Annotated in this window: 62 protein-coding genes and 3 pseudogenes; 30 read left to right on the plus strand and 35 right to left on the minus strand. The window is 72.0% G+C overall.

What is annotated here, in order from left to right; translation table 11 throughout:
- Positions 1 to 35 precede the first annotated feature (35 nt).
- The 3 genes from ABD932_RS29050 to ABD932_RS29060 all read left to right on the plus strand — a co-directional run bounded on the left by ABD932_RS29050 (position 36) and on the right by ABD932_RS29060 (position 3,638).
- Positions 36 to 917: an MHYT domain-containing protein gene (locus tag ABD932_RS29050; protein WP_345016953.1), complete on the plus strand. Its 882-nt coding sequence runs from the start codon at positions 36 to 38 to the stop codon at positions 915 to 917.
- Between the two features lie 86 nt (positions 918 to 1,003).
- Positions 1,004 to 2,506 carry a metallophosphoesterase family protein gene (locus tag ABD932_RS29055; RefSeq protein ID WP_345016955.1) on the plus strand — a complete coding sequence of 501 codons (1,503 nt, stop codon included), beginning with the start codon at positions 1,004 to 1,006 and terminating at the stop codon, positions 2,504 to 2,506.
- A gap of 94 nt (positions 2,507 to 2,600) precedes the next feature.
- Positions 2,601 to 3,638, plus strand: a complete 1,038-nt coding sequence (locus tag ABD932_RS29060; RefSeq protein WP_345017094.1) for an LLM class flavin-dependent oxidoreductase — start codon at positions 2,601 to 2,603, stop codon at positions 3,636 to 3,638.
- On the opposite strand, the gene ABD932_RS29065 is transcribed toward ABD932_RS29060, so the two are convergent.
- On the minus strand, positions 3,583 to 15,972 hold the full coding sequence (locus ABD932_RS29065; RefSeq protein WP_345016957.1) for a non-ribosomal peptide synthetase/type I polyketide synthase: 12,390 nt from the start codon (positions 15,970 to 15,972) through the stop codon (positions 3,583 to 3,585). The two genes, ABD932_RS29060 and ABD932_RS29065, sit on opposite strands and share 56 nt — an antisense overlap.
- 217 nt (positions 15,973 to 16,189) lie before the next feature.
- Positions 16,190 to 18,208 (minus strand): AfsR/SARP family transcriptional regulator, encoded by a 2,019-nt coding sequence (locus ABD932_RS29070; RefSeq protein ID WP_345016959.1) that lies wholly within the window; start codon positions 18,206 to 18,208, stop codon positions 16,190 to 16,192.
- Between the two features lie 155 nt (positions 18,209 to 18,363).
- Between ABD932_RS29070 and ABD932_RS29075 the strand changes: the two genes are divergently transcribed.
- On the plus strand, positions 18,364 to 19,242 hold the full coding sequence (locus ABD932_RS29075; RefSeq protein ID WP_345016961.1) for an alpha/beta fold hydrolase: 879 nt from the start codon (positions 18,364 to 18,366) through the stop codon (positions 19,240 to 19,242).
- Positions 19,243 to 19,293: 51 nt separating this feature from the next.
- Here ABD932_RS29075 and ABD932_RS29080 read toward each other — a convergent pair whose 3' ends face one another.
- The 3 genes from ABD932_RS29080 to ABD932_RS29090 form a co-directional block, all read right to left on the minus strand.
- On the minus strand, positions 19,294 to 20,268 hold the full coding sequence (locus ABD932_RS29080; RefSeq protein WP_345016963.1) for a TauD/TfdA dioxygenase family protein: 975 nt from the start codon (positions 20,266 to 20,268) through the stop codon (positions 19,294 to 19,296).
- Positions 20,269 to 20,357: 89 nt separating this feature from the next.
- Positions 20,358 to 20,966: an AAA family ATPase gene (locus ABD932_RS29085; protein WP_345016965.1), complete on the minus strand. Its 609-nt coding sequence runs from the start codon at positions 20,964 to 20,966 to the stop codon at positions 20,358 to 20,360.
- Between the two features lie 14 nt (positions 20,967 to 20,980).
- Positions 20,981 to 22,525 (minus strand): glycoside hydrolase family 32 protein, encoded by a 1,545-nt coding sequence (locus ABD932_RS29090; RefSeq protein ID WP_345016967.1) that lies wholly within the window; start codon positions 22,523 to 22,525, stop codon positions 20,981 to 20,983.
- Between the two features lie 162 nt (positions 22,526 to 22,687).
- Between ABD932_RS29090 and ABD932_RS29095 the strand changes: the two genes are divergently transcribed.
- The 4 genes from ABD932_RS29095 to ABD932_RS29110 are packed head-to-tail and all read left to right on the plus strand — an operon-like array spanning position 22,688 to position 27,316.
- Entirely contained in the window at positions 22,688 to 24,097 is a 1,410-nt protein-coding gene (locus tag ABD932_RS29095) for an extracellular solute-binding protein (protein WP_345016969.1), read from the plus strand.
- The gene (locus ABD932_RS29100; RefSeq protein WP_345016971.1) at positions 24,094 to 25,050 is read left to right on the plus strand and encodes a carbohydrate ABC transporter permease; all 957 of its coding nucleotides are present in this window, start codon (positions 24,094 to 24,096) and stop codon (positions 25,048 to 25,050) included. The genes ABD932_RS29095 and ABD932_RS29100 overlap by 4 nt, the downstream gene beginning before the upstream one ends.
- Positions 25,051 to 25,064: 14 nt before the next feature.
- On the plus strand, positions 25,065 to 25,919 hold the full coding sequence (locus ABD932_RS29105) for a carbohydrate ABC transporter permease (RefSeq protein WP_345016973.1): 855 nt from the start codon (positions 25,065 to 25,067) through the stop codon (positions 25,917 to 25,919).
- On the plus strand, positions 25,916 to 27,316 hold the full coding sequence (locus ABD932_RS29110) for a glycoside hydrolase family 32 protein (RefSeq protein WP_345016975.1): 1,401 nt from the start codon (positions 25,916 to 25,918) through the stop codon (positions 27,314 to 27,316). The genes ABD932_RS29105 and ABD932_RS29110 overlap by 4 nt, the downstream gene beginning before the upstream one ends.
- Here the strand turns inward: ABD932_RS29110 and ABD932_RS29115 are convergent.
- Complete coding sequence (locus ABD932_RS29115; RefSeq protein WP_345016977.1) at positions 27,279 to 28,343, minus strand: LacI family DNA-binding transcriptional regulator; 1,065 nt, start codon at positions 28,341 to 28,343, stop codon at positions 27,279 to 27,281. The two genes, ABD932_RS29110 and ABD932_RS29115, sit on opposite strands and share 38 nt — an antisense overlap.
- Before the next feature lie 95 nt (positions 28,344 to 28,438).
- Between ABD932_RS29115 and ABD932_RS29120 the strand changes: the two genes are divergently transcribed.
- The 3 genes from ABD932_RS29120 (at position 28,439) to ABD932_RS29130 (ending at position 30,530) form a co-directional block, all read left to right on the plus strand.
- Complete coding sequence (locus tag ABD932_RS29120) at positions 28,439 to 29,269, plus strand: aldo/keto reductase (protein ID WP_345016979.1); 831 nt, start codon at positions 28,439 to 28,441, stop codon at positions 29,267 to 29,269.
- A gap of 76 nt (positions 29,270 to 29,345) precedes the next feature.
- Entirely contained in the window at positions 29,346 to 29,954 is a 609-nt protein-coding gene (locus ABD932_RS29125; RefSeq protein ID WP_345016981.1) for a DNA polymerase ligase N-terminal domain-containing protein, read from the plus strand.
- Between the two features lie 141 nt (positions 29,955 to 30,095).
- Positions 30,096 to 30,530 carry a cupin domain-containing protein gene (locus ABD932_RS29130; protein WP_345016983.1) on the plus strand — a complete coding sequence of 145 codons (435 nt, stop codon included), beginning with the start codon at positions 30,096 to 30,098 and terminating at the stop codon, positions 30,528 to 30,530.
- A gap of 6 nt (positions 30,531 to 30,536) precedes the next feature.
- Here ABD932_RS29130 and ABD932_RS29135 read toward each other — a convergent pair whose 3' ends face one another.
- From ABD932_RS29135 to ABD932_RS29150, 4 genes are all read right to left on the minus strand, one after another.
- Positions 30,537 to 32,867 (minus strand): SpoIIE family protein phosphatase, encoded by a 2,331-nt coding sequence (locus ABD932_RS29135; RefSeq protein WP_345017096.1) that lies wholly within the window; start codon positions 32,865 to 32,867, stop codon positions 30,537 to 30,539.
- A 106-nt stretch (positions 32,868 to 32,973) separates the two neighbouring features.
- Positions 32,974 to 33,432, minus strand: a complete 459-nt coding sequence (locus tag ABD932_RS29140; protein ID WP_345016985.1) for a peroxiredoxin — start codon at positions 33,430 to 33,432, stop codon at positions 32,974 to 32,976.
- Complete coding sequence (locus ABD932_RS29145; protein ID WP_345016987.1) at positions 33,429 to 33,809, minus strand: DoxX family protein; 381 nt, start codon at positions 33,807 to 33,809, stop codon at positions 33,429 to 33,431. The genes ABD932_RS29140 and ABD932_RS29145 overlap by 4 nt, the downstream gene beginning before the upstream one ends.
- A 73-nt stretch (positions 33,810 to 33,882) precedes the next feature.
- On the minus strand, positions 33,883 to 34,725 hold the full coding sequence (locus ABD932_RS29150; protein ID WP_345016989.1) for an AraC family transcriptional regulator: 843 nt from the start codon (positions 34,723 to 34,725) through the stop codon (positions 33,883 to 33,885).
- A gap of 53 nt (positions 34,726 to 34,778) precedes the next feature.
- On the opposite strand from ABD932_RS29150, the gene ABD932_RS29155 reads away from it, so the two are divergent.
- On the plus strand, positions 34,779 to 35,978 hold the full coding sequence (locus ABD932_RS29155) for an MFS transporter (protein ID WP_345016991.1): 1,200 nt from the start codon (positions 34,779 to 34,781) through the stop codon (positions 35,976 to 35,978).
- Positions 35,979 to 35,996: 18 nt separating this feature from the next.
- On the opposite strand, the gene ABD932_RS29160 is transcribed toward ABD932_RS29155, so the two are convergent.
- The 6 genes from ABD932_RS29160 to ABD932_RS29185 form a co-directional block, all read right to left on the minus strand.
- The gene (locus ABD932_RS29160) at positions 35,997 to 36,527 is read right to left on the minus strand and encodes a MarR family winged helix-turn-helix transcriptional regulator (protein WP_345016993.1); all 531 of its coding nucleotides are present in this window, start codon (positions 36,525 to 36,527) and stop codon (positions 35,997 to 35,999) included.
- A 34-nt stretch (positions 36,528 to 36,561) separates the two neighbouring features.
- Complete coding sequence (locus tag ABD932_RS29165) at positions 36,562 to 37,740, minus strand: NAD(P)/FAD-dependent oxidoreductase (protein ID WP_345016995.1); 1,179 nt, start codon at positions 37,738 to 37,740, stop codon at positions 36,562 to 36,564.
- Positions 37,737 to 37,931, minus strand: a complete 195-nt coding sequence (locus ABD932_RS29170) for a ferredoxin (protein WP_345016997.1) — start codon at positions 37,929 to 37,931, stop codon at positions 37,737 to 37,739. Before ABD932_RS29170 ends, ABD932_RS29165 begins: the two co-directional genes overlap by 4 nt.
- A 59-nt stretch (positions 37,932 to 37,990) precedes the next feature.
- The gene (locus ABD932_RS29175) at positions 37,991 to 39,223 is read right to left on the minus strand and encodes a cytochrome P450 (RefSeq protein ID WP_345016999.1); all 1,233 of its coding nucleotides are present in this window, start codon (positions 39,221 to 39,223) and stop codon (positions 37,991 to 37,993) included.
- A gap of 248 nt (positions 39,224 to 39,471) precedes the next feature.
- On the minus strand, positions 39,472 to 40,278 hold the full coding sequence (locus ABD932_RS29180; RefSeq protein WP_345017001.1) for a response regulator transcription factor: 807 nt from the start codon (positions 40,276 to 40,278) through the stop codon (positions 39,472 to 39,474).
- An 87-nt stretch (positions 40,279 to 40,365) separates the two neighbouring features.
- Positions 40,366 to 41,016 (minus strand): TetR/AcrR family transcriptional regulator, encoded by a 651-nt coding sequence (locus ABD932_RS29185; protein ID WP_345017003.1) that lies wholly within the window; start codon positions 41,014 to 41,016, stop codon positions 40,366 to 40,368.
- 187 nt (positions 41,017 to 41,203) lie between these two features.
- On the opposite strand from ABD932_RS29185, the gene ABD932_RS29190 reads away from it, so the two are divergent.
- The 5 genes from ABD932_RS29190 to ABD932_RS29210 all read left to right on the plus strand — a co-directional run bounded on the left by ABD932_RS29190 (position 41,204) and on the right by ABD932_RS29210 (position 46,307).
- Positions 41,204 to 42,358 (plus strand): sensor histidine kinase, encoded by a 1,155-nt coding sequence (locus tag ABD932_RS29190; protein WP_345017005.1) that lies wholly within the window; start codon positions 41,204 to 41,206, stop codon positions 42,356 to 42,358.
- A 150-nt stretch (positions 42,359 to 42,508) separates the two neighbouring features.
- Positions 42,509 to 43,195, plus strand: coding sequence for a response regulator (locus ABD932_RS29195; RefSeq protein WP_345017007.1), 687 nt, complete (start codon positions 42,509 to 42,511; stop codon positions 43,193 to 43,195).
- Between the two features lie 101 nt (positions 43,196 to 43,296).
- Positions 43,297 to 44,277 carry a non-homologous end-joining DNA ligase gene (ligD, locus tag ABD932_RS29200; RefSeq protein ID WP_345017009.1) on the plus strand — a complete coding sequence of 327 codons (981 nt, stop codon included), beginning with the start codon at positions 43,297 to 43,299 and terminating at the stop codon, positions 44,275 to 44,277.
- Between the two features lie 162 nt (positions 44,278 to 44,439).
- Complete coding sequence (locus ABD932_RS29205) at positions 44,440 to 45,195, plus strand: NPP1 family protein (RefSeq protein WP_425587530.1); 756 nt, start codon at positions 44,440 to 44,442, stop codon at positions 45,193 to 45,195.
- Between the two features lie 95 nt (positions 45,196 to 45,290).
- A complete protein-coding gene (locus ABD932_RS29210) occupies positions 45,291 to 46,307 on the plus strand; it encodes a questin oxidase family protein (RefSeq protein ID WP_345017014.1) in 1,017 nt (338 codons plus the stop codon).
- Here the strand turns inward: ABD932_RS29210 and ABD932_RS29215 are convergent.
- Positions 46,288 to 47,295, minus strand: a complete 1,008-nt coding sequence (locus ABD932_RS29215) for a DUF5937 family protein (protein WP_345017016.1) — start codon at positions 47,293 to 47,295, stop codon at positions 46,288 to 46,290. The two genes, ABD932_RS29210 and ABD932_RS29215, sit on opposite strands and share 20 nt — an antisense overlap.
- Positions 47,296 to 47,426: 131 nt before the next feature.
- On the opposite strand from ABD932_RS29215, the gene ABD932_RS29220 reads away from it, so the two are divergent.
- A complete protein-coding gene (locus tag ABD932_RS29220; protein WP_345017018.1) occupies positions 47,427 to 48,653 on the plus strand; it encodes an MFS transporter in 1,227 nt (408 codons plus the stop codon).
- A gap of 17 nt (positions 48,654 to 48,670) precedes the next feature.
- Positions 48,671 to 49,606, plus strand: a complete 936-nt coding sequence (hemC, locus tag ABD932_RS29225; RefSeq protein WP_126398264.1) for a hydroxymethylbilane synthase — start codon at positions 48,671 to 48,673, stop codon at positions 49,604 to 49,606.
- Between the two features lie 61 nt (positions 49,607 to 49,667).
- Here the strand turns inward: hemC and ABD932_RS29230 are convergent, their stop codons facing one another.
- The 4 genes from ABD932_RS29230 to ABD932_RS29245 form a co-directional block, all read right to left on the minus strand.
- Complete coding sequence (locus tag ABD932_RS29230) at positions 49,668 to 50,189, minus strand: hypothetical protein (protein ID WP_345017022.1); 522 nt, start codon at positions 50,187 to 50,189, stop codon at positions 49,668 to 49,670.
- A 202-nt stretch (positions 50,190 to 50,391) separates the two neighbouring features.
- Positions 50,392 to 51,252 carry an ABC transporter permease gene (locus ABD932_RS29235; RefSeq protein ID WP_345017024.1) on the minus strand — a complete coding sequence of 287 codons (861 nt, stop codon included), beginning with the start codon at positions 51,250 to 51,252 and terminating at the stop codon, positions 50,392 to 50,394.
- Entirely contained in the window at positions 51,212 to 52,060 is an 849-nt protein-coding gene (locus ABD932_RS29240) for an ABC transporter ATP-binding protein (RefSeq protein WP_345017026.1), read from the minus strand. The genes ABD932_RS29235 and ABD932_RS29240 overlap by 41 nt, the downstream gene beginning before the upstream one ends.
- Positions 52,057 to 52,512, minus strand: a complete 456-nt coding sequence (locus tag ABD932_RS29245; RefSeq protein WP_345017028.1) for a MarR family winged helix-turn-helix transcriptional regulator — start codon at positions 52,510 to 52,512, stop codon at positions 52,057 to 52,059. Before ABD932_RS29245 ends, ABD932_RS29240 begins: the two co-directional genes overlap by 4 nt.
- Positions 52,513 to 52,792: 280 nt before the next feature.
- Between ABD932_RS29245 and ABD932_RS29250 the strand changes: the two genes are divergently transcribed.
- Entirely contained in the window at positions 52,793 to 53,584 is a 792-nt protein-coding gene (locus ABD932_RS29250) for a SigB/SigF/SigG family RNA polymerase sigma factor (protein WP_345017030.1), read from the plus strand.
- A gap of 45 nt (positions 53,585 to 53,629) precedes the next feature.
- On the opposite strand, the gene ABD932_RS29255 is transcribed toward ABD932_RS29250, so the two are convergent.
- Positions 53,630 to 53,968: an ANTAR domain-containing protein gene (locus tag ABD932_RS29255; RefSeq protein ID WP_345017033.1), complete on the minus strand. Its 339-nt coding sequence runs from the start codon at positions 53,966 to 53,968 to the stop codon at positions 53,630 to 53,632.
- Positions 53,969 to 54,136: 168 nt separating this feature from the next.
- On the opposite strand from ABD932_RS29255, the gene ABD932_RS29260 reads away from it, so the two are divergent.
- Entirely contained in the window at positions 54,137 to 54,937 is an 801-nt protein-coding gene (locus ABD932_RS29260; protein WP_345017036.1) for a VOC family protein, read from the plus strand.
- A gap of 199 nt (positions 54,938 to 55,136) precedes the next feature.
- Positions 55,137 to 55,319: pseudogene (locus tag ABD932_RS29265) on the plus strand (aquaporin family protein); the annotation flags it as partial.
- On the opposite strand, the gene ABD932_RS44050 reads toward ABD932_RS29265, so the two are convergent.
- The 3 genes from ABD932_RS44050 to ABD932_RS29280 all read right to left on the minus strand — a co-directional run bounded on the left by ABD932_RS44050 (position 55,300) and on the right by ABD932_RS29280 (position 58,795).
- Positions 55,300 to 55,632: a universal stress protein gene (locus tag ABD932_RS44050; RefSeq protein WP_425587531.1), complete on the minus strand. Its 333-nt coding sequence runs from the start codon at positions 55,630 to 55,632 to the stop codon at positions 55,300 to 55,302. The pseudogene ABD932_RS29265 and the gene ABD932_RS44050 sit on opposite strands and share 20 nt — an antisense overlap.
- A 159-nt stretch (positions 55,633 to 55,791) precedes the next feature.
- Positions 55,792 to 56,667: a universal stress protein gene (locus ABD932_RS29275; RefSeq protein WP_345017038.1), complete on the minus strand. Its 876-nt coding sequence runs from the start codon at positions 56,665 to 56,667 to the stop codon at positions 55,792 to 55,794.
- A 400-nt stretch (positions 56,668 to 57,067) separates the two neighbouring features.
- Entirely contained in the window at positions 57,068 to 58,795 is a 1,728-nt protein-coding gene (locus tag ABD932_RS29280; RefSeq protein ID WP_345017041.1) for a sensor histidine kinase, read from the minus strand.
- A 262-nt stretch (positions 58,796 to 59,057) separates the two neighbouring features.
- Between ABD932_RS29280 and ppdK the strand changes: the two genes are divergently transcribed.
- Both ppdK and ABD932_RS29290 read left to right on the plus strand, forming a co-directional pair.
- Positions 59,058 to 61,733: a pyruvate, phosphate dikinase gene (ppdK, locus tag ABD932_RS29285; protein WP_345017043.1), complete on the plus strand. Its 2,676-nt coding sequence runs from the start codon at positions 59,058 to 59,060 to the stop codon at positions 61,731 to 61,733.
- A 182-nt stretch (positions 61,734 to 61,915) separates the two neighbouring features.
- Positions 61,916 to 62,410, plus strand: coding sequence for a pyridoxamine 5'-phosphate oxidase family protein (locus ABD932_RS29290; RefSeq protein WP_425587532.1), 495 nt, complete (start codon positions 61,916 to 61,918; stop codon positions 62,408 to 62,410).
- A gap of 638 nt (positions 62,411 to 63,048) precedes the next feature.
- On the opposite strand, the gene ABD932_RS29295 is transcribed toward ABD932_RS29290, so the two are convergent.
- The 8 genes from ABD932_RS29295 to ABD932_RS29330 form a co-directional block, all read right to left on the minus strand.
- Positions 63,049 to 63,549 carry a flavodoxin domain-containing protein gene (locus tag ABD932_RS29295; protein ID WP_345017045.1) on the minus strand — a complete coding sequence of 167 codons (501 nt, stop codon included), beginning with the start codon at positions 63,547 to 63,549 and terminating at the stop codon, positions 63,049 to 63,051.
- A 16-nt stretch (positions 63,550 to 63,565) separates the two neighbouring features.
- The gene (locus tag ABD932_RS29300) at positions 63,566 to 64,297 is read right to left on the minus strand and encodes a CBS domain-containing protein (RefSeq protein WP_345017047.1); all 732 of its coding nucleotides are present in this window, start codon (positions 64,295 to 64,297) and stop codon (positions 63,566 to 63,568) included.
- A gap of 12 nt (positions 64,298 to 64,309) precedes the next feature.
- Positions 64,310 to 67,012: a bifunctional acetate--CoA ligase family protein/GNAT family N-acetyltransferase gene (locus tag ABD932_RS29305; RefSeq protein ID WP_345017049.1), complete on the minus strand. Its 2,703-nt coding sequence runs from the start codon at positions 67,010 to 67,012 to the stop codon at positions 64,310 to 64,312.
- A 170-nt stretch (positions 67,013 to 67,182) separates the two neighbouring features.
- On the minus strand, positions 67,183 to 68,196 hold the full coding sequence (gene gap / locus ABD932_RS29310) for a type I glyceraldehyde-3-phosphate dehydrogenase (protein WP_345017051.1): 1,014 nt from the start codon (positions 68,194 to 68,196) through the stop codon (positions 67,183 to 67,185).
- Between the two features lie 31 nt (positions 68,197 to 68,227).
- Positions 68,228 to 70,618, minus strand: a complete 2,391-nt coding sequence (locus tag ABD932_RS29315) for a phosphoketolase family protein (protein WP_345017053.1) — start codon at positions 70,616 to 70,618, stop codon at positions 68,228 to 68,230.
- A gap of 112 nt (positions 70,619 to 70,730) precedes the next feature.
- Complete coding sequence (locus tag ABD932_RS29320; protein ID WP_345017055.1) at positions 70,731 to 71,609, minus strand: universal stress protein; 879 nt, start codon at positions 71,607 to 71,609, stop codon at positions 70,731 to 70,733.
- A gap of 5 nt (positions 71,610 to 71,614) precedes the next feature.
- Positions 71,615 to 72,634 (minus strand): zinc-dependent alcohol dehydrogenase, encoded by a 1,020-nt coding sequence (locus ABD932_RS29325; RefSeq protein WP_345017057.1) that lies wholly within the window; start codon positions 72,632 to 72,634, stop codon positions 71,615 to 71,617.
- Between the two features lie 26 nt (positions 72,635 to 72,660).
- On the minus strand, positions 72,661 to 73,578 hold the full coding sequence (locus tag ABD932_RS29330; RefSeq protein ID WP_345017059.1) for a universal stress protein: 918 nt from the start codon (positions 73,576 to 73,578) through the stop codon (positions 72,661 to 72,663).
- Between the two features lie 632 nt (positions 73,579 to 74,210).
- On the opposite strand from ABD932_RS29330, the pseudogene ABD932_RS29335 reads away from it, so the two are divergent.
- The 4 genes and pseudogenes from ABD932_RS29335 to ABD932_RS29350 all read left to right on the plus strand — a co-directional run.
- A pseudogene (locus tag ABD932_RS29335) lies at positions 74,211 to 74,489 on the plus strand (hypothetical protein); the annotation flags it as partial.
- Between the two features lie 314 nt (positions 74,490 to 74,803).
- Complete coding sequence (locus ABD932_RS29340) at positions 74,804 to 75,268, plus strand: Crp/Fnr family transcriptional regulator (RefSeq protein WP_345017061.1); 465 nt, start codon at positions 74,804 to 74,806, stop codon at positions 75,266 to 75,268.
- Between the two features lie 35 nt (positions 75,269 to 75,303).
- Positions 75,304 to 75,969, plus strand: a pseudogene (locus tag ABD932_RS29345) (CBS domain-containing protein); the annotation flags it as partial.
- Positions 75,970 to 76,223: 254 nt separating this feature from the next.
- On the plus strand, positions 76,224 to 76,928 hold the full coding sequence (locus tag ABD932_RS29350; RefSeq protein WP_345017063.1) for a response regulator: 705 nt from the start codon (positions 76,224 to 76,226) through the stop codon (positions 76,926 to 76,928).
- Positions 76,929 to 77,009: 81 nt separating this feature from the next.
- Here ABD932_RS29350 and glgX read toward each other — a convergent pair whose 3' ends face one another.
- Together glgX and ABD932_RS29360 are read right to left on the minus strand one after the other, a co-directional pair.
- The gene (glgX, locus tag ABD932_RS29355; protein WP_345017065.1) at positions 77,010 to 79,166 is read right to left on the minus strand and encodes a glycogen debranching protein GlgX; all 2,157 of its coding nucleotides are present in this window, start codon (positions 79,164 to 79,166) and stop codon (positions 77,010 to 77,012) included.
- Entirely contained in the window at positions 79,163 to 79,675 is a 513-nt protein-coding gene (locus tag ABD932_RS29360) for a pep a2 (RefSeq protein WP_345017067.1), read from the minus strand. The genes glgX and ABD932_RS29360 overlap by 4 nt, the downstream gene beginning before the upstream one ends.
- 298 nt (positions 79,676 to 79,973) lie before the next feature.
- Between ABD932_RS29360 and ABD932_RS29365 the strand changes: the two genes are divergently transcribed.
- Together ABD932_RS29365 and ABD932_RS29370 are read left to right on the plus strand one after the other, a co-directional pair.
- Positions 79,974 to 80,276 (plus strand): DUF5133 domain-containing protein, encoded by a 303-nt coding sequence (locus ABD932_RS29365; RefSeq protein WP_250092691.1) that lies wholly within the window; start codon positions 79,974 to 79,976, stop codon positions 80,274 to 80,276.
- Between the two features lie 71 nt (positions 80,277 to 80,347).
- Positions 80,348 to 80,938 (plus strand): maltotransferase domain-containing protein (locus tag ABD932_RS29370; RefSeq protein WP_345017070.1); only part of this gene is annotated, 591 nt, incomplete at its 3' end.

Genomic DNA, 80,938 nt, shown 5'->3' on the forward strand with positions numbered 1-80,938 from the left:
CCACAACTAGCCAAGACTCTGGGGGGAGTTGGCTTATGGAAGGCACGGTTGACGGGTTCCGCTATGGTGCGGTGACCCCGGTGGCGGCCTATCTGATGGCCTGCCTGGGAGGGGCGCTGGGACTGCGGTGCATCGTCCGGTCCCTGCTCAACGAGCATTCATGGAAGGCGGGTTGGCTGGCGCTGGGCGCCGCCTCGATCGGCTGTGGCATCTGGACGATGCACTTCATCGCGATGATCGGCTTCCAGGTCGAGGAGACCCGGATCGGATACGACTGGGGACTCACCGTCCTCAGCCTCGCCGTGGCCGTCATCGTGGTCGGCGTCGGCGTGTTCATCGTCGGCTATCGGGGCGCGGGCAAGGGCGCGCTGACCGGTGCGGGCGTCATCACCGGACTCGGCGTGGCCGCCATGCACTACCTGGGCATGGCGGCGATGCACCTCGACGGCAGCATCCAGTACGACGTGTTCACCGTCGGGCTCTCGATCCTGATCGCGATCATCGCCGCGACCGCCGCGCTCTGGGCGGCCGTCACCGTCCGCGGCTTCCTGACCAGCCTCGGCGCCAGCCTGGTCATGGGCGTGGCGGTCTCCGGGATGCACTACACGGGCATGGCCGCCGTCAGCGTGCATCTGCACGGTGCGACCGGCGCGTCGTGGGCCGGTGACTCGCCCACCTCGCTGCTGCTGCCCATGCTCCTGGGGCCGGCCATCTTCCTCCTGCTGGCCGGAGTGGTCGTGATGTTCGACCCGCTCCTGGTCCTCGGCGAGGGCCAGAGGGACCGCTCCGGCACATCCCCGCGTACCGCGGGACCGGGCAGTTCCTCAGGGCAACAGCCGGGCGACAACCGAGAGTTCAAGGCACCGACGGCCGGCGGCCGGCCGCCCCACCGGGAACCGTACGCCCACAAGTGGTGACGCGACGGGAGGACGGGGCACGGCGACACGCCGGAGCCCCGCCCTCCCCTTCTCGACCGTCTCTAGATCATTGTTACGGTGCACAGGTGTCTGACTCCTCACGCGATACCGCCGAAGGCGCCGGTTGGGGCGCCACCGAACTCGGCGAGTACAAGCGGCTGATGCCGCCCAAGGTCGAGAAGATCTCCTGGCTCAGCCCGAAGATGCTCTGGGCCGCCCGCAACGGCGTGCTCGCGTCCTGGTTCGGGGACCCCACGGCCCGTACGCGCAGCCGCTGGGTTGCTCAGCGGGCGGCCGCCGGGGCGCCTGCCGACAAGGTGATCCGGCGCGACGACCCGGACAGCTTCTCCTTCCTCGTCATCGGTGACACCGGCGAGGGCGACGAGCCCCAGTACGCGGTCGTGCCTGGCTTCTCGAAGGTGGGTGAGGACACCAGGTTCGCGGTCCTCGCAAGTGACGTGATCTATCCGGTGGGCAGCGCCGACGACTACGACACCAAGTTCTTCCGGCCGTACCAGGACTACCAGGCACCGATCTACGCGATACCGGGCAACCACGACTGGTACGAGGACCTCGGCCCGTTCATGCGCGTCTTCTGCGACGACGCCCCGGCCCTCCAACCCGAGGCCGCGCCGCGCCCGCTCAGCAAGGCATGGCTGCGGTCGCTGCTCTGGCACAGGCCGCGCAAGGGGGACGGTCAACGCCTTGCGCAGGCACGGGAGTTGAGGTCGGCTCCGGCTCAACAGGCCGTCCAGCCGGGGCCGTACTGGGCGATCGACGCCGGGCCGGTGCGAATCATCGGCATCGACACGGGACTGCTCGGGACCATCGACGCCGAACAGGGCGCCTGGCTGCGCGAGGTGTCCAAGGATCCCCGGCCGAAGATCCTCATCACGGGCCAGCCCCTGTACGTGGACGGTGAGTACCACCCCTGCGCGATCGACGGGGGCGGCACGGTCGACGAGATCGTCCGCGACCCGGCCCACCGCTATGTCGCGGCGATAGGCGGCGACATCCACAACTACCAGCGCTATCCGGTGCAGGTGGACGGCCGCACCATCCAGTACGTCGTCTCGGGCGGCGGCGGTGCGTTCATGCACGCCACGCACACGATTCCGCGGGTCGACATCGCGAACGTCACCGAGAAGGAGTTCCGCTGCTATCCCCTGCGCGGCGACTCCCTGGCCTTCTACAGCGGGCTCTACGGGCGCCGGCTGCGGATGCGCCGCTTCTTCGCTCTCACCGAGGCAGAGGCCACGGCCGTCGTCGCCGAGCGGCTGGACATCCGGCCGGGTCGCGCACCGGCCGCCGACGCCCGGATCACCCGGCGCACGCGCCTGGTCGCGGGCCTGCTGGGCACCGGACGCCGACCCGACCGCGCCAAGCGGTTCCGCCTGCCCGTACGCAAGATCTACACCCAGTTGTTCTCACCGAGCTCGGCGACCTACAGCCCGCCGTTCTTCAAATGCTTCCTGCGTCTGGACGTCACCCCGGAGACCGTCCGTCTGCGCTGCTACGCCGCGACCGGCAACCGCGCCCAGGAGGTCGCCCCGCCGGTCGAGGACGAGGTCACCATTCCCCTGTCCTGACCTGGAGCGGCGGGCCGGGGCGGGGCGGGAACATCGTCGGGCGCGAGGCGGTTGGCACTTCCGTACTCCTTGATCCATGAACGATGGAGGGCCCGTGCCGCCGACCTCACGACCGTTGCGCAAACTCGGTTTCCTCACGATCGGGCTGTTCGACGAGGCGGATCCACGGCGGGGCCACGAGTCCACACTGGAGATCATCGAGCTGGGCGAGCGGCTCGGCTTCGACAGCGCGTGGCTCCGCCACCGTCATCTCCAGTACGGCATCTCCTCCCCCGTCGCCGTCCTCGCGGCGGCCTCTCAACGCACCAGCCGCATCGAGCTCGGCACCGCGGTCATCCCGCTCGGCTGGGAGAACCCGCTGCGGCTGGCCGAGGACCTGGCGACGGTCGACATCCTGTCGGGCGGCCGTATCAACCCGGGCGTCAGCGTGGGCCCGCCGATGCACTACGACCGGGTCAAGGAGGCCCTGTACCCCGACACGGCGGACGTCGAGGACTTCGGCTACGAGCGGGTGCGGCGGCTGCTGGACTTCGTGCGGGGCAAGCCGGTCACGGACTTCAGCGGGGTCGAGGGATTCGAGGTGTTCTCGGACCGGGTCCAGCCTCAGTCGCCCGGGCTGGGCAACCGTCTGTGGTACGGCGGCGGCAGCCTGCGTTCCGCGCAGTGGGCCGGCGAGCACGGGATGAACTTCCTGACCAGCAGCGTCGTCAAGGCGGAAGGTCCCGAAGACGCGGTGCAGTCACCGGACTTCGCTCAGATCCAGCTCTCCCACATCCGCGCCTTCCGCGCCCACCACCCCGACGGCGAGAACGCCCGCGTCTCCCAGGGTCTCGTCGTCATCCCCACCGACTCCGCCACGCCCGAGCAGCGCGCGAAGTACGAGGATTACGTCGCCAAGCGCACCCCGCGCACCACGTCACCGCAGGGTCCGGCCCGGCTGCTGTTCGCGCCGGACCTCGTCGGCAGCTCGGCGGAGATCGCCGAACGCCTCCACGCCCACGCCGCGTTCCGCGAGGTCGACGAGGTGGCGTTCGCGCTGCCGTTCACTTTCGAGCACGAGGACTATGTGCAGATCCTCACGGACATCGCGACCCGGCTGGGTCCTGCGCTGGGTTGGCGTTCGGGGACCTGAGAGGCAGCCCCTCGCCTTCTGCGAGGACGCGGTCGAGCAGGTGCAGCGGGGCGGGCCGGACCCCGGCGGCCTCGGCCGCGTCCCAGTGGGCGAGGGCACGGGGCAGGTCGACCAGGCCGTGGATGAGGGGGAGATCGCTCGGCGAGCGGCCGGAGTCCGTGAGATGGGCGTGGAGCAGCGACTCCAGTCGGCACGACGCCAAGGTGCCCGCGATCCCGGGCCGCATGGCGAAGCCCGCGCTCGCCACGCCCGGCAGATCGTCACTCAGCCGCGTCTCCGTGGAGTCCAGGGCCAGCAGACCGCCTCCGACGACCAGGACGTCCTGGTCGCGGCTCATGCGGTCCAGCGCCCTCGCGGTGTCGAAGCAGTGCGGGAAGGAGTCGTCCACGACGGTCGTGCCGGGGCGGAGCCGGTCGATGTCCAGGAGGTTCGTCGCGCCGCTCACGGCGGTGACGATCACGTCGGCCTCGTAGACCGACGCGGGCAGGGTCCGCCCGGACTCGGCGACCTGCACCGTCATCGCGGGGTGCCCGGACCTCAGGTCGGCCGCCAGCCGCTTCAGTCGCGCGGTGCTGCCGGGCAGGTCGCACAGCAGCAGCCGGGCCGGCGGGCGGGGTGCCGTGGCCAGCAGCAGGCGTAGGGACGAGGTGCCGATCGAGCCGCATCCGACGACGGCGAGGGAGAGATCGTCGAGGCGGCGGCCGGTCGCCGCGAGCGTGGCCTGGACGGTCTTGACCACGGCCACGGTCGTCGACGCGTGACCGGTGGTGAGGGCGGAGCCGGCCGTGGTCTCCCGCAGGACGTCGTAGCCGTAGCCGGTGAGGGACGGGATCATGCCCGCGAGCGAGACGCACCGCGCACCGAGTGAGGCGGCATGCTCCACGGCGCGGGCGGTGCGGGCCGCGAGGCCGCCGCCCGCGGCCAGTTCGTCGGCGAACAGTGGCAGGGCCACGAAGCCGGAGTTCCCGAGCGGGGTCCCGGTCTCCTCCAGCAGCCGGGCACGCCCCTCGGGGAAGAGGAGCGCCCGGATCTCCTCACGGCCGAGGCCGGGGCTCTCGGGCGGCAGTCCGGCGAGGGCGGCGAGGTGGTGCGGGGCAGGCAGGTATCCGACGAGCGCGGCGTCGAGGTGCGGACTCCCTCGGCGCCCACCGCTGCGGGCCGGCGCGGCTTCGGGGGCCCTCACCTCGCTCAGCGCGTCCCGCAGCTGTCTCCGTATCTCCTCGGCGAACCCGGCGACTTCACGGGACGTGAGGGCCCCCGCCGAGGCCCGCACGGTGACGCGCAGTCCCTCACCGTCCGCCACCGGCCGCACGGCCAGGAACACGTCGGTGCCCACCGGCGGCGGGGCGAGGGCGGTGTCGGACTCGTCCGCGTGCAGCGTCAGACGGCCCACGGCCTCCGAGCCGAGGGACGTGAAGTCGAGGAAGGTGAAGAAGAACTGGGCGTGGTGCGGCAGTCCTGCCGCCGTGCGGAGTTCGCCGCCTGGGCCCTCGGCCCGGGCCAGGTCGGTCTCGGCGGCAAGGCGCCGCACGTCGTCCTCGAACGAGGGCAGTTGGCCATCGTCCCCCAAGCCCGGGGTGCCTCCGCCGGGCCCAGCGGGGCGCAGTGCCACCGCCTCCGCGAACGGGCCGAACAGCCGGTGAGCGTCCACCGTGGACTCCTCGCGCCCGGTGACAGCGAGCCCGAGCACGAGATCGCGCTGTCCGGTGAGCGCCGCGAGGGCGCGGTAGTACGCGGTGAGCAGCGGGGCGTACGGGGTGCGGTGCACTGCCCGGGCGAGCCTCCGCAGCGCCCCGGTCGTGACGGGGTCCAGGGTGAACCCCGTGGTGTGGAACGCCGGTTGTGCGTCGGCGTCCTCGGGGGTCGGGCGGCGCAGGACTGGGGGCGTGTAGGGCGCCCGGAGTCGTGCGCGGTAGTCCTCGGCCTCGGGCCCGTGGGGGTGTGGGCGTCCGGCGGACAGGGCGACGTGGTCTCGGAAGGAGCTGTCGAGCGGCGGCAGGCCGTGTGGGAGGCCGCGGTCGAGGCGGTCGTACACGGTGAGCAGTTCCCTGGTGAGCAGGGCGGCGCTGTAGCCGTCGCCGATGAGGTGGTGCGCGTGGACGACGAGCACGTGCTCGTCGGGGGCCACACCGAACAGCCGCAGCCGCAGCAACGGCCAGGCCCAGGGCTCCAGTCGGCGTCGTGCCTCCTCGGCGATCCGCTCTTCCAGCAGGTCGGGGTGTGCGAGGCTCTCCGCCTCCACGGGCAGACGCAGCGAGTCCGGCAGTTCCTGCTGCACGGGCGGACGGGCGCCCGCGGGGAAGACGGTGCGCAGCATGGGATGCCGGGCCACCAGCACGTCGACGGCGCGCTGGAGGACGTCCTGGCGCAGCGGCCCGCTCAGCCGGAACCGGGCGAGCCAGCCGGAGCCCGCACCGGGGTCGATGGTCTCGGCGAGCAGGAAGCCTCGCTGGGAGGGCGTGAGCGGGTAGGGGCTCGCGAACTGCGCGGAGCCGGAGTCCGGGGTCGGAGCGGCCGAGGGGCCGGTGGCGGCGGTGTCGAGGGCTGCCGCGAGTGCGCTAAGTGTGCGGTGGGTGTAGACGGTGGTGGGTCGGGGGACGGACGGCAGTTCCTTGCGCAGACGGGCGAAGAGCTCCAGGACCATGATGGAGTCGCCGCCGAGGGCGAAGAAGTCGTCCTCGCGGGTGACGTTCGGGACGTCCAGCAGGGCCGACCAGATGCGTGCCACGGTGTGCTCGGTCGGGGTGACGGGAGGGGTTCCGGGCCCGGACGGCGCGGACTTGTGAGCAGGGTCGTCCCCATCGCGGTCGACGCCGCCGTCGGTGGTGTCCGCAGCGCTCGTTCCCTCGAATTCGCGCGCCAGCAGGTTGCGGTCGATCTTGCCGGTGCCGGTCAGGGGCATCGCCGGGATCGAGCGGATGCGTCCGGGCAGCATGTACGACGGCAGTACGCGGGCCAGGAAGGCGCGCAGCTCGCGTGCGTCGGGCTCCCCGGAACCGGGCCTGGGCTCGACGTACGCCACCAGACGTCCGTCGGCGAGCAGCACGGCGGCCCGGGAGACGTCCGGGTGGGTGAGCAGCGCGGCCTCGACCTCGCCGAGTTCGACGCGGTGGCCGCGGACCTTGACCTGGTCGTCGAGCCGGCCGAGGAACTCCAGTGCACCGTCCGCGGTTCGGCGGACCCGGTCACCGCTGCGGTACCAGCGCTGACCGTCACGTTCGACGAAGGCCTGCGCGGTGAGGTGCGGTTCGCCGAGGTAACCGGATGTCAGCCCGGTTCCGGCGATGAGCAGTTCACCGGCCTCGCCGGGCGGGCAGGGACGGCCCTCCTCGGTGACGACGGCCAGTTCGGTCCCGGCCACCGGCCGGCCGATGGGCAGTTGCCGTACGTCGTCGGCGGGCCGGGTGTCGATGATGTGGCAGGTGGCGTTGATGGTGGCCTCGGTGGGCCCGTAGAGGTTGGCGACCCGGTGCTCCGGTCCCCCACAGGTGTCGAGCAGGTCGAACCAGCGCCGTACGTGGGCGGCGGGGAGTGCCTCGCCGCCCACGTGGACCCAGCGCAGCGCCGACAGGTCCGGGGGTGTGCCGTCCTGTCCTGCCCGGGTCTCGGCGGCGGTCAGCAGTCGCTCCCACAGCGTCGGCACCGAACTCCACACCGTGATGCGGTCGTTGACGATCCGGTCCAGCAGGGCTTCGGGATCGCGGACGAGATCCCGGGTGAGGGTGTGGATCGTGGCGCCGACCAGCAGCGGTGCCAGCAACTGGCGTACCGAGGCGTCGAAACAGACATTCGCCGTCTGCGCGAGACGGTCCCCGGGGCCGTAGCCGAAGGTGGCCAACGACCAGTCGAGGTAGTTGAGCATGGAGCGGTGGGTGATCGGGACGCCCTTGGGGCGGCCGGTGGAGCCCGAGGTGAAGATGACGTAGGCGACGGCTTCCGGGTCGGCGGGCGGCAGCGGCAGCGCGGGGGCCGAGGCCGGTGCCGGGCCGTCGGCGGTGACCGGGGTGATGTCGGCCAGCGCGGCAGCGGCCGCTCCTGTCGCCGTGTGGCACACCACCACGCTCACCCCGGTGCGCTGGACCTGGTCCCGCAGCCGGGCAACGGGGTGACCGGCGTCCAGGGGCACCCAACCGGCGCCCGAGCGGAGGATGCCGACCACACCGACGACGGTGTCCACGCCCGGTTCGGTGAGCAGGCCGACCAGGTCGCCGGGGCGTACGCCGTTCGCTCTCAGCCGGGTGGCGAGCGCGGCGGAGGCGCTGTCGAGTTCGGCGTAAGTGAGCGTCGCGCTGCCGGTGTTGACGGCCACTGCCGTCGGCGTCGCGTGGAACTGGGCGCTCAGGCGGTCCGCGATACCGTCGTCGCCGCGAGGACGGGAACCGGCAGGCGCGACGGGGTGTGTGGCGGTGTCGCCGGGGTGTGTGGCGGTGTCGCCAGGGGGAACCGACGCCGTAGACGACTGTCCGGTCACGGCGCGCAGTTCGCCCAGGTAGTCCGCGTCGAGACGCTCCACGGTCGCGCGCCGGAAAAGGTGGGCGGGGTGGTTCCAGGACAGGCGCAGGGCTGTGTCGGACTCCCAGCACAGCAGGCCGAGCCGGGTCGCGGCGGAGGCGGTGGCCGCCGCGGTCGGGGTCACGGTGACCGGCCAGTCGCGGCCGGGGCTCACCGGGAAGCGGGCGAAGCTGAACCCGGCCGGGGCGACCGTGCGCGGAGCGGGGCCGGTGGCGGGCAGCAGCGCGGCGATGTCGGGGCTGCCGAGCGTGGCGTGGGACTCCGCCGCACGCCAGATCCGCTGCAGCCGGCGCGCCAGCGCGGTCACGGGCTCGTCGGGGTCGACGTCGGCGAAGACCGGCAGGGTGTCGGCGAGCGGGCCCACGAGGCGGTCGATCCCGGGCAAGGGCGCCTCCCGGCGGGCGCGCGCCACGTTCACGGCGACGGCCCGCTGCCCGCTCCACCGCGCCAGGCAGCGGCCGTACACCGCGAGGAGGAGATGGAAGAGGGAGACTTCGTGGCGGGCGGCCAGCTCCCGCAGCGCCGCCGTGAGTGGGGCGTCGACGGTCGTCTGGTGGTGGGTGAGCGGCGGCTCCGGGAGTGCTTCCGGGTCGCCGTCGTACGGCAGTACCGGTGCCGTGGCCGACGCCGCGTGCTCGGCGATACGGGCACGCCAGTACCGCTGGTCCCGGGTGAAGTCGGGCGACCGGCGCTCCGCGGTGACGAGGTCCGCGTAGTCGGCGAACTCGGCGCGTGGGGTGGGGAGTTCAGGGAGGCGACCGTGAGCGAGGGTGGTGTAGAGCGACCAGAGCTCCTCGCACAGGACCTTGAGGCTGTAGCCGTCCGCGGCGCTGTGATGGACGACCAGCAGCAGGTGGGCGAGGTGCACGTCACTGCGGTCACGGACCAGCACGGCACGCACCGGGGCCTCGGCGGTCAGGTCGAACGGGCGGTTGTACAGCCGCTGTTCGAGGTCGGGCAGGGGCGGCGTGGTGTCGTCCGGCTCGTGCACCACGTACCAGCGCGGGGAGCGGTCGGTGCGGTCGGCCGGGGCGGTGTACTGGCGCGGCGGTGTGCCGTTCGTGGCGTGCGTGGCGTCCGTGGTGATGCGCAGGCGCAGCATCGGGTGGCGTGCCGCGAGGTGGGCCAGGGCGCGGCCGAGGAGGTCGGGGTCGAGGGGGCCTCGGACGGTCTGGCGTATGTAGCCGTAAGCGGTGACGCCTTCGTACAGGGCCTCGGTGGTGAGGAAGGCGCGTTGGAGCGGGGTGAGGGGGCGGGGGGTGGTCTCAGCCGCGCGGCGGGCGGCGGTGGGGGCGGGGACGGGGGCGGCCGTTGGTGTCTGTCCGCCGAGGTGGGTGGCCAGTTCGCCGATCGTCCGGTACTCGAAGAGCAGCGTGGCGGGCAGCGCCATCCCGAGTTCCGTCTCCAGGCGGCGTGCGAGGTCCACAGCGGTCAGGGAGTCGAGCCCCAGGCCGAGGAACTGCTCGTCGTCGCCGATGTCCTCGGGGGCGCGGTGCAGAGCCTCGGCCAGTAGGCGGCGTACCAGATCGGCGACGCGGACCGGGTCGACCTCGGCGCCGTCCGGTGAGGTGTGGGGCGCGGGAGGTGCGCTGTGGTGCGTGCCGTTCGGGCGGTCCACGACGACGACCGGTGGCTCGCTGTCGTACGTGCCGTTCCGGCGGTCCACGGTGACGGCCGGCGCGGGCGGCTCCGAGGGTGTCACCAGCAGGTGCGCGGCATCGGTGGCGACGGCCGTGCGCAGCGCGGCGATCGCTGCCCGGGTGGTCATGGGGGTCAATCCGCGGGCGCGCAGCCGCTGTCGGACCGGTGATCCGGCGGCCAGTCCCGCGTCGGCGACGGGCCCGAACCCGATCGCCTGCCAGGGCCGGCCCGCGGCGCGTTCGGCGGCGGCGAAGGCGTCCAGGAAGGCGTTGGCCGCCGCGTAGTCACCGAGCGCGCCCGCCAGGCCGGGCAGTACCGAGGAGAGGGAGGAGAAAGCGACGCACACCGCCGGTGCCTGGCCGTACCGCTGCAGCGCCTCGGCGAGCAGTACGGTGCCCCGCACCTTCGCGGCGAGTACCTGCTCGATCTCGCCGTCGGTCTTGGCGCGGAGAGTGCCGGGCCGGACCGTACCGGCGGCGTGGAACACCCCGTCCAGTGGGGGCAGGGCGGCGAACAGGGCGTCGACGGCTGCCGCGTCGGACACGTCGGCCGCCTGGTACCGGGCCCGGGCGCCCCGGGCGCGGAGTTCACTGAGCAGCTCGTCGGGAGCGGTCGCGGCGCGGCCGGTCAGGATCAGGACGCAGGCGCCGCGACCCGCCAGATCACGTGCGAGCGCGGAGCCGAGCCCGCCGGCTCCCCCGGTGATCAGGTACGTGCCGTCCGCCGGCAGGGCATCGAGCGCCGCCGGAGCGTCCGGCACGCCGGACGGCATACGGCTGAGCCTGCGGTCGGAGCGCCACGCGAACGCGCCCTCCGCGCCCGGCTCGTGGGCCGACCACAACTCCCGTTCCAAAGCGTCGACCCGGGCGTCGAGGGGGTCGCGGGCGGACAGGTCGATGCCGGCTGCGGCGAGCCCCGGGTACTCCTCCGGGAGCGCCAGCGCGAAGCCGTGCAGGAGCGCCTGCGCCGGGCGCGCCCGTTCCGCCGAGTCTCCGATGACGTACGCGTCCTCGGTGACCACCAGCAGGCGGGCGCAGCCGGCGGTGAGCAGGTCGAGTACGGGGCGCAGTGCGGGAACGGCGGCGCTCAGGCCGGTGTCCGTGGCCGGGAGGCTTCCGCCCGCGTCGCCCACCGCGCTCGCAAGCCACACCACGGTGTCCGCCGACGCGGAGACCGACTCGTCAGAGGTGCTGCCCTCCCACAGCACGGTCACCCCACGGCCGGTGAGCCGCTCGGCGAGGGCCCGGCCGAGCGCCTGGACCGCGCCCAACTCCTCGTCCGTGCTCAGCACTTGGTCCGAGCCCATCTCCTGGCCCGTGCCGATCAGCCGTACCACGCGAGGCCCCGCCGCCGACGTCAGCGGCGCGTCCCTCCAGTCGAGGCGCCGCACCACGGTTTCCGCGCCGGACTTGCGCGGCCAGTGGCGGGTGCGCTGGAACGGATACGTCGGCACCGGGACCCGCGGCCTTCCGACGGCCCGGCCCGTCCGGTCCGAGGGTGCCGGAACCGTCCCCTCCAGAACCGCCCGATCCAGTTCCGCACCGCGTGCCCACAGTCGGCCCGCCGTCTCCAACAGCGCCCGTGCCCCGGAGGAATCGGCATCACGGCCCGAGTCCCCGGCAAGTCCGGTCGTCAGCACCGCCACGTCCGGGACGCCATGCGCTCCGGCGACCGCACGGACCGCTCCGCCCAGGGTGTTCCCCGGGCCCAGTTCGACGAAGTGGTCGTAGCCCTCGTCCAGGAGCCGCGCCACAGCCGCGCCGAACCGTACCGGCTGGACGGCGTGCTCCTGCCAGTAGGCGGGCGTGAGGCCGGGACGCCATTCGCCGGTGACCGTGCTCAGCATCGGTACGGCCGCCGGTTTGACCGTGAGCGCCTTCGAGGCGTCCCGCAGCGGGTCGAGGACCGGCTCCAGCAGCGGCGAGTGGAAGGCGTGGGAGACGCGGAGCCTGCGCGTGGCCACGCCGCGTCCCGTCAGCTCCGCGACGGCACGGTCGACGGCCTCCTCGGACCCCGAAATCACCACCTGCTCGGGGCCGTTGACGGCGGCCACACTCAGCAAGCCGCCGGATGCGGCGACGAGCTCGGCGACGCTGCCCTCGTCACCCCTGACCGCGGCCATCGCTCCGGGCAGGGCCAGTTCACCCACCAGGCGCCCACGCTCCGCGGCGAACCCCACCGCTTCGGCGAGGCTGAGCGCCCCGGCGACGCACGCGGCCGCGATCTCGCCCACGCTGTGTCCGGCGACCGCGTCCGCGCCCAGGCCCCACTCCCCCAACTGCCGGGCCAGTCCCACCCCGAACGCGACGAGCAGCGGCTGGGCCACCTCGGTCCTGGCCAGCTCCTCGGGATCCATACGGGGATCGAGGCACCACTCGGCGAGCGAGCGCCCGAGCACGGGGCCGGTCAGCGAGGAGGCCTCGTCGATGACCTCCCGGAACACCGGAGCCGACCGGTACAGGGCGCGGCCCTGGCCGGGCCGCTGTGCTCCCTGGCCGGGCATCAGGAACACCGTGCGTGGGCGGGACCGGGCGAGCGTTAAGTCCGCCGTGCGGGCGGCATGGAGACGGTCTGCGAGGTCGCCTTCCACGACCACGGCCAGGCGGTGAGGACGGTCGTCGCGGGCGGTGTTGACGGTGGCGCAGAGGTCCGCTTCCCGCAGGTCCGAGCGGGTACGTGCGTACGCGGCCAGGTCGGCGGCGGCCGTTCGGAGGGCGTCGGGGCTGTGGGCCGACAGCGTGAGCAGGTGGGGGCCGTCGGCGGCGGACGTCGGGGCGGTTGTCCGTCCGGGCGCCTCCTCCAGTACGGCATGCGCGTTGGTCCCGCCGAAGCCGAAGGCGTTGACGCCCGCGACCAGGGGCCCGGGGGTCCGCCATTCCCGCTGCTCGGTGACGAGTTCGAAGCCGGGGGCGACACGCTCCAGGTAGGGCGCGGGCGTGGTCGTGTTCGGGGCGGGCGGGACACGGCGGTGCTGGAGTGCCAGGACCGTCTTGACCAGGCCGGGCATGCCGGCGGCGTTCAGCAGGTGCCCGATGTTCGCCTTGACCGAGCCGAGCAGGCGCGGAAGCCCGTCGCTGCGGGGCGGGAAGGCGTGCCCGAGCGACTGCGCCTCGATCGGGTCGCCCACCGGAGTGCCGGTGCCGTGTGCCTCGACGTACGACACCGCGTCGGGGTCGATGCCGCACTCGCCGTACGCCCGGGTGATGACCTCGCGCTGGGTACGCGGGTTGGGGGCGAGCAGGCTGAGCGATCGCCCGTCGTTGTTGACGGCCGTGCCACGGACCAGGGCGAGTACCGGGTCGCCGTCCCGCCGTGCGTCGTCCAGGCGCGAGAGGACCAGCGCCGCTCCGCCTTCTCCGGGCACGATGCCGTCGGCGGCGGCGCCGAAGGGGCGGCGTCTGCCCGTCGGGGAGAGGGCGCCCGCACGCGCGAGCAGCCGGTGGCCGGTCGGGGTGAGGGCGAGCTGGACGCCACCGACCACGGCGACGTCGCATTCGCCGCTCTGGAGGCTGCGCCGCGCCAGGTGGAGCGCGACGAGCGCGGAGGAGCAGGCGGTGTCGACCGCGAGGGCGGGGCCGTCGAGGTCGAGGGCCTGGGAGAGGCGGGCGGCGATCAGGTTGGGCAGGTTGCCGGTGAGCGCGCCGGGCTGGGCGGCGAGGTCGCCGTCCGTGGCGGCGGCCAGGATCTCCCGGTAGCCGCTGTCGCTCACGGCGGCGAACACACCGATACGGCGACCGGTCCGCCGCGGCCCCGCGTACCCGGCGCGCTCCAGGGCTTCGTGGGCCAGCTCCAGGAAGATCCGCGCCTGTGGGTCGGTCGCGCGGGCCTCCTCGTCGTCCAGGCCGAAGAAGGCGGCGTCGAAGTCCGCCGGGTCCGGGAGGAAGGACCCGAAGAGGCCGCGGGCGCCCGGCGCACTCTCCCAGCGGTCGTCGGGTACCGCGCTCACCGTGTCACGCCCGGCGAGGAGCAGCTCCCAGAACGCCTCGGGCGTCGAGGCTCCGGGGAACCGGCAGGCCATGCCGAGCACCGCCACCGGCTGGTTCCCTGCGTTCGCACCGGACGGCACCGAAGCGCTCTCGGCGGCGGTCGTGTCCGTCACTGCGCCGTCATCGGAGTTTGACTCCTTTGACGTCTCATCAAATCCCCTACCAGAGCTGACCAGTTGAGCCATCACATGTCCGGCCAGCGCGGCCACCGTGTCGTGGTCGCGCAGCACACGCGGCTCCACCGTCACAGCGAAGGCGTCCTCGATCCCGGCGAGCACCGCCATCGCCTTCAGCGAGGATCCCCCGAGCGCGAAGAACCGGTCGTCGCGGTCGATGTCCGCCGGCCCGAGGTCCAGGATCCGTGCCCAGATTCCCCGGAGCACGTCCTCGACATCGCGCCGTGAGCGTGGCGCGGGCCCCTGCGGACGGAGCCCTTCCGCACGGGTCGACTCGACCTTGGACCGGACGGGCTCAGCTCCGACCCGGGCAGGCGCACCCTCAAGCCGGTCAGGCGCACCCTCGACCCGCGCCGCAGACAGCCGCTCCTTGACCGCCGCGTACGCGCCCGCCTCGAACCGCACCCGCATCACAGCGCGCCGCAGCTTGCCGCTCGTCGTGCGGGGAAACGCCCCGGGCGGCAGGGGCAACACCCGTACGTCGTCGTGGCCCAGCGCCTCGCGGACCCGGGCCGCCGCCGCGTCGAGCACCGGAAGAGCCGTGGCCGGGACGGGCCGCGCCCACTGCACGAACACCACGACGCGGTCGCCCCCGGTGTCCGGGTCGGTGGACCCGATGGCCGCCACCGTCCCCCCGGGCAGTCCCGGAGTGGCGGCGGCGGTCTCCTCGATGTCGGGTGCGTGGAAGGTGCGGCCGCCGACGAAGACGACGTCCTTGTGCCGGCCGGTGACGCACAGCCGACCCTCGTCCAGGAAGCCGAGGTCGCCGGTGCGCAGCCAGCCACCGGCGAACGCGGCGGCGCTCGCCTCAGGGCTGCGGTGGTAGCCGCGGGCCACCTGAGGGCCGCGTACCTCGATGTGACCGACCCGCCGGGCACCGAGAGGCCTGCCGGAGTCGTCGGCGACGCGGATCTCGCAGTCCGGCACGGGGCAGCCGACATCCATCAATTCGACGGCGTCCGGTCCGGGTTCGGCGGGAACGGCCCGGCCACGGCTGAGCGCCGTCCGGTCCAGTGCCAGCGGTTCGGCGATCTCCCCGAGCGGGGGCACGGTCACCGCGAGGGTGGCCTCGGCCAGTCCGTACACCGGCAGCATGGCCGCGGCGTCCAGTCCCGCCGGGCCGGCCTTGGCGGTGAACTCCCGCCACACGCGCGGCGCGATGGGCTCGGCGCCCACGAGCATCAGCCGTACGCAGCTCAGGTCCGAGCCGGCCCAAGTGCTGTCCGGCACCCGCCGCACCGCCAGTGCCAGCGCGAAGTTCGCCGCCGACAGCAGGGTCGCCTTGTGCCGTGTCACCGCTTCGAGCCAGCGGGCCGGACGCTTGGCGAACGTCAGCGGTTCGAGGCGTACCTGCTTCAGGCGCGCGGCCATGGGGACGAGGTGGGTGCCTATCAGGCCCATGTCGTGGAAGTACGGCATCCAGGTCGCCACCACGTCGTCCGAGGTGATCGCCATGGCGGCGCGGATCTGCCGGAGGTTCGCGAGCACGGCCTCGTGGGTGAGTTCCACGCCCTTCGGGGCGCCGGTGCTGCCGGAGGAGAACTGCAGGAAGGCGAGGTCCTGTGGATCCCTGCGGGGCAGGGTGCGCAGCGGGTCGCCCTCGCGCAACGCGCTCAGGCGCAGGGCGCGCACGGGGCCCGGGATCTCGGCGAGCAGGGCGTCGGTGGTGTCGTCGACCACCACGGCGGGTCTGCCCAGGAACTCCCAGACCGGTCCGACCCGGCGCGGCTCAGGGGCGAGCGGAACGGGCACGAGTCCCGCCGCCAGCGCGCCCCAGAACATCGGTTGGAAGTCCTCGCCGAGCTCCGCGAGCAGCGGAACGGGCGTGCCGGGCTCGAGTCCCGCCGCGCGCAGACCCCCGGCCACGCGCAGGGCGTCGTCGTGGAGTTCGGCGAAGGTGACGGCGTGTTCGCTGCCGTCTCCGCGGACATGGACGACGACCTGACCGGGTGCCTCCTCGGCGGCCCGCAGCAGGATGTCGAGGAGCGTGACGGCGGTACGGCGCCCGGCAGTCGGCATGCGCTTCCTTCCTCGTCGCACGGGGCCAGCGCACCCGCCAGGAGCGTTTTCGATCATTCACCAGTATGACGAGGAGAATGTTCGACCGGTTCACCGGCGAATTGCCCTGGCCCGGAGTACGTACCGGACGATCAGCGGACTGCTTCGGCAGTGGTTGTCTCAGCTCTCCGGCTCCCCGCCGGGCTGCTTCGGCGTCCAATCCGGCCGGGTCCGCCTCTTACGCCGTGCCCGCGAGGGCGGTTGCCAGATCGGTCAGGTGGGCCGAGACCGGGCCCAGGGTCAGTAGACCGCTGCCCGCACCGGCCAGTTCGCCGGCCGCCGGGGTGAGGGCGGCATGGGCGCGTGCCATGACCTGCCGGTCGCCCAGCGCCAGTGCCGCTCGGGCGGTGAGGCACCACAGGGCCTCCTGGAGGAGGCCGCGGGGTGGCTCGGGCGTGGCGTGGAGTGCCTCGGCGGCCTCCGGGAGGTGGCCCCCGTCCAGGAGGAGAAGGGGGTGCGCCCAGGGGTCGTACGGGCCCCAGTTCGTGTCCTGGTCGAAGCGCAGCGGCAGCGCGTGCCGCAGGCGCAGGCAGAGGAGCGCGAGCGGCAGCAGGCCTTCGGCGAGGCCCGGCATGCCCGCGTCGTGGAGCAGGCCGGCCGCGTCCCGGTAGGCCGCTTCCGCTTCCGTCGCCGCTGCCTGGCCGGTGGCGTCCAGTCGCAGTGCGGCGTACCAGCCGGTGAACACGCCCACCAGCGGCCGCTCGTGCCGTACGGCCAGTGCGTCCGCGGCGGCCGCGTGCCGGTCGGCCGCGGTGAAGTCGCCGAGGGCGCAGCGGGCTTGGAGCCGGACGAGGTGGCCGAGGATCTCGAAGTCGGCCAGGGCGTGCCGGGCGGAGAGCGCGATCAGTTCGGCGCCGATCTCGTCACGCCGCGGCGCCAGTCCGGTGCGGTCGAAGCACTGCATGAAAGCCCCGTTGAGGGCGAATGCCAGCAGCACCGGATCGTCCAGCCGACGGGCGATCTCCTCTGCCTGGCGGGCGGCCTGAGGGCCACGGGCGAGTGGAGTGCCGCGCGACTCCAGGGCGATGGTGGCCAGCAACCGGGCTCTGGCCGCCTCCTGGCCGATGGGGGTACCGCCCGGTTCGAGCTCGGCCGGGAACTCGGGGGTGGGCAGGGCGGCGAGGGTGCGCTCGGCGGCCGCGACCACGTGGGCGGCCTGTTCCGGGTCGTCCAGTGTGGTCCAGATCGCTGGGACGTCGTAGGCGCCGATCACCCGGGCCGTCAGTTCGGCGTCGCCCAGTTCCTCGGCGGCCGCGATCGCCGCTACCCGGTGCTCGCGGGCGGCCGGCAGTCCGCTGCCGCCGGTCACGGCGAGGTTGCGCAGCAGGCCGGCCGTCGACTCCAGGCGTGCCCGGGCATCGGGGGCGACGGCGCGGTCGTAGGCGGCGGCGACCTGCTCCCAGACCCGGCCGGTGGGGTTTTCCGGCGGCCGGTCGAGGTGGTCGGCCTGGTGAAGGATGTCCGCCTCCAGGGAGCGCAGTCCCGGGCCCGGATCGACGCCCAGGTGCTCGGCCAGGAGCGCACGGGCCCGGCGGAGCACGTCCAGCGCGTCGGCCTGCCGGCCGGTTCGGTACAGCGCCAGGGCCAGCAGGCGCCAGGCGTTCTCACGCCAGGGATGCTCGGCCGCGTGCGCACGAAGGTCCGCCGCCGCGCGGTCGGCCAGGCCGACCGACAGCAGCGCCTCGGCACGCAGCTCCACGGCGTGCAGGCGCAGCTCGGTCAGACGGCGGCCGTCGGCCCGCGCCCACGGCTGGTCGGCGAACTCCGCATAGGCGGGTCCGCGCCACCAGCCGAGCGCCTCCTCCAGCCGTACGGCCGCCTCCTTGGGCGGCAGCGTCCCGGCGGCGGCGACCGCCCCCTCGAAGCGCCAGGCGTCGACCGCGTCCGTCGAGGTGCGCAGGGCGTATCCCGGGCCGTCGGTGACGAGCAGACGGGCCGGGCTGCGGGGCGGGCGGCCCGGTTCGAGGGCGCGGCGCAACGCGGCGACGAACGTGCGTACGGCACCCACCGCGTCGCCGGGCGGGTCCGTCCAGAGGTCGTCCACCAGGCGGGATACGGGCACGACACGTCCCCGGGCGACGATGAGCCGGGCCAGCACCGAGCGGTGTCTCGGCCCCTTCAGGGCGATCGTGTTCCCACCGGCGTCCCAGGCCGTGACCGGTCCGAGTACGCCGAAGCCGGGGAGCGCGTCGTCCACCGTCCGACGCTGTCGCGGGCCATCCAGGCGCTGCTCATCCACTGCTCATCCGCTCCCAGGAGGATCGAGGAACAAGATCCTCGAAGAGGCATCCTCCACCCATCCATCGTTTCGCACCGGTACGTGTTGCGGCCATGACCGTAAGGAGCGCAGCCATGCCCCCTGTCATCACCGGCTTCGATCATCACCGCGTCCCCGTCGCCGACGGAGTCCGGCTGCACACGGCCGTCGGCGGCTCCGGCACCCCCGTCGTGCTGCTGCACGGCTTCCCGCAGACCCACCTGATGTGGCGCCACGTGGCGGCCGATCTCGCGGCCGACCACACGGTGATCTGCCCGGACCTGCGCGGCTACGGCGCGAGCGACAAGCCGGCGGAGACCGACGGCACCGTCTACGCCAAGCGCACCATGGCCGCGGACATCGTGGCCCTCGCCCGCGAACTCGGCCATGAGCGCTTCGCGTTGGCCGGGCACGACCGTGGCGCCCTGGTCGCCTTCCGCGCCGCGCTCGACCATCCCGGCACGGTCACCCATCTGGCGTGCCTCGACGTCCTGCCGACCCTCGACATGTGGGAGGTGATGCACGGCGTCACCGCCGCCGTGGGCTTCCACCTCTATCTGATGGCCCAGCCGCCGGGTCTGCCGGAGCGCATGATCAGTGCCGCCCCGGACGCCTTCTTCGGCCATTTCCTCGACATCTGGACGAGCGACCGGGAGGCCGTTCCGCCGGAGGTCCGTGCCGCCTACCTGGCGGCCTGCCGTGCGGCGGTGCCCTCGATCGTCGCCGACTACCGGGCCTCCGCCGGCGTCGACATCGAGCACGACCGGGCCGACCGGGCGGCAGGCAGCACGCTCCGGATGCCGGTCAGTGTGCTCCAGCAGGACTGGGGCTCGGCCCTCGGCTTCGACGCCGCCGAGCTGTGGGGCGCCTGGGCGCCGGACCTGCGGCACACCACGGCCACCTGCGGCCACTTCATGGCCGAGGAAGCGCCGGACGACATCGCGAAGGCGTTGCGGGCCCTGCTCGCCCGCTGACCAGCCACGAGGCGTCCGGGCGCCCGCCGTATGGCCGTCACCGGGTGTCGGCTACCAACGCCCCGGTTCGGTCCCGATGATCGGCTCCGATTGTTTGCCGTCCACCCCGACCGGCACGTCCCCGACGAGCATCACGCGGTGCATGGTCCGGGGGAAGTCGAGGTGGGCGTTGTCGCTGGGCGCGAGGTGGATGGTGGCCCGGTTGTCCCAGAAGGCCACGCTGCCGGGCTCCCAGCGGAATCGGACCGTGTACTCCGGGCGGACCGCCTGCTCCAGCAGCATGTCGAGGATCGCCCGGCTCTCCGCCCGCGAGAGGTCGGCGATCTGCTCGACGTAGTACCCGTTGACGTAGAGCACCCGCTCCCCCGTCTCCGGATGGACGCGCACCAGGGGATGCAGCGAGGCGACCTGACGCTCCAGCAGATGACGGACGTACGCGTCGTCGCCGGGGCGGGGCTGGTAGCCGACGCCGAGACGGTGCTCGGCCCGCAGGCCGTCCACGAACTCCCGCACCGGGCCGGAGAGTCCGGCGTACGCGGCGGCGAGGTTCGACCAGGTGGTGTCGCCGCCGTACGGAGGTACGGTCTCGGCACGCAGGATCGTCGCGGCGGGCGGGTCGATGCGGGCGCCGTGGTCGCAGTGCCAGCCGCGCAGCAGGGTGTGGCGGCGCCGTCGCAGCCACTCGTCGTGCTCCATGCCGAACTTCCCGCCCAGCTCCAGCCGGTCGGCGGTCGTCTCGATCTCGGGGAAGTCCGCCGGGGAGGCACTCCCCCGCTTGCGCAGGACGACGGGTTCGCCGAACCGGCGCGCGAACGCCACATGCCCGGCGTGGTCCAGCCGCTGTCCGCGGAAAAACACGACCTTCCAGCGCAGCACCGCCGCCCGGATCGCCGCGACCACGGCGTCGTCCAGGTCGCCGGCCAGGTCGACGCCCGTGATCTCCGCCCCGATGTGCCCGGCGACCGGTTTCACCTCGATCCCCGCCGCCTGCTCCGTCCCCTCCGCGGTGGCCCTGTCCGTCGTCATGCGCACTCCGTCGATCGTCCGCACCGGCTCCGGTCCGAGCCGGTTCCAGGAAGATCGTGACAGTGTTCGGCAGGCGTGGCGACAGGGCCTCAGCGCACCGGCAGGCGCACAGCCGTCAGCACCGCGTCCGCCAGCTCGGCCACCGAGCGACCCCCCGTGTCGATGCGGGCCAGGCCGTGGGCGTCCACGCCCTCTGCCATCAGCGACTGAAAGCGCTTGGCACGGGCCAGGAACTTGTCCACCAAGTACCGTTCCCGGTCCGTCCCTTCCTCGTAGCGGGCCGACGACCGCATGCGCGCACGCAGTACCGCCTCGTCCGCCGTGAGCCATACGGCCCGAGTGCGCGGGACAGCCGTCAGGCCGGCCACGCGGGCGGGCCACAGTGCGGAACCCTCCAGGACCAGACCGGGGCCGTCACCGCTTGCCCGGTCGGTGATCAGTTCCTCGATGCGCGGCCACAGGCGTGCGTAGTGGTCGAGCACGGACCCGATCAGCGCGTCGATGTCGAGGGTGGCGTAGTGCTCGGCGACATGTGGCGGCGGCTCCCACTCGGGCGTCCGCCAGGGCCGCCCAGGATGCCGGGCCAGCTTGTCCGTCGAGCGGCAGTCGAACCCGAGCCGCTCCGCGACGGCCCGGGCGACGGTCGACTTGCCGGTGTGGGACGTTCCCCCGATGAGCACCACGCGCACGTCCTGCATGCCGGCGACCCTACTCAACTCACCGTGAACTCCCGTATCACCGTGTTCCGGAACACCGCCGTGCCGTCGATCGTGAACAGCGCGAGCCCGGTGTCGGTCAGATAGGGAAAGACCTCCGACGAGTGCACGTACCGGCCGTCGTCGACGAACATCTCGACGGACGTACGGTCGACCAGGATGCGCAGCCGCACGGTGCGGGCGGCCGGGTCGAAGGGGCTGCGGCTCTCCTGCCACCTGCCGGAAGCGTCCGGGTTCACGGTGGGGCGGCGGTTGAGGAAGGCGTAGTCGCGGTAGATCCCGGCGTCGACATGGCGGCTGCCGTCGGGGGAACGACGCAACTGGAAGCCGGCGCCCGTGAGTTGGTCCCAGGCGATCTCGCAGGTCAGCTCGTAGGCCGTGCCCTGGTAGTCGAGCACGCGGGTGCCGGAGACCTCCAGATCGCCCAGCTGCACCGTGCGGGAGACGTGCTCGTCCAGCGCGCCGACCGGTTGTGAGGCGAGGTAGTACGCGCCGGTGGAGGACCGTCTCAGGGTGATCTCCCGGACGATCGAGTCGGTACCGTTGAAGCCGTCGCTGTCGATGGTGGGCGTGATGTTGGCGTAGTCCCAGTTGTTGAGCCAGCCCATCGCGTAGCGCACGGACGGGTCCACCGAGCCGTCGCTCCGGTGCTTCTCGAAGGTCACGGCGGCGTACCAGTCCCAGCCGTGGTCGAGCCACTGCGGATCGGCGGCGTCGGCGGTGAAGGTGGTGCCGTCGAAGGAGCCCGTCCAGTAGGCGTACGTGTTCGGCAGCCCCGATCCCTTCCCGTTCGCGCTCACGCCGACCACCCACTTCGCGGTGCCGTCGCCGGCGGTGATCCGGAACAGGTCCGGGCACTCCAGGACCCCGATGCCGCCCCTGATGAAGCCGCTGACGTACGTCCAGGACTTCAGGTCGGTGGAGTGGTAGAAGCCCACCTTGTCGTTCTCGGCGAGCGTCATCACCCACCGGCCGCGCTCCTCGTCCCGGATCACCTTGGGGTCGCGGAAGTCGCGGACGCCGGGGTTGGGCAGGACGGGGGCGGTGCCGTGGGGCGTGAAGGTGCGGCCGCCGTCGGTCGAGTAGTACAGGTACTGCGCCTGCGTTACGTCGTCGGGCGACATGGTGGCGATGACGATCACCGCGCCCGCGCCGAACCCCGCCATGTTGTCCGAGTCGATCACCGCCGAGCCGGACCAGACGTCACCGTTGGGCGTGGTGTCCTTCGGCACGGCGATGCCTCGGTCGGTGAAGGAGACCAGGTCGGCGCTGGTGGCCAGGCGCCAGGCGGTGCCCGTGGCGGTGCCGCCCGCGACATAATCCGCGTTGTACAGGTAGTAGTAGTGGTACTCCCCGTCGATCCACACCGGGCGCTGCGGGTCGTTCTTCCACTGGTCGGGCACCGTGAAGTGGTACTCGGCGCGGTAGCTCACGCTCCGCGCGGACTTCGGCCTCGCGGCGGCCGGTGACGAGGGCAGCATCGCGGTCACGGCACCCACGGCGGACCCGGCGAATAACGCTCTCCTGGATATCCCACGCATCACACATCGTTCCTCTCGGACGCGACGACGGCTCATGTGGTCCAGCACTGTGTGACCTAACTCGTTAAAGGTCAAGTGGTTCCGAACTCTTGACAGGGCCGTAACCCGCTTCACATCATCTGGGGCATCAGACCTTGGCTAACACGAGTTAGGCCCGTTTGAATGACCGACTCGCACCTCACCCGCCGCACCCTGCTGCGGTACGGCGCCTACGGCGCGGGAGCCGCCGCGCTGGCCGGTACCGCCGCCAGCTGGGACCGGCTCACCGGAGCCGACATCCCGGGGCGCGACGACGGCTCCCTCGTCGTCGCCACACTGGGCCCCGCCTACGGACCGGAGGCCATCCGCACACTCACCGAGGGCTTCAAGAAGGTCCACCCCGACATCAAGCTACGGATCAACGCCGTGCAGGCCGTCGACTGGTCGGACTTCTTCGCGAAGATCCTCACCCAGATCGCCGCGGGCACCGCGCCCGACCTCGTCTACGTCGCCACCGAGGGCGTCCAGCTGTTCGCGCAGCGCCTCGGCGTCCCGTTGGACCGCTGGGTGAAGCGGGACGCCGAGGAGCTGCGCGAGTACTTCGCCGACGTCCATCCCTCGCTGGTGGAGTCGATGATGTACGAGGGGAGCCTCTACCAGCTGCCGGTCGAGTTCAACGCGGCCGACATCTACCTCAACAACGAGGTGCTGAAGCGGGCAGGCGCGGACTTCCCGGCGGCCGACTGGACCCGCGACGACTTCACCGCGCTGCTGCGCGACATGAAGAAGGCGAGCGGCTCGCAGTTCACGCCGTACTTCTGGACCAACCGGCTGTGGGGCGGCGTGGTGCCGTGGCTGTTCGCCAACGACACGAACCTCCTCTCCGAGTCCAAGGCACCGGGCGGCGCCTGGCTGTGGGACTCCTTCTACCCGGCCGCACAGCGGCAGGGGCGCGGCGGCGGTTTCCGGTGGACCACCCCGCAGGCCACCGACGCGCGGGTGGAGGAGGCGTACGACTATCTCGCCTCCCTCATCCAGGAGGACCTGTGCAACCGGCCCGAGGGGGGCAACGGACAGAACCTCATCGGCGTGTTCTCCACCGGGCGGGTCGGCGTCACGCCCGCGGGCGGCTTCTGGGCGGGCGGTCTGCACCTGGCGGGGATGGAGGCAGGCGGGTTCGACACTCAGTACTTCCCTCGCTGGCGCACCCAGCGTATGCAGTTCGGGGCCGCCGGCTACGCGCTGCTGCGCACGTCGAAGCGGCAGGACGAGGCCTGGGAGTTCATCAAGTACGCCGCCCGCAGGGACACCCTGATGCGGCTGTTCAAGACGAACCAGACCACCCCGGCCCGCCGCTCCATGCTCACCGCCGACCGCTACCGGGAGACCGGCCCGGACCGCTGGCAGGTCTTCTACGACACCCTCGACAAGTTCCCCGACACCGGGCCGATCCCCGCACCGCCGCAGGTCGCGGAGGTCGAGCAGGTGCTGCTCAAGCACACCGGTACCGCCCTGGCCTCCCGGCGTGCGGTGGCCCCCGCGCTGCGGCGGATGCAGAGCGATCTGGAGAAGGCCATGGAGCGTGACGTATGACGACGAACACTCGGATACCGGCTGTACAGCCGAAGCCGCCGGCGACGTCACCGGCTGCCGCGCCCCGGACCTCCACCCGCGACCGTGGCACCCGCCTGCTCGCCACGCTGTTCCTCGCGCCCACGATCGTCGGCATCGTCGTCTTCACGGTCGTCCCGATCGTCGGCTCGGTGGTGCTGAGCCTCTTCCACTGGAACGTCATCGACGACCCGAGCTTCGCCGGAGCCGCCAACTACCGTGAGGTCTTCGGCGATTCGACCGTGCTGGTCTCCTTCCGCAACACGCTGGTGTTCATGGTGTTCGCGGTCGCGCTGCAGCTGCTGATCGCCCTCGTCCTGGCCCTCGCGGTGAACGGGCGGATGCCGGTGTGGCTGCGGTCGGTGTTCCGCTCGGCGTTCTTCTTCCCGCTGGTGCTGTCCGCCGCGTCGATCTCGGTCGTGATGAAGTACCTGTTCAACCAGGACTTCGGGGTCGTGAACTGGCTGATCGGGCTGTTCGGGATCGCCCCGGTGCCGTGGCTGACGTCCGAGAACGCGGCGATGACCACGGTGATCCTGGTCTACGTCTGGCAGCAGTTCGGCTTCTCGTTCCTGCTGTTCGTCGGGGGTCTCAACAACATCCCGAAGGAGATCCACGAGGCCGCCTCCCTCGACGGCGCGACCGGCCTGCGCAAGCACCTGAACATCACCCTCCCGCTGCTGTCGCCCACGCTGCTGGTCGCGTCGGTGGTCGGCATCATCAACGCGCTCCAGGTCTTCGAGCAGCCGTACGTCCTCACCAACGGCGGTCCCGGCGACTCCACCCGCACCGTGGTGATGGTCATCTACGAGAGCGCGTTCGAGCAGCTCCGCTTCGGCGAGGCGTCCGCGGTGGGCGTGCTGCTCTTCGTGCTGGTCATGGCGGTCACCGCCCTCCAGTTCCGGCTCAGCCGGCGTTTCGTCCACTACCAGTGAGCCGGGTGAGTTCCATGAGCCAAGCGACAATGAACCTCAGCCGCGCGCGGCACTCGCTCGCGCCCTGGGCGCGGATCGCCGGTCTGGCCGTGTGCGCGCTGCTGACCCTCGGCCCGGTCATCTGGACGATCTCCACCTCCCTGCGCACCCCCGCCGAGTCCTTCGACCTGCCCCCGAAGATCATCCCGACGAACCCCACCGTGGAGTCGTATCAAGGGGTCTTCGACCAGATCGACGTATGGCTGCTGGCGCTGAACTCGACGCTGGTGACCGCGCTGATAGCGGTGGGCCAGATGATCACGGCCGGGCTGGCGGGGTACGCCTTCGCCCGCCTCGAGTTCCGGTTCAAGAAGCCGCTGTTCGGGCTGGTCCTGGCGACCATGATGGTGCCGCTGCAGGTCACGATCGTGCCGGTGTTCCTGGTGCTGAAGTCGATGGGCCTGACCGACACCCTGCTCGGTCTGATCATCCCGGCCTTCCCGACCGCCTTCGGGACCTTCCTGATGCGCCAGTACTTCCTGGGCATGCCCAAGGACCTGGGCGAGGCGGCGATGCTGGACGGCTGCGGGCCGTGGCGGATCTTCCGTTCCGTGTACGCCCCACTGGCCGCGCCCGGTCTCGCCATCGTCGGTGTACTGGCCTTCAACTACCACTGGAACGAGTTCTTCCGGCCGCTGATCCTGGAGACCTCCGGCCAGAACTACACACTCCCCCTGGGCCTGGTCTCCCTCCAGGGCAACCTGGGCACCGGCTCCATCTCGGTGGTGCTCGCCGGTGTCGTCCTGTCCATGATCCCCGCCGTCGTCGTGTTCGTCGTCGGTCAGCGCCCTCTGCGTGAGGGCATCACGTCCGCAGGAGTCAACCGTTGAGCCTCACCGCTCAGTCGACGGACCCGAGCGCCCCGCGCTTCCGGGTCCGTCCCCCCGCCAACTGGATCAACGACCCGAACGGTCCCTTCCGTTGGCGGGACCGGTACCACCTCTTCTACCAGCACAACCCCGCCGCCCCGGTGCACTCGAACGTCCACTGGGGCCATGTCTCCAGCCACGACCTCGTCCACTGGGAGCACCATCCGATCGCGCTCACCCCGATACCCGGGGGCCCGGACGAGGCGGGCTGCTGGTCGGGCTGCGTGGTCGACGACGACGGCGTGCCGACGGCCGTCTACACGGGCGTCGACCGCCATCACACCGGCCTCGGCTCGATCTGCCTGGCGCGGGCGCTGGTGCCGGAGGACGAGACGCTCACCGACTGGAAGCCGCGGCCCACCCCCGTCGTGACCGGCCCGCCCGCCGACCTGGACGTGGTGATGTTCCGCGACCCGTTCGTGTTCAGGAGTGGTGGCCGACGGTGGGCGCTGGTCGGCGCGGGGCACGCCGACGGGACGCCGTCGGTGCTGGTGTACGACTGCGACGACCTGACCGACTGGCGGTTCGCCGGGGTGCTGCTCGACGGCAACGACCCGGTCGCGGCGGATGTGTTCGGGGACAGGGCCGTCGGCTGGGAGTGCCCGCAGCTCTTCGAGACCGCGGGTGGGGACTGGGTGCTCGTGGTGTCGCTGTGGGACGGAGACCCGTGCGGCACCGGCTATCTGACTGGCCATCTTGAACCGTACGGAGAAGGCGAGCTGCGCTTCGAGACCCGCACCGGCGGGCGGCTGGACCACGGGCGGGACTTCTACGCGCCCGCCGTGCTTCAGGAGCCGGAGCGGGCGCTGATGTGGGGGTGGTCCTGGGAGGCACGGGAACAGAGCGAGGTCGATCGAGCCGGGTGGGCCGGTGTCCTGACCGCGCCGCGGGTGGTGGACGTCCATGCCGACGGAACCCTGCGGGTCGTACCGGCACCGGAGCTCGAACTGCTGCGTGCGGCCGAGCCGTTCGTCTCCGCGCCGAGTCGGCTTGCCCCGCTTCCGGATTCGTACGACCTGACCGTAACCGCGTCGGGCCGGACCACCGTGAGTCTGCTGCGGTCGGCCTCGGGTGCGGAGCTGACGGTCGTGCTGGACCCGGACGCGGGCACGGTGACGCTCGACCGCGGCGACTGGCCCCGGACAGGGCCCGACGGGTCGGCGCCGATTGTCGTGCGGGAGGCGGCCGCCGAGGTGCGGATCCTCGTCGACGGCTCGCTGTTCGAGCTGTTCGTCGGCGACCGGGCGACGGTCACCGAACGGGTCTACCGGCGGCCGGACGACGTGCCCGAGCTCGTCGTCACGGGGGCGGCGGCGGCCGTCATCGGCTGGGAGCCGGTCCCACCGACGCACGACTGACCACCGGGCAGGCGAGGCGCCGTACGGTCGCGGGCGGGGTCCTGCCGGTGTCGATGGCGTCGAGGAGGAGCCGTGCGGCGGCCTCGCCCATCGCCCGGTGGGGCAGCGCGACGCTGGTGAGGGGCGGGGTGAGGAACTCGGCCATGTGTTCCTGGTCGTCGTAGCCGACCACCGACAGCTCGCCGGGGACGGCGATGCCGAGCCGGGTCGCGGCGTGCAGGACGCCTGCCGCGACCCGGTCGTTGTAGCAGAAGATCCCGGTGGGCCGCCGGTCGGCGGGGACGCCGTCGAGGACGCGCATCGCGCCCTCGTGGCCCCCGCTGATCTCGCCCCCGCTCCGCACGACCCACTCCTTGGGCACGGTGATCCCCTCGGCGCGCAGCGCGTCCCGGAAGCCGCGCAGGCGGTCGACGGAGGCGAGGTCGTCCTGGCCGCCCACCATGGCGACCCTGTGGTGTCCCTCGTCCAGCAACAGCCGGGCCGCCGTACGGCCGCCCGCGCGTTCGGCGGGGATGACGGCGGGCAGGGAGTCGTCCTCGGGCAGGCAGTTGGCGAGGACGGAGTGGGTGCGGTGCAGGCCCTCGGGGACACGGACGCGGCGCAGTGACATGGCCGCGTAGATGATGCCGTCCACGCGCCGGTCGAGGAGTTCGGCGACGGCCGCGTCCTCCTTGGCCGGGTCGCCACCGGAGTCGATGGTCAGGACGAGGTGCTCGCTGTCCCAGGCGGTCTCCATGGCGCCGCGCAGCAGCCGGCCGGCGAAGGGCGAGGAGGCGATCTCGTCGGTGACCAGGCCGATCACGGCCGTACGGCGGCGGCGCAGGCCGCGGGCGACGGGGTCGGGGCGGTAGCCGAGCTCGGCGGCGGCCTGCCGGATGCGCTCCTGGGTGGCGGGCGAGAGGTTGCCCTCGGCGCGGCCGTTGAAGACGAAGGAGACCGCGGTGTGCGACACGCCGGCGAGCCGGGCGACGTCCCGTGACGTGGGACGCCCCGATCCTGTCGCCTGCTTCTCCCCGGTGCCGCCCATGACGTCCGCCGCCTCGTCCCCCGCCGTTCCGGTTGATCAAGGCTCACCCTATCCGTGACCCTGGAGGGACGACACAGTCAAGGGAAGGTCCGGCAGTGATCAGCATCCCGACCCACGCGCTCAACGACGGTACGACGATCCCCGCCCTCGGCCTCGGCACCTGGCCGATGGACGACACGCAGGCCGAGCAGGCCGTGCGCGACGCCCTGGAGCTGGGGTACCGGCTCGTGGACACGGCGACGAACTACCGCAACGAGACCGGCGTCGGCCGGGGCGTCGCGAGCAGCGGCGTGCCCCGCGAGGAGATCGTCGTGACGACGAAGCTCCCGGGCCGCCACCACGGCTACGAGGAGACCCTCACCTCCTTCGAGGAGTCCCGCGCCCGCCTCGGCCTGGACTACGTGGACCTCTACCTCATCCACTGGCCGCTGCCCCGCGTCGACAAGTACGTCGACTCCTGGAAGGCCATGATCAAGCTGCGGCAGGACGGCCTGGTCCGGTCGATCGGCGTCTCCAACTTCACGGCCGAGCACATCGAGCGGCTGGAGAAGGAGACCGGTGTCCTGCCCTCGGTGAACCAGATCGAGCTGCACCCGTTGTTCCCGCAGGAGGAGCTGCGCGCCTTCCACACCGGCAAGGGCGTCCTCACCGAGAGCTGGAGCCCACTGGGCCGTGGCACCAGCCTCCTGGACGATCCGGTCGTCAAGGGCATCGCCGACGCCCTCGGCGTGACTCCCGGCCAGGTCGTCCTGCGCTGGCACACCCAGCTGGGTGCCCTGCCCATCCCGAAGTCCGCGAACCGGGAGCGGCAGCGCGAGAACCTCGACGTCTTCGGCTTCACCCTGGACGCCGCGCAGATGGGCGCCGTCGCCGACCGGGCCCATCGGCGGCTCGGCGGGGACCCCGAGGTGCACGAGGAGTTCTGAGAGCCTTCGGCCGCAGGTCTCAACGGCGTCACGGGCGCCGTCGCGGGTACTCGGGGCGCTCGGGAAGGAGGCGCACGTGGGTGAGAAGGACCGGCTGCGGGAGTACCGCGGCAAGCGTGACTTCGGGCGGACGCGGGAGCCGGAGGGGCGTGCGGCGGCCTCGGGCCAGGAGCCGCGGTTCGTGGTGCAGATCCATGACGCCAGCACCCTGCACTTCGACTTCCGGTTGCAGGTGGACGACGTACTGAAGTCGTGGTCGGTGCCGAAGGGCCCTTCCGACGATCCCCAGGACAAGCGGCTCGCGATGCCCACCGAGGACCATCCGCTGGAGTACGAGGAGTTCGAGGGCGTGATCGCGCAGGGCGAGTACGGGGGCGGCACGGTGATCGTCTGGGACAACGGCACGTACGAGCCGCTGAGCCATGACCGCAAGGGGCGGCCCGTCGACTTCGGCGAGTCGCTCCAGCGAGGTCATGCCACGTTCCGGCTGAGGGGGTCGAAGCTGCACGGGGAGTACGCGCTCACCCGGTTCCGCGACGGCCTCGACGGTGAGCGTGAGGCGTGGCTGCTGGTGAAGGCCGGCAGGGCGCGAGCGGGCGGGCACGGCACCCCCGACCCGCGCCGGGCCCGGTCGGTGCGGACCGGTCGTACGCTCGCGCAGGTCGCCACGGACGGCGACGCGTAGTGAACCGACGTGAAGTGAACCGCGGCTGCCGGGGGTCCTGCCTCCCCTGATTTCGGCGGATGTTGTGGTTCCGCCCTCAACTACCCTTCCCTGCCTCTATGTTCACGGCGACAGCACTCTCGCCACTGGAGGCAATTCGTCATGCGCTCCGCGCTCCGTATCGCCGTCACCGGCGCCATGGCCGCCGCCACCGTCCTGGTCGCCGGGCCCGCCCAGGCGACTCCGCCCGGGCCGGGCGTCACCGGCCGGGTCATCAGTCAGAAGACCGTCGGCGACACCGACTACATCCTCCGGGAGGTCACCATCCCGCCGGGTCAGGCCACCGGCTGGCACTACCACGACGGGCCGCTGTACGCCTTCACTCAGCAGGGCACGCTGAGCCACTACAACTCCACCTGCGCCTCGGACGGCGTCTACCCGAAGGGCAGTTTCATCCAGGAGCCGGCCGGTCCCGGCAACGTCCACATAGGCCGCAACGAGGGCGACACACCGGTCGTCCTCGACGTGCTGTACGTGCTGCCGCACGGCGCGCCGTTCTCCCAGGACGCGCCGAACCCGGGCTGCCCGTTCGAGTGATGACGGCTACGGCAGCGGCTGCTCGGCCCAGATCGTCTTGCCGCTGTCGGTCTGCCGGCTGCCCCAGCGCTGGGTGAGCTGGGCGACGAGCAGCAGCCCGCGGCCGCCCTCGTCGTAGGCGTGGGCCCGGCGCAGGTGGGGGGAGGTGGAACTGCCGTCGGAGACCTCGCAGATGAGGGTGCGGTCGCGGATCAGACGGAGCTGGATGGGCGGTGCGCCGTACCGGATGGCGTTGGTGACGAGTTCGCTGACGACGAGTTCGGTGACGAAGGCCGCCTCGTCCAGTCCCCATGTCGTCAGCTGCTCGGTGGCCGCCTGCCGGGTGGCCGCCACGTGTTCGGGGTCCGGCGTGACGTCCCAGGTGGCGATGCGGTCGGCGCCCAGGGCCCGGGTGCGGGCCAGCAGCAGGGCCACGTCGTCACTGGGGTCCTCCGGCAGCACGGCCTTGAGCACGCCGTCGCACAGGGCGTCGAGGCTCTCGGCGGGCGCGGTCAGCGCGCGGCACAGTTCGGCGGTGGCGTGGTCGATGTCGCGGTCGCGGTCCTCGATCAGGCCGTCGGTGTACAGGGCGACCAGGGAGCCCTCCGACAGCTCCACGTCCATGGCCTCGAAGGGCAGCCCGCCGACGCCGAGCGGGGGTCCCGCGTTCATCTCGACGACCTCTGTGCTGCCGTCGGGCAGGACGAGGACCGGCGGCGGATGGCCTGCGGCGGCCAGGGTGAGGTGGCGGGTGACGGGGTCGTAGACGGAGTACAGGCAGGTGGCGCCCAGTTCGGCGACCTCGTCGGTGTCGTCCCCGGCGAGGTGGGTGACCAGGTCGTCGAGGTGGGTGAGGAGTTCGTCGGGCGGCAGGTCCACGTCGGCGAGGGTGCGGACGGCCGTGCACAGGCGGCCCATGGTGGCCGACGACGGGATGCCGTGTCCGACCACGTCGCCGACGACGAGGGCGACCCGGCTGCCGGACAGCGGGATCACGTCGAACCAGTCGCCGCCGATGCCGGCCTGCGAACCGGACGGCCGATAACGGTGGGCCACCTCTACGGCCGCCTGTCCGGACAGCCCCCGGGGCAGCAGGTTGTGCTGCAGGGAAAGCGCGGTGGTGCGCTCCCGGGCGAAGCGGCGGGCGTTGTCGACACAGACGGCGGCCCGGCTGGCGAGTTCCTCGACGAACACGGCGTCGTCGGCGACGTAGTCGTCCGACTGCCTGATGCGCACGACCACGGCCACACCGAGCGTGGTACCGCGGGCGCGCAGCGGCACCGCCATCATCGAGTGGGCCCCCACGCGGTGGCGTCGGCCGGCCGGGGCCCGGGAGTTGCGTTCCTGGATCCACCGCATGAACGCCGGCTCGCCCGCCTGGCTCTGGATCACCCGGCTCTCCAGGATCGCCCGGGCCGGCGGCGAGAACGGCGGGTAGTAGTCCACCTCGCCGAGGTGCACGGCCGCTTCCGGGGTGCCCTCGGTGCCGGAGCCGTGGGCGACGCGGCGCAGGGCGATGTCCGTGCCGGACAGCGCCGGCGGCTCCTCCGCGCCCAGCACCCAGTCGAACAGGTCCACGCTGGCGAAGTCGGCGAACCGGGGCACCACGACCCCGACCAGCTCCTCGGCGGTGCGCACCACGTCCAGGGTGGTGCCGATGGCGGCGGCCGCCTCGTTCAGCAGGGCCAGCCGCTGCCGCGCCCAGTACTGGTCGGAGCTGTCGAATGCCGCCAGTGCCGTTCCCACGACGTCGCCGGAGGTGCCCCGTACCGGCCACATCTCGATGCTCCAGGCGTGCTCCCGGTTCAGCGCCGGGGCCCCGGTGAAGCTCTCGTAGCGGACCGGCCTGCCCGTCTCGGCGACCTGGCGCAGATGCCAGTGGAAGCCGCGGCTGTGCTCGGCGTCCTCCACGGTCTCCGGCAAGTGCCGGCCGATCAGGACGTCCTCCGGTACACCCATGACCTGGCAGGCGGCGTCGTTGAGCCGTAGGTAGCGCTGCTGGGTGTCGAAGACGGACATCGACATCGACGCCTGCTGGAAGGCCCGCTCGGCCAGGGTCGGCTCCGGCGTGCCGGGCGGTTCGCCGGTGATCATGTATCCGTCGGGTGCGCCGTCCTCGCCCAGGACGGCGTGCGCGCGCAGGGCGAGGGGTACCTCCGAGCCGTCCCGGTGGCGCAGGACGACGGTGCCGGTCAGCACGGCCACGGCCTCGGGCGGTGGTTCCTCGGCGAGCAGGTCCCGTGCGGGCCGTCCCACGACTTCTTCGGCCGTGCGGCCCGTGAGCCGCCGGGCACCTTCGCTCCACCCCTTGACCACACCCTGGGCATCGAGGATCGCCGCAGCGGAGACGCGCTCCATGTCGTCCAGCATGAGTCCTACGCCGCAGTGCATCAACCGCGACGCCCGTGCGGTCACACCCGCGACGCCACGGCACTCGCGGGCGCCGCCCCGCGCGAGCGTCCGCTCACTTGCGCAGCGCGGCGAGGGCCCGGTCGGCGTGGGTGTTCATGCGCAGTTCGCTGCGGACGACCTCCAGGACCGTGCGGTCCTGCCCTATGACGAAGGTGACCCGTTTGGTGGGCGCCAGGGAGAAGCCGCGCGCGACACCGAACACCTCCCGGACCGCCCCGTCGGCATCGGACAGCAGGGTCATGCCGAGCGTGTGCCGGTCGGCGAACTCCTGCTGGCGTTCGACCGCGTCCCCGCTGATGCCCACGGGCCGTGCGCCGACGGCGGCGAACTCCGCGGCGAGATCACGGAAGTGGCAGGCCTCCGCGGTGCAGCCCGGGGTGAGGGCGGCGGGGTAGAAGAAGAGGACCACCGGTCCCTCGGCGAGCAGCTCGGTGAGGCTGCGGGAGGCGCCGGTCTCGTCCGGCAGCGCGAAGTCCTCGACCTTGTCGCCGACCTTCAGCTGTGCGCTCATGCCCGGCCCTCCGTGTTCTTCGCGACGTTGCGGGCCCACAGCACGAGCGGGATCTGCAGCGGCAGGCGGCCGAAGGCGGCGGCCTTCTGCGGGGCGGGGCGGTGCCGCCAGTCGGCGGCCATCTTCACGTTCGCGGGGAACACGCCGACGAAGAAGGCGGCGGTGGCCAGCGCGGCGGCCTTGCGGGTGCGCGGCAGCGCGAGACCGGCCGCCAGCGCGAGTTCGGCGGCGCCACTGGCGTACGTCCAGGTCCGGGCCGTGCCCGGCAGGGCGCTCGGCACGGTCTCGTCGAACCGGCGTGGGGCGGCGAAGTGGGCGACTCCCGCGGTGGCCAGCAGGCCGGCGAGCAGCAGGGGCGAGCGTTCGGACCGGGGCACGGATCCTCCTTGGATGTCCTGCCGCCGGATGCTACCGGAGGGTAGATCACGGCTCGCCACCCGCCCCGGCCGGTCACCCGCCCTGCTCCGTGCGGCGGTTGTGGGTTCCGGGCGTGTAGCCGAAGGAGCGGCGGAAGACGTCGATGAAGGCGCTGGCGGAGGACCAGCCGCAGCGGTGGGCGACGGTCGTGACGGGCATGTCCTCGGCGAGCAGGCGCAGCGCGTGGCAGAGGCGCGACTGGGTGCGCCACTGCGGGAAGGTCATGCCGAACTCGTGGCGGAAGAGCCGACTGAGCGTGCGCTCGCCCGCTCCGGTCGCGGCGCCGAGGGCGGCGAGGGTGCGGGAGTCGGCGGGGTCGGCGTGGACGAGCGCGCAGACCGCGGCCAGGCGTGGATCGGTGGGGGTGGGCAGGCGCAGGGGTTGCTGGGGCGAGGCGCGCAGTTGGTCGCGCAGGACGGCGAGCAGACGGCGGCGCTCGGGGCTGTCGTCGTCGGGGTCGCGGGTGTAGGCGAGGATCAGCTCGCGCAGCAGCGGGCCGACGGCGAGGACGGTGGGGGCGTCCAGGCCGAGCGAAGCGAGATGGGGGTACCCCCGGACGGAGTCTGGGGGAGGGTTGTCGGTGGCCGGCAGGCCGACCAGGTGCAGGTCGAGGTGGCCGTGGGCGCGATGCGCGTGCGCGGTGCCCGCCGGGACCCAGATGGCACGGTTGCCCGGTGCGAACCAGGTGCCGGCTTCGGTGGTGACGGCGAGGACACCGGAACCCGCGTAGACGATCTGGTGGTCGTCGTGCCGGTGCGCGTCGATGCGCTCGCCGGCGGCGAGGATCTGGGCGCGGGTCGGGGCGGTCGGCGTGTGGCGAATGTTCCCCTGGCTGATGTTCCTGTGGCTGATGTTCCTGTGGCGGATGTTCGACACAGTTCGGCAGATTATCGAAAGCGGGCCATGGCCGGGCCCGCGACGATCGCAGGGTGTCCACGAAACGCAACCGAGCCATCACCCTGCTGTCCCTGGGTCACGCCTGTGTCGACGTGTACCAGGGCGCCGTGGCGGCGCTCGTCCCGTACTTCGTCGCCGAGCGCGCCTACGGCTACGCCGCCGCCTCGGGCGTCGTCCTCGCCGCGTCCCTGCTGTCGTCGGTGGTGCAGCCGCTGTTCGGGGCGCTGACCGACCGCTGGGCGATGCCGAGGCTGCTGCCGCTCAGCGCGTTGACGGGCGGTGCCGGGGTCGCGTTGAGCGGGGTCATGGAGTCCTACGCGCTCACGCTGGCGGTGGTGGCCGTGTCGGGGGTCGGCGTCGCCGCGTACCACCCGGAGGCGGCCCGAGCGGCCCGCGACGCCGCGCACGGCAGCCATACGGCGATGGGCTGGTTCTCCCTCGGCGGCAACGTCGGCTTCGCCCTCGCACCGCTGCTGGTGGCGTCGGTGGCGGCCACCGGAGGCCTGGGCGCCTCTCCCCTGCTGATCGTCCCGGCCGTCGCGGGGGCGGCGCTGTGCGCGGCGGCGGTGCGCTCGGCCGGAAGCCGAGGAGGGACCGCAGACCGGAGCGAGGTCGCCGGGTGCGACGACTGGGGTTCGTTCCTGCGGCTGTCCGGGGCCGTCGTGTGCCGGTCGATCGTGTTCGTCGGGCTGAGCGCGTTCGTCTCGCTGTACGTCCGTCAGCGGACCGGAGGCGGGGACGTGGCCGGTACGGCCGCACTGTGCGTGCTGTACGTCGGCGGTGCGGTGGGCACCGTGGCCGGAGGGCGGCTCGCCGACCGGTACGGGCGGCTCGCGGTCGTACGCCATGCGTATGTGCTGACGGTGCTCGCGGTGGCCGGAGTGATCCTCGTGCCCGGCCCGCCGGTGTATCTGTTCGTCGCGCTGACGTCGGCCGGCCTGTATGTCCCGTTCTCGCTGCACATCACGCTCGGCCAGGACTATCTGCCCCGGCGGGTGGGGACGGCGAGCGGCGTGACGCTCGGCCTGACCGTGAGTGTGGGCGGTCTCGCCGCCCCGTTGATCGGCGCGCTGGCCGACGCCACCTCGCTGCTGACGGCCCTTCTTCCGCTGATCGCCCTGCCGGCGCTGGGCCGGCTGCTGCTGTGCGGGCTGCGGGAGCCGACGGCGCCGGGACGGGCGGCACCGGCTCCCGGCCCGTCCGGCGATCGCCCTCGCGCGACCTCGGCGTGAACCGCGCGAGGGGATGCCTCAGACGGTCCCGGCCGGTGCCGTCTGCTGCGGTTCGCTGTCCTCGTCGATGGCGTGGGCGAGGAAGTCGTCGACCATGCGGTGGAAGAGCGTGGCCAGCTGACGCAGCTCCTCCGGCGTCCAGTCGGCCAGGGCGAGCTGCATACCGCGGGCGCCCGCGTCACGGACCCGGGCGATGGCCTGCCGGCCGGCCTCGGTGAGCTCGATGCGCTGGGCGCGGCGGTCCTGCGGGTCCGGGACGCGGGAGACGTACCCGGACTTCTGCAGCTGCTGCACCGTGCGCGTGACGTGCGAGGCCTCCACACCGAGCCGGTTGGCCAGCTCCCCGGGGCGCAGCGGTTCGGAGTCGGCGACCTGGCGCAGCAGCGCCACGGCGGCCCGGTCCAGCGGCACGCCGGCCAGAGCCATCAGCCGCTCGTGCTGCCGGGCCCGCGTGCTCAGGTAGGTGATCCGGGTGAGCGCGCGCTCTATCTCGACCACTTCCGGGGACGCGGGCATGGCGGGGAGTTCGGGGAGCGGTGGTGTGGACATGGGAGCCACTTTACCATCTCGTTGCGTAACTCAACTAATTTGCCACCTCGGCTGCTCCCACCGCCTCCCGCCAGTTCACGCCGGACGCGATCGCCTGGCGCCACTGCCGGATCGCCTTGGGCGGCATGCCGATCGCCAGCGCGCCGGTCAGCCGGTCGCCGGTGCGGTACGCCGCGACGAACCGGCGCTCGCCCAGGTCGCCCTCCACCACGGCGACCTCGTCGTGCCCGCGCAGATACCCGTACGCCTGGATCTTCATGTCGTACTGGTCGGACCAGAAGTACGGCACCGGCGCGAACGGCTTGCGGGCGTCGGGGGCGAGGAGGTTTCGCGCGGCCGCCATGCCCTGCTCGGCGGCGTTCGTACGGTGCTCGATCCGCATCGGCACCCCGAACAGCGGGTTGTACCAGCGGGCGACGTCACCGGCGGCGTACACGTTCCGTGCGGCCTGGCAGTACTCGTCGCACACCACGCCGTCGCCGACGGTGAGTCCGCTGCCCTGCAGCCAGTCGGTGTTGGGCCGTGAGCCGACCGCGACCAACACCTCGTCGGCCTCGACCAGTTCGCCGTCGGCGAGCCGTACGCCGTCCCCGGTCACCTCGGCCACGGTGGCCCCGCAGCGCAGGTTCACGCCTCGCTCCAGGTGAGCGCGGGTCAGCACCTCGCCGACCTCCGTGCCGACGGCGTGGGCCAGCGGCACCGGGGCGGGTTCGAGGAGCGTGACCTCGCAGCCGAGCCGCCAGGCGACGGCGGCGGCCTCGGCCCCGAGGAACCCGGCACCGACCACCACCAGCCGCCGGCCCGGCGTCAACCGGTCCCGCAGCCGCACCGCGTCGTCCAGGGTGCGCAGCACATGCCCGCCCTCCCCGGGCAGCCGGCGCGGCCGCACGCCGGTGGCCACGATCAGCCCGTCGTACGGCACCGTCGAGCCGTCGGCCAGCTCCACCGCGGCGTCGGTGAGGCGCAGGTCGGTGGCGGCCACGCCGAGGCGCAGGTCGAGGTCGAGCCCGACCAGGTCGTCGGGGGTGCGCAGGGCCAGCCGGTCGGGCTCCCACTCGGCGGCCAGCACCTGCTTGGACAGGGGCGGTCGGTCGTACGGGGCGAGCGGTTCGTCGCCGACGAGGGTGAGCGTGCCGTCGTAGCCCTGGCGGCGGAGCGTCTCGGCCGCGGCGAGCCCCGCGGCCGAGGCGCCCACGACGACGATGCGCCTCACTGGTCGACCAGCCGAATCGCGGCGGCCGGGCAGATCGCGACGGCCTCGCGGACGCCGTCGAGGTGTACGGCGGCGGGCTGCTCGTCGAGCAGGATCGCGATGCCGTCGTCGTCCTGGTCGAACACGTCCATGGCGGCCAGCACGCACTGCCCGGACGCGACGCACTTGTCTGCTTCCAGCTCCACCTTCATGGTCGGATTCCCTTCGTCATACGTGGTTGTCGGTCGGTTCTGCGGATGGTGGGGAGCGGTCACCAGGTCACGGGCAGTTCGTGCACGCCGTAGATGAACGCGTCGGTCTTGAACCGAACGTCTTCCAGCGCGCACGCGAGCTTCAGCGTCGGGATGCGCTTGTAGAGGGTGCCGTAGACGACCTGGAGCTCCATCCGGGCCAGCGGCTGGCCGAGGCACTGGTGGACGCCGAAGCCGAAAGCGACGTGGCGGCGGGCGTCGCGGGTGATGTCCAGACGGTCGGGGTCGGCGAAGACCTCGGGGTCGCGGTTGCCGATCTCGTTGACCATGATCACGCCCTCGCCGGCCTTGATCACCTGGTCGCCGATCTCGATGTCCTCGGTGACCGCCCGGCGCCGGCCGAGGTGGGTGATGTGCAGATAGCGCAGGAGTTCCTCGACCGCGGAGGCGACGAGTTTCGGGTCGTCGCTCTCGCGCAGCAGGGCGAGCTGGTCGGGGTGCTCGAGGAGGGCGAGCGTGCCGAGCGCGATCATGTTGGCGGTGGTCTCGTGGCCCGCGATCAGCAGGAGCAGCGCCATCTCGGTCGCCTGCTGGTGGGTGAGTTCACCGGCGGTGATGCGCCCGGCGATGCTCGACAGCAGGTCGTCCTTCGGCTCGGCGATCCGCTTGCCCAGGAGTCCGGCCAGGTAGCCGGCCACCTCACGGCTCGCCGCGCCCCGCTCCTCGGGCGTGGCGGTCGTGCGGACCATGGTCTTGGTGTGCTCCTGGAAGAAGTCGTGCTCCTCGTACGGCACTCCCAGCAGCTCGCAGATGACCAGCGAGGGGATCGGCAGCGCGAACACGTCCACCAGGTCCACCGGGCCGGGAGCGGCCAGCATGTCGTCGATCAGGCCGTCCACGATGCGCTGCACGGCGGGCCGCAGCGCCTCGACCTTCTTGACGGCGAACGGCGCCGTCACCATCCGGCGCAGCCGGGCGTGTTCGGGGTCGTCCATCATGATGAAGCTGAGCTTGCCCTCACCCGCCTCGGGGCTGGCCTTGGTCGGGTAGCCGGGCTGGTCGGTGTCGGCGCTGACGCGTGGGTCGCCCAGGATGGCCCGCTGCTCGGTGTACCGGGTCACGAGCCAGGGCTCACTGCCGTCCCACAGCCGCACCTTGGTGAGCGGCCCCTGTTCCTGCAGGTCCTTGAGCGCGGACGGCGGGTCGAAGGGGCAGCGGGACTGCCGGGGCATCGGGAACTCGGGGACGGCGTCCTGCGCTTCGGGCGCGGTGCCGGTCACGGTGTCGGCCATGGTGCTCCTCGGTCGTGGGGGGGGGTGGGGGGATCGGCCTCGATGAGCACATGCGAACAGAGGGGTCTGACGCCTTCCGGTCAGTTTCCTGACAGGAGACTGACGTGACCCAGATCACAGCAAGGAGCTTAACTGGCCTTTATGGCAGGCAGGTTGAGGAGGCCTTCGACTGCCCGAGCCGGGTTCACCCCATGACGAAGGGCGCCCCGAGCCATTCCCGGTGACGCCCTCGTTTGCATCGCTGCGGGTCACGAATCGACGTCGGCCCGCCCCAGCCAGTACCCGAAACCCCGGCGCGTGTGGATCAGCGCCGGCCCGTCCCGGTCGACCTTGCGGCGCAGGCGGGAGACGAGTTGCTCGATCGCGTTGTCGCCGCGGTGGTCGCCCCAGACGTAGCGGCCGATCTGCTCCTTGGACAGCACCCGGTGCGCGTTGACCAGGAGATGGCGCAGCAGCCGGTACTCCGCGGGCGTGAGGTCGAGGGCCCGCGTCCCGCGCGTCGCCCGGCACACGGTGTCGTCGAGGACGAGGTCGCCGTACTGCAGTGGATTGCCCCTGGACGGACCCGGGCGGGTGCCGCGGAGGAGGACCTGGATCCTGGTGAGGACTTCGGCCACCCGGAACGGCTTGGTGACGTAGTCCCGCTCCCCCAGGCCGAGTTCGGGTACGAGCCGGTGCAGCGAGTCGTACTCGGTGAGGAGCAGGACGGGCGGGCGGTGCGGGAGGGTGGGGCGGCGTTCCCGGCCGAAGTTCGCCATGTCCGGCAGGGTGGTGTCGAAGACCACCAGGTCGAAGTGGTGCTCGGTGACCCTTGCCAGCGCCTCGGCACCGGTGCCGCTGAGGCTGATCCGGTAGCCCGCCAACTCCAGGGTGGTCGAGAGCAGTTCGGCGAGGTCGGGTTCGCCGGCGACGATCAGGACATGCTGGCCGGCGCCGCGGGCGAGGGCGGCTCGGTCGGGGGCGGCGGGGTTGCGGGCGGGGTTGTCACGGGTGGCGCCGTCCGCCGAACGACGAAGGGCGCCGTCCACAGGCAGGGCCGTCTGCCGAGGGCTCATAACCCGCCCTGTCCGGCGCCGCCGCGGCGGCCTTGGCCGAGAGTCGTTTGCACGGTCGTACTCCTTCGTACTCCTTGTGCGGGGGCGTCAGCGGCCCGGGGTGACAGGTGCCAGCCACATGCCGACGACCGCGTCGGCGAGGCCCGTGGCGGCGTCGTCCCAGCTGGACCGTGGGGTGGGGGTGTGCTCGGCGAGCGCGCGTTCGCGTTCGGCGGCCACGTGGACGATCAGGTGGCGGACCATCTCGCCGCGTTCGGCGCGGACCTCGGCCGGGAGGTCGGGCAGGCACCGGTTCAGGCCTTCGATGATCTTCTGGAGCGACGGGGCGGTGAGGGCCTCCTCGACCATGATCCGGTGCAGGGCCGGATCCGAGACGACCTGCGCGCAGAACCGCGCGTACCAGGTGGGGCTGCCGAGCGCGGCGAGGTGTTCGAGCGCCGGGCGGACCAGGCAGTCCACCCAGCCGCGTACGTCGTCGGGGTCGGTCAGGTCGGCGACCAGGCGGGCGCGGATCTCCTCGATGCGCACGGCGTGCTTGCGGGCGATGGCGCGGACCAGGTCGGCCTTGGTGCCGAAGTGGTAGCCGACCGCCGTGTTGTTGCCCTGTCCTGCGGCCTCGCTGACCTGGCGGTTGGACACCGCGTACACGCCGTGTTCGGCGAAGAGCCGCTCGGCCGCGGTCAGGAGCAGCTCCCGGGTCGCGCTGACCTGCTCCTCCCGCAGGGTCCTGCCTGCCATGATCACCACCGCACCGGGACTTCACCGATTCCCCGTGACGGCCAGTCCCTCGAGCCGTCGCGGATGCGCACACCTACAATCTAAGTCACCTGATTGAAAGAGCGTGAACATGGTGGAGCGGGCTACACCTGCACCCCGGGTGCCCGCACCCCCGCGCGCGGAGCCAGGACCGCCCAGCGTGCTGGGCATGCGGGCGACGGTGCGACAGGCCGGGCGTGCGACGGTCCATCTGGCGGTGGCCGCCGCGATGGCCTTCGGGATGTATCTCTTCGTCACGGTGCTGCTGATCACCGCCATCGGGACGGTCGCGGTGATCGGTTGCTGGCTGCTGCCCGAGACGGTGCTGCTCGTCCGGCGGATCGCCGGGGCCAAGCGGCGCCTGACCGCCGCCCGGACGGGGCGGGAGATCCCCGAGGCGTACCGGGTGATCGAGGGACCGCTGACCGAGCGGCTGCGGACGGCCGTACGGGATCCCGGCACGCTCACCGATCTGCGCTGGATGGCCGCCTACTACGTGTACGGCGCGCTGGTCTTCCTCGCTCTGCCGCTGTGGCCGCTCGGGCTCGTCGTCGACGGCGTGGGGTGCGGCCTGCTGCGCCGCCGGGCCGTCGTCCTGCCGTGGATCGTACGCCTTGCGGACCTGGAGGCCGGCTGGTCGACCGCGCTGCTGCGCCCGTCCCCGAAGGCGCTGCTGGCGGCGCGGGTCGAGCAGTTGAGCGCGACACGGGCCGACGCGATCGCCGCCCACGGCGCCGAACTGCGCCGTATCGAGCGCGACCTGCACGACGGCGCGCAGGCCCGCCTGGTCGCCCTGTCGATGCGGATCGGGCTGGCCAAACGCGCCTACGACCGTGACCCCGACGCCGCCCGCAAGCTGCTGGACGACGCCCAGGACCAGGCCGAGCAGGCGCTGGCGGAGCTGCGGCAGGTGGTGCGCGGTATCCATCCGCCGATCCTCACCGACCGCGGCCTGGTCGGCGCCGTGCGCGCGCTGGCCGCCGGCAGCGGGCTGCGCGTCACGGTGGACGTGGCGGGGCTGGAGGACGACGGGCCGAGGGCGCCCGCGGCGGTGGAGGCGGCGGCCTACTTCGTGGTGGCCGAGGCGCTCACCAACGCCGCCAAGCACAGCGGCTCGCCGAAGGCCACGGTGCGGATCGCCCGTATGCGGCGCGGCATCCGGGTCGAGGTGGCCGACGAGGGCCACGGCGGGGCGGACGAATCGAGCGGCTCGGGGCTGCTGGGGATGCGCCGCCGGGTCGCGGCGCTCGACGGTACGGTGCGGATGTCCAGCCCGGTCGGCGGGCCGACGGTCGTCGAGGTGGAGCTGCCGTGCGTCTGGTGAGGACGGGCCCCGCTCCCCCTCGGGGATGACCTTGCCCGTGGCGCGTACTGCGTTCCGAGTACCGGCGAATGTCGGCATACGTACGACGACGTGCCGCGCCGTTCCCTGGAAGCTGTACCCGACCGCTCCGGAACCGGAAGAACCCCGCTCATGACGATCCGTGTACTGCTCGCCGACGACCAGGCCCTGCTGCGGGCCACCTTCCGGATCCTGATCGACTCCTGCGCGGACATGGAGGTGGTCGGCGAGGCCACCGACGGCGCCGAGGCCGTCGACCTCGCCCGGGCCCACCGTCCCGACCTGGTCCTGATGGACATCCGCATGCCCGGCACCGACGGGCTGGCCGCCACGTCCGCGATCTGCGCCGACCCCGACCTCGTGGCGGTGCGGGTGCTGATCCTCACCACGTTCGAGATCGACGAGTACGTGGCGCAGGCGCTGCGGGCCGGGGCGAGCGGCTTCCTCGGCAAGGACGTCACCGCGGACGTGCTGCTCGACGGCATCCGGACCGTGGCGGCCGGCGAGTCCCTGCTCTCCCCCACCGCTACCCGGACGCTGATCACCCGGTTCCTGGCCTCGCCGGCCGAGAGCTCGCAGTCGGCCGCGCCCGAGGACCTCGCCGCCCTGACCGCCCGCGAACGGGAGGTCATGGCCTGGGTGGCCGAGGGCCACTCCAACGAGGAGATCGCCGAGAAGCTCTTCGTCAGCCCGCTGACGGTGCGCACCCACGTCCACCGTGCCATGACGAAGCTGGGCGCCCGCGACCGCGCCCAACTCGTCGTGATGGCCTACCAGTCGGGTCTGGTGCGGGCCGTGCCGCCGAACCCGGACCGCTGAGGTCACACCGACCCTCCGGCGGAGCGGCGCGTCGGCCGCCGTTCAGGGGAAAACGGCGGCCGGGGCGCGTGGTGGTGGGCGGAGCCGTCGACAACTGACCCGTGAGCCTGCCGCTGATCCCTCCCATGCTCGCCACGCCCGGCACCCTGCCGTCCGCCGCGCAGGACGCGCGCTGGGCGTACGAGACCAAGCAGGACGGCCAGCGCGCGGTCGTCTATCTGGACGGGCACGGCGGCCTGCTGCTGCGCGCCCGCTCCGGCGAGGACATCACGGCGGCCTACCCCGAACTGCGGCCGCTCGGCGGCGCGCTGGGCGCCACGCCCGCCGTCCTGGACGGTGAGATCCTCGCGCTGGACGAACAGGGGCGCGCCGACTTCCAGTTGCTGCAGTCCCGGATGGGTCTGGCGCACGCACCGGAGCGGGCCGCGCGGATGGCGGCCCGGACGCCCGTCCATCTGGTGCTGTTCGACGTGATGCACCTGGCGGGCCGCTCCCTCGTCCCGCTGCCCTACACGCGGCGCCGTGGCCGGCTGGAGGCGCTGGGCCTCGCCGGGCCGTACTGGTCGACGCCGGCCGCGCTGGTCGGACACGGCGCCCAGGCCCTGCAGGCGACGCGGGAGCACGGCCTGGAGGGGCTGGTGTGCAAGCGGCTGGACTCGGTGTACGAGCCCGGGGTGCGCTCCCGCGCCTGGATCAAGATCCGCAACATGCGCACCGAGGACGTCGTCGTCGGAGGCTGGCTGCCCGGCAAGGGGCGGCTCACCGGCCTCCCGGGCTCGGTGCTGGTCGGCCAGCGCGCGGCGGGGCGGCTGCGGTACGTCGGCAATGTGGGCACCGGCTGGAGCGAGGCCGAGCGGACGCAACTGGCCGAACTGCTGCGGGCGTCCGAGACGGACGTCTGCCCCTTCGACCCCGCCCCGCGCGTGGCGGGCGCGCACTGGGTGCGGCCCCAACTGGTCGGAGAGGTCCGCTACAGCGTGCGCACCCGCTCGGGGCTGCTGCGCCAGCCGTCCTGGCTGCGGCTGAGGCCCGATCTCACACCGGAGGAGTCGGCGGCCGACCTCCCGGACGACAGCGCCTGACACACAGGTTCGCGCCAAGTGTTGCGCTGATCGTTACCGCTGGTACGTACGTGGCCCTTGGCACGGAAGTGAAAAGCCAGGATCCTGAACTGCCCTTCCCCCCACAGCCGTTGGCTGCGCCCGAATCAGGAGGAGGACGCAGTGTCGTCCCAGACGTCCCGCATGCACCGAAAGCGTTGGATCACCGGTCTGGCCGGTGCCGCCGCTCTCGTCATCGCCTTCCCCAGCACCGCCCTCGCCGCCCCGCCCGCGGCGCTCCCCGCCAACGCCGAGGCGGCCGAGCAGACGTACCAGCCCGCCTACGACTACGACACGGACGGCTGCTACTCCACGCCCGCCATCGGACCTGACGGAACCGTCAACGGCGGCCTGAACCCGACCGGTTCGCTCAGCGGCGACTGCCGTGACGCCTCGGACCTCGACAACACCAACGGCTACTCGCGCTACAAGTGCAACAACGGCTGGTGCGCCTACATGTACGGCCTGTACTTCGAGAAGGACCAGGCGATAGCGAACAGCAGCATCGGCGGGCACCGGCACGACTGGGAGCACGTGGTGGTGTGGGTGCAGAACAACGCGGTGCAGTACGTCTCGACGTCCAACCACGGCTCGTTCACCATCAGCCCCGCGTCGTCGGTGCGCTTCGACGGCACGCACGCGAAGATCGTGTACCACAAGGACGGCGTCAGCACGCACTGCTTCCGCCTGGCCAACTCGGGTGACGAGCCGCCGGAGAACCACAAGGGCACGTGGCAGTACCCGCCGCTGGTCGGCTGGAACGGCTACCCGTCGGGCGTGCGCGACAAGCTGGTCGCGTACAACTTCGGCAGCGCCAACTTCGGCCTGAAGGACGCCAACTTCGCGAACCACCTGGCGTCGGCGAAGCCCTCGGGGATCGCGTTCGACCCCAACGCCTGACCCGGCATCGGGCGCGGGACCTAGGACCCCGTCATCCAGGGCTTCCGTCCCGCGCCCGATCCCGACACCCCCGCGTGCGGCATACCGTCCGGTTCATGGCCATCACCGACACGAGCGGACAGCTCGAAGAAGCCCTGGAACGCGTCCACGCATCCGGCCCGGAACGGGACGGCTGGCTGTCCAACCACGCCCCCATGGTCGTCGAGGCCCTCGCCGCGCACGGTCACGCGGGGGCCGTCCACCACTGGCTGGACCTCTACCGCGACCGGCTGGAGGACTTCCCGGACCGCGTCGCCCCCGTCACCGACGACAACTGGGCCTCGGCGCTGGGCGATCCGCGCCGCATCACCGACTGGACCGACCACTATTCCCGCACACTCGCCGACCGCCCCTGGAGGAGCGTGCTCGCCGAGTGGTGGCCGCGCCTGCTGCCCGGGATGTACGGCGGCGCCACGCACACGGTCATCCGGGTCGGCCACGCCGTACGCGCCCTCCAGGCCGGCGAGAACGCGCCACGGCTCACCGAACTCGCCCACGCGCTGGGCTACTGGGCCGCCCGCCACCAGCCGATCGCCGGCGTCGCCGCGCTGCCGGGCGCGCCGACCGCCACCGAGGCCCTGGACGCCGTACCGGCGATCGAGCCGGGACACCTGGGATTCCGTACCCGTCTGGCCGCTGTGCGCCGACTGCCCGTCTGGGCCGGCGACGTGGCCGACCCGGACACCGCGAAGGACCGCCTCGCCGAGCTCGTCCGAGCCGCGACCCACCGCTACGCCACCCACGGCCACGGCGAGCCCACCATGCTCGTCCACGCGGCCACGGCACCCAACGCCGTCCTGCGCACCCTCGACGCGCTCCCCCGCGAGCTGTGGGCCCCGAGCCTGCGCGCGGCCTGGACGGCGTCCGCGGCCGTGACGGCGATGTACGGGCCCGTGGAACCGGTCGCCCATGTGCCACCGGCGCGGCTGACGGCCGAGGAAGTCCTGGAGAAGGCCCTCGCCCACGGGGACGAACACGTCATCAAGCTCGCCGACACCGCCCTCGACGTCGGTGACGAACCCGCCCTCGCGGCCGCGCTGCGGGCGGTCGAGCTCAGCGAGCCTCTGGTGTGACGTCCCCGTCGGCCAGGGCGTCGCCCAGGGCCGTTCGCCCGTACAGCACGGAGTGCCCCTGACGCCGGGACACCAAGAGGCCTGCCTCCCGCAGGACCGAGAGATGGGCCGACACGGTCGAGGGGGCCAGGCTGTGGCGGCGGGCCAGCTCCGTCGTCGAGGACGGGGTGGTGAGGCCGGCCAGGACGGCCGCGCGCTGTTGGCCGAGCAGCCGGGCTAGCGCCTGCGGCGGGCGGGGCACGAGGGTGGTGTGGAGGCGGCCCATACCTCGCGCGGGGTAGATGACCGTCGGCTGCCAGGGCCGCGCGAAGCCGCTCACCACGTCCGGCCACACGAACACGCTCGGCATGAGCAACACGCCTCTGCCGTCCGGGTGTTGGGCGTCCGGCACATCGCCGTACCTGCGCAGGGTGAGGGTGTGGCCGGCCCAGTCCACGGCCGGATGCAGACCGGTGAGCAGCGCGTCGAGGCCACCGTCGGCCGCCGCGCGCGAGCGGTGCGCGATGTCCGCCTCGAGCACGGCACGGTGACGCGGCCAGTCCGGGGCGAGGAGGGCGTGCCAGGCCCGTTCGGTGAGGTCGGCCAGGCGCCGCACGGTGGCTGCGGGATCGTCGAGGGCGGCACGCCCCTGCGGTGACTCGGCGAGCCCGGGGCGGCAGGCCAGTGAGCGGGTCATCTCCGCGTGGGCCAGGGCCGGGTCGGTGGCGCGCATGCGGGCCAGTTCGTCGTCGAAGGAGGGATACGGCTCCTGCGGGGGCGCGCCGAGGAAGTCCGGGGTGTAGCCGCCCGGGGGTGGGACGAACAGCCACAGCGGTGACAGGTCGAGACCGGCCACCGTACGGCGTACGCGACGCAGCCAGCCTTGGTGGTAGCCGTGCCGGGACGGTCGGCGGAGCATGCGCAGGGCTTCGTGGGTCTGGCACAGCGGGGAGATCGCGAACCGGCAGCGCGTGAGGTCGGCGGTGCCGAGGTGCAGGGCGAGCGGCATGGCGTCCCCCGTTGTGAGCGGCGATTCGTCCCGGTCCGAGGCAGAGAGATTCGTCCTCGACCGAAAGAGTAGAGGCGCCCGCCCCGCCCCTGCACGCTTGCCCCGACTTCCCCTGTCGGAAAGGCGGTTGGATGGGCAGCGTAGGTCCTGCATCCTGGCGGCGTGCCGCCGTCGTCGCGGCGCTGATGCTGACGGCGTTCACCTTCAACACCACCGAGAACCTGCCGGTCGGGCTGCTCGGGCTCATGGCGGACGACCTGCGGGTGTCGCTCGCGGCCGTGGGCGCCCTGGTCACCGGGTACGGCCTGACGGTGGCCGTCGTGTCGCTGCCCCTCGCCCATGTCACCCGGGCCGTGCCGCGCCGGTATCTGCTCGCGGGGCTGTTGGGGCTGCTCGCCGTGGCGAGTTGGGTGTCGGCGCTGGACGGGGTGACGTACGGGGTGCTGCTGGCCGCGCGGGTGGCCACGGCACTGGCGCAGGCGGTGTTCTGGGCGGTGATGGGGCCTGTCGCGGTCGGCCTGTTCCCGTCGGAGCGCCGGGGGCGGATCATCGGGCTGCTGTCGGTCGGCGGTTCCCTTGCCACGGTGGCCGGGGTTCCGGCCGGGACCTGGCTGGGCGGGCACACCGGCTGGCGGACGCCGTTCGTGCTGCTCGGCGTGCTGGCCCTGGTCTCGCTCGTGGTCATCGGCGTGCTGCTGCCGTCGTCCCGCCCGGAGGACGGCCACGCCGCGTACGGCGCGGCCCCCGACCGGCGCGGGTTCGCCGTCGTCCTGACCGTCACGGCCCTGTCGGTGACAGGTGCCTTCGCCGGGTTCACCTATGTCGTCGCCTTCCTCGAGGAGGTGAGCGGATTCGGGGAGGATGCGGTGAGTGCCGTGCTGTTCGCGTTCGGCGGGGCGGCGCTGGCCGGGGTGATGGTGGCCGGGCCGCTCCTCGACCGGTATCCGCGTGCCACGCTGACCGTGCCGGTGGCGGCCCAGGCGGTGGCGCTGCTGGGCCTCTGGGCGACGGGTCACGTCCCGGCGTTGAGCGTCGTGCTGCTCATGCTGCTGGGCGCCTCGGTCGCGCCCGCCTTCATGGCGACGCAGAGCCGGGTGCTCCAGGTGGCGCCGGGCCGCACCGAGACGGCCCTCGCGGCCAACTCGGCCGCCTACAACGTGGGCATCGCCGCCGGTGCGCTGCTCGGCGGCGCGCTGCTGTCCGTGGTCGGGGTGCGCGGCACGTTCCTGGTCGGAGGGCTGCTGACGGTGAGCGCCCTCGCGGTGCTGGGCCTTGCGGTGCGGGCGGCCGGGGAGGACGGCGCGCGGGGCAAGGGCGGGGCGGGAATGGGGCGGTACCGTGCGGACGCGGGGTTGTGACGGTCTATCGTGTCCGCATGTCCGTCCCTGAACTGATCCGTATCGTCTCCCGCGACTCGCCGATGGCGCTCGCCCAAGTGGAGCGCGTCCGCGCCGAGTTGGCGGCCTTGCATCCCGGTGTGCGCACCGAGGTCGTGCCGGTGAAGACGACCGGTGACAAGTGGATGGGCGATCTGTCCCAGGTCGAGGGCAAGGGAGCGTTCACCAAGGAAGTGGACGCGGCGCTGCTGGCGGGCGAGGCCGATCTCGCCGTGCACTGCGTCAAGGACATCCCCGCCGACCGGCCGCTGCCCGCCGGCACGACGTTCGCCGCGTTCCTCAAGCGGGACGACATCCGGGACGCCCTCATCCACCCGGACGGCCGCACGCTGGACGAGCTGCCGGCCGGGACTCGGATCGGCACTTCCTCGGTGCGCCGCGTCGCCCAACTGGCCGCCACTCACCCGCACCTTCAGTGCGTGCCGTTCCGCGGCAACGCCAACCGGCGGCTGGAGAAGCTGGCCGCGGGTGAGGCGGACGCACTGCTTCTGGCGGTGGCCGGCCTCGAACGCATCGACCGGACGGACGTGATCAGCGAGGTCCTCTCCCCCGAGGTGATGATGCCGCCCATCGGCGCAGGCATCCTCGCGCTGCAGTGCCGGGAGGGCGACACCGACCTCATCGACGCGGTCAGCGGCCTCGGCGACCCGGACACCTACCGGGAGGCCACGGCCGAGCGCATGTTCCTGCACGTCCTGCAGGGGCACTGCAACAGCCCGATCGCCGGGTACGCGCGCGTGGACCGCGGCGGCGAGCTCTCACTGCGGGCCTGTGTGTTCACCCCGGACGGCAAGACGCGGCTGAACGCCCACGAGTGGGCGGGCCGACTGGACCCGGCCACGCTCGGTACGTCGGTGGCGGTCGCGCTGCTGCGGCAGGGCGCCCGCGAGATCATCGACGGCATCCCGCACTGACACGCCCGGCCCCCGAGGGCGCTCGCGCGTCAGGCGGCGCCCACACGGAGGGGCTCGCGCGTCAGGCGGTGCCCTCTTCGGCCTGGTCCCGCAGGAAGTTGCTCACCTGGAGCGCGAGACCGTCCCGCAAGGTGGCGGCGTGGGCGCCGACGGCACCCTCCTGCAGGCCGAGACCGCCGGTCCACAGCCGGCGGTCGGCCCACTCCTCCTCGACGCGCAGCTGGATCTGCACGTCGACCTGGCTCAGGCTCGCCTCCGGGCCCGCGGCGTACAGCACGGCGGTGGCCCGGCGCAGCGGATAGACGTCGAAGCCCTCGATGAACTGCGAGTTGCGCCAGTCGATGAACGCGGCCTCGCCGTCGCCGCCGATCCGCACGTCGATCTGGCCGTCCTCGAGGTGGATGCCGAGGTGCCTCTCGCCGCGGTTCTCGACGGTGACACGGACCCTGAAGTACGTGAGGCCTTCGGCGGCGTCGTCCCGTCCGCGCGGCGGCTCGGCGGCTTCCAGGCGGTGGACGCGGACACGCAGACCGGCATGCTCGTCGTACTCGTGCCAGTCCCCGACCACGTTCGGCTCGTACACAATCCACCTCTCGACCCAGAGAGCTGCTTCCTATCTTTGCGCTCAGTGCACTGTCAAATGAGCAGAATGCGCAGTGGCCAGCCCATTCGCCCCCTTGATCACCGATCAAGCCGTGGGCAGGCAGAATCCGCTTTCTGGTCCGGCGGCCGTGTTCACCCACGTGCCGCACATCACGTTCCACGACAAGATCGGCAAGCCGGGTTCACCGGGCCAGTCGGCCCAGCAGCGAGGAGGCCGCGGTGATGCCGGCCGCGGCGGCCACCAGCAGGACGGCGAAGTCGAGCGCAAGGTGTGCGGGGGTGCCGAGGAGGAGGCCGCGCAGGGCGTCGACCTGGTAGCTGAGCGGGTTGGCCTTGCTGACCGCCTGGAGCCAGCCCGGCATCACGGACAGCGGGTACAGGGCGTTGGAGCCGAAGAACAGCGGCATCGTGATGGCCTGCCCGAAGCCCATCAGCCGGTCGCGGCTGAGGACGATGCCGGCGATGGTCATCGACAGGCAGGCGAAGAACGCGGACCCGAGCACGACGACCGCGGCGACGCCGAGCAGCTTCAGCGGGTTCCAGGTCAGCGCCACCCCGAGCAGCGCGGCGATGACGATCACGACGACCGCCTGGACCAGGGACTTCACCCCGGCCGCGAACGCCTTGCCGGTGATCAGCGCCGAGCGCGGCGTCGGGGTGACGAGCAGCTTGTTGAGGATGCCGGCGTCGCGCTCCCAGATGATCTGGATGCCGTAGAAGATGGCGATGAACATCGCGGACTGGGCGATGATGCCGGGGGCCAGATAGTCGATGTAGGGGACGCCGTCGCTGGGGATCGCCCGGAGCCGGGTGAAGGTCTGGCCGAAGATCAGCAGCCACAGGGCGGGCTGGACCGCGCGGGTGTACAGCTCGGTGCGGTCGTGGCGCAGCTTCTGCAGCTCGACGGCGCACAGGGCCAGGACACGGGCGGGCAGCAGCCGCCAGCCGGCGCGGGGTTCGGGCGGCGAGAGCAGCAGGTCGATGCCGGCGGGTGCGGCCCGGTCAGCCGACGCGGCGTGCGGTGCGGCGGGTACTTCGGACATCGCGGAAGTCTCCTGAACTCTCGTCGAGTCCACTGCCGGCGACGTCGCGAAAGACGTCCTCCAGCGTGGGCAGCGGGTCCGTGGCGGCCGCGCCCGCCGCACGCCGACGCGCGCCGAGCCCTTCCCTGAGCTCGGCCGGGGTGCCGAGGGCCCGGATGCGGCCGTGGTGCATCAGGCCGAGCCGGTCGCAGTACTGGTCGGCCTCGTCCATGGAGTGGGTGGTGACCAGGACCGTCATGCCGGTGGCGGCACGGATGGCGCCGATGTGCTCCCAGACGCCGGTGCGGGCGATCGGGTCGAGGCCGATGGTCGGCTCGTCGAGGATCAGCAGCCGGGGCGCGCTGACCAGGGCCTGGGCGAGTTCGAGCCGGCGGACCATGCCGCCGGAGTAGGTGCCGGCGAGCCGGTCGGCGGCGTCGGCGAGACCGACGGCGGCCAGCGCCTGGCCGACCCGCTCGGCGCGTTCGCGGCGGGGCACGTCGAAGACGCGGGCGAACAGGGCGACGTTCTCCCGGCCGGTGAGGCCCGCGTCGGCGGACAGCTGCTGTGGGACGTAGCCGAGCAGGCGCCGTACGGCCATCCGGTCGCCCGCGGCGTCGTGGCCGAAGACGCGGACCATTCCGGCGGGCACCGGCAGGAGCGTGGTCATGCAGCGGATCGCCGTGGTCTTCCCGGCGCCGTTGGGACCGAGCAGCCCGAAGACCTCGCCCTCGCGCACGGCCAGGTCGAGCCCGTCCACCGCGGTGGTCGCCCCGAAGGAGTAGGCGAGCCCGGTGCAGAGCACGGCCTCGGCGACGTCTCGTGTCATGGTCGCTCGCCCTCCTCGCGCAGCGTGTCCGCCAGTCTGCGCAGCGCCGGGACGGCCGCGAGCAGCGTCTCCCGGTCGGCCCCGTCGAGGCGGGACAACCGGTCTCGTACGAGATCGGCGCGACGCCTGCGCCATTCGCCGAGCCGTGCCTCGGCCGCGGGCGTGGGCAGCAGCCGGGCGGCGCGCCGGTCGGCCGGGTCCGTCTCTCGGACCAGAGAGCCCTGCCGGGCCAGCTGGTTGACCAGCGTCGACACCGAGTTGCCCGCCAGGTACAGCTCCTTGGCGGCATCCGAGATCCCGATGCCGGGCCGCTCCACGACCAGCCGCAACAGCTCCACCTCGGCACCGCGCAGCCGCAGGTCGGGCATCTCCCGCCGCAGTCTGCGCCGGATCAGCCGCTGGACCCCGACGAGCGCGTCTGCCAGGTCCTCGGGAAAGGGCTCCTGCGTCATGCTTCCGAGATTACCTCTGTAACAGAGGTAATGGCCCAAGGAAGGGCAACGGGCATCCCGTTTACCGACCAACACACCGTCATTCGGCGACAACACGTAGTCGCATTCACGAAATTTGTTTCGTGTACCCTAAAAGAGGGAAATCTCCTGATTGTGCTTCGGACCGGAGGCACGTCCGTGGGAGCCGGCCCGCCAGGTCCCTGGGTGTCTCCACGAGGTCCGAGTCCGCGCCTCCCATGGTGTCTGTCCAGTCAGCACCTGCTGAGGGAGGTGCGCACTCATGGGTGCCACCACCAGAACGAAGCAGCATCCGCACGACGACGCCCCCGACACCGCCGAAGCGTTCGATCGGCTCGTGGGACTCTCCGACGGGCCGGAGCGCAAAGCGCTCAAGGACGAACTGGTCCGGGCCTGGTTGCCCATGGCCGAGCGGATCGCCGTCCGGTTCAAGGGCCGCGGCGAGTCCCTCGAGGACCTCTACCAGGTGGCCGCCCTGGGACTGGTGAAGGCCGTCGACCACTACGACCCGGCCCGCGGTCACGCCTTCGAGGCGTACGCGGTGCCCACCATCACCGGCGAGATCAAGCGGCACTTCCGCGACCACATGTGGACGCTGCACGTGCCACGCCGGGTCCAGGACCTGCGCAACCGGGTACGGAGCTCCGCGAAGGAGCTGGCCCAGCAGACCCCGGGCCGCGCGCCCACGATCCCCGAGATCGCCGAGCACGCGCATCTGACCGAGTGCGAGGTGCGCACCGGGATGGAGGCCCTGGAGTGCTTCTCCGCGCTGTCGCTGGAGGCGGAGATGCCGGGCACGGACGGTTACGCGCTGGGGGACGCGATCGGCGGTCCGGATCCGGCGTACGACGTGGTCGTCGACCGGGTGGCCGTCAGGCCGTGTCTGCAGCGGCTGCCGGAGCGCGAGCGGACCATCCTTTACCTGCGGTTCTTCGGCGGGATGACCCAGAGCCGGATCGCGCAGCAGCTCGGCATCTCCCAGATGCATGTGTCGAGGCTGCTGAGCGGCTGCTTCGCCCACCTGCGCGAGGAACTGCTCGCCGAGGCACGTTGACCCTCGGTCGAATCCCCGAGGGTCGAGTAATCATGGGGCGAGCGGTCAGTCCTGTGACGATCCCGGAATCTGCGTCGGGCCGTAGCGTTCGAGGGCGTCTTCGAGCTCGACGCCGATCTCGGGCGGCATCCTCCCGTCGCGGCCCCAGCTGAGAATCAGTTCCGCGACCCGGCGGAGCTTGATGTTCGTGTGCTGGGAGACTTCCTTCAGCACCGCCCACCCCTGGTCCGGCGCCACTCGCCCGAGCGCGACGACCATGCCGATGGCCTGGTCCACGACGGCATGCGAGACGACCGCCTCCTTGAGCTGGCCGACCTCCTCCTCCAACTCGAGGATCCGGTCGGTCTCGCTCTTGTCGGCGGGCTCGTTCGGTGTCGGTGCCACGCCCCCATTTTCGCCGCTTTGCCGGTCGCCTGCCAGTGAGGCGGAGGGCGGCTCCTCGGCCGTTTCGGCGCTCTGCCGGGGGTACTCGACAGGCCTCGGAACGGTTCCGGCCGGACACTGGGAGAGAACCGGTGGCCGCCGGTCGGGCGAGACCAGGACGCGACTGCCATGAACGATGCGAGAAACTCCCGCGGCACGGCCGAGGTCGTGTCCACCCACTCCGTTTTCGGCGCACCCTGCTGGGTGAGTCTGACCAGCCGCGACCTGGAGGCCACCCAGGACTTCTACTCGGCCGTGCTCGGCTGGCGCTGGCGGCCGGCCAAGCTGGGCGACCGTTTCCGGGTCGCGCTGGCGCAGAGCGTGCCGGTGGCGGGGATCGCCGCGGTCGCCTCGATGTGGCAGATGGCCGTGGCCTGGACGCCGTACTTCGCCGTGCCCAGCGCGGACGAGGCGGTGGCACGGGTGCAGGAGCGCGGCGGCACCACGGCCGTCGGACCGCTTTCCCTGCCGCCCGGGCGGGCGGCGCTGCTGGCCGACCGGGACGGGGCGACGTTCGGCATCTGGGAGGGGGAACTCATCTCCCACTGGGAGACCTGGCACCGCGCCGCACCCACGTTCATCCGCCTGCACACCCGTGACGCCTTCGACGCCGCGATGTTCTACGGCGAGGTCCTCGACTGGGCCACGGACCGGCCCGGCCACTGCGAGGTCCGTTACGAGGGTGGGGAGGTCGTGCTGCGCAGCGGTGGCGACGTCGTGGCGCGCATCGAGTCGGGCGCGTTGGAGGCCGCGCCGGATCCCACGATTCGGCCGCACTGGCAGGTTCACTTCGCGGTGGCCGACGTGGACGGTTGCATGCGGGCCGCGGAGTTGCACGGCGGGAGTGTGCTGTCCAAGGGCAGCGACGAGGCTGTGCTGCGGGATCCGGACGGGGCGCAGTTCACGGTGACTTCACATCACGAACGCTGAGGTGCTCTCCCTCGTGGGCGAACCGCGCGGGCCTCTGGCTCACCTCGGCCCAGGAGTTCCACGACGCCCGCCACGGTGGCCGCCGGCCCCACCGCCCTCCTGATCACCGCGCGCAATCTCTGCCCCCGCCCCGGCTCCCCTGGGAGAAACCGATGCGCCCGGCCTATCCGCTCCTCGACGTCGACGGCGTCCTCATACCCTCGGTGAAGTCGTCGCGACTGCCCGCCTGATCCTGCTGATCTTCTGCCTGGCCCGCGCCAGCCGACTGAACCCGGCCGTGACCCTCGGCCGCGCCTTCACCGACACCTTCGCCGGCATCGCGCCGGGCTCGGTCCTGGCGGGTCTGGCACTGGCTCTGATCTTCACGCGGGCAGGGCTCGCCGCCGACTGCGACCTGCGCCGGCTCGAGGTGGACGGCGTCGTCCTCCACGGCCGGACAGAAGCGGGCGGCGCCTGGCAGCACGCTTGGACAGCACATGGCGGGCGCGGTACTGAGGGGCCCTCAGCTCCGGCAGCGCCGCCTCGGGGCGCCCTCCGGCAGCCCCGGACTCCCAGGCGTGCACGAGCCGGAGTGACAGCCCTCGGCGAAGGGCTTCCCTGGCCGCCCAGTCGGCTGCGGCAAAGCCCTCGGGCCAACCGTCGACACCGGCCACGACTGGCCCGATCATGACCGTCACCTCCCTGGGGCACCTCATAGGTGCGAGGACGGCTGGTGTAGGCCCACGCGAGCCGTTCGGAGGGCAATGACGCCACGCCGAGAACGACCGCCCGGACGTCACACAGCACGGGTGCGACGACGGCGGGGGCTGGGACGGTCATCGCTGCTCCCCTCATGAGTGGTCCACTGACGACGTTCACGCCAGCTGCGGGACGACTGCGACCGGGCAGTACGCGTGATGCAGCAGGGTGTGGTTCACGCGGCCGAGTTGCAGGCCGAAGTGGCCGTGCCTACGACGTGCCCCGATGATGACGAGGTCTGCGGCTGCCGAGCGGTCTACCAGGATCCTGCGGGCCGGCCCCTCGACAGTGGTTCGGTGTACCCGGACGTCCGGGTGTTCGGCCATGGCGTCGCGCAGCATCTCATCGAGCTGGGCCGTTGCCTGCTCCTCGTGCTCGTGCAGGGGATTCGCAGCGAGGGCGGGATGGTCGGCGCCTTCGTAGGAGGGGCAACGCCAGGCACGTACGGCGTCCAGGGTGCACCCCCGTGCCTCGGCCTCACGGAAAGCGAAGTACATCGCCTTGCCGCATGCGGCCGGATCTCCAACGCCGAACAGGACCCGCCCGTGGGTGCCGGCCAGGCCCGCCTTGTCGCCCCGGACCACAATCACCGGGCAGTGCGCCCGGGCCGCCACGGCCAGGCCCACCGACCCGAGGAGTAGTCCCTTGAGCTCACCGCGGCCCCGCTCTCCCGTCACCAAGGCGAAGGCGTTGTTGCCCTCTCGCAGGAGGGCGTCAGCCGCGTCGTCCGGGACGATGTCGGTGGTCACCTTCACATCCGGGTCACGCCGTGCGACTCGCTCGGCTGCCGAGGCGACGATGTGCTCGGCCAACACGCGCCCGGAGGGGCGTTTGCGTCCGGTCGACGGTACGGCGGCCTCGTAACGCTCCCACAGGGAGGCGTACACCAGCCGCAGTGGCAGGTCGCCGCGGGCCGCTTCGTCCACCGCCCAGTCGACGGCCAGCAGGCTCGCGTCCGATCCGTCGACGCCGACGACCAGGGGGAGCGTCATCGCCCTCACCGCCTTCTGTCAGGCTGCCCTGTCGGACAGCAGGGGCTCTGATCTCACCGTCGCACCCGTCGGCGGCGGTCACGAGAGGCGGGTGGGCACCTGACGAGGACGTTCGGCCCATGCCTCTGGTCCGAGTGGTTCTGAAATCCGAGGGATCGGTGCCCTTTGCGCGCGGCGGACCGGCAGTCGACGGTGGCGCCAGTGCGACAGGGAACCGGCTGCACACACCAGGTGCGGCGCGGCACGAACGCTTGCTCAGCCGCACCGCACCAGGATCGTCCTCATGTCCGCCTGCAACTGGGGCCGTGACGTCCAGGACACCAGCTCGCGATCCACCGTCGCCTCGGCTGCGGCCGGCAGCCGGCCGCAGCGGGCGAAGGTGCCGCCCCGCCGGAGATCTCTATTCAGCCGGCACCGGCGCCCACCACACCAAGGTGGTGCCGCCGTCGGCCGGACCGCTCAGCTCCAGCTCCCCACCCAACTGCCGCGCCCGCTCGGCCATGTTGCGCAACCCGCTGCGGCGACCGTCGGCCGGGACACCAACGCCGTTGTCGGTGACCGTGAGGCGGACCTGACGGGAGTCCGCCGTGAGAGCGACGTCGGCGCGGTCGGCGTGGGCGTGGCGGGCGATGTTGGTGAGGGCCTCGGAGAGTACGGCCACCACGTGGTCGGCAACTTCGCGCGGCACGAGAGTCTCCACCAGGCCCTCCATGCGCAGACTGGGCGCGAAGCCCAGCACCGGCGCCGCCTCCCCCGCGACCCGCACCACACGCGCCCGCAACCCTGTCCCGCCGGTGCCTTCGCGCGAGCGCAGGCCGAAGATCGTCGACCTGATGATCTTGATGGTCTCGTCCAGGTCGTCCACCGCACGCACCACACGCTCGGAGGCCTCCGGGTGCTCGATGAAGCGGCCCGCACTCTGCAGGGTCATGCCGGTGGCGAACAGCCGCTGGATCGCCAGGTCGTGCAGGTCGCGGGCGATGCGGTCGCGGTCCTTGAGCACCGCGACCTCCTCGGCCTCCCGTCGGCGCTCCGCGAGCTCCATGGCGACGGCGGCCTGCGCCGCGAAGCCCTGCAGCGGTTCGATCTCCTTCCCGGTGAACACCGTCTGCCCCGCCTCGCGAATCAGCAGAACGACGCCCCGTACGCCGCCCTCGCCCGTGCCGACGGGAACAGCGACCGCAGGGCCGAGGCCGGTGAAGCGCGGGGGGCCCGCCGAGACGCGTTCGTCCTGGGAGACATCCGGGGTGGTGACGGGAGCGGCGGTCGAGAAGGCCTCGCCGATCAGACTTCCGTCTACGGGCAGCACCAGTCCGCGCAGCATCTCCGCCTCCGGCCCGATGGCGAGCTCCATGCTGAGGGAGTCGGTGTCCTCCATCGGCACGGCGACCACGGCCAGTGCCGCTCCCGTGATCTCCCGGGCGCGGTCGGCGATCAGTCCCAGGACCTGGCCGCGCTCGCTGCCGGACATGAGGCTGTGCGTGATCTCCGCGTTGGCCTGTAGCCAGCGTTCCCGCAGCCTGGACTCCTCGTAGAGGCGGGCGTTGTCGATGGCGACGCCCGCCGCCACGGCCAGGGTCGACAAGACGGATTCGTCCTCCTCGTCGAACTGCGCACCGCCCCGCTTCTCGGTGAGATACAGGTTGCCGAAGACCTGGTCGCGCACCCTGATGGGGACGCCGAGGAAGGTGTTCATCGGCGGATGGTTCGGCGGGAAGCCGTACGACGACGGGTGCTCGGAGATCTTGGCCAGGCGCAGCGGCTCGGGATGGTGGATCAGCTCGCCGAGGATGCCGTGGCCCTCCGGAAAGTGGCCGATCCCGGCGATCTGCCGCTCGGTGACCCCGACGGTGTGGAAGGCCGACAGACGCGTGCCGTCCGGACCGATCACGCCAAGGGCGGCGTACTCGGCGTCGACCAGCACGGCGGCGGCTTCGACGATGCTGTGCAAGGCCTGCTCCAGGTCCAGCTCCCGGCCGACGGACAGCACCGCCTCCAGCAGGCTGTGCACCCGGTCGCGGGTACCGCGGGCCGCGTCCAGCCGGGCCTGGAGCTCCTCCAGCAGCTCGTCCAGCCTCAGCTGCGGCAGCCGTACGCGGGCTTCCCGGGGCTCCTCGGCGCTTCCCACCTGCGTCTCCTCAGATCCCGTGGGCGGCCTGGCCCCGACCGCTCCGGTCATGGCCACGCTACCGGCCTGCGGCGCGTGACGGTACGGGATCGGACACGGACGCGGTCCCACAGCGGCCTGCTCACATGCCGGACGCTTGGGCCGTTCGGCCCTGCCGCGGGGACGGCCGGCACATGCCGACCCGGCCGCCGTCGTCCGACGCTGGAGATGGATGGCGGCCCGAGAGCCGGACCGTGCCCGACGAGCCGAGGAGCACAGCGTCATGGTCCGCTACGTGTACGACTTCCACGACGGCCACCGCGACATGGCTGACCTGCTGGGCGGCAAAGGCGCCAACCTCGCCGAAATGACCCGGCTGGGGCTGCCGGTCCCACCGGGTTTCACCGTCACCACGGACGCATGCCGGGCCTACCTCGCCACCGGCACGGAACCGGACGGCATGGTGGCGGAGGTCTCCCGGCATCTGTCGACCGTCGAAGCCGCCGCCGGCAGGCGGCTGGGGCAGCGCGACGACCCGCTGCTGCTGTCCGTCCGGTCCGGGGCACGGTTCTCCATGCCCGGGATGATGGAGACGGTGCTCGACATCGGCCTGAACGACGACTCCGTCCTGGGGCTGGCCAAGGTCTCGGGCAGTGAGCGGTTCGCCTGGGACTCGTACCGCAGACTCGTCCAGATGTTCGGCAGTACGGTCATGGGTGTCGACGCCGCCCTGTTCGAGCGCGCCATGGCGGCCCTCAAGGAGCTGCGCCACGCCCCCGACGACCTGCACCTCGACGCACACGACCTCACCGAGCTGGTGGAGGCGTACAAGCAGCTGATCCACGACGAGACGGGGGAGGACTTCCCGCAGTCGCCCGCCGAACAGCTGCGCCGGGCGATCCTCGCGGTCTTCCGTTCCTGGAACGGCGAACGTGCCCGCCTGTACCGGTGGCGCGAGCACATCCCCGACGACCTGGGCACCGCGGTGACCGTACAGCGCATGGTCTTCGGCAACACCGGCCCCGACTCCGGCAGCGGTGTCGCCTTCACCCGCGACCCGGCCACCGGCCGCGGCGGGCTCTACGGCGACTACCTGCCCAACGCGCAGGGCGAGGACGTCGTCGCCGGCATCCGCAACACCGTTCCGCTGACCGAGCTGGAGCGACTCGATCCCCGGTCGTACGACCAGCTGCGCGCCCACATGCGGACCCTGGAGCTGCACTACCGGGACCTGTGCGACATCGAGTTCACCATCGAGCGCGGCACGCTGTGGATGCTGCAGACCCGGGTCGGCAAGCGCACGGCCGAGGCCGCGTTCGCCATCGCCGCCGAGCTGACCGACGAGGGGCTCGTCTCCGCGGACGAGGCACTGGCGCGGGTGGACGGCCACGGGCTCGCCCGCCTCATGTTCCCGCGCTTCGAGGCTTCCGCGGCCGGGGAGCCGCTCGCTCACGGAATCCCGGCGTCACCGGGTGCCGCGGTCGGCGCGGCGGTCTTCGACTCCGCCGAGGCTGTACGGCGTGCCGCGACCGGCGAGAAGGTGGTCCTGGTGCGCCAGGAGACCACCCCCGACGACCTGCCGGGCATGATCGCCGCCCAGGCCGTCCTGACCAGCCGCGGCGGCAAGACGAGCCACGCCGCCGTCGTGGCCCGCGGCATGGGCAAGGTCTGCGTGTGTGGCGCCGAGGAACTCTCCGTGGACACCGAGGCCCGTCGCTTCACCACCCGCGACGGCGTGGTCGTCGCCGAGGGCACGGTCGTCTCCGTGGACGGCTCCGACGGTGCCGTCCACCTGGGGGCGGTCCCGCTGGCCGACTCCGCGGTCATGCGGTTCCTGGAGAACGGCGAACGATCGGCGGGCGTGGTCACCGCCGTGGCCCGCGCTCTGGAACACGCGGATGCCGTACGGCGGTTGGAGGTGCGGGCCAACGCCGACACGCCCGAAGACGCCCGGCGCGCGCGCAGGTTCGGCGCGCAGGGCATCGGACTGTGCCGTACCGAGCACATGTTCCTCGGCGAGCGGCGCAAGCTGGTGGAGGAGATGATCCTGGCCCGCGACGACACCGACCGCGAACGGGCACTGGCCGCTCTCCTGCCGCTCCAGCGACAGGACTTCACCGAGATCCTGGAAGCGATGGACGGTCTCCCCGTCACGATCCGCCTCCTCGATCCCCCGCTGCACGAATTCCTGCCCGACCGCACCGAACTCGCCGTACGAGTCGCCGCCGCGGAACACCCGGAGCCGCACGACATCGAGTTGCTCGACGCGGTGAACCGCATGCACGAGGAGAACCCGATGCTCGGTCTGCGCGGCGTGCGCCTCGGCCTGGTGGTGCCGGGCCTGGTCGCCATGCAGGTACGGGCCGTCGCCGAGGCCGTCGTGGCCCGTACGCGAGCCGGCGGTTCACCGCATGCCGAGATCATGGTGCCGCTGGTCGGCGCCGTGGAGGAGCTGCGGATCGAGCGCGCCGAAGTGGAGCGAGCGCTGGCGGAGGTGTCCGAGGAATCCGGTGTGCCCGTGCGATGTCCGGTCGGCACGATGATCGAACTGCCCCGCGCCGCGCTCACCGCCGGCCGTATCGCCGAGGAGGCCGAGTTCTTCTCGTTCGGCACGAACGACCTCACTCAGACCACCTGGGGCTTCTCCCGCGACGACGTCGAGGCGGAGTTCTTCTCCGCCTACCTCGACAAGGGCATCTTCCCCGCCTCACCCTTCGAGACCCTCGACCGCCACGGCGTGGGCCGGCTGGTCCGGATCGCCGTGGACGAAGGCCGCGCCGCGCGCCCCGGCCTGACGATCGGGGTCTGCGGCGAACACGGCGGCGATCCCGACTCCGTCCACTTCTTCCACGCGGCAGGACTGGACTACGTCTCCTGCTCGCCGTTCCGCGTTCCGGTGGCGCGGCTGGAGGCGGGCCGGGCGGCGTTGTCCGGGGCCGAGGGAAGCGACAGCCGGTGAGGACGCGGCCCACGGCATGAAGTGCGCGCGGCCGACGATCCACCGCGCATGTGAAACGGCCGCCCAGTCCCTCATCGGGGCCGATCGGCCCTGGCACCCGGCGATTGCCCGAGAGACCGTTGCCGCAGGAACGGCACCCATCCCCCGCGATGTCGCTCCGCCCCGCGTGGAGAGCCCCAGCAATGAGCAACGCACCCCAACGGAAGCCCGTCATGGTCCACGACGACAGCCGACCGGTCCTCGCAGGACCGCGTCGCCGCATCGAGCTCGACGGCGCCGAGGCGCTGCGGCTGCTGGGCAGCGTGTCCCTGGGAAGGATCGTCTTCACCCGGCACGCCCTGCCGACCGTACGCCCGGTCAACCACGCCCTGGACGCCGGGGACATCGTGATCCGCACCCACGAGGGCGCAGCCCTGACCTCGCACACTCAACGTGCCGGGGACCCGGGAGTCGTCGTCGCCTACGAGGCGGACGCCATCGACCCGCGGACACATCTGGGCTGGAGTGTGGTGGTGACCGGGTACGCCCGGCTGGTGACGGACCCCGAGGATCTCGCCCACTGCCGGGCGTTGGTGCAGCCGTGGGTGGAGCATGCCATGGACCAGGCGATCCGTATCCGGCCCGACCTGGTGACGGCCATCCTGCTCACCGCGGACGGACGCTCGGGCGAGGCCTGAAGCACGCCCGAGCGGCACATACGGGAGCGGTCGCCGTGCTGACGGTGTCCACGTACGACCAGCAGCGGGCTGTGCACGTGCGCGACCATCCCCACACGCACGGCACCGCACGAGGGCGCCGGAATCGCCCCGCAACTCCAGGTTGCGGCGCTGCACGGCGAGATCGACCTCGTGACAGCGATACCGCTCGCGGCGCGCCTCGATGCCCTGACCTCCGGCCAATCCCCTGATCTGGTACTCGACCTGCGTGCGGTTTCCTTCATCCGCGTGGCTGCTCAGTGCCGTTGGCCTGGGCGGGGTGTTCGAGGTTCACCCCGCAGCTGTCGATGGCGTCGGCCCGTACGCCGGCCCACTTCGCCGGTCCGTCTGTGACCATGGGCTGAACGGCCCACCCCGCGCCCGGGAGAGGGTCCCGCGCGGCCCTGCGACGCCGCCTTGTCGGACCATTTCTCCGTGTGCCTCTACCGGCGCCGCGTTGGTGGTCGTGGGCCGGGGCTCAGGGGGCGAGCCGGGATCGAATGCACGAGAAAACCTGCGTGAGTCCGTGTGCCCCGTCGCCGTCGTGCCCGCGGAGACAGGCGTCGGCAAACGCCCCTGGTGCCCGCCTGCCGGGCACCAGGGGCGTCCCGCGACAGCCGCTACTCACCACCCCTCGCGTCGGTGGCCACACGCCCCGCCCACTTCTCGATCGCGGTGAAGTCCCGGAAGTCGCCGCCCTTTCCGGAGCGCAGGATCATGCCGGCCACCCACCCCTTCGCCCCTTCCTCCAAACAGCCGCCGAAGGTGACGTGCTCCCGGGCGTCCAGTCGCGCCATGACCTTCTTCACCCCGGGCACGGGCGGGATGTCCCGCTCGGAGGCCGAGGGGTCGAGGGGGCCGCTGCTGAAGAGCCAGAGCGGGCGTTCGGCCAGAGCCCGGCCGTGCTTGCGGACGAAGCGGCGGGCATCCTTGTGCCAGCGTCCGGCGTACAGTCCGCCGCCGACCACGACGGCGTCGTACGAAGACACGCTCGCCACGCTCCGGGCGGGCAGCGCATCCGCCGTGAGCCCGTCCTTGCGCAGGACGTCGGCGATTGCCTCGGCGATCCGCGCGGTCGATCCGTTGGTCGTTCCGTAGGCCACCAGTACCTTGCCGGTCATGGTGGTTCGCCTCCTCTCACAGTCGGCGCGGCCAGTCGTCGGCCACGCCCTGCAGTGCCCGCTCGTCGGGCCGCAGCCGCGCGTCGTCGATGCGCCAGGTGAGCTTGTCGACGACGGCTACCACCCCGTCGATCTGGCGAGTCATCGATACGGCGAGCTCCGTCTCGCTCTTGCGCTCCCTGTGGCCGGTGAGGGTGACGACCCCTTCCGTGACGGAGACGCCGATGCTGTGGGGTGCCGGCCACAGGGTGCGCCCCAGCACCTCCTGGACGACCTCGTCGCGGATCTCCCGGTCGGACCGCAGGAACACCTGGAGCAGGTCGCGCCGGGTGACGATGCCGACCAGCCGGTCCTCCTCGTCGAGGACGGGCAGCCGTTCCACGCGCCGCTGGGCCATGGTCCGGGCGGCCTCGACGATGGCGTCGTCGGCGTGCACGGTGACGGGTGGTTCGGTCATCAGCTGACCGGCGGTGCGGGCCTTGGCCTTCGCGGCCTGTCGCCGGGCGCCGCGTGTCAGGCCGTCCAGCCGGAAGCGAGGCTTCGACCCGTACGGCCCGGGGGCCGCCGCCTGGCGCGTCATCAGGTCCGTCTCGGAGATGACCCCGATGACCTTGTCATCTTCGTCGACCACCGGGAGCCCGCTGATCCGGTGGTCGGCCAGCAGCCGCGCCACCTCCTTGAACGGGGTGCCGGACTCGGCCCGCACGACGTCACTGGTCATCACCGAGCCGATCTTGTTGTGCTCCATGGCGGGTCCTCCTCAGCGCAGTCGGCGCAGATAGGGGTCGTGGGGGCGGCGCGGCAGCAGGCGGATCCGAGCGTCGAGCACGGTGACCTGCCCCGGTGCCGCGAGCACCGGGTTGAAGTCGGCTTCGGCGAGCTGCGGCAGGTCGGCGGCCATGCGGGACAGCCGCAGCAGCAGCTGTTCCAGGCCCTCGAGGTCGACGGGGACGTTGCCGTGCGCGCCGAACAGGAGCGGGGCGCAGCGCGGGGACGTGATCAGGTCGTGCACGTCGTGGTCGGTCAGTGGGGCGAGCCGTGCCGCGTGGTCGGCGAGCACCTCGGTGGCGGTACCCCCGAGGCCGAACAGCACGAGCGGTCCGAAGACCTCGTCCTGGACGACGCCCGCGAACAGTTCGATGCCCCGCGGGGCGAGGGGTTGCAGGACCGCTCCGGTCATCAGGCCGGCGAATCGTGTCTCCAGGTCCCGGAACGCCGCGCGCACTTGGACGTCTCCCCGTAGATCGAGGTGGACGGCGTGCTGCTCGCTCTTGTGCACCAGTCCCGGCCAGTCAGCCTTCATGACCACGCGTCCGTCGAAGCCGCGCAGCCGGTCGGCGACGAGGACGGCTTCGTCCTCCGTCTCGGCCCAGGCCCACGGGATCTGGGGGATGCCGTAGCAGGACAGGAGGTTGGCGCAGATGCGTGGGTCGAGCCGGCCGCCTTCCGGACACGCGAGGAGAAACTCCTCGGCGATCGCCTGCGCGCGGCGGGTGTCGATGTCCTGGAGGTCCGGGACGGTACCGGCGGGGCGGGCGAGCCAGGCCGCGCGGTGGGCGGCGTGGGCGAGGGCGCGTGCCGCCGCGTGCGGTTCGGCGTACGAGGGGATCGTGCCGCCGTCGGCTGCGGGCAGCAGTTCGACCGGCTGGGCCTGTTCCAGGCGTACGACGGCGACGGGCCGGGCCCTGCGTCCGGGTGCCCGCGTGAGTGCCCGGACCAGGTCGTCACCGGTGGCCTCGGCGAGCGCGGTGGGGACGAGGGCCACGAGTACGGCGTCGATGCCGGCGCGCCACATGAGTCGGTCCACGCAGTCGCCGAGCTGTTCCTCCATGACTGCGGCGGTGGCGTCGACGGGGTTGCCGATCGCGGCGCCGTCGGGCAGTACGGCGAGCAGGTCGTCGACCGTGGAGGGGTTGAACGCCGGCAGGGCGAGCCCGGCCTCCGCGCAGGCGTCCGCCGCCAGGACGCCCGCGCCGCCCGCGTTGGTGACGATCGCGACCCGGGCCCCCTCCGGGAGCGGCTGAGAGTGCAACAGGGCGGCGGCTTCGAGGAGTTCGCCGATCGAGCGGGTCGCGGTGATGCCGGCCTGGGTGAACAGGGCCTGGCGGGTCATGGTGCGGGTGGCGGCGGCCGCGCTGTGCGAGGCGGCGGCGCGGCGGCCCGCGTTGGTGCGCCCGGCGTCGACGGTGAGCACCGGCATGCGGCGGGTGACCCGACGGGCCGTACGGGAGAAGGCGCGCGGGTTGCCGAAGGACTCCAGGTGCAGCAGCGCGAGGCCGGTGCGGCCGTCGCTCTCCCACCACTGGAGCATGTCGTTGCCGCTGACGTCGTACTTGTCGCCGAGGGAGACGAAGGAGGAGACGCCGATGCCCAGGCGGGACAGCCCGTCGAGGAGAGCGATGCCGACCCCGCCCGACTGGACGGCGACGCCCGCGCTGCCGGGGCTCGGGTGGCCTGCGGCGAAGGTGGCGTCCAACTGCAGTGCCGGCTCGGTGTTGGCGATGCCCAGGCAGTTCGGCCCGACGAGGCGCATGTCGTGGGAACGGCAGGCCGACAGCAGTGCCTGCGCCTGGTTGCTGTCGAGGCCGGCAGTCACCACGAGCAGCGCCCGCACTCCGGCCTCACCGCACTCCTCGGCGATGGCCGGGACGGCCGCGGCGGGCACCGCGACGACCACGAGGTCAGGGGTCTTGGGAAGGGCGGTGACCGATGGGTGGCATGGGATGCCGAGGATCGAGGTGGCGCTGGGGTTCACCGCAAAGAGGCGTCGGGCGAAGCGGCCGGAGTGCAGATGGTGGAGAATCGCGCGGCCGACCGAGCCGGGCTTGCGTCCGGCACCGACGACCGCGACCACGTCCGGCCTCAGCAGGGACTGGAGACTGGCCACGTTTGCGTGCCGCCCGCGGGTCTCCACGGCCGACAGGTAGGTGTCGTCCTCGTCGAGGGCGACGGTGCAGCGCACCTCGGGGCCGTCGAAGCGGCGGGCGGTGCGCAGGCCGAGGTCGGCGAAGAGGCGGAGTACTTCGTGGTTCTCGCTGAGCGCGTCGGCGGTGAAGGTGGAGATGCCTTCGGCGCGGGCCGCGGAGACCAGGTGCTCGACGAGCAGGGTGCCCACGCCGCGGTGGTGGAGTCCGTCGGCCACCGCGATGGAGACCTCGGCGCAGTCCGCCTCGTCCACCGCCTCGTACTCGGCGAGGCCGATCACGCGGCCTTGCGTCTCCGCGAGGAGCGCGCGGTAGCCGGAGCGGGCCGGAGCGCAGGCCCGGTCGGCGGCCACCGCGGCCGAGCGCCGGCTCGCGGCGAAGAACCTCAGCCGCAGGTTCTCCGGGGACATCTCCTCGTAGAGCCCCGCCAGCTGCTCGTGATCGCCTGGCACGACGGGGCGGATGCACACGGTGGTGCCGTCCGTGAGCAGGGCGTGGACCGCGGGTCGGTCGAACGCGTGGTCGTTCGTCGTGGTCATCGTGGGTCCTCCGAGCCTCTTCGCACTTCGAGCGTCCGGCGGATCGGCGATAAAGCCCATGGGCTGTCCGGGGTCCACCGGGGGCCGGTCGGCCCAACCTCGGGCGCTGGTCGTCCAGGCATGCGGAGGGGACCGGTGATCGGCGGCACCGGTCCCCTCCAGGGTGGGTGTCAGGCGTCGGCCACGAGGGCCGTGAGGTCGAGGAGCCGGTTGGTGTAGCCCCACTCGTTGTCGTACCAGCCGAAGACCTTGACCAGGGTGCCGTTGGCCTGCGTGAGCGCGGGATCGAAGATGCAGGAGGCGGGGTCGCCGATGACGTCGCGGGAGACGATCGGGGCGTTCGAGACCCGCAGGATCCCCTTGAGGGGCCCCTCGGCTGCTGCGGCGAACGCCTCGTTGATCTCCTCCCCGCTCGCCTCACTGTTCAGGACTACGGCAAGGTCGGTGAGAGAGCCGTCCTCCACCGGCACGCGAACGGCGATCCCGTCCAGTGCGCCCGCCAGTTCCGGCACGACGAGGCCCACGGCGCGGGCCGCACCCGTGCTGGTCGGGATGATGCTCAGCGCCGCCGAGCGGGCCCGGCGCAGGTCCTTGTGCGGGCCGTCGATGAGGGCCTGGTCGTTGGTGTAGCCGTGGATGGTGGTCATCACGCCGCGGTCGATGCCGAAGGCCTCGTGCAGCACCTTCACCATGGGCGCGACGCAGTTGGTGGTGCAGGAGGCGGCCGAGACGATCCGGTCGCTGTGACGGTCGTAAGTGTCGTCGTTGACGCCCATGACGATGGTGGCGTCCACTCCCTTGCCGGGCGCCGACAACAGGACGGTGTGGGCACCGGCCTTGAGGTGCAGGGCGGCCGAGTCGCGGTCGCGGAAGCGTCCGGTGGACTCGACGACGATGTCGGCGCCGTAGTCGGACCAGTGCAGTTCCGCCGGGTCGCGCTCGGCGCTGATGCCGATGCGGCGCCCGTCGACGGTGATCGAGCTGTCGTCGTGGCCGACCTCGCGTCCGATGTGCCCGAACGTCGAGTCGTACTCCAGCAGGTGGGCCAGGGTGGCGGGCGAGGTGATGTCGTTGACGGCGACCACTTCGACGTCCTGGGTTCCCGCCTCGGCACGGTCGAGTGCCGCGCGCAGATAGGTACGGCCGATGCGGCCGAAGCCGTTGATGCCGACGCGTACGGTCATGATGACGAGTTCCTTCCGGGGGCAGGGGCGTTCAGGAGTTCCAGCTCCAGTCGGCGACCTCGGGCAGGTCGGTGCCGTGCTCGCGGATCCAGGCGTGGTGGCGGGTGCGGGCGTCGGCCATCTGCTGCCGTACGGGGGCTGCGCGCACGGCGAGGCCGGGGACGCGGTCGATGACGTCCATGACCAACCGGTAGCGGTCCAGGTCGTTACGGACGACCATGTCGAAGGGCGTGGTCGTGGTGCCGGACTCCTTGTAGCCGCGCACGTGCAGGTTCGGGTGGCCGGTGCGGCGGTAGGCGAGCCGGTGGATCAACCATGGATAGCCGTGGTAGGCGAAGATCACCGGCTTGTCCTTGGTGAACAGACCGTCGTACTCGAAGTCGGTCATCCCGTGGGGGTGTTCCTCGCGCGGCAGCAGTCGGGTCATGTCGACGACGTTGACCACGCGGACGGCGAGCTGTGGGAGGTGCCGGCGGAGCAGTTGTGCCGCGGCCAGCACCTCTTGGGTGGGCACGTCGCCGGCGCAGGCGAGCACCACGTCCGGCTCGCCGCCGTTCTCCGTGCCGGCCCAGTCCCAGACGCCGGCACCCCGCGCGCAGTGGGCGCGGGCGGCGTCCATCGACAGCCAGTCGAAGCAGGGCTGCTTGCCGGCCACGATCACGTTGACGTAGTCGCGGCTGCGCAGGGCGTGGTCCGCGACGGAGAGGAGGGTGTTGGCGTCCGGCGGCAGATAGACCCGGACGACCTCCGGGCTCTTGTTGAGGACGTGGTCGACGAAGCCGGGGTCCTGGTGGGAGAAACCGTTGTGGTCCTGTCGCCAGACGTGCGAGGTCAGCAGGTAGTTGAGGGAGGCGATCGGCGTGCGCCACGGCAGTTCCCTGGACGTCTTCAGCCACTTGATGTGCTGGTTGACCATCGAGTCGACGATGTGCACGAACGCCTCGTAGCAGGAGAACAGCCCGTGCCGGCCGGTGAGGAGGTAGCCCTCCAGCCAGCCCTGGCAGGTGTGTTCGGAGAGGATCTCCATGACCCTGCCGTGCCGGTCCAGGTGCTCGTCGACCGGCAGGGTCTGCGCCTGCCATGCCTTGCCGCTGGCGTCGAAGACGGCCTGGAGCCGGTTGGAGGCGGTCTCGTCGGGGCCGACGACGCGGAAGTCCCGGCGGGCCCGGGTGTCCTTCATGACCTGTTCAAGAAGGTCGCCGAGGACGCGGGTGGGCTCGTGCAGGGTCGTGCCCGGCTTGTCGACCGGTACGGCGAAGGAGTCCAGAGGCCGGATGGGCAGGTCGCGAACCAGGAGCCCGCCGTTGGCGTGCGGGGTGGCGCCCAGGCGATGAGTGCCTTCGGGGACGCAGGCGAGGACGTCGGGGACGGGGCGGCCGTCGACGTCGAACAGCTCCTCGGGGCGGTACGAGCGCAGCCATGCCTCCAACTGCCGCAGATGCTCCGGGTTTTCCCGCACGCCGGCGAGCGGGACCTGGTGTGCGCGCCAGGTTCCCTCCACCGGCAGGCCGTCGACCTCGCCCGGACCGGTCCAGCCCTTCGGCGTGCGCAGCACGATCACCGGCCAGTGCACTCGCTCGCTGACGCCGTCCTCGCGGGCCGACCGCTGCATCAGGGCGATACGGTCCAGTGCCTCGTCGAAGGCACGTGCCATCGCACGGTGGACCACGAGGGGGTCGGCGCCGGTGACGTGGATCGGCTCGTGGCCGTAGCCCCTGAGCAGCGTGTCGAGTTCGGCTTCGGGCAGGCGGGACAGCACCGTCGGGTTGGCGATCTTGTAGCCGTTGAGGTGCAGGATCGGCAGGACGGCGCCGTCGTGCACGGGGTCGAGGAACTTGTTGGAGTGCCAGGAGGCGGCCAGCGGTCCGGTCTCCGCCTCGCCGTCGCCGACGACGCAGGCGACGAGCAGGTTCGGGTTGTCGAAGGCGGCGCCGTAGGCGTGGGCGAGCGAGTATCCGAGCTCGCCGCCTTCATGGATGGACCCCGGGACCTCCGGCGCGACATGGCTGGGCACACCGCCGGGGAAGGAGAACTGCCTGAACAGCCGCTCCATGCCCTGCGCGTCGCGCGGCACGTCCGGGTAGGTCTGGCTGTAGCTGCCGTCCAGCCAGGAGCCGGCGAGCACGGACGGGCCGCCGTGCCCAGGGCCCCATACGCACAGCGCGTCGAGCCCACGCGCCTTGATGACGCGGTTCAGGTGGGTGTACACGAGGTTCAGGCCCGGTGAGGTGCCCCAGTGGCCGAGCAACCGCGGCTTGATGTGTTCGGGCTTGAGGGGCTGGGTCAGCAGCGGGTTCGCCTTCAGGTAGATCTGTCCCGCGGCCAGGTAGTTGGCGGCCCGCCAGTGGGCGTCGAGCGCGCGCAGTTCGTCGTCGGTCTCGTCGGTCAGTGCGGTGGCGTTCTGGTGTTCCACCTTCGACATGGGAAGACTCCGAAAGTCGTCGATTCGGATCGCAGGGCGGCGAAGCCCGAAGCCCGGAAGGGTCAGCCACTGCGGCGGCGGCCTCGCCGAGCCGGGCGTCTGTGCCGAATGCTCACTCCCGCTCGGGCACGATGGCGACCGGGCAGGCCGAGTGGTGCAGCACTCCATGGGCCACCCGGCCCAACTGGAGCCCGAAGTGCCGGTGGTGACGCTCGGCGCCGATGACCAGGAGGTCGGCACCGTGCGAGGCGTCCGTGAGGACGTGCCGGGTGTTGCCCTCGACCGCGCCTCGGCGGGTTTCGACGTCGGCGGGGACGTCGTGCAGCGCCTTTTCCAGTACCTCTACCGCCTGCTGCTCATGCATCCGCGCGGGTTCCCCCGCGAGCAGGGGGTGGTCCGTGGTCTCGTGTGCGGGGCACCGCCAGGCCCGTACGGCGTCCAGGACCGCGCCCCGCCGCCGCGCCTCGTCGGAGGCGAAACGCACCGCTGCCGGGGTCGTGGGCCTCTCGCCGACGCCGACGCCGACGACGACGCGGCCGTGCGTCCCTGGCCGGACCTTGTTGTCGTAACTGCCCCGTACGACAACCATCGGGCAGTGCGCGTGCCCGGCGACGGTCAGGCTCACCGACCCCAGCAGCGCCTCTGTGATGCCGCTGCGGCCTCGGGAGCCCGTGACCAGCAGCAAGGCGCTGCGGCTCTCCCGCACCAGGGCGTACTCGGGCTCCTCGGGCACAGCCTCGGTGGAGATCTTCAGGTCGGTCTGACGCCGGTGGGCACGCCGGGCGGCGGTCTCCACGATGTCCTGGGCCCGCACCTGCTCGGACGGCTTGCCCAGGCCCTGGGCGAATGCGGCGCCCTCGTACCTCTCCCACAGCGAGGCGTATACCAGCCGCAGCGGCGTCCCGCGCAGTACGGCCTCGTCGGCCGCCCAGTCCACGGCCCGCAGGCTGGGCTCGGAGCCGTCGACGCCGACGACGATCGGCAGGTCCATCGCCCTCACCGTCCCGTGCCGAGGTCGAAGACGATCCGGGCCTTGACCTGGCCGCGCAGCACCTCGTCAATGGACTCGTTGACGGAGCTCAGCGGGCGGGTCTCGCAGATGACCTCGGTGCGCCCGGCCGCGTGCAGTCGGAAGACCTCGGCGAGATCCTGCCGGGTGCCGACGATCGAGCCGATCACCGAGGTGCCGTTCAGGACGGTGTCGAAGATCGGGATCTGAAGGGTGCCGTGCGCGGGCAGGGCGACCATGACGAGCTTGCCCCCGCGCCGCAGCCCGGAGTCGACCGCGGCGAAGGCGGCCTCGTTCACCGCGAGCGCGATCGCCGCGTGTGCGCCTCCGTACCGCTTCAGCACCTCGCCCACGTCGTGCTTGCGGGCGTCGATGACGAGGTCGGCACCCAGTTCGGCGGCGAGTTCGAGCTTCTCGTCGGTGACGTCGATGGCCGCGACCGTGGCCCCGGCGATCTTCGCGTACTGCACGGCCAGGTGACCGAGTCCGCCGATCCCGGAGATCGCGACGAGCTGAGAGGGCCGCACGTCGGCGACCTTGAGCGCCTTGTAGGTGGTCACGGCACAGGTCAGCGGGGCGGCGTCGACGGCGGTGACACCCTTCGGTACCGGCTGGGCGAAGTCGGCCCAGGCCAGCATCTTCTCGGCGTAGCCGCCGTCGCAGCCGTAGCCGGTGTTGATCTGCTGCTCGCACAGCGTCTCCCAGCCGGAGAGGCAGTGCTCGCACCGGCCGCAGGCCTTGCCGAGCCACGGCACGGCGACCCGCTCGCCGATGCTCAGGTGCGTGACGCCCTCGCCGAGCTCCTCGACGAGGCCCACGCCCTCGTGGCCGGGCACGAAGGGCGGGCTGGGCCTGACGGGCCAGTCTCCGTGGGCGGCGTGGATGTCGGTGTGGCACAGCCCGGAGGCCTCCACTCGGATGCGGACCTGGCCAGGTCCGGGTTCGGGGTCGGGGCGGTCCTCGATGACCAGGGGCTCGCCGAAGGCTCGTACGACCGCTGCCTTCATGGTTTCTGCTCCTCGGGTTCTTTGCGTCAGTGGTGCGGAACGACAGCGACGGGGGCGATGGAGTGATGCAGGACGGCGTGGGTGACGGGACCGATGTGCGTGCCGATCGGGTTGCGGCGGATGCGCTTGCCGACGACGACCAGGGAGGCCTCGCGGGAGGCATCGACAAGGTGGCCGGCGGGGGTTCCGTAGTGGGACTCCGCGGTGACCTCGACGTCCGGGAACTTCTTGCGCCACGGGCGCAGGAGCTCGGTCAGGGCGCTGGTCTCGGCCTGTTCCAGGGTTCCGTGGAGTTCGAGGTCGACGGACAAGCCGTAGGCGTAGTACGGGGGCACGTTCCAGCCGTGCACCACTCGCAGGGAGGTACCGCGACGGGCGGCCGCGGCGTACGCGAACTCCATCAGCTCCTCGTCCGGGCTCTCGATGTCGAGGCCGAGGACGACAGGCCGGAACGGTGTCGCGGCGGACGGGATGCCGGCGGGGTCCGCCTCGTGCTCGTCGGCGGCCTGCTGGTCGGCGCGGACCAGAACGACCGGCCGCTGGGTGTGTGCCACGACCGCGAGTCCGACCGAGCCGAGCATGAAGCCGCCGAACCCGCTCAGTCCGCGGGAGCCGAGGACCAGCAGTTCGGCGTCCTGCGCCGCGTCGGCCAGCATGTCGGCGGGCCGGCCGGAGAGCTGCTCGGTGATGACGTCGAGGCCTGGGTGGCGTACCCGGATGCCCTCGGCCGCCTCGCGGGGCACCCGTTCGCTCCAGTGCTGCTGGGTCTCGGCGCCGAGGAGTGGCGCCTGCGCCATGGGTGCCGGTACCGGCTCCCAGACATGGACCAGCTTCAACGGCAAACCGAGCAACTGTGCTTCGCGGGCCGCCCACTCGGCCGCCGCGCGGCTCTCACGTGAGCCGTCGAGGCCGACGGTGACACTGAGGGTGACGGTGCGGGTCATGATTCCACCTCCTGAATCGGTGGTCCCGATTCGAGCTTCGTGTTCGGACGAGGCACCCGGCAGGGGCCGCAGGTCCCTGTATGGGGCCGACCGGCCCTGGCCGGTCCTACTCGGTGCGGTGGGCCCCAAGCGGGGCCAACCGCACCTCCCCCTCCCCCCGGTCAGCGCAGCCAGGGGCTGCGGCGGACGAGCGGGAGCTTGGTCCAGAGCCGGCCGAGGCCGAGGGTGTCTCCGGCGGAAACGGCGGCCAGGCGATCAGGACGACGGCTGCTCGTGCACGGCCATGGTGGTGATCCCTTCGGGGAGATGGGCGCGGTCGGGTCGGTGCCCGCCGCTCATCACTCTCGCGGCGTCGCGCGGCAGCCGCCCGAGGCCGAAGGTCTGTGGCCATAGGGCTGAACGGCCCTGTCGTCAGGGGCCGTTGGGGTGCGTGTTCGGCCGGAAACGGTCCGCCGTGCGCGGCGGTGGGCGTGCACGGTGGTTCTGAGTTCGGACGGAGAGGCGTGGCTGATGTCGCAGGGCAGGGGCGGGCAGGTTCCGGCGTGGTCCGCCTGGTGCCCGGCGGCGTCGCTCTCCTCGGCTACCGGCGCTCCTGGCCGGCCACTGTGGCACCAGCCGGCAGGCCGCCCCCCGACGTGGAGGTCGACATCACCGCCCTCGACGCGCTCGGCGAGCTGCGCCGCGAACTCACCGACCGGGGCATCGTGTTCGCCCTGGCCCGCGTCGAACAGGATCTGCTGGACGAGCGGAGAGCGTACGGCCTCACGGACACCGTCGGCCCGGACCTCGTCTTCCCCACGCTGGCGACCGCCGTGGCCGCCTACCGGAGGTGGGCCCGGGATCACGAGGCCGACAACCCGTGCGCCCTGAACCCCGCACAAGCCAGGCCCTCGACGGACTCTCGCCGGTAGCTCTCGTTCCTTGCACGGCCCGCGCATCGAGCACGGCGCTCACCACGAACGTGACCGCCGTGGAGATCGCAAGGAGGACCGCCAAGAGCCTCCAGGAATTGGGCGTCACTGAGTCACCCACCTCGCTCCCCTCCTCGATCGGGTCCTCCCACGCCTTTATGGAACGGCCTCGTCGGGTTCGCGGGAGGGCGCCGTAGGTCTCCACGGCCGGAGCCGGGTGGTCCGCCTCGACGGGCCGGACGGCCCATGGCCCGCGGTCGCCCTCGGGCACACGCTGGCCGTGGAAGTCCCTGCAGCCCGTCGGGAGGCACGCCATGATCACCACGCCCACGCCCAGCATGCTGCGCGCTCTGCCCGCCGAGCCCCGGCAGCGTCTGATGCGCGTCGCCCGCGAGGTGTCCTTCCCGCAAGGGGCGCGCCTGTTCGAGGAAGGCGGCAAGGCCGACCGGTTCTGGATCATCCGAACGGGCACCGTCGAACTCGACATGCGGGTGCCCGGCCGCCGCGCGGCCGTCATCGAGACCCTCCAGCACAACGAACTCGTCGGCTGCTCCTGGCTCTTCACACCGCACGTCTGGCACCTGGGCGCGGGAGCGACGACCCCGGTGCGGGCGTACGAGTTCGACGCCACGGCCGTCCGAGCGATGTGCCAGGACGACCCGGCCATGGGCCACGCCGTCACCCAGTGGGTCGGTGACGTGCTCGCCCACCGCCTCCGCGCCGCCCGCACCCGGCTGCTGGACCTGTACGCCCCGTACGGCGCCGGCAGCCACGTGTGACCACGCACGCCACCCGCAGCGAGCAAGGAGCCACCATGGACGGCACCGCTCACATCGTCAGCGACGTCATGACCCACACGGTCGCCGCCGTCGGCCGCAGGGCCACCTTCAAGAAGATCGTGCAGCTGATGCAGGACTGGAAGGTCAGCGCCCTGCCCGTCCTCGAAGGCGAGGGGCGCGTCGTCGGCGTCGTCTCCGAGGCCGACCTGCTGCCCAAGGAGGAGTTCCGCGACAGCGACCCCGACCGGTACACCCAGCTGCGCCGCCTGTCCGACCTGGCGAAGGCCGGCGCGATCACCGCGGAGGAGCTGATGACCTCCCCGGCGCTCACCACCCGCCCGGACGCGACACTGGCCCAGGCCGCCCGCACCATGGCGCACGCCAGGGTCAAGCGGCTCCCGGTGGTCGATGAGCTGGGCATGCTGGAGGGCATCGTCAGCAGGGCCGACCTGCTCAAGGTCTTCCTGCGCGGCGACGACGAGATCGCCGAGGAAGTGCGGTGCGAGGTCGTGACCTGCCTCTTCCCGTCGCCCGGCTCGGCGATCCAGGTCCAGGTACACGACGGAGCGGTGAAACTGACCGGTCGTGTCCGGGACACGTCCCTGGTTCCCGTGGCCGCGCGCTTGGTGCGCGCCGTGGAGGGCGTCGTGGACGTCACCTTCGCGCTGGAAGGCCACCGTGATGCCGACAGCGGCGGCTCGTCGGACATGACGGGCGCGGGGAGTTCGGCTCCGGTCCAGCGGTTCCGCCGAACCGACCGTTCGGGGTGCCGGACGCGATCGTCCGATCTGTGTCGGCAGGGCAGCCGACCCGTGACCATGGGGCCGGTGAGGGCGCCTCTCACGGCCGTGTGGGGCCGGTCGGCCCTAGCACATCCGGACCCGGCGAGCGATGATCGGCATCACGAGCAGTTCGTGGTCCGCAGTCCGTGAGCCACCGGGGAACGAGGGGCGTCATGACCGAGCCAGGCACCTTCACGGAGCAGAACCCGATCCGCGTGTTCCTGTTGGACGACCACGAGGTCGTACGACGAGGCCTGACCGACCTCCTCGACGCCGAACCGGACATCTCCGTGGTCGGCGACGCGGACACCGTCGAGCACGCCCTCGTCCGCGCCCCGGCGCTGCGCCCGCACGTCGCCGTGCTCGACGTACGCCTCCCCGACGGCGACGGCATCACCGTCTGCCGCGAACTGCGCGACCGGATGCCCGAGCTGGCCTGTCTGATGCTGACGTCGTTCGACGACGAGGACGCCCTCCTCGACGCCATAATGGCCGGCGCCGCCGGCTACGTCCTCAAACAGATCAGAGGCTCCGACCTGGTCTCGGCGGTCCGCACCGTCGCCTCGGGCCAGTCCATGCTGGACCCCACGACCACGGCCCGCCTGATGCGCACCCTGCGCACCGACCCCGCCGAGACACCGGCCCTCGCCCCCGAACTGGCCAGCCTGTCCCCCCGCGAACGGGACATCCTCGCCCTCATCGGCGACGGCCTCACCAACCGCGAGATCGGCAAGAAGCTCTACCTCTCGGAGAAGACGGTCAAGAACCACATCTCCCGCCTGCTGGCCAAACTCGGCGTCCAGCGCCGCGTCCAGGCCGCGGTCCTGGCCTCCCACCTGGAACAGCCACCGGCACCCGGCGACCGTCCCGCGCGGTGAACACCGGCCAGGCCCTCCAGAGCCCCTCGGGGCAGGAGGGCTCTGCCTCCCATGGCGCTCGGCGCCTGGCTGCGCGCGCTTTCAGGACGTTGTACGCGACGGTCTCGACAAGAGCACCAGGCTGCGGCGTTCGATCAGCAGGGATGTGCCTGCCTTGTGCTCCGACTCGTCCGGAGGGCCCTGGGGTTCGGCTGTGTCGATCAGGGTGGTCCAGCGTTCGCCGTACGTGATGTCCGGGAGTTGGAACTCGACCGGTTCCCAGTAGCTGTTGAGCAGGAGCAGGAAGGAGTCGTCCACCACGGGACGGCCGCACCAGTCGGGCTCGGCGATGGCGTCGCCGTTGAGGAAGACGGCCAGGGAGTGGGCGTCGGGACGGTTCCAGTCGTCGTCGGTCAGCTCGCGGCCGTCCGGCTGCAGCCAGACCAGGTCGGGCAGCGGTTGTTCGGGGTGGGTCGGCGTTTCGCCCTGGAAGAAGCGCCGGCGGCGCAGGACGGGGTGGGCGGCGCGCAGGGCGATGACGTAGCGGGTGAAGTCGGTGAGCGCGCGCTGGTCGTCGGTGTGGCGCCAGTCGATCCAGGAGACCTCGTTGTCCTGGCAGTAGGCGTTGTTGTTGCCGCGCTGGGTGCGGCCGAGTTCGTCGCCGTGGCAGAGCATGGGGATGCCCTGGGACAGCAGCAGCGTGGCGATGAAGTTGCGCTGCTGGCGGGCGCGCAGCCCGAGGACGGCCGGGTCTCGGGTCTCGCCCTCCGCGCCGCAGTTCCAGGAGCGGTTGTGGCTCTCGCCGTCCCGGTTGCCCTCGCCGTTGGCCTCGTTGTGCTTGTCGTTGTACGACACTAGGTCGCGCAGGGTGAACCCGTCGTGCGCGGTGACGAAGTTGACGCTGGCGCGCGGGCGGCGCCGGCTGTGCGCGTACAGGTCGGAGGAGCCGGTCAGCCGGGAGGCGAACTCGCCGAGCGAATCGGACTCGCCGCGCCAGAAGTCCCGTACGGCGTCCCGGTACTTGCCGTTCCACTCCGACCACAGCGGCGGGAAGTTGCCCACCTGGTAGCCGCCCTCCCCGACGTCCCACGGCTCGGCGATCAGCTTGACCCTGCTGATCACCGGGTCCTGCTGGATCAGGTCGAAGAACGCCGAGAGCCGGTCCACCTCGTGGAACTGCCGGGCCAGCGTGGCCGCGAGGTCGAAGCGGAAGCCGTCGACGTGCATCTCGGTGACCCAGTAGCGCAGCGAGTCCATGATGAGTTGCAGGACGTACGGGTGGCGCATCAGCAGGCTGTTGCCGGTGCCGGTGGTGTCGTAGTAGTGCCCCCAGTCGCCGTCCACGAGGCGGTAGTACGAGGCGTTGTCGATGCCGCGGAAGGAGAGGGTGGGGCCACGCTCGTTGCCCTCGGCGGTGTGGTTGTAGACGACGTCGAGGATCACTTCGAGGCCGGCCGCGTGCAGCGCCTTCACCATGGACTTGAACTCGTTGACCTGCTGGCCGCGGGTGCCGTGGGCGGCGTAGGCGTTGTGCGGCGCGAAGAAGCCGATCGTGTTGTAGCCCCAGTAGTTGGACAGGCCCCGGTCGAGCAGTACGCCGTCCTGGACGTACTGGTGGACCGGCATCAGCTCGACCGCGGTCACCCCGAGGGACGTCAGGTGCTCGACGACCGCAGGGTGTGCGAGTCCGGCGTAGGTGCCGCGCAGGTCCGGCGGGACGTCGGGGTGGGTGCGGGTGAGACCGCGGACGTGCGCCTCGTAGATGACGGTGTCGGCGTACGGCCGCCGGGGCGGTCGGTCGTCGCCCCAGTCGAAGTACGGCTCGGTCACCACGCCGAGCATGGTGTGCCCGGCGCTGTCGGCCGGGGACGGGGCGTCCGGGGTGCGTTCGAAGAGGGAGCCGTGGTTGTCCACGCGGCCGTCCACCGCTCTGCTGTACGGGTCGAGCAGCAGCTTCGCCGGATTGCACCGGTGGCCCAGGTCCGGGGCCCAGGGGCCGTGGACCCGGTAGCCGTAGCGCTGTCCCGGGCCGACGCCGGGCAGATAGCCGTGCCAGACGAAACCGTCGACCTCGGTGAGCGCAATCGGCGTGTACCGCTCCTTGTCGTCGACGAGGACGAGGTCGACGTGATCGGCGACCTCGCTGAAGAGGGCGAAGTTGGTGCCCTGTCCGTCGAAGGCGGCTCCCAGCGGATAAGGGTGCCCGCTCCAGGCGGGCACCCCTTTGCTCACGTCTTTGCGGCGTCGTCTCGACGTCACCGGGCCTCCTCGAGGGCATCGTCGCGGATGCCCGGCGCCTCGGCCAGCGCGGTGACGGGCATCTCGCGGGGCACGCCGCGCGCCTCGCGCAGGCTGGGTGCGGGCGCCGCCGGGACGAGCGGGGCACGTTCGCCGGCCCGGGCGCGCTGCGAGAACCAGATGACCTTGCTGCCGGTCTCGGTGGCGCAGCACCCCCAGCCGTCGCTCATCGCAGCGAGGTGCTGCAGGCAGGCACGCAGCTCGTGGTCCGGGCGCAGGGCACGGTCGTTGTCGCCGATGGCGGTGATGAGGTGCTGGCCGTTCCACCACATCTCGATCGAGGTGTTCTTGTCCGTCGCGTGCTCGTCGATGACCCGCAAGAGCATCTCCGTGCCGTGGCGGACGGGCTCGACAAGCGTCTCCAGGTCCCAGTACCGGAGGTGAGCGGCCAGAATTCGGCTGACCTGACCCACCCGTTCGGGGCTGACTTCCACGTCGAGGTGGTAGTAGCAGGGCACTGCGGTCTTCACCGTCGTTACCTCCTCACCGCGAATGCTCCCGCTCTCCTCGCCCCTGCGGGACGGGCCCCGAGCACGGAGCGTGAGCGCCGATCGCTTCTGAGTCACTTCAGGGTGAGGGCGGTACGCCATTCGTGCAACACGAGCGGGCATCCGAGGTAGTTGAAGCTCCAACAGGACGCTGAGTCATCGACCATGCACCATGTGTGAAGACCTCGATGCCCGTAACGGAACCCGTGCGTGTACGCGCGCGGGTTCCGCCCGACGGCGGGAGACGCGTCATCGAGCAGCCCGGAAGGTGTACGGCGCCATGCTGCTACCGGCAAAAGCCGAAGTCGCCCGGCAACTGCGGCGATACCGGGCCTGGGAGCGTGCCATGCTCGCGGCCCCGGCCGACCACGCGGTGCGCGCCACGTTCGAGGACGCCGGCTACACCCTGTGCGTGCTGATGGGGAAGCGCTGCGCGCGCGAGGCCGCGGACGCGGCCGAACGCTATCTGCGCATCACCCTGGCGGCCTACCTCCGGGAGCAGGACGAGCGGACCCACCTGCGTGCCGCCACGCGGAGGGGTCCGGCGAGATCACGGCGGTGGCGTTTCCTCGCGGGGAGATAGCCGCCTTCCGGCACAGTTCGGAAACCCCGGCCGGGCCTTGTGCCCGGCCTCGAGCACGGTGGAGGTGAACCATGGGCAGGACCAAGACGAGGACCGGTCGCGGGACCGGGACGATCGGCCGCATCCCGGTACGGGACGTACAGCCGGCCGTGGAGTGCGGCAGGCATCCGGCGAAGGCGGTCGCGGGAGAGACCTTCGAGGTCACCGCCACCGTGTTCCGGGAGGGCCACGACGCGGTGGCCGCCAATGTCGTGCTGACCGATCCGGACGGCCGTCCCGGCCCGTGGACGCCGATGCACGAGCTGGCTCCGGGCAGCGATCGCTGGGGCGCCAAGGTCACGCCTCCCACAGTGGGCAACTGGACGTTTCACGTGGAGGCCTGGGGCGATCCGGTGGCCACCTGGCGCCACACCGCTCGTATCAAGGTTCCGGCCGGGATCGACGTCGGGCTGGTCCTGGAGGAGGGCGGCGAACTCTACGAGCGTGCGGCGGCCGCAGTGCCCGACGACGCGGGGCGGGCGACCGTGCTGGCCGCCGCGGAGGCGTTGCGGGACGACTCGCTGCCGCCCGTGTCGCGGCTGGAGGCGGCGTTCGCGGCGAACGTGGACGCGGTGTTGGGGCGGTATCCGCTGCGGGACCTGGTCACCGCGTCGGACCCGCTG

Origin of the sequence: Streptomyces shaanxiensis, from assembly GCF_039537145.1 — a bacterium.
Taxonomy (GTDB): domain Bacteria; phylum Actinomycetota; class Actinomycetes; order Streptomycetales; family Streptomycetaceae; genus Streptomyces; species Streptomyces shaanxiensis.

What these genes read in the sequence shown, in the direction of transcription:
- gap (WP_345017051.1), bottom strand. Translation starts at nt 68,196, where the DNA reads ATGACCGTACGCGTCGGCATCAACGGCTTCGGCCGCATCGGCCGTACC.
- hemC (WP_126398264.1), top strand. Translation starts at nt 48,671, where the DNA reads ATGTCCGTCCCTGAACTGATCCGTATCGTCTCCCGCGACTCGCCGATG.
- ABD932_RS29220 (WP_345017018.1), top strand. Translation starts at nt 47,427, where the DNA reads ATGGGCAGCGTAGGTCCTGCATCCTGGCGGCGTGCCGCCGTCGTCGCG.
- ABD932_RS29235 (WP_345017024.1), bottom strand. Translation starts at nt 51,252, where the DNA reads ATGTCCGAAGTACCCGCCGCACCGCACGCCGCGTCGGCTGACCGGGCC.
- ABD932_RS29350 (WP_345017063.1), top strand. Translation starts at nt 76,224, where the DNA reads ATGACCGAGCCAGGCACCTTCACGGAGCAGAACCCGATCCGCGTGTTC.
- ABD932_RS29190 (WP_345017005.1), top strand. Translation starts at nt 41,204, where the DNA reads ATGCGGGCGACGGTGCGACAGGCCGGGCGTGCGACGGTCCATCTGGCG.
- ABD932_RS29185 (WP_345017003.1), bottom strand. Translation starts at nt 41,016, where the DNA reads ATGGCAGGCAGGACCCTGCGGGAGGAGCAGGTCAGCGCGACCCGGGAG.
- ABD932_RS29275 (WP_345017038.1), bottom strand. Translation starts at nt 56,667, where the DNA reads ATGACGCTCCCCCTGGTCGTCGGCGTCGACGGATCGGACGCGAGCCTG.
- ABD932_RS29305 (WP_345017049.1), bottom strand. Translation starts at nt 67,012, where the DNA reads ATGACCACGACGAACGACCACGCGTTCGACCGACCCGCGGTCCACGCC.
- ABD932_RS29300 (WP_345017047.1), bottom strand. Translation starts at nt 64,297, where the DNA reads ATGGAGCACAACAAGATCGGCTCGGTGATGACCAGTGACGTCGTGCGG.
- ABD932_RS29085 (WP_345016965.1), bottom strand. Translation starts at nt 20,966, where the DNA reads ATGCAGGACGTGCGCGTGGTGCTCATCGGGGGAACGTCCCACACCGGC.
- ABD932_RS29170 (WP_345016997.1), bottom strand. Translation starts at nt 37,931, where the DNA reads ATGAAGGTGGAGCTGGAAGCAGACAAGTGCGTCGCGTCCGGGCAGTGC.
- ABD932_RS29180 (WP_345017001.1), bottom strand. Translation starts at nt 40,278, where the DNA reads ATGAGCCCTCGGCAGACGGCCCTGCCTGTGGACGGCGCCCTTCGTCGT.
- ABD932_RS29205 (WP_425587530.1), top strand. Translation starts at nt 44,440, where the DNA reads ATGCACCGAAAGCGTTGGATCACCGGTCTGGCCGGTGCCGCCGCTCTC.
- ABD932_RS29260 (WP_345017036.1), top strand. Translation starts at nt 54,137, where the DNA reads ATGAACGATGCGAGAAACTCCCGCGGCACGGCCGAGGTCGTGTCCACC.
- ppdK (WP_345017043.1), top strand. Translation starts at nt 59,058, where the DNA reads ATGGTCCGCTACGTGTACGACTTCCACGACGGCCACCGCGACATGGCT.
- ABD932_RS29295 (WP_345017045.1), bottom strand. Translation starts at nt 63,549, where the DNA reads ATGACCGGCAAGGTACTGGTGGCCTACGGAACGACCAACGGATCGACC.
- ABD932_RS29050 (WP_345016953.1), top strand. Translation starts at nt 36, where the DNA reads ATGGAAGGCACGGTTGACGGGTTCCGCTATGGTGCGGTGACCCCGGTG.
- ABD932_RS29210 (WP_345017014.1), top strand. Translation starts at nt 45,291, where the DNA reads ATGGCCATCACCGACACGAGCGGACAGCTCGAAGAAGCCCTGGAACGC.
- ABD932_RS44050 (WP_425587531.1), bottom strand. Translation starts at nt 55,632, where the DNA reads ATGAGGTGCCCCAGGGAGGTGACGGTCATGATCGGGCCAGTCGTGGCC.
- ABD932_RS29325 (WP_345017057.1), bottom strand. Translation starts at nt 72,634, where the DNA reads ATGAAGGCAGCGGTCGTACGAGCCTTCGGCGAGCCCCTGGTCATCGAG.
- ABD932_RS29240 (WP_345017026.1), bottom strand. Translation starts at nt 52,060, where the DNA reads ATGACACGAGACGTCGCCGAGGCCGTGCTCTGCACCGGGCTCGCCTAC.
- ABD932_RS29315 (WP_345017053.1), bottom strand. Translation starts at nt 70,618, where the DNA reads ATGTCGAAGGTGGAACACCAGAACGCCACCGCACTGACCGACGAGACC.
- ABD932_RS29105 (WP_345016973.1), top strand. Translation starts at nt 25,065, where the DNA reads ATGAGCCAAGCGACAATGAACCTCAGCCGCGCGCGGCACTCGCTCGCG.
- ABD932_RS29340 (WP_345017061.1), top strand. Translation starts at nt 74,804, where the DNA reads ATGATCACCACGCCCACGCCCAGCATGCTGCGCGCTCTGCCCGCCGAG.
- ABD932_RS29075 (WP_345016961.1), top strand. Translation starts at nt 18,364, where the DNA reads ATGCCCCCTGTCATCACCGGCTTCGATCATCACCGCGTCCCCGTCGCC.
- ABD932_RS29140 (WP_345016985.1), bottom strand. Translation starts at nt 33,432, where the DNA reads ATGAGCGCACAGCTGAAGGTCGGCGACAAGGTCGAGGACTTCGCGCTG.
- ABD932_RS29320 (WP_345017055.1), bottom strand. Translation starts at nt 71,609, where the DNA reads ATGGACCTGCCGATCGTCGTCGGCGTCGACGGCTCCGAGCCCAGCCTG.
- ABD932_RS29175 (WP_345016999.1), bottom strand. Translation starts at nt 39,223, where the DNA reads ATGGCCGACACCGTGACCGGCACCGCGCCCGAAGCGCAGGACGCCGTC.
- ABD932_RS29135 (WP_345017096.1), bottom strand. Translation starts at nt 32,867, where the DNA reads ATGGAGCGCGTCTCCGCTGCGGCGATCCTCGATGCCCAGGGTGTGGTC.
- ABD932_RS29290 (WP_425587532.1), top strand. Translation starts at nt 61,916, where the DNA reads ATGAGCAACGCACCCCAACGGAAGCCCGTCATGGTCCACGACGACAGC.
- ABD932_RS29100 (WP_345016971.1), top strand. Translation starts at nt 24,094, where the DNA reads ATGACGACGAACACTCGGATACCGGCTGTACAGCCGAAGCCGCCGGCG.
- ABD932_RS29330 (WP_345017059.1), bottom strand. Translation starts at nt 73,578, where the DNA reads ATGACCCGCACCGTCACCCTCAGTGTCACCGTCGGCCTCGACGGCTCA.
- ABD932_RS29160 (WP_345016993.1), bottom strand. Translation starts at nt 36,527, where the DNA reads ATGTCCACACCACCGCTCCCCGAACTCCCCGCCATGCCCGCGTCCCCG.
- ABD932_RS29130 (WP_345016983.1), top strand. Translation starts at nt 30,096, where the DNA reads ATGCGCTCCGCGCTCCGTATCGCCGTCACCGGCGCCATGGCCGCCGCC.
- ABD932_RS29065 (WP_345016957.1), bottom strand. Translation starts at nt 15,972, where the DNA reads ATGCCGACTGCCGGGCGCCGTACCGCCGTCACGCTCCTCGACATCCTG.
- ABD932_RS29195 (WP_345017007.1), top strand. Translation starts at nt 42,509, where the DNA reads ATGACGATCCGTGTACTGCTCGCCGACGACCAGGCCCTGCTGCGGGCC.
- ABD932_RS29245 (WP_345017028.1), bottom strand. Translation starts at nt 52,512, where the DNA reads ATGACGCAGGAGCCCTTTCCCGAGGACCTGGCAGACGCGCTCGTCGGG.
- ABD932_RS29080 (WP_345016963.1), bottom strand. Translation starts at nt 20,268, where the DNA reads ATGACGACGGACAGGGCCACCGCGGAGGGGACGGAGCAGGCGGCGGGG.
- ABD932_RS29095 (WP_345016969.1), top strand. Translation starts at nt 22,688, where the DNA reads ATGACCGACTCGCACCTCACCCGCCGCACCCTGCTGCGGTACGGCGCC.
- ABD932_RS29115 (WP_345016977.1), bottom strand. Translation starts at nt 28,343, where the DNA reads ATGGGCGGCACCGGGGAGAAGCAGGCGACAGGATCGGGGCGTCCCACG.
- ABD932_RS29090 (WP_345016967.1), bottom strand. Translation starts at nt 22,525, where the DNA reads ATGCGTGGGATATCCAGGAGAGCGTTATTCGCCGGGTCCGCCGTGGGT.
- ABD932_RS29250 (WP_345017030.1), top strand. Translation starts at nt 52,793, where the DNA reads ATGGGTGCCACCACCAGAACGAAGCAGCATCCGCACGACGACGCCCCC.
- ABD932_RS29215 (WP_345017016.1), bottom strand. Translation starts at nt 47,295, where the DNA reads ATGCCGCTCGCCCTGCACCTCGGCACCGCCGACCTCACGCGCTGCCGG.
- ABD932_RS29365 (WP_250092691.1), top strand. Translation starts at nt 79,974, where the DNA reads ATGCTGCTACCGGCAAAAGCCGAAGTCGCCCGGCAACTGCGGCGATAC.